We start from the raw sequence: 113543 nt of genomic DNA on the forward strand, positions 1-113543 counted from the left end.
CCCTGGGGGCTCCCCCGCTGACAGTCTGACCGTGAGCAGACCCCGCCGCTGCGGGCATGTGGACAACCCGAGACTGTGGAAAACCTCAGCCCCGCCCCGACCCCACCCGCCGGGTCCGCTCCACCGCCCCCGCGTCCACGCAGACCCGATCCCGCCCCGTCCGCTTGGCCTCATACAACTGCGCATCCGCCCCGGCCAGCAGCTCCGCCTGCGAACTCCCCGGCATGGCCGCATCCGCCCCGATGCTCACCGTCACCGGCAGCTCCCCGGTCACCGGCCCCCACGGATGCCCGGCGATCCCGGCTCGCACCCGGTCCAGATACCCCGCCACCTGCTCCCCGTCCATCCCACCGACCACGAGCAGGAATTCCTCCCCGCCCAGCCGAGCCGCGAACCCCCCGACCGGCGCCGCGTCGATCAGCAACCGGGCCACCTCGATCAGCACCCGGTCACCCACCTCGTGCGTGCACTGGTCGTTGACCCGCTTGAAGTGGTCGAGGTCGAGCAGCGCCGCCCACAGCGGCGCCCCGGTCCGCGCGGCCTGCTCGATCATCCCGGGCAGTTGCTCGTCCACGTAGCGCCGGTTGCGCAGCCCGGTGAGCGGGTCCCGGCGGGCCTGCTCGCGGAACTGTTCGGCCTCTTCCCGCGCCTCGTTGACCTCGAACAGCGCCTGCCGGCTGCGCGCCTGCGCCTCCCGGGCCGCGGAGATCACTTCCTTCTCGGCCGTGTGGAAGCGTTTGTGCTCGGCGAACGCATTGGCGAAGTCGCCGGCCGCGGCGTACAGCTCGGCCTGTTCCTGCATCACCCGGACCAGGATCTCGCCGTGCCCGTGCGCCTCGCACTGGTCCCGGCAGGTGTTCAGGGTGTCCTGGGCGTTCGGCAGGTCGCCCTGCATCCGCCGGGTGGTGGCCAGGGTGAGCAGGAACTCGGGCAGCGAGTCGGCCTCCTGCGGCCCGTCCGGGTATCCGCTGATCGCGACCAGGATGGTCTGTTCGGCGTCGTCGTAGTGACCGAGGGCGATCTGCACGCTGGCGACCGTGTCGAGGTCGTTCGGGTCGAGCCGGTGATTGTTGGCGGCGGCGGTGGCCCGCATCCGCCGCACCACGTCCCAGGCCCGTTCCGGTTCGCCGGCCAGCGATTCGGCATACGCGTGGTTGTTCAGCACCAGCATCCGGTCGCGGATGTCGGTGCTGTGTCTCGCCAGCTCCTCAGCCTGCCGGTAGCGTTCCCGGGCCGCCTCGATCGAGCCGGTCTCGGTGAGCGCGTCGGCGTACTTGACCACGTACGGCAGCCGGCGGCGGGGCGGGACGGTGTCCTCGAGCGCCTCGACCGCGGCGACCGCGTGTTCCAGCAGCGCGGCCACGTCACCCAGGTTGCGGTAGGTCCGGCCGAGCAGCAGGTGACTGCGGGCGATCAGGTAGCGGTTACCCCGGGCGTGCGCCCACTCGTTGATCAGCCACATCGCCTCGGCGGCGGCTTTCAGCTCACCGGAGCGTTCGGCCGCGTCGGCCTGGATCAGCCGGGCCCGCATCTGGGAGACCGCGTCCCCGTCGGCGGCGGCGTCCTGCTCGATCTCGACGGCGCGGGCCGAACGCCCGGCCGGGTCACGGCCGACCCAGTCCTCCAGGTCGTCGAGTTCCGCCGCCCGGGCCACGAACGCGGCCGGGACAGCGGCACTATCTGCTGCCGTCCGCATCAGGGCCGTTCCGGTCATGCCCGACCATCGGCATGGATCCGCGGCGTCGTAGCTTTCCGGCGGGCATCCGATCATCGTGCGCCCATCGGGCACAGCGGGCAAGGAGGTCGTCACGAGTCGTTAAAACCTATAAACCCTATAGGCAATGTATATTGATCGGGATTGTTACGCCGCGGACACGCTACGTAAGGGATCTCGATGATAAATCCGCTCGTTAACCGCCGCACCCTGCTCGGGGGACTTCTCGGAGTGACCGCGCTCGGCCTGACCGGATGTGCCGGCGACGACGCCGCCGCCGCGAGCCTGAGCGCCTCCGACCCGCTGCCGACGACCGTCGACCCGGCCACCGCACTGGTCATCTCGATCCACACCACGCAGGTCGCGCTGCAGGCCTCCGGAGAGATCGGCAAGCTGCCGTTCACGGTCAAGGACTGGCCGAACATCGCGGCCGGCCCCGACGTGATCACGGCGTTCCGGGCGCACTCGGTGGACCTGGCCAACAACGCCGGGATCCCGCCGATCCAGGCCGCCGCGATCGGCGTGGACGCCAAGATCGTCGCGGTGCAGACCGTGCAGAAGCCGCAGTACACGTACGTCACGGCGCCGGGCAACCCGGTCGCGGGGCTGACCGACCTGCGGGGCAAGAAGATCGGCTTCTCGCAGGGCCAGGCGCAGGGTGTGGTGGTGCTGCGCACCCTCAAGGAGCAGGGCCTGACCCCGAAGGACGTGCAGCTGATCGCGCTGCCGAGCACCAAGTTCCTGGTCGCGTTGCAGAGCGGGCAGATCGACGTCGCACCGCTCGCCGAGCCGTCGATCACCAAATACCTTCTCGAGTACGGCAAGGACGGCGCCATCCAGTTCCCGATGACCGCTGTCGACTATCTGGGCGTGCTCTGGGCGCCGGGCGAGGTGCTCGCCGACGCGGGCAAGGTCGCCGCGATCCGGTCGTTCATCCCGTTCTGGGCCAAGGACCAGGTCTGGCGCTGGGAGAACAAGGAGAAATGGCTGGACGCCTACTACGTCAAGGACCAGCAGGTCTCCCCCGCGGACGCCGAGCGGATCGGCACCACGCTGCAGAAACCGTTCTTCCCGCGGAGCTGGGACAAGGCCGTCGCGTGGGAGAAGGAGTCCGCCGACCTGCTCGTCGAGGGCGGCTTCATCAAGCCGATCGACCCGGAGAAGCTCTTCGACCGGCGCTTCCAGTCCCTCGCCGCGGACGCGGTACCCGCCGAGTACCAGGAGTGACCATGGCCACCGAGACGTTCTCCGTCGCCACCCGGCCCCGATCCCCGGTTCCGGCCGTCCGCCGGGCGCGACGCCGCCTGGGTCCGGGCAGACCTGTTCCGTACGGAAGATTGCTCGGTCCCGCCCTCCTCCTCGCGCTGTGGGCGGCGGCCTCCGCGAGCGGTCTGCTCGATCCTCGCAAGCTCTCCGCGCCGTGGGCGGTGGCCCGGACCACCGCGGACATGATCTCCACAGGTGTCCTGCAGGAGCACGTGCTCACGTCGCTGACCAGGGCCACCGCCGGTTTCCTGATCGGCATCACGGCCGGCCTCGCGCTCGCGGTGATCGCCGGGATCAGCCGGATCGGCGAGGCGCTGATCGACGGCCCCATGAAGATCAAGCTGGCCATCCCGACCATCGGCCTGATCCCGCTGCTCATCCTCTGGCTCGGCATCGGTGAACTCTTCAAGATCGTGATCATCGCGGTGGCCGTGGCGGTGTACATGTACATCCAGGTCCACGCGGGGCTGGTCGGCATCGACAAGCGTTACGTCGAGCTGGCCGAGGTGCAGGGCTACCGCCGGAGCGAGTTCCTGCGGCACGTCGTCCTGCCCGGTGTGCTCCCGCAGTTCTTCGTCGGCCTGCGCCTCTCGCTCACCGCGTCCTGGCTGGTCCTGATCACGGTCGAGCAGATCAACGCGCTGAGCGGGGTCGGCTACATGATGGAGCAGGCCCAGCAGTATGCACAGACCGACGTGATCCTGGTCGGCCTGGCCGTCTACGGCATCTTCGGTTTCCTGTCCGACGCGCTGGTGCGCGTGACCGAGCGGAGGGTGCTGTCATGGCGACGGACACTGGCGAGCTGACCGGCGTACGGATCGAGAAGCTGACCCGGCGCTTCGGCGACCACGTGGTCCTCGACCGGGTCGACCTGCAGATCGCGCCCGGCGAGTTCGTCGCACTGCTCGGACGAAGCGGTTCCGGCAAGAGCACGCTGCTGCGCGCCCTCGCCGGTCTCGACTACGACGTGGCCGGCGACGGCGAATTGCGGATCCCGGACCGGGTGTCGGTGGTCTTCCAGGACTCCCGGCTGCTGCCCTGGCGCCGGGTGCTGGACAACGTCATCCTCGGCCTGCGCGCGCCGAACCCCCGCGAGCGCGGCGCCGAAGCCCTGGCCGAGGTGGGTCTCGCCGGGCGGGAACGCGCCTGGCCCACCGAGCTCTCCGGCGGCGAGCAGCAGCGGGTGGCGCTGGCCCGGTCCCTGGTCGGCGAGCCGGAGCTGCTGCTGGCCGACGAGCCGTTCGGTGCGCTGGACGCGCTCACCCGGATCCGGATGCACGGCCTGCTGCGCGCGCTCTGCAAACGGCACCAGCCGGCGGTGCTGCTGGTCACCCACGACGTGGACGAGGCGGTGCAGCTGGCCGACCGGATCGTGGTGCTGGACGGCGGCCGCATCGCCGTCGACATCCGCCCCGGCCTGCCCGACTCCCGCGCACCCCGTGACCCGGGGTTCCAGGAGGTCCGTGAACTGCTACTGCGAGCCCTGGGAGTCACCTCATGACCCGCCAACTGCACCTGAACGCGTTCCTGATGACGGTCGGGCACCACGAGGCGGCCTGGCGGCTGCCGGAGAGCGACCCGTTCGCCCACCTGGACGTCCAGCACTACGTCCGGCTGGCCCGGATCGCCGAGCGCGGCAAGCTCGACTCGCTCTTCCTGGCCGACAGCCCGGTGCTGTGGAACAGCGTCGGCCACCGCCCGTCCGGCGGCCTGGAGCCGACCGTGCTGCTCACCGCGCTGGCCGGGGCCACCGAGCGGATCGGCCTGATCGCCACCGCGTCGACAAGCTACAACGAGCCGTACAACCTGGCACGGCGGTTCGCCTCGCTGGACCACGTCAGCGGCGGCCGGGCCGGCTGGAACGTGGTCACCACGGCCGGGCCGGACGCGGCGCGCAACTTCAACCTGGACGACCAGCCGGCACACCGCGACCGGTACGCGCGGGCCGCCGAGTTCGTCGACGTGTCCCGCAAGCTCTGGGACAGCTGGGAGGACGACGCCGCGCTCGGCGACAAGGCGAACGGCGTCTGGGGCGACGACACGAAGATCCACCCGGCCGGGCACACCGGCGAGTACTTCCAGGTGGCCGGCGCGCTGAACGTGCCGCGGTCCCCACAGGGTCACCCGCTGCTGGTCCAGGCCGGCTCCTCGGAGGACGGCAAGGCGCTCGCCGCGAGGTACGCCGACGCGGTCTTCACCGCCCAGCAGACCCTCGAGGACGCCCAGGCCTTCTACGCCGACCTCAAGCGCCGCGCCCTGGCCGAGGGCCGTGACCCGGACACCGTCAAGATCCTGCCCGGGATCGTGCCGGCGATCGGCTCCACCCAGGCCGAGGCCCTGGCACTGGAGGAGGAGCTGGAGCAGCTGATCAAGCCGGAGTACGCGCTGCGCCAGCTGGCGCAGACGCTCAAGCTGGACCCGTCCGCGCTGCACCTGGACCGGGAGTTGCCCGACGACCTGCCGGACGAGGACGAGATCGAGGCGGCCAAGAGCCGGTACACGCTGATCGTCGAGCTGGCCCGGCGGGAGCGGCTGACCGTACGGCAGCTGATCGGGCGGCTCGGTGGCGGGCGCGGGCACCGCACCTTCGCCGGCACTCCGGAGCAGGTCGCCGACGCGATCCAGCACTGGTTCGACAACGGCGCCGCGGACGGGTTCAACATCATGGCCCCGGTGCTGCCGTCCGGTCTGGAGGTCTTCGTCGACCAGGTGGTCCCGATCCTGCAGCGGCGTGGGCTGTTCCGCACCGAGTACACCACCCGCACCCTGCGCGACCACTACGGCCTGCCCCGCCCGGCCGGCGTCCTGAAAAGCAGCGTGTGACAAGCAGTGTGTGAAGTTTCGGCGCGCTCCGCACCGAAACTTCACACACTTCCCCTTCCCGGGGTCGTTAGCTAAGCTAAGAATCCCGGGAAAGAGGAGCGCGCTTGCCCACCGCCCCACGCCGCGCCCCGAGCGCGGGCATTCACCCCGACCCGTCGAAGAGCTGGCTGCGGCGCGCCTGGCCGCTGCTGCGGGCGCACCGGCTCATGTTGATCACCTCGCTGGCGCTGTCCTTCGTCGGGCTGATCGTGCAGGTGCAGATCCCCAACCTGATCCGGATCGGGATCGACCGGTCGCTCGTCGCGCACACCGAGCCGCTGGCCAAGTACGTCTGGCTGATCGCCACGCTGGCCCTGGTCCAGGGCGTGATCAACTACCTGGCCCGGCTCTACCTGCTGCGCACCGCGTACGAGCTGGAGTACGACCTGCGCAACGTCGTCTTCGGTCACCTGATGCGGATGTCGTACGGCTTCTACGACCGGGTCCAGTCCGGCGAGCTGATGTCCCGGGCCACCTCGGACATCCGGGCCGTCCAGATGTACCTCACGTTCGGCCCGTCGATCCTGGTCCAGTGCATGATCGCGGTGATCGCGTTCGGATTGATGGTCTCGATCAACCCGATCCTGGCGGTGGTCGCGATGGCCACCATGCCGGCCATCGCGGTGCTCGGCGTACGGATGCGCAAGGCGATCTTCCCGGTCTCCTGGCTGATCCAGTCCCGGCTCGCCGGGGTGGCCACCGTCGTCGACGAGAACATCCAGGGTGTACGGATCGTCAAGGCGTTCGCCGGCGAGCAGGGGCAGGTCGACACCCTGGCCGGGGCGGCCGACCGGGTGCGCTGGGCGTACACCGCGGACGCGAGGCTGCGCAGCCGGTGGATCCCGGTGATGGACAACCTGCCCCGGATCGGCCTGGCCCTGGTCCTGCTGGTCGGCGGCCTGATGGTGCTGCGCGGGCAGGCGACGGTGGGCACCGTGGTGGCGTTCAACTCCTACGTGCTGATGCTGCAGCCGCCGTTCCGGATGCTCGGCATGATCATCATGATGGGCCAGCGGGCCGCCGCGTCCTCCCAGCGCATCTACGAAATCCTCGACACAAAAGCCGATATAACCGATAAATCGGAAATAGCGACACCGTCACCCCGCGGCGAGCTCCACCTCCGAAATGTCCATTTCGCTTACCCGGACGGCACCACCGCGCTGGACGGCCTGAACCTGCACATCCACCCCGGCGAAACGATCGCCCTGGTCGGCGCGACCGGCGCGGGAAAATCCACCATCGGCCGCCTCGCCGCCCGCTTCTACGACGTGATCGAAGGGCAGATCCTGCTCGACGGCGTCGACGTCCGCGACTACCCCCTGGCCACCCTGCGCGACCGGGTCGGCATCGTCCCCGACGAGCCGTTCCTGTTCTCGGTCTCGCTGCACGAGAACATCGCGTTCGGCCGCCCGGAGGCCACCCGCGCCCAGGTCGAGGCCGCGGCGCTGGCGGCCGGCGCCGACGCGTTCATCCGCGACCTCCCCGACGGCTACGACACGGTCGTCGGCGAGCGCGGCTACACGCTCTCCGGCGGTCAGCGGCAGCGGGTCGCGATCGCCCGGGCGCTGCTGGTCAACCCGCCGGTGCTGATCCTCGACGACGCGACCAGCGCCGTCGACGTCCGGGTCGAGCACGAGATCCACGAGTCGCTGCGCACGCTGATGACCGGCCGCACCACGATCGTGGTGGCACACCGGCTGGCCACCATCGGCCTGGCCGACCGGGTCGTCCTGATCGACGGCGGCCGGGTGGTCGCGGACGGCACGCACGCCGACCTGTTGATCAAAGAAAAAAGATATGCAGAGGTGCTGGCTGCTACCGAGGAGACCGTCGCGTGAGCATGTTCGGCGGAGGGTTCGGCGGGCACGGCGGCGCGATCCCCGGTGGCCTCAGCGGTACGAGCCGCAAGGGCGGGCAGAGCGGCACCCCGTTCGCCGGCATCCCGCCCGAGCTGGCCGCCGGGGTGGACCGTCTGGAGGCCACCGAGCCCGAGCACCCGAAGCCGCACGAGCCGTTCCGGCAGCAGCCCGACCATCGCCCGCTCACCCTCTGGTCGATGCTGGCCAACCGGCCCGCGTTCCTGGTCTCGGCGGCCGTCGCGGTCCTGGTCGAGGCGCTGCTGCTGCAGGCCGGTCCGCTGCTCGTGCAGGTCGGCATCGACCACGGCATCGTGGCCCGGGACGTGCCGGTGCTCGTCGGCGCGTCGATCGCGTTCCTGGTCGCGGTCGGGCTCACCGCGGTGGCGTCCGGGGTGCGGATCCGGCAGAGCGGGCGGCTCGCCGCGTACGCCACCCGGGACCTGCGAGTCCGGATCTTCAGTCACCTGCAGCGGCTCAGCCTGGACTTCTACACCAAGGAGAAGGCCGGGGTCACGATGACCCGGATGACCTCCGACGTCGAGGCGCTGCAGCAGCTGCTGCAGGAGGGGTTCGCGCAGTTCCTGATCCAGGGGCTGACCATGGTGGTGGTCACCGCGGTGCTGGTGCACTACAACGTGGAGCTGGCCGCGATCACGTTGCTGCTCGTGGTGCCCCCGCTGGCGGCGCTGTCGATCTGGTTCCGGAAGGCCGCCGACCACGGGTACAACCGGCAGCGGGACGCCATCGCGGCACTCTTCTCGCACCTGTCCGAGAGCCTCTACGGCGTCCGCGTGATCACGGCGCACAACCAGCAGCACCGCAGTGTGGTCGGCCATCGTGAGGTGGTCGGCGGGTACCGCGACGCCAACGATCACACCGGCCGGATCAACGCCGTCTACGGCCCCGGCAGCTCGGTGATCGGGTTGCTCGGGCTGGCCGCGCTGCTGCTGATCGGCGGGCGGATGGTGCTGCGCGACGAGCTGACCATCGGCGAGCTGACCGCGTTCGTCCTCTACCTGAACGCGTTCTTCCAGCCGGTCCAGCAACTCGTCCAGTTGTACACCAACTACCAGCAGGCCAGGGCCGCGCTGGGCAAGCTCCGCGGCCTGCTCACGACGGCTCCGGGCGTACCGGAAAAGGTTTCTGCCATCGCACTGCCGCCGGCGAGCGGCGGCATCGAGTTGCGCGAGGTTTCTTTCGGGTACGACAGTGAGCGTCCGGTCCTGCGCGACGTCAGCCTGCGGATCTCGCCCGGCGAGACGATCGCGTGTGTCGGCCCGACCGGCGCCGGCAAGTCGACGCTGGCCAAGCTGGTCGCCCGGCTCTACGACCCGGACCGGGGCACGGTGCTGATCGACGGTCACGACCTGCGCGACGTCACCCTGGACTCGCTGCACCGGCAGGTCGGCGTGGTGCCGCAGGAGCCGTTCCTGTTCGCCGGGACGCTGCGGGACAACATCGCCTTCGCCCGCCCGGACGCGTCGGAGGCCGAGATCGGCGCGGCGGTCGACGCGGTCGGCCTGCGTGAACTGGTGGACCGCTCCCCCGGCGGCCTCGACACGGTCCTGCACGAGCGCGGCCAGTCGGTGTCGTCCGGCGAACGGCAACTGATCGCGCTGGCCCGGGTGTTCGTCGCGGCGCCCCGGGTGGTGGTCCTGGACGAGGCGACGTCGAGTCTGGACCTGCGGTCCGAGCTGCGGGTGGAGGCCGCGGTGCAGCGGCTGCTCGACGGGCGGACCGCGATCCTGGTCGCGCACCGGCTGTCCACCGCGCGGCGCGCCGACCGGGTGATCGTGGTCGACGACGGCGGCATCATCGAGTCGGGCAGCCACGAAGAGTTGGTCGCGGCGGGCGGGCGGTATGCGGCGATGTACGCGACGTGGGAGTCGCACGCCGCCCGGTCATAGCGTTGCCAGCAGCTCGTGGATCGCGGTCAGCAGATCGCCGGAGCGTTCGAAGTGGGCGGTCACGGTGATCGCGGCGCGGCGCTCCGGGTCGATCACCACGAACTGGCCGTAGGCGCCGTCCATCCGGAACGTGCCGTCGCCGCCGAGCCACACGCCCAGGCCGTAACCGTCGCTGAACTGCGGGCCCCAGGCCGCGACCGGTGCCGTGCTGACCTTCTCCGCCGCGATCCGCCGCACGTAGTCGGCCGGGACGACCTGCCGCCCCTGCCACTCCCCGCCCTGCAGGATGAGCTGGGCGAATCGGGCCAGCTCCCCGGTGCGCAGGAACAGCTCACTGTCCGCGAACGGAAACCCCAGCGGGCAGGTGTGCCAGGCCGGATGGTGCACACCGAGGGGGCGGAAAAGGCGGGGCTCGAGGTAGGCGCGCAGGTCCGCGCCGCTGGTGCGCGCGATGACCCGACCTATCGCGTACGGGCCGGAGCCGACATACCGGAAGCGCTCCCCCGGCACGGCCTCCAGGGGTGCCGCCACGAACTCGCGCAACAGGTCGGCGGGGTCGACCCGCTCGTACGACGACCAGTGGTGACTGCTCCCGCTGGTCATCGTGAGCAGGTGCCGCAGCGTGACCCGCTCGAACCCGTCCGCGGCGACCGGGCGCAGCTCCGGGAAGTGGTCGAGGAACAGGTCGTCGAGGCTGAGCAGACCCTCGGCCTCGGCCAGCCCGGCCGCCACCGACGTGAACGTCTTCGCCACCGAGTACAGGTTGACCCGGTCGTCGGACCGGAACCGATGACTCACCGGCTCGTGCCCCTCCCGGTGCACGTGGATGCCGTAGGTGCCGAGCCCCCGCTCCCGATCGGCGCGCACGAAGTCAGCGAGAAGATCATCAGCCACCGCCGGAGCCTAGACCCGACCGCAACCGCCGGCGCACCTGACAGCGACCACCAGCCGCAAGGTGCGCGGTCAGCTCGCGGGCCGCGGCTGGCTCTCAGAGGTGCCTCCGGCACCCTGAGACACCCCTCGGGACCAGCCGGGACCTCGGTGGGGTCAGCGGGCCGGGACCAGGAAGGCGAAGACGCGGACGCCGACCGGGCCGTTCGGCAGCGGGGCGCCGGCCGCGGCGGTGACCTTCATGCCGGCCTCCCACGGCTCGCCGTCCAGGAAGACCTCGTTGGTCAGCAGCCGGCCGTCCTGGTGAACGGTGAAGAACCGCAGCGCGTGCACGGCCTGGCTCAGCGGCACACCCTCCAGCGCGGTCAGCAGCTGATCGAACAGTTCCTCGGCGGACGGCACCGCCTCGGTGGCGAACAGGTCCACCTGCGCGCCGAGCAGCACCTCGAACCCGCCGCTGGGGTGCGCGAACCGCTCCACATGCACGTTCTCCCCGGCCACGTCCCGGTCCAGCAGCGCGGCGATCATCGGGTACGCCACCGCCCGCTCGAACATCGCCAGGCTCTGGAAGATCGCTTCCCGCCAGGTCGGCGCGACACCGGCGCAGCTCTCCACCATCCACGGCCGGGCCAGCGCCGGATGGTTCACCGCGAAGTTCACCTGCGCGACGACCAGGTCGGGCGTCGGCCGCGGGTGCGGCGCCAGGGTCGCCTGGAACTCGGCGTCACCCAGCCGGAGGTCGTCACCGAGCGGCACGCCGTAGGCCGCCATCCAACGCGCGAAGATCGATGCGGGCGAGGGCACCCCGCCGCTGCCGGTGCCGAGCGGCGGCAACGGCTCGTCGAGGGTGATCGCCCCGAGCACGAGATCGGTCAGCGTGGCGCCGTCGCGCAGGGCCTGGCTGACCGCGGCGACCTCGTGGCTGTACCCGGCGACCCTGGCGATCTCCTGCTCCCCGACGAGCTGCGCACAGCGCTCGCAGGCCGTATAGACCGGATCGTCGGCGAAGCGCCGGGTGGTCGCGCCGTCGACGAAGTTCTCGTCCACCCGCACCCCGTCGAGCACGCGGCGCCCGAAAGCGAGGGGCAGGAAGGCCAGCAGCCGCTCCGCCAGCCACGGCTCCACACCACCGCTGAGCAGCCTGTTCCGGACCTCGTCCCCGGACGGCGGCGTCGCGCCCTCACAGAACGCGATGACACCGACCACAACCGCCTCGTCGAACATCGCGTGAGCGTACCGTCCAGCCGATCTCCCGCAAGCCCCCGCAAATCCCAAGATCAAACACCGCCCGGCCGGCGGGCGTGGCCGAGCGCGTGCGCCATGATCGGGCGTCGTGACGGTGGCGTCCACCGGCGCCGATGCGCCAGGCTGCGACCATGACCGCTTCCGCGTTGCGCGCCCTCCTCGCCTCCGACCGGGTCACCCACGTGCCCGGCGTCTACGACCCGGTGACAGCGGCGCTCGCGGTGGCCGCCGGGCACCGGGCCGTGTACCTGTCCGGCGCCGCCCTCTCGGCCACCATGCTGGGCCGCCCCGACCTCGGCTTCGTGCACGCCACCCAGATCGCCGACCGGGCGTCGACGCTGGCCCCGGCGCTGCAGGGGATCCCGCTGCTGGCCGACGCGGACACCGGATACGGCAACCCACTGCACGCGGTGTGGACCGGGCTGGCGTACAGCCGGGCCGGCATCTCCGGGCTGCACCTGGAGGACCAGGTCAGCCCGGAACGTCGTGGGCGCCTGGCCGGCAAGGAGGTCGTCGCCACCGGCTCGGCGGCCGCCACGATCCAGGCGCTGGCCGATCAGGTCCCGCAACTCGCGGTGATCGCCAGGACGGACGCGTACGCCGTGAACGGGCTCGCCGACACCATCGAGCGCTGCCGGGCCTACGCCGGGGCGGGTGCCGACGCGGTCCTCCCGGAGGGTGTCGTGGAGCTTGCCGAGCTCGAGGAGCTCCATCGGGCGCTCCCCGGCGTACCCCTGGTGGTCAATCGCAGCGAAGCCGCACCGCACCAGCCCACCTTGACCGACGCGGACCTCGCCGCCGTCGGCGTCCGGCTGGTCCTGCACCCGGTGGCCGCCCTGCTCGCCGCGATGCGGGCCGCGTCGGTCACCTACCGCGCGATCGCCGAGAGCGGTGACGCCACCTCGGTCGAACGGATGCCGTGGGCGGCGTTCACCGCCCTGGTCGGCCAGGACGAGGCGCTCGACCCGGACGCCCGCTACGTCCCCAGGGGGTTGCAGACGTGAACCGGATCCTGGTCGCCGGCCCGGCGGCATCGGCGGACCTGGCGCACCTGGCGCACCGGGACTAGCTTTCGGGAGTGGACGTGGAGTTGGAGGCGTGGGATGCCTGGCATCCGCGGTTCGTGGCGGACCGGCTGACCGGTCTCGAGTTGCCCTGGTGCGTCGCCGGCGGCTGGGCCATCGACCTCTTCCTCGGCGCCGAGACCAGGGTGCACGACGACCTGGAGATAGCCGTGCCGGCGGACCGCTTCGAGGACATCGCGGCCCGCTTCCCCGACCACGAGTTCTTCGCCGTGGGCGCGGGCACGGTCACCCCGGCGAACCCGGAGAGCCTGCTCGCCACCCATCAGACCTGGGCGCGGGAGCCGGCGACCGGCAAGTGGCGCTTCGACGTCTTCCGGGAGCCGCACGACGGCGTCGTCTGGGTCTGCCGCCGGGATCCGGCGATCCGTCTGCCCTACACCGAGGTCATCGCGCACACGCCGGACGCCGTGCCCTACCTGGTGCCGGAGATCGTCCTGCTCTTCAAGGCCAAGGGACCACGGCCGAAGGACGAGGCGGATCTCCGCGCCGTCCTCCCGCACCTGTCCGCGAGCCGCCGCGACTGGCTGATCAACGCCCTGGACCGGGTCCACCCCGGTCACCCCTGGCAGCCACTCCTCCGCACCTGACCCACACTCCACGCAACGGCCACGACCGGGATCGCGGCAAGGACGGCCCCGGTCACACCGTGATGATCATCCAGGTAGGTCATAGACGGTCGTGGGGATGTCGTGCGCGCCCAGTGTCTCCAGGATCAACGGCTCGACGAGCTCCCAGCTGCCGCCGGCCAGCCCGCAGCCGATCCGCGGCATGTGCACCGACGCGTGGTGCGCCTCGGCGTGCGTGACCAGCGCGCCCAGGCACTCGCGGATCGCCTCGTAACGAACCGGCGGCCCGGCGCCGGGCTCATAGCCGGTGCGGGTGCGCAGGCCCCTCCGGCTCATGATCCCGTGCTGACCGACCATGTTGGCCACCCAGAGCTCCGGCGCGACCGGCACCAGCTGCACCGCGCCCAGCCGGAACGCCGGCTCGGCGGACCAGCGCCGGAACTCCCGCTCCGGCTCCGGCCAGCGGCGCGAGATGCTCTGGACGATGCCCCGGCCCCAGGCGCCGATGTCGTTGCAGACGTGCGCGAGGATCCGCGGCCCGGCACCGGCCGGGTCGGTGGCGTCCCCCTCGACGAAGCTCAGCTCCCGCATGCCGGCGATGGTAGGCCACCCCTCCGACACGAAGCAGAGCTCAGCCGGCGGCGACCCGCGCGTCCTCCTCGGCCATCGCCTCCTGGCGACCCGGCTCCTCGCGGAGGATCGCGGCGTTCAGCCACTCGTCCGGGATCGCGAACGCGTCGACGAGGTTCGCCAGGTGCGGGCGCAGCTCCTTCAGCAGGTCGTTGATCACCCCGGTGACGGCCTTCGACCGGGCCGGCGTCAACCGGCCGTGCTCCAGGAACCAGCCCTTGTCCGCCTCGATGGTGATCAGCGCGTAGAGGTCGCAGAGCCGGTTGAGCAGCGCCTTCGCCGCCGGGTCGGCGGCCCGGTCGACGCCGGCCACGAACGCCTCCAGGGTGATCCGGTCGATGTGCGCGGTGGCGGTCTTCAGCACGTGGTCCTGGACGTCGTTGAAGATGTCGAAGGGGTGATCCTTCTTGGTCGCGGCGCCGTTGCGGAGCCGGCGGATCGCGCCCTCCAGCACGTGTTTCTCGCGGTCCTCGAACATCGTCAGGTGCCAGCCGCGGTCGGTGACCGCGACCTCGTCGTGCCGGCCGGGCACCGCGCCGACCAGGCGCTGGATCAGGCCGCGGGCCGCGGTGCGCTCCAGCACCATCTCGCGGACCTGCTCGGCGACGAAGGTGGCCCGCCCCCAGCCGTCCAGCGAGCCGAAGGCGTCCCGATAGCCGGTCAGCAGGCCCTTCGCCACCAGCTGGAGCAGGACCGTGTTGTCACCCTCGAACGTGGTGAAGACGTCGGTGTCGGCCTTCAGCGAGGGCAGCCGGTTCTCCGCGAGGTATCCGGCGCCGCCGCAGGCCTCCCGGCACATCTGGATGGTGCTGGTGGCGTGCCAGGTCTGCGCGGCCTTCAGCCCGGCGGCGCGGGACTCCAGCTCACGCTGCCGGTGCTCGTCGACCGGGCTCGGGCCGGCCTGCACGTCGGCGAGCGTGCCGACCAGCTCCTCCTGGGCGAACGCGTAGGCGTACGTGGTGGCCAGCGCCGGCAGCAGTTTGCGCTGGTGGGCGAGGTAGTCGTTGAGGACCACCTCGCGGTCGTCGCCGGGCACACCGAACTGGCGGCGGCTGTCGCCGTAGCGGACCGCGATGGTCAGCGCCGCCCGGGTGGCCGCCGACGCCGCGCCACCGACGGTGACCCGGCCGCGGACCAGGGTGCCGAGCATGGTGAAGAACCGGCGGGTGTCGTTCTCGATCGGGCTGGTGTAGGTGCCGTCCTCGGCGACCTGGCCGTACCGGTCGAGCAGCATGTCCCGGGGCACGCTCACGTGCTCGAAGCTGATCCGCCCGTTGTCGACGCCGAGCAGGCCGGCCTTGGGCCCGGCGTCGCCCAGGGTGACACCGGGCAGCGGGTGACCGTCGGCGTCCCGGATCGGCACCAGCCAGGCGTGCACGCCGCGGCTGCGGCCATCGGTGATCAGCTGGGCGAAGACCACCGCCATCCGGCCGTCCTGCGCCGCGTTGCCGATGTAGTCCTTGCGCGCCGACTGGTGCGGGGTGTGCAGGTCGAAGGTCTGCGTCCCGGGGTCGTAGGTGCAGGTGGTACGCAGTTTCTGCACGTCCGAGCCGTGACCGGTCTCGGTCATCGCGAAACAGCCCATCACCTCGGTCGAGATGATCCCGGGCAGGTAGGCGTCGTGGTGCCGCCGGGTGCCGAGGGCCACCACGGCGCCGCCGAAGAGCCCCCACTGCACGCCGGCCTTCACCATCAGCGACAGGTCCGCGTAGGCCAGCATCTCGGCCGCCACCACGGAGCCACCCGGGTCGTCCTTGCCGCCGTAGGCGCTGGGGAACGCCGAGGCCACCCCGATGTCGGTGGGGATCTGCCGGATCAGACGGCTGATCCGGGCCCGAGCCTCGGGGCCGGTCTCGCCGTAGACCGCGGCGAACCCGGCCTTGCCGAGCTCGTCGCGCACCGCTTGCCGGATGTGCGCCCACCGCCCGTCGAGGACGTCCTGCAGGCGGGCCGGGTCGAGGGAGTCGCCGATCATGGAAGAAAGCTAATCACGCGTTCAGCTGCCCTGCCGCACGCCTCGGTGGTCCGATCGTGAGGATCCGGTCACTCCCCCGCCCCGCGGGAGGGCACGGGCCCCGGAGTTTCCGCGCGGCGTCGCGATCCATCACGGCCTATCCTCGGCGGCATGGATCTCGAGTTCACCGGCGAGATGTGGTTCTGGCGAGGACCCGCGCCCTGGCACTTCGTGACCGTCCCGGAGGATCAGTGCGCCGAGTTGGAAGCGGCGTCGTCGCTGGTCAGCTACGGCTGGGGGATGATTCCGGTGACCGCGCTGATCGGGACGACCGGCTGGGCCACCTCGCTGTGGCCCAAGGACGGGAGCTACGTCGTGCCGGTCAAGGCGAAGGTCCGCGAGGCTGAGGGCTTGGAGGTCGGCGACACCGTGAGGGTACGAATATCCGTGTCGGGGGTGAGCTGACCGTGCTCACCGTCGACGGTTACGGGGTGATCCGCTGGCGGATCCCGCCCGGCGGGGTCCTGCTACCGGCCTCCGCCGCCGAGGTGCTCGCGCTGGACGCCGCGGTCCGGGCCGCCACCAGCGGGCACGTGCTGGTCGTGGCGGATCCCGACGAGCCGGTCCGGCTGCCGGTCCAGGTGCTGGCGGACTTCGTCCGCGAGCGGCTGCCGGCCCTGGGGCACGACATCGACCCGGCGGACTGGATCCCGGACCCGGTCGAGGTCGCCGCCCGGGTCGATCCGGACTGCTGGCCGCTGGATCCGCCGGTGGTCAACGCCGACCTGACCGATCTGGTGCTGATCGCGGCGTGGTGCGCAGCCGGCCCGGACGCGCGGCCGGTGCGCCCCGAGGTGCCGCCGGAGCGGTGGGCCGGGCTCGGCGGGTTCGGCGAGGAACCACCCGAGATCGACCCCGGGCCGTTGCCGGAGGGCGCGCTGCTGGTCGGCGCCGCGGTGCACGACGAACGGGTGGAGCGCCTGGAGTTCGCCCTGCTCGGGCCGGACCAGGCGCTCCTCGCGATCACTCTCGCCTGACGGGGAGGACCGTCAGAACGCGGCGTCGTACAGGGCCTGCAGACCCGGCGCGTCGGCCTCGCCGCTGTACCCGCAGATCCGGATGGCTCCCTCGGACGCAGCGACCAGGTACTTCCCGCCCTGCTCGAACTTCCCGCTGCCCAGCATCGTCTCCGACGCCCCGCCCTCCTGGGCGACCTGGACCAGGTCGACCGGCGTGCCCAGGTAGACGTGCGTGACGGCGAGCGTCACCACCCCGCCGTCGATCTCCTGGACGGTGCCCGCGAACGCGAAGTCGGTGCGCGAGCGGAGCAGCTCGGCGGTCGGCTCCATGCACTTGGCCACCATGCCGGTGGCGGTCAGCCGGGTGACCGACGCCGAGGAGATGGCCGGCAGCGGGACGACCGGGACACCGGCCGTGGACTCCGGGCCGGGCGACGGGCGCAGCAGCGCCCAGCCCGCGGCCACGCCGAACAGCACGACGGCCGCGGCGGCGAGCATCGCGACACGCCGCCGGCGAGCGGAGGTCGTGATCGGGGTGACGGTGGCCTCGGCGAACGGGACTGCCATGGTGTGCTCCAGGAGAGGTGCGATGCGGTCGGGAGGCAGCTGCGGCAACGATGCCCCCGGATCGGCGCGGCGCAGGTGTGCGCGCAGGTCGTCGTCGGTCACGGCCGGCTCCCTTCGGTCGACTCCTCATGTCCGGCACGCTCGATCAGCTTTCGCAGTTTCTGTTTCGCACGATGCAGACGGATCGCGGCGGCGTTGCCGGAGACGCCGAGGACCACGCCGATCTGCTCGGGCGTGAGGTCCTCCCACGCCCACAGACGCAGCAGCTCGGCGTCCTCCGGGCGCATCTCGGCCAGCACCGCGGTCAGGTCCGGTCCGGCCGGCGCGGGGCCGGCCACCGCCTCCGGCGGCGGATCCAGCCGGGCGATGCGGGCGGTCAGCCGGGCTTGGCGGCGCCGCCCACGCTCCGCGTTGGCCAGGCAGTACCGGGCGACACCGTACGCCCACGGCAGGTGCTCGGCGGGCATCTCGTCGAGGCGCCGCCAGCACACCATCAGCGTCTCGGAGAGCACGTCGTCGGCGGTCGCCGCGTCGGTACGCCGGGCCAGGTACCGGCGCACGGCGTCGATCACCACGGGGGCGATCGCCTCGAACCGCGCGCGCCGGACGTCCACGTTCACGAACTCCACCCTGCGTCATGTCCGGCCGGGAGCCGGGGCTTTCACCTCGTACCGAAAAAAATCCGGTGCCCGCTGAAACAGCGGACACCGGGTTCTTTCGTAGCGCTGGGTTACTCCTCGCCGGCCCCGAGGTGCCACGGGACGACCAGCGGGTGCCGCTCCTCGTCCCGGACGGCGATGCCCTCCATGGACCGCAGGTACTGCCGGCGGGTGATCTCACCCTCCATCAGCTGACCGCAGAGAACGCCTTCCAAGCTCTGCGGCGCGAAGAAGGAATCCGGCAGGAGCAGGGGATCTGTGGCCGTACGGGCCTCCGCACGGACGCCGCGCACCGCGAGCACGCAGGCGGCGGCCAGGACCAGGATGAGCAGGAACAGGATCAGCATCGCCACCGCCTAATCGGATCACGAGCGGGTCACGTCCGCCCGTCTCGACAAAGCAAACGGATCACAGGGCGTATTGGTTCGAAGGTTTCCCGACCAACTCGCTCCCTCGTCGAGGTGAAGCACGAAGAGTTGATCAACAATCCACCCAGAGTGATGTTGAGCGCGCCGGCCGCACTGATCACCGGCGTGTCGCCGCGGACCGCCGCCCCACGATCGAGTACGGGGGATATCCCCGGGTTTCGCCTTCTGGATAGTGTCCTTCCTGTGCCCGAAAAATACGGACACATATCGACAAATAGCCAGAAACTAGATGGCAAAAACGTCCCGTCTGTCCACAATGCCCAGAGTGACAGTGCAGGGAGCACGATGCCCTACGACTACGACAGCTTCAGCCGCCTCGCCGGTCCCCTGGACCCGGTGCCGCACGGCGACTACCGGGTCCGGCTGCAACCACTGACCCGCCATCGACCGGTGCGCAGCCTCCTCATCACGATCGTCGCGTTCACCCTGGAGGCCACGTTCTTCGGCTGGCTGATCACCGCGACCGACTTCTCCGGCGGGATCGGCCCGGCCACCGCGCTGATGGTCGCCGCGATCGCCCTCGTCGAGTTGATCCGCCTGATCAACGTGATCACGCTGTGCCTGGCGACGATGCGCGCCCGGGACCCGGTCCCGGTCCCGCCGGACACCGGGCTGCGGGTCGCCTTCCTCACCACGATCGTCCCCGGCAAGGAGCCGATCGACATGGTCGAGCGCACCCTGCGAGCGGCCGGCCGCATCGACGGCGGGCTGGACGTCTGGCTGCTCGACGAGGGCGACGACGCCCAGGTCCGGACGATGTGCACGGCGGCCGGCGCCCGGCACTTCAGCCGCAAGGGCGTGGCCCGGTGGAACCAGGAGAAGGGCGCGTTCAAGGCCCGGACCAAGCACGGCAACTACAACGCCTGGGTGGACGCGCACGGCGACGACTACGACGTGTTCGTCTCGGTCGACCCGGACCACGTGCCGCTGCCGTCGTTCGGCGAGCGGCTGCTCGGCTACTTCCGCGACCCGGACGTGGCGTTCGTGGTCGGCCCGCAGATCTACGGCAACTACGACAACCTGGTCACCCGCTGGGCCGAGTCGCAGCAGTACCTGTTCCACTCGCTGCTGCAGCGGGCCGGCAACACGATGGGCGCGCCGATGCTGGTCGGCACGAACAACGCGGTACGGATCGCGGCCCTGCGCAGCATCGGCGGGCTGCAGGACTCGATCACCGAGGACATGGCGACCAGCCTGGCCCTGCACGCCACCCGCAACCCGGTGACCGGGCAGCGCTGGCGCTCGGTCTACACACCGGACGTCCTGGCCGTCGGCGAGGGCCCGTCCTCGTGGACCGACTACTTCAGCCAGCAGCACCGCTGGTCCCGCGGCACCGACGAGGTCTGCGTCGCCGGGTTCCGCCGGCGGATCCCCAAGCTCGGGGTACGCCGGACCCTGCACTACGCGCTGCTGATGGCGTACTACCCGATGACCGCGGTGTCCTGGCTGCTCGGCACCGCGACCGCGGTCGCGCACATCGTGCTGGGTGTCCGCGGCGTGCAGGTGCCGCAGCAGGTCTGGTTCATGCTCTACGTGGACGCGGCGCTCTTCCAGGTCGGGCTGTACCTGTGGAACCGGCGGCACAACGTGAGCCCGCACGAGGAGGCCGGCTCGTCCGGGCTGACCGGGATGCTGCTCTCCACGCTGTGCGCGCCGATCTACGTGGCCTCGCTCCGGCAGACGCTGCTGCGCCGCACGGCCGGGTTCGTGGTCACCCCGAAGGGCGACTCGACGAGTCCGGACCGGCTCGGCACCTTCCGTACCCACCTGAGCTGGGCGGCCTTCTTCGCGGGGCTGCTCGTGTTCGCCGTGCTGACCGGTCGTACCCATGGATTGATGTGGATGTGGCCGGCCCTGAACCTGCTGCTCTGCCTGGCGCCCCCGGTGTTGTGGGCGACGGCCGCCAGACCCGCCCGGAAGGCCGCCACGATCCCCGCGCAACGTGCCGGCGAACCTGTGAGGACGTACGCATGAGCACCCGACCTCAGCCATCGCTCATCCGCCGCCTGCTCCGCGGTCTGGCGATCGTCCCGGCCGTCGCGGCGGTCCTCGCCGCGAACCGGCCGATCGTGGTCTTCGCGGCGGACCGGTACCACCGGTTCAGCATCGACCGGCCGGCCTACAAGCAGGCCTTCGGCCACTGGTCGGTGCTGCCGGTCCCGGACGGTTTCGCGATCAACGCGATCCACGCCGCGCTGCTCAGCACCGGCAAGGTCCTGATCATCGCGGGCTCCGGGAACAACCGGAAGAACTTCGAGGCGGGCTCGTTCAGGACCGTCCTCTGGGACCCGGCCGCCGACACGTTCTCGCTGATCCCGACGCCGACCGACATGTTCTGCTCCGGGCACACGTTCCTGCCCGACGGCAAGCTGCTGGTGGCCGGCGGCACCAAGTCCTACGAGCTGCTACCGGCCGACATCAAGCACGCCGCCGGAGTCATGAAGCTCAAGAACGAGTCGCCGGACCACGGCGCGCGGATCGTCAAGCAGGGCACCCGGCTGGCGGGCCCGGACGGCCGGCAGTACGCGCTGCGCGCCGACGTCACGGTCCCGCCCGCGATGAAGATGCAGCACAACGGGCAGACCATGGTGCACGCCGGCGAGGCCGAGATGTGGGCCGACGCGGTCACGCCCGGCGACGCGGGAGTGGTCACCGAGCCCGCCCAGTACCGGATCTTGGGCCTCAAAAGCGACGAGACGCGGAACCTCTACGGAGTAGCCGACGCGATCACCCGGGAGAAACAGGAGTACGGCGGCGACAACACCTCCTACGAGTTCGACCCCCGCACCGAGCAGTACGTCCGCACCGGCGACCTCACCGACCACCGCTGGTACCCGACCCTGGCCCCGCTGCCCGGCGGCAACGTCCTCGCCGTCTCCGGCCTGGACCGGTTCGGCCGGATGCTGCCCGGCCGCAACGAGGTCTACTACGCGCGTCAGCACCGCTGGTCCGCCGCGCCCAAGCTGACCCGGGTCTTCCCCACCTATCCGGCCCTGTTCCTGACCCGCGACGAGCGGCTCTTCTTCTCCGGCTCGAACGCCGGGTACGGCTCGGCCACCGTGGGCCGCACCCCCGGCCTGTGGGACCTGCGCACCAACGGCTTCCGGCCGGTGCCCGGGCTGCGCGACGCCACGATGACCGAGACCAGCGCGTCGGTACTGCTGCCACCGGCACAGCGCCAGCGCGTGATGATCATGGGTGGTGGCGCGGTCGGCGACTCGCCCGACTCCACCGCGCGGACCGCGATCGCCGACCTGAGCGCCCGCAACCCGGTCTACCGCGCCGGGCCGGACCTCCCGCACCCGACCCGGTACCTGAGCACCGTGGTCCTGCCCGACGACACCGTGCTGACCAGCGGCGGCTCGGCCGGGTACCGCGGCGGGACCTACCGCGGGAAGAAGCGCAGCGACCTGCTCACCGCCCAGATCTACGACCCGAACCGCAACGAGTTCCGCACCGCCGCGGCGCCGTCGGTGGGCCGCGACTACCACTCCGAGGCGCTGCTGCTGCCGGACGGGCGGGTGGTCACCATGGGCAGCGACCCGATCTACGACCGCACCGGGCGCAACCCGGGCGTCTTCGAGCAGCGGATCGAGATCTACAGCCCGCCGTACCTGTTCCGCGGCGGCCGCCCGGCGATCCACGGCGGGCCGGTGGAGCTGACCCGGGGCGCGGTGGTCTCGTACGGCACCGCCGACGCCGCCCGGATCCGGACCGTCCGCCTGCTCCGCCCCAGCGCGGTCACCCACGGCACCGACGTCGACCAGCGCTCGGTCGCCCTCCCGTTCCGCCTCGCCCCCGGCGGCCTCATGGTCCAGATCCCGAAGGCCCGCGGCCTGGTCCCCCCGGGCTGGTACATGCTCTTCGTCGCCGACGACAAGAACATCCCCTCGGCAGCAACGTGGGTCCATGTCGCCTGACCGATAAACCCCATATTGTACGAATACCGCGCCCCATCCGTAGGCTACGAGCCACGTCCCGCCCATGAGGCCGACGCGACACCGCCACCACTCCAGACCGCCCCGCGCCTCCCGGTTCCCGGCTGGTCGTGAGGGGTGCCTCCACCCCGACAACACACCCCTGAGAGCCAGCCGGGTCCCGCAACCCGGCTGGCTCCCGGGGGTGTCTCGGACCCCCGGACACACCCCTGAGGACCAGCCGGGAGCGGGTGGCGGTCAGTTGGTGGCCAGGGCCAGGGCGTAGTCGGGCCACCACTGGCCGGCTTCCGGGGCGCCCTCGCCGCACGCACCGTCGGACTCGCCGGGCCGTTTCACCCAGAGGTACGCGTCGACCCGGTCGTGGCCGGTCTCCCGGGTCGGCGCCGGCCCCAGCGCCCGCCCCGGCGGGTTGCACCAGTGCCCGTCCCCGGAGTCCGCCGTGGTGGCCGGCCCGTTCCCGTTCCGGCTGGTGTCGATCACGAAGTGCGCGCCGCCGAGCCGGTCCGAGATGGCCGTGCCGTACCCGATGTTCGCGTCGGTGGTCTCGAAGTTCGCCACGTTCAGGCTGAAGCCGTCGGCCTCGGCGACACCGGCCCGGCGCAGCGCCTCCACCACCCGGTCCACGTCCTTGACCCAGCCCGGGTTCCCGCCGTCCAGGTACACCCGTACGCCGGGGTCGGCCTTGAACGCCCGGATCGCCTCGCCGAGCAGCGTGTAGCGCTCGTCGGCCGCCGACGCGGAGATGCAGCCCTGCAGCACGTGGGTGACCGCGTCCGGCTCCAGCACGACCAGCGCGGACGAGCCGTGCACCGCACCCGCGAGCTGCCCGATCCAGTCCCGGTAGGCCCCGGCGTCCGGCGCGCCTCCCCCGGAGTGCCCGCCGCAGTCGCGCTGCGGCACGTAGTACGGCACCAGCACCGGGGTCCGCCCGGCCGCCGCGGCCGAGGCGACCAGGGCCCGGGCCCGCTCGGCGAACCCGGGCGCGGCGTCGGCGAACCACACCGCGGTCGGCGCGTCGGCGATCCGGCGCACCGCCGCGGCGTCCGCCGACCGGCCCTCCGCGTCCCAGACCTGCACCTGACCGACGGCCGGCCCGACCGGCTCCACATAGAACTGCTCCACCGGTGACGGGCTGGGGGCCGGCGGTGGATCATCACCACCGGTGGAATCGGAACACGCCGCGAGGCTCACGCAGATGACAACGGCCAGGACCGCGGAACGAACTCTCATATCCTCTATCCAGAAACAGTCAGCGCACCGACCGGGCCACCTCGCTCGCTTCCTCGAGCGTGGCCAGCCCTTCCAGCCGGTAGGTGACCGACCCGGTCGCCCAGATCAGCGTCGGCCCGGCGAGCCGGGCGGTCTCGGTCCGGGACACGCCGTCCCGGCCGATGTAGGTCACCGGGTGCGCCGCGGGCAGCCAGACCGCACTGTCGCCGATCTCCACCCACTGCGCGTCCGGAGCGGTCTTCATGAACACCGGCTCCAGCGTCCCGTCGAACTGGTCGAAACGCACCGTACCGCTCCGATAGACGAGGGAGACCACACGCGGCGCACCATCGGGGTCGGGATCGGCGAGAAGCACACGATCGGGCGACCCCAGCACGTCCGGCGCCACGATCGGGAACTTCGCCCGCCGCTTCGCCTCGGCCAGATCCACGCTCGCCTCGGAGGGCAGCGGGCTCGGCGTGACCGGCAGCGCGCCGGGCGGCCCGTCCCGGCGCAGCTCGACACCGGCCGCGCGGAGCAGCCCGCCGACCGCGTCGATCACCGCGGCGCGGGCCGGCGACAGGGCCGCCACCGCGAGCACCAGGGCCGCGATCACCGCGGAGAGATAAAAACGGCCGCGATGACGGCGCGGTGCGGTGCGGGCGAGGCGCCTCCGGACCGCGGTCCGTTGATCAAGGGCTTCCGGTACGGCGTACGAGCGCCCCAACTCGCGCAACTCCGTGATCAGCTCGTCGAACTCCGGTTCAGGCACCCGGCACCTCCTTCACCGGCAACCGGTCCCGCAGCCGCCCGAGCGCCCGCGCGGTCCGTGACTTCACCGTCCCGCGCGGCAACCCGAGGGTCACCGCGGTCTCCGCCTCGGACAGTTCCAGCAGGTACCGGCAGACCAGCACGTCCCGGTCCCGGGCGTCGAGCGCGCGCAACTGCGCGAACAGCAGCTGCCGCCGTTCACCGGCCACCGCCGACTCGGCCGGGTCGGGTCCGGTCGGCTCCGGCCCGGCCCGGGCGCCGACCCGCTGCAGCAGCCCGTCGCGCCGCCGCCGGGACCGCACCAGGTTGCGCGTCTCGTTCGCCACGATCGCCAGCAGCCACGCCGTGAACCCGGCCTCGCCCCGATACCGCCCGAGCTGCCGGTACGCCTTCACGAACGCCTCCTGCACCACGTCGTCCGCGTCCGCGCCGGCTCCGAGCAGCAGGGCCGCCCGGTGCGCACGCGCGGTGCACGCGCCGACCAGCGTCTCGTACGCGTCCAGATCCCCCGCACGCGCCCGCGCCACCACGGACGCCTCGTCTGCCACCACGTACATAGGACACCACCGATCGGGAACCGGTTCCCGGCGGCCGGTGTCACCGGTACATGACGACTCGCCGCACGTTCCTCGTCCTGGCCGGCGCCGGGCTCGCCCTGTCCGGGTGCCGGGAGCCCGCCGCCAAGGCCGCCACCGTTCCGGACGTCCTGATCGCCGAGACCGCCCGGGGCCTGGTCCGCCTGTCGCCGGGCGGTGCGCAGGAGTACGGCCCCGCCGCGGTGCTCAGCAGCGATGGGACCCGCCTGTCCGTCGTACGGGACAATGTCCTGTCGGAGATCGTGACCGGAAGTGGCGAGGTCACCCGGACCACCGCCCTCGCCGCCGGCTGGCTCCCTCGGGTGGTGTCGCCGGACGGCCGGGCGCACGCGCTGGCACACACCGAGGCGCTGGTGATCCCGCGGCGCCGCAGCCGCACCGCGCTGCTGACCGTGATCGACGGGCGCAGCCGCGAGTACGACCTGCCCGGCGTGGTCGAGCCGGACGCCTTCACCGCCGACCGGACCGGCCTGTTCGTGCTGGACTGGCTGCCCGCCACCGCCCCCGACCACTACCGGGTACGGCTGCTCGACCTCGCCTCCGGCCGGGTGCAGCCGCTGCAGACCCGGGCCAAGGTGCCGGTCCCGGGCGGCGCCGAGGAGCAGATGCGCGGCGAGGGCCGGCAGGCCGTGTTGTCCGAGAACGGTCAGCTGCTGCTCACCCTCTACACCCACCAGCCCGGCCATCAGCACACCCGCGACCTGCTCTCCGGGCGGCCCGGCAACGCGCACGCGTTCGTGCACGTGCTGCACCTGTCCGAGCACTGGGCCTACTGCCTGGACCTGCCGCACCCGTTCGGCGAGGGTCCGCCGGCCGGGCACGCCCTGGCCGCGGACGCCACCGGGCTGGCCGTGGTCGACGCGACGAGCGGGCAGCTGGCCTACGCGAACCTGGAGACGCTGCAGATCGACCGGACCGCGCCGGCCCGGCTCCCGGCCGGTGCGACCGCGGCCCTGCTGCTGACCGGCGACCGGCGCACCCTGGCCGGGGCCGACGGCCAGGTCAGCGTGCTGGATCGGGACAGCGGCGCGGTCCGCGGGAGCTGGCCGGTCCCGGCGCCGCTGTCCGGCCTGGGCCTCAGCGGCGACGGCGCCCGGGTGTACGCCGGCACGCCCGGCGCGGTGACCTGGCTCGACGCGGCGACCGGCGAGGCGACCGGCCGGGTCGAGGTGGCCGGGCTGACCGCGCTGCGCCACGTGGCCTGACTTCTCAGCCGTCCGCGGGCACGGCTTCTCAGGTCTGCGCGGGCGCGGCTTCTCAGGTCTGCGCGGGCGCGGCTTCTCAGGTCTGCACGGGTGCGGCCGATGGGCCGCACATGCTGCTCCGCTGCTACGCCGCGGTCACCACCCTGCTGGTGGTGACGTATCTGGCGTGGCCGTTCGATCTCCGGCAGTGGCCGTTCCTGCTGGTCACGCTGGGTGCGGTGATGCCCGCCGTGGTGGTGGCGCTGCGCCGGGCGCCGCGCGGGGCCCGCTCGCCGTGGTGGCTGATGCTGACCGCGATGACGTTCTTCAACGTCGGCAACCTGATCTGGATCTGGCTGGCCACGGCCGGTCACCGGGCCAGCGGCGACGGCAGCATCGCCGAGCTGTTCTACAGCGGTGGCGGGTTGTTCCTGCTGGTCGCGGCGATCGCGCTGGTCCGCCTGCGGGGGCGCGGTGACGTCGGCGGCATCATCGACTCGGTGATCACCGCGGTCGCGCTCGGCGGGGTGCTCTGGGACGCCGTGCTGCTGCCCGCGCTGAGCGCCCAGCACCAGCCGGTCGGCCGGCAGCTGTCACTGTTCTTCGCGATCATGATGATCAGCGGCACGTTCGGCGCGATGCTGCGGGTCTCGCTCGGCAGTGACCGCTCGGCGTCGGTCTGGCTGTTCACCGGTGGTGTCGCGCTGACGCTGGCCGGCGACGTGGCCTCGGTGCTGGCCGTGGACCCGGCCGGGGTGCGCGCGGACTGGACGAACATGGTCTACCTGGCCGCGTACGCGGCGCTCGGCTGCGCGGCCGTGCACCCGTCGGTGGGCCGGGTGATCGCCGCCGGGCAGGCGCCGGAGGACGATCTGACCCGTGGGCGGCTGACGTTCCTGGGCGTGATGCTGGCGCTCACCCCGATGGTCGGCGGCGGCCGGGCGATGTTCGGCCTGAGCACCGACGGGGTGCTGATCGCGTTCTCGTCGGCGGTCCTGGTGCCGCTGGTGATGGTCCGGGTCGCCCGGCTGGCAGCCCAGCGGCGGGCCGCCGAGCAGGCGCTGCACCACCTGGCCACCCGGGACGGCCTGACCGGCCTGCCGAACCGGGGTGCGTGCCTGGACGCGCTGACCACCGCCCTGGCCCCGGGCACCGCATCCGACGAGCTGACCGTGCTCTTCTGTGACCTGGACGGCTTCAAACTGGTCAACGACCGGCTCGGGCACGCGGCCGGCGACGAGCTGCTGATCGCGGTCGCCGACCGGCTGCGCGGCTGCGTCCGGGAGGGTGACCTGGTCAGCCGGTTCGGCGGCGACGAGTTCGTGCTGGTCTGCCACGGTCCGCAGGCCGTCCGGGCGGTGTCCGCGCGGATCGCCGAGATGACCGCCGGGCCGTTCCGCGCCGGCGGTGCCGAGGTCCGGATCGGGGTCAGCGTCGGCGCCGCCGAGGCCCGCCCCGGCGACACCACCGACGAGCTGATCCGCCGCGCCGACCTGGCCATGTACCAGGCCAAGAAGTCGAAGTCGGTCGGCGCGCTCAGCCTGGTCCTGGCGGCCTGATCAGGCGGTCTTGCGGAACACGTCGAGGACGAACCACTCGTCCTCGTGGTGGATGACCCGCTCCAGGTCGGGGCGGGCGGCCATCGCGGCGTGCACGTTGAAGCCGTCGTAACCACCCGGGTTCTCCCGGTCACGGAAGTGCGCGGAGACCAGGTCGCCACCGGTCTCCAGGCGCGCGATCGTGCCGTCCAGCATCAGCGCCAGATCCCCGGCGGAGAGGTAGTAGAGCAGGTCACCGACCACGACCAGGTCGAACGTGCCGTCCGGGAGGTCGGCGGGCAGCAGGGCGCGCTCCACCCGTACGTGAGGAAGACCCGCAGTCGCGGCACGGGCCTGGACCACCGCCTCGTCGACGCAGTCGACGGCCAGCACCTCGTCGCACCGGGCCGCGAGCATCACGCTGAGCACGCCCACCGCACAGCCCGGCTCGTAGCAGCGGCGGTAGCGCTCCCGCGGCAGGCTGGCCATCGCGACCGCGTACTTACGCTGGTCACTCCACTTGGTGACGTTGTCCCACGGGTCGTCCTTGGCCTCGTAGAGCCCGATGAAGTGGTCGAGGGAGAAGGACGTCTCCGGCGGTACGGCGTCACCCTGGGTACGTGTCACCCGCCGATTCTCCCAAGGTGTCACCGGGCCTGGACGGTCAGGGCACCCACCCCGCCGGACGAGGTGAGCCGGATCCCGTCGTCACCCTTGCCGGACTTCGCCGTCTCGCCCTTGGCCAGTCCCGTGTCGGTGTCGTCGTAGAGCGTGACCGAGCCGGCGCCCTCCTCGAACGTCGCCCGCACCGGCACCTCGCCGTCGGTGACGATCCGCCAGGTGCCGATCCCGCCCTTCTCCACGATGCCGATCGCGTCACGCTGGGTGGGCAGCACCAGGTCGACCGTCGACGCGCCGGCGATCAGCGCGACCCCGCCGACCTTGGCCCCGGACAGGTCGACGCCGGCCTCCTTGACGCCGCCGCGCATCCGGAACGACCAGGTCACCTCGTCGCTGAGCAGCACGTTCAGGCGGGCCGAGCCGTTCTTGCGGCCGTTCGGGGCGACGGTGACCCGGACCGTGCCGTCGTCCACCACGGCCCGTGCGGTGATCGTGCTGTCCTCGCCGACCCCGACCCGGAAGAAGCCGTTCGTCACGTCACCGACCGCGACCCGCAGCTGGGTGACCCCGCTGGCGAGCTCGAAGGTCGCGGCGTCCGGGATCATCGGCTTCTCGGTCGCGCCGCCGGTGGGTGCGCCCGGCGCCGCGGCGGTCGGCGGCACGGTGACCGGGGCGGTCGACGCGGGCGGTGAGGTGCCGATCGACACCGGCGGGTTGGGCGCCTGCGCGGAGGGTGCCACGACCACCGGCGCGGGCTCGGCCGGCGCGGGCAGGCTGGTGGACGCCGCGTCACCGCTGGTCCGCACGTAGGAGACCGCGGCGAAGACCCCGCCGCCGGTCAGCAACAGCACGGCCGCCAGGAAGAGGACCGGTTTCAGGTCCCTTTTCGTACGGTCGTCGACGTCCTCGGCGGTCGCCTCGCGCGGCGGCGGCCCGGTGTGCAGGGCCGGTCCGGTCCGGGTGGCGTCCACACCGGGCAGCTCGTAGTGGTCGGCGGGAGGCCCGAGCCGCTGCGGGGCGTCGGGCCAGTAGTCGGAGATCCGGGGCAGGACCGGGGGCGTTCTGGACGGCTCGTCGGACGGGCTTTCCGTATCGGGCAAAGCTGGACTATCCACGCAGGTCTCCTCGATGCGGCCAACCGGCACCCCATGTCCACGCCGGATGGTCCGCCGAGGTATACGCACCGGCTCCGGGTTCGGTTCGGCCGTCCGGACAAAGATTTGTACGCGGTTCAGGGAAATTGCGGCCCGAACCCCTTGAAATTCGTCACGTAGCCGACAAAGATCCTTATCGCTTCATTAAGTTTTGTTTGCGTCAGGTCCTGCAGGAAGCGAATTACATGCCGGAAGACGACTCCCACCGGGGACCACGGGTCGGCGGTTGGGTGCCGCCGTATTCCCCCGATGCACTGTCCCCCAAACCGCCGATCCGGCCCATCACACCCGCCGCATTCCCGCCGGCTCCGATACCGGGTTTCCCCGGTTGGGCCCAGCGGGGCAAACCGCTGCGGCGACGGGCCGCCGTGGCCGCCGTCGCGCTCGCCACCCTCGGGGTGGCCGCGGCCACCACGGTGATCCTCGGCGACGACGCGGCCCGGACCGCACCGGCCTTCGTGGCCGGGACGCTGCCGGCGGTGCCACCGGTGCCACCGCCGGCCGAGCCGGTGATCATCGCGTCGGCCGTGGCCATCAGGTCCAGTTCAAGCCCCATTACCACCGGGAGCGCTCCCAGTTCCAATCCCGTCGCCAAGCCGTCGAGTCACCGGCAGTCCACCAAGCCGGCGACGAGATGGCCCTCCCCCAGCAAGGCGCCGGCCGTCACGCTGAGTGCCGGCTCCACGGTCGCCCTGACCCTTGCCGACAACTCCGGACAGCGCGTCCGGCACCGCAGCTTCATCGGCCGGGTCGATACGATCGGGGCATCCTCGAAGGCTCTGGATAGGGCCGACTCCAGCTTCACCGTCCGTGTCGGACTGGGGAATTCCGGATGCTCCTCACTCGAATCTGTAAACTACCCTGGCTATTTCCTGCGGCACCAGAACTATCAAATCAAGCTGCAGCGGAATGACGGCTCGGATCTATACCGCCGGGACGCCACTTTCTGTGCGGTCACGATTCGTTCGGGCGACGCACTCGCGTTGCAGTCCATCAATTATCCGAAACGGTTCGTGGTCGAATCCGACTCCCGGCTCGCCCTGCGGGAGACCTCCGCGGACGGCGCTCTGGCCCTCGTGCCGGTTGCCGTGAGCTGACCGGCGCTGCCCTTCGGCCCCCCGGGGCAGCGCCCAGCGCGAAGGAGCGCCGGCCTCGCGGCCGGCGCTCCTTCGTCGTTCACCGGTTTTGCCCTTCACCGGACCTCAGGGGTGCAGGATCACCACACCGCGGGGTTCCAGCGTGCCGTCCGCACCGAGGTCGATCGGCTCGGCAGTCCGGTTGATCAGGAACCGGTGCTCGCCACGGCGGGCCAGCTCGACCCGTCCGCGCAGCTCCGGCGCCAGCTCACTGGTCACTCCGGCGCCGTCCAGCAGCGCGGGCAGCGCCACGGTCAGCCCGTCCCGGCCGAGCCGGGTCGAGACGTACGCCGCGGATCCGGCGCCCACCGCGCGCCGGGTGATCGCCGCACGTTCGGCCTGCTCACCGGTCTTGTACCGAGCCAGCACCCGCACCGCCGGATCGGTCACGTCGATCCGGTCGGTCCAGAGCGTGCCGGTCGTGCCGTCGTCCAGCTCGGCGACCTCGCCGTCGAGCAGCGGGCCGAACTCCTCGATCCGGATGCCGAGCAGGTCACGCAGCGCACCCGGATGCCCGCCGAGCCAGATCTGGTCGTTCTCGTCCACGATCCCGGAGAAGTACGTGGTGACCAGATGCCCGTGCCCGGCATAGGCGGTGAGCCGCTCGGCGAGCGCGCCGGGCACCACGTGCAGGACCGGCGCGATCACCATCCGGTAGGTGTCCCAGGCGCCGCCGACCGGCACCACGTCGGCCCGGATGCCCAGGTTGAGCAGCGCGGTGTACCAGTCCAGCGCCTCCTGGCGGTAGCGCAGCCGGTCGGTCGGGTGCGAGTCGTGCTCGGCGACCCACCACGACTCCCAGTCGAAGAGGATCGCCACGTCGGCCGGCACCCGGGCGCTCCCCGCGAGTGCCCCGAGATCACCGAGCCGGCCGCCGAGCGCGGCCACGTCCCGGAACAGGTCGCTGTCCTCGCCGGCGTGCGGCAGCATCGCCGAGTGGTACTTCTCCGCGCCGGCCTTCGACTGCCGCCACTGGAAGAAGCAGACCGCGTCCGCGCCGTGCGCCACGTGGGTGAGCGCGTCCCGGTGCAGCTCACCGGGCTTCTTCGCCACGTTGATCGGCTGCCAGTTGACCGCGCTGGTGGAGTGCTCCATCAGGAACCACGGCTGACCGCCGGCGATGTTGCCGGTCAGGTTGGCCGAGAACGACAGCTCGTCGCGGGCCTGCGGGCCGGGCAGCACGTAGTGGTCGTTGGAGACGAAGTCCACCTCGGACGCCCAGTCCGCGTAGTTCATCGTCTTCATCTCGCCCATCACCATGAAGTTCGTGGTGACCGGGACGTCCGGGCTGAGCTCGCGCAGCAGGTCACGCTCGGCGATCAGGTGATCCTTGAGCGCGTCCGAGGAGAACCGCTTGAAGTCGAGCTGCTGGGTCGGGTTGGGGTGGGTCGCCGCCTGCCGGGGCGGGATGATCTGGTCCCAGTCGGAGTAGCGCTGTGACCAGAAGTCGGTGCCCCACGCCTCGTTCAGCCCGTCCAGCGTGACGTACCGGTCCCGCAGCCAGGTGCGGAACGCGGTCGCCGCGTCGTCCGAGTAGTCGTAGACGTTGTGGCAGCCCAGCTCGTTGTTGACGTGCCAGGCGACCACGGCCGGGTGCTTGCCGTACCGGGTGGCCAGGGCGCGGACCAGGCGCAGCGCGTGCGCCCGGAACACCGGCGAGGTGGGCCGCCAGTGCTGGCGGCCGCCCGGCCAGATCGTGTTGCCGTGCTTGTCGACCGGCAGGATCTCCGGGTGCCGGGCGGTCAGCCACGGCGGCGGGGAGGCGGTGGCGGTGGCCAGGTCGACCGCGATGCCACCGGCGTGCAGCAGCTCGATCACCTCGTCCAGCCAGCCGAAGTCGTACACCTCGGGCCGTGGCTGGATCCGGGCCCAGGAGAAGATCGCCAGCGAGACGATGGTGACTCCGGCGGCCTGCATCGCCCGGACGTCCTCGGCCCACACCTCGCGGGGCCACTGCTCGGGGTTGTAATCGGCGCCGTACTCGATCCGGGGTGCCCCGGCGCGGCGGAGCCAGCGCCGGGGCGTCGTGTCGTCGATGGTCATTTAATCGTGAAGCCCTGTTCCTGGCCGTACTTGGTGGACGCTTCCTGCCAGGCCTTCAGGCCGTCCTGCAGGGTGCTGCCGCCGGTGTAGGCCTTGCCGACGGAGTCGTTGAAGACGCTGTTCGCGTAGACCTGGAACGGCAGGTAGCTCCAGCCGGTCGCGACCTGGGTGGCCGCCGCGGACAGCACCTCGTTGGCCTTCTGGCCGCCCAGGTACGGGAACTCCTTGTTCTTGAAGGCGTCCGCGGTGAGCTGCGCGGTGGTGGCCGGGAACGCGCCCTCGTCGGTGCGGATCTGCGCGCCGTCGCCGACCGTGGCGTACTTCAGGAAGCCGTAGGCGAGGGTCTTCGCCTGGCTCGCCTCGGTGACCGCCAGCGAGCTGCCGCCGTTCTCCGCGGTCACCTTCTCGCCGGCCGCCCACTGCGGCATCGGCGCGACGCGCCACTTGCCGGCCGCGGCCTTCACACCGGACTCCAGGTTCGGCGGCATCCAGGCGCCGATCACCAGGCTGGCGATGGTGCCGTCACCGAGACCCTTGTACCAGGCGTCGCTCCAGCCCGGGGTCGGCGCGAGCAGCTTCTTGTCGACCAGCCCCTGCCACAGGCCGGTCCACTTCTTGGTGCCCTCGTCGTCGAAGTTGACCGTGACATCGGTGCCCTCGACCTTGTACGGCCGGCCGCCGGCCTGCCAGATCATGCTGGTGGTGAAGCCCGCGTCACCGCTGTCGCTGGTGATGTACGACTTCGGGTTCGCCGTGTGCAGCTTCTCGGCCGCGGTGGCGTACTCCTCCCAGGTGGTCGGGACGGCGATCTTGTACTTGTCGAAGACCTCCTTGTTGTAGAAGAGCGCCATCGGGCCGGAGTCCATCGGCAGGCCGTAGATCTTCTCGCCGGAGTGCACCGAGGTCCACGGGCCCGGGGAGAACGTGCCGTCCAGCGCCTTGGCGCCGTACGCGCTCAGGTCGGTGACCGCCTTGGAGAGCGAGAACTGCGGCAGCGCGAAGTACTCGATCTGCGCCAGGTCCGGCACCCCGGTGCCCGCCTTGACCGCGTTCTGCAGCGCGGTGTACTGGTCGTTGCCGGAACCGGCGTTGACCAGGTTCACCTTGACCTTGGGGTACTTGGTCTGGAACTGGGCGACGACCTTGGTGAGGGTGGGCTCCCAGGCCCACACCGTCAGGTTGCCACCGGCCTGCAGCGCCGCCTCGACATCGGCGTCGGAGACCGTGGTCGCCGCGGGTGCCTCGTCGGTGCTGTCGTCGGAGGATCCGCAACCAGCGGCGAGGAGGGTTATCGACATGGCGGCGCCGAGGAGCGCGCGCCGGCGGGTCATTCTCATGCGCATCTCTTTCTTGCTCGGTGGGGGGTTACTGCTTGACGCTGCCCGCGGCCAGACCCGACTGCCAGTAACGCTGGAGCAGCAGGAAGGCCGCGATGAGCGGGATGACGGCGAGCAGGGATCCGGTGATCACCAGGTTGAAGACGACGTCGCCGCCGACCGTCTGGGACTGCTGGTTCCAGGTGTAGATGCCCAGCGTGATCGGGTACAGGTGGCGGTCCTTCAGCATGATCAGTGGCAGGAACAGGTTGTTCCAGGTCATGACCACGTTGAAGAGCAGAGCCGTGACGGTGCCGGGTGCCAGCAGCGGCAGGGCCAGTTTGAAGAAGATGCGGAACTCGCCGGCCCCGTCGACCCGGGCCGACTCGAGGATCTCGTTCGGCACCGCCTCGTTGGAGAACGTCCACATCAGATAGAGGCTGAACGGGGCCATCAGCGTCGGGATGATCACGGCCCACGGGCTGTCGGTGATGCCCATCTTCGCGAACAGCAGGAAGGTCGGCACGGCCAGCGCGGTCGGCGGCACCGCCACCGCGCCGAGGATCACCGCGAAGACCGCCCGGCGGCCGCGGAAGGCGAACTTCGACAGGCCGTACCCGGCGAGCGTGGACAGCAGCGTCGCTCCGCCGGCGCCGGCCACCACGTAGAAGACCGTGTTGAGCAGCCAGCGCGGGTAGATGCCGTCCTGGTAGGTGAAGACCCGGCCGATGTTGTCGAAGAGCGCGAAGTCGTCGGCGAACCACAGCCCGAACGAGTCGAGCAGCCCCTCCTGGGTCTTGGTCGCGCTGATCAGCAGCCAGGCCAGCGGCAACAGGGTGTAGGCGACCATCAGCGCGGTCACCACGGTGAGCGTCTTGTTCCTCGGCTGCGCCTGACGGCGCTTCTTCGGCAGAGGTTGGCGGCGCGCCGCCGGGCGGATCGTGGGTGCGGCGACCATCAACCGGCCTTTCGTACGGCACGGGCCTGCACGAGGTAGGCGACGAGCATCGTGATCAACCCCATCACCACCGCGACCGTGGCCGAGTAGTTGTACTGCTGGCCACCGAAGGACAGCTGCCAGGCGTAGTAGTTCGGGGCGAAGTAGGTGAGGATCGCGTTCGGCGCGATGGTCTTGAGCACCACCGGCTCGGTGAACATCTGGAAGCTGCCGATGATGGAGAACATCGTGGTGATCAGGAGCGGCCCGCGCAGGGCGGGCAGCTTGATCGCCCGGATGATCCGCCACTGCCCGGCGCCGTCGATGGCCGCCGCCTCGTAGAGCGAGGTGTCCACGACGCGCAGCGCCGAGTACAGGATCAGCATGTTGTAGCCGACGAACTCCCAGGTCACGATGTTGCCGATGGAGGCGAGCACCAGGTCCGGGGCGAGCGGGTCGGGCAGGTGCACGCCGAAGTAGTCGTTGATGTTGCCGACCAGGCCGAACCGGTCGCCGTAGATGAAGCCCCACATCAGGGTGGCCACGACGGCGGGCACCGCGTAGGGCAGGAAGATCGAGATGCGGAAGAACGCCGCACCGTAGAGCCGCCCGCTGTCGATGGCCAGTGCGATCAGCAGGGCCAGCAGCAACATGATCGGCACCTGGACGACCATGAAGAGCGAGACCCGGCCGACCGCCGACCAGAACTGCGGGTCGTGCAGCGCCTTGGTGTAGTTCTCCGCGCCGACGAAGCTGGTGCCGCCGATCAGCCGGGTGCGGTACAGGCTGAGGTAGACCGAGTAGACGATCGGTGCGAGGAAGACCAGCGCGAACACCGCCAGGAACGGGGCTACGAACTGCCAGCCGATCCAGGTACGACGTGTCACTGTGCCTCCTTTACGTTCGAAGTCGTTGGGGGATGTTTACGTAAACATGTTTGGCAACGATCGGAAATGTTTACGCAAACATGTGTGCGGTATCGTGACACGGGTCACCAGGCCGGTCAAGGAGTTCACCATCGAAACGCAGCGCCTCCGCGGGGGATCGGACGTGCCCGGCGGTCGCCGGAAACAACGGGTCTCGATGGCCGACGTCGCCAAGCTGGCCGGGGTCTCCTCACAGACCGTGTCCCGGGTCGCCAACGGGCAGGCCGGCGTCGTCGAGTCCACCCGTGAGCAGGTCCTGGCCGCCATGCGTGAGCTGGGCTATCGGCCGAACAGCGCGGCCCGCTCGCTGCGCTACGGCCGCTTCAACACCCTAGGCGTGATCCTCTTCGGGCTCAGCTCGACCGGAAACAGCCGCACCGTCGAGGCGATCGCGACACAGGCCGCCACCGCGGGGTACGCGACCACCCTGATCCCGGTCGGCGCGCCCACCCAGGACAACGTCCTCGGCGCGTTCACCAGGATGGGCGAACTCGCCGTCGACGGCGTCATCGTGATCATCGAGATCCACCTGCTGGACGCGACCTCGGTCGCGCTGCCGCCCGGCGTGCACGCGGTGGTGGTCGACTCGGACGCCGGCGAGCGGTACCCGGTCGTCGACACCGACCAGGCCGACGGCGCCCGGCAGGCCGTCCGGCACCTGCTCGAGCTCGGCCACCCGACGGTGTGGCACCTGGCCGGTCCCGCCGAGTCCTACGCGTCCGAACGCCGCGCGCTGGCCTGGCGGACCGTGCTGGAGGAGGCCGGCCGCCCGGTCCCGGCGATCACGCGCGGTGACTGGTCGGCGGAGAGCGGCTATCGCGCCGGGCTCACCCTGCCGGCCGACTGCACCGCGGTTTTCGTGGCCAACGACCAGATGGCGCTGGGGGTGTTGCGGGCGCTGCACGAGCGCGGACGGCGGGTGCCGGAGGACGTCAGCGTGGTCGGTTTCGACGACATCGCCGACGCGTCGTCCTATCTACCGCCGCTGACCACCGTGCATCAGGACTTCGCCGAGGTGGGACGGCGCTGCGTGCAGGCGCTGCTGGACCAGATCGCCTCGGGCCCGGCCGCCCCCGGCACCGACCTGGTCCGCACCCACCTGGTCATCCGCAACAGCACCGCCCCCCACCACAGCGCGTGACGTTGCGGCGCACACCGCGAGCCCAGGCAGCGTGTGAAGTTGCGGTGCGCTCCGCACCCAAAAACCCCACGCACGCCGTGCGCACGGGCAGCGTGTGAAGTTACGGTGCGCTCCGCACCCAAACTTCACACGCACACCGCGAGCACGCACACCGCGAGCACGCACACCGCGAGCACGCACACCGCGAGCACGCGCCGCCGAACCGGGCAGCGCGGTGGATGGGGTGTCCGCTACCCGACGGTATCCGGGACGGGGATGCGTCAGGGTGGCCTGAAAGAGAAGAGGGGGAACGATGACCAGCAAACTGGACAGCGGTGCTCTGCTCGACAAGGCCCGGGCCGCGACCGACAACGCCGTGGTGGGCCGGGTGTTCGGTGAGCCGGTGGAGCGGGACGGGATCATCCTGCTGCCGGTGGCCAAGGTGAGCGCGGGGGCCGGGAGTGGCTCCGGCTCCGGCAAGGCCCCGGCCGGCGAGAAGACCGCCGCCGAGGGTGAGGGCGAGGGTTCCGGCGGTGGCTACGGGTTGTCCGCCAAGCCGGCCGGCGTCTTCATCCTGAAGGAGGGTGACGTCCACTGGAAGCCGGCGGTGGACATCAACAAGATCGTGCTGGGTGGGCAGGTGGTCGCGATCGTGGCGCTGCTGGTGGCCCGCTCGGTCCTGCGCGGGCACCGGCGGCGCCGCCGCTGAGCCGCTCCCGGCTGGTGCTCAGGGGTCCTTCCGCGCGGTCGAGACACCCCTGAGGACCAGCCGGGGCGCTGGGCCGCGTCGCGGTCCGGGGTGGCAGCGGTCTCGCGGCGGCCTCACGGGCGGCGCCGTGGCTCGTAGCCTACGGACGGGTGCTCCGAATTCGTACCATATGGGGTTGATGGTGTGCGGCCGTGAGTCACGACGATCCGGCGCAGGATGGAGGCGGTAGAAACTTTTCGGAGAAAGTCGGGAACGCCGGTGCACAGGAGCGACTCGGGACGCGTCGATTCAGGTGTGACCTTCGAGCAGTTCGCGATGGCCCGCCTGCCCAGCCTGCTGCGGTACGCGGTCGTACTTACCGGCGACCGTCATCTCGCACAGGATGTCGTGCAGGAGGTGCTGGCCCGTGCGCACGTCCGGTGGAAGCGGATCAGGGACGCGGATTCACCCGAGGCGTACGTCCGGCGGATGGTGCTCAACGAGTACCTCAGCTGGCGGCGCTCCTGGGCGGTGCGCAACCTGCATCTGGCCGGAGAACGTCTGGCCGAGATCGACGACGCCCGCGGCGGGGTGCACGACCACGCCGACCGGGTCGTCGAGTCCGACGCCATCTGGAACCGCCTGGCCAAGCTCGGCCGCAAGCAGCGGGCCGTGCTCGTGCTGCGCTACTACGAGCAGCTCGACGACGAGTCCATCGGCGATCTGCTCAACTGCTCCCCGGCGACGGTGCGCAGTCAGGCCTCGAAGGCACTACGAACGCTCCGTCTCTCGTCGGAGCGGGAAATGATGATGGTTTCTGCCGAGGAGAAGTCGTGACCAACCACGGTGACCGGCTGCGCGAAGCATTCGAGTCCCACGAGAACCAGACCCCCGACCCGGCCGCGGTGTACGCCAAGGTCGTCGAGCTCTCCACCAAGCACAAGTGGCGTCGCCGGGGCGCCTCCGTGGCCGGTGGCGCCGCACTGGGCGCCGGCCTGATCGCCGCGGTGGTGAACCTGCCCGCGATCCTTCCGGGCAGCCCCGACGCGGGCACCGGCTCGGCCGGCTCGCCGTTCGTGGCGGCCGCACAGGCGTCGCCGAGTGTGACGCCGAGCGTGGACCCGGAGGCCGCGTACGCCGCGTACTTCAAGGCCGGCTACGACTACGACGACGCGTTCAAGCTCGCGAAGCTGTGGAACATGCCGACCAGCGACATCGCCGCGATCAAGGGCGAGGCCGGGCGACGGCTGCTGGCCGGCGAGACCCTGCCGTTCCAGCACGTCCCCGCTCCCGATGTGACCACCCCGCCCTCGGTGATCAAGTTCTTCGAGGCCGGGTACAACTACAACGACGCGGTCAAGCTCGCCAAACTGTGGAAGCTCAAGTCCCCGTACGACGCCAAGGTCGCGGGCGGCAAGCGGCTGCTGGCCGGTCAGACCCTGCCGATCAAGCCGGATCCGAAGGCCGCCGAGCAGGCACAGGAGGGCGCCCGGGTGGACGCGTTCCTCAACGCCGGGTACGACTACGAAGACGCCGTCAAGCTGGCGAAGCTGTGGAAGCTGAAGACCCCGTACGACGCCAAGATCGCGGGCGGCAAGCGGCTCCTCGCGGGTCAGACGCTGCCGATCAAGCCGTGACCTCGAGGTTGCGCCGGCGCACCGGCTTCGAAATCGAGCTGATGGCCCCCGCCAGGGTCAGCCGGCGCACCCTCGCCACGGACCTGGCCGGACGCTGCGGGGGCAGCGTCCGGCCGGTGTGGCACTCCGACAGCGAACCGTCGCTGGTCCCCGGACTGGGCCGGTTCCTGCACCTGACCCAGGGTTTCGAGGTGCGCCGCCCGGACGGCTCGCTGCTCTGCACCCTCGTCGACGACATCACGCTGATGGCCGGGCTCGACCCGAAGGCGCCGCCGCAGCCGGGCTGGTTCCGGGTGCTCACCGACGACGGCCGGCTGCTGCGGCTGCTGGCCCGGCACAGCGACCCGGCCGGCACCATCGGCACCGTGCTGACCGAGCCGGCCCAGCTGTGGGGCAGCCGGGTTCAGCAGCACGGCGACGTGTACCGGCTGAACGACGCCGGTGACGTGACGATCGCCCTGGCCGCGCCGATGGGCGGGGAACGCGAACGACCGTGCGAGATCATCACCCCGCCGCTGACCACCGGCCACGAAGAACGGCTGGAAGAGCTGCTCGGGCCGGCGCGCGAGCTGGGGTTCACCGTCCCGTACGAGGCGGCCGTGCACCTGCACGTGGACGGCGGGCCGTTCCGGGCACCCCACGCGCTGGCCAACCTGGTGCGGCTGTTCTCCTACCAGCGCGAGTCGTTGCGGGCGGTGCTGCGCACCAACCCGGCCTGCCGGCGACTGGCCCCGCTGCCGGAACCGCTGGTCACCGCGGTCAAGGGCACCCCGACCTACGCCGAGCTGCGCACCGCCGCGGCCGAGGGCGAGCTGACCAAGTACTTCGACGTGAACCTGACCCAGCTGCTCACCGACACCCCGATCCGGGACACCGTGGAGATCCGGATCCTGCCCGGTGCGATCGAGGCGGGGCCGATCATCGACCAGGCCGCGCTCGTCGAGCTGCTGCTGGACCGGTGCACGTACCCGGAGCCGATCCCGGACGGCGACGACGTGGAGACGCTGCTGGAGCTGGCCGCCGAGGCCCTGGCCGGCCGGGACTGACCTAGCGGACCAGCTCGGCGAGGGCGGTCGCGGTCGGCTCGTCCTCGGGCAGGAACGCTTCCAGGCGCAGTTCGGCGACGGTGACGTCGGTGGCCGTACCGAAATGGGTCAGTGTGGTGATCAACCGCAACTCGCGGTCGCCGGCCCGCAGGCGCAGCGGCACCGCGAAGCCGAGATGTCCCGGCGGGAGCTGTCGCGGGCGCGGGGGCGCATAACCGTCGAGTTCCGCGGCCAGGCTCCGGAGCCGGTCGTCCGGGTTGCGCAGGCTCTCCGCCCGCACCCGGTCGATCACGTGCCGGGCCCACTCCCCCAGGTTGACGATGCGCGGCGCGAGACCGCGCGGGTGCAGCAGGACCCGGGGCACGCTGACCGGCGGGGTGAGCAACGCCGGATCGACACCGCGGGTGAGCATGGCGAAACCGGCGTTCGCGGAGACCAGGTCGCCGTGCCGGTCGACGACCACGGCCGGATACGGCAGGTGACCCTGCAGGATCCGGTCGAGGGCGATGCGCACCGGTGCGAGCCGCTGGTCGTCCAGGCCGCTCTCCGGGTACGCCGGCGCGAACCCGGCCGCCAGCAGCAGGTCGTTGCGGTCCCGGATCGGCACGTCGAGGGACTCGGCCAGCCTGATGATCATCTCGCGGCCCGGTGCCGAGCGCCCGCTCTCGATGAAGCTGACGTGCCGCTGGGTGGTGCCGGCCCGGGTGGCCAGCTCGAGTTGGCTGACCCGCCGCCGGGTGCGCCAGGTCCGCATCGCGTCGTTCACCGATTGCACCGCTCCTGTGTACCGGCTGCGGCGCGGCCGCGCGATTCCCGGCGGGGAATTGCCGGGCCGCACCCGCGTCAGAAGAGTTGCCGCCATGGCTGACAACGACCTGAAGACCTTGACCGACCGGTACGTGACGGTGTGGAACGAGCCCGACCCGGAGCGCCGGCGCACCGCCGTCCGTGAGCTCTGGTCCTCCGGCGCGACCCACGTGCTCAACGCGCCGCAGGAGATGCGGGCGGCCGCCGCCGCGCTCGGCTTCGACCGGCTGGTCCTGGACGCGACCGGGCACGACGCGCTGGAGGTCCGGGTGGCCCGCGCCTACCAGGAGTTCGTGGCGCCGGGGACGTTCGTGTTCCGGGCGGTGGGCGACGCCGACCGGATCCGGGACGTGGTCAAGTTCCGCTGGCAGATGGTGCCCCGCGACGGCGGCGAGCCGGTGGCCACCGGTCTGGAGGTGCTGCTGCTCGCGCCGGACGGCCGGATCAGCCACGACTACCAGTTCATCGAGGGCTGAGTTATCCGGTGGCGGCCCGGGTGGCCGGCGTGCCAGCATCGGGGCCATGACGACGACCGTGAAGGACGATGGGGCGTAAGCCGCCCGCTCCCCGGGCGCACCGGGGTGAGACCGTGGCGATCGACGGGTTGAGCGCGGCCACCATCCGCGAGATCCGCTCCATAGAGCGTTCCCACGTGGGCGCGGGCGCCGTCGGGCGTGCCGTGGCCGGATGGCGCCGGGCGGTGCACCAACCGCGGGCCCGGCTCCTGACGAGCGCCGCCGCCGGCTGCCCCTGCTGCGACGACCTGGACGACCGGGACGTGCTGGACCAGACGCTCCTCCGGCTCACCGGCCGGACCCGGCGGGAGCTGGCGGCCGTGGTCGATCCGCTGGACGAGGTCTTTCTGAGCCGGACCCATCACGACCCGGCGACGCCACCCGAGTGGCCCTGGTGGCGCCGCCGGATCTGACCTCAGGAGACCGTCGGCCAGCCGGTCGAGCTCCAGGTCAGCCGGTTGATGCCGAGCTTGGCGTCACCCGCGGCGGTGTAGTAGTGGTACACCAGCACGTCACCGTCACCGTCCGCGAAGACCGACGGGTGGCCGGGGCCGTAGATGGTGTCGTGCGAGGCCAGGATCTCGGTGCCGCCGCCCGCCGTGGTCAGCGTGCCGGCCCGGTCCTTGTACGGCCCGGTCACCGACGTCGACCGGGCCACCGTGGTCCGGTACGTGCTCGACGCGCCCTTGCAGCACAGGTCGAACGCCATGAACAGGTAGTAGTACCCGCCGCGGTGGTAGACGTACGGCGCCTCGACCGACTTGCTGTTCACGAAGCGCTCGGCGAGGTTGACCAGCGTGGTGTCGGCCCGCTTGCCGGTCGACGGGTTCAGCTTGACCATCTTGAGGCCGGTCCAGAACGAGCCGAGGCTCAGGTACCACTCGCCGGCCGGGGTGACCGTCAGGTTCGGGTCGATCGCGTTCCAGCCGCTGGTCGCGGTCGACTCGAGGATCTTGCCGTAGTTCGTCCAGGTCCCGGCCGCGCCGGTGGTGGAACCGGCCAGGAAGATCGCCGACTTGCTGGAGCCGAACGTGGAGGCGGCGTAGTACATCAGGTACTTGCCGTTGTGGTACGAGATGTCCGGCGCCCACAGGGTCGCGCTGCCACCGGTGTACGCGTCGGCCCACGCCGTGCCGTTCGGGAACGCCTTGCCCGCGTCGGTGAACTTCGTGCGGTCGCTCGAGGTCTTCAGTGTGATGCCGTCACCGGTCGCGGCCAGCAGGTACCCGCCGGCCGGCGTCTTCACGATCGTCGGGTCGTGCGCTCCGGTCGAGCCGGTGACCGCGCCGGGGTTCGGGTAGGTCGCGGCGTTCGCGGTGGTCAGGCCGTAGACGCTGGCGGACACGGCCACCACGCCGGTGACACCGGCGAGCAGCCACTTACGGAACCGGGAAGTCATAGGGGGATGAGCCTTCCGAGGATGGGGATGTACCCGGAAGGTGTCCCGGCGGGCGGGAAAGGTTGCCCGCCGAGACTGAAACGCTGGACCGAGAAAGATCAGATCAGATCGGTGAGCCAGTCCCGGCTCGCGGTCGCCACCCGCGGCGGCACCCCCAGCTCGGTGAGCAGCTCGGCGGCGGCGGCCATCTCCTCGCGGCGGCGCACCGCGTGCTTCTTCGAGCCGTCCACCAGCCGGTCCAGCGTCGCCGCGTCCGCCTTGATCAGCTCGGCGGCGATGTTGCCGCGCAGCCACTCCTCGAGCCCGGCCGCCTTCGCCGCTTCCAGGGCCTCGACCACGGCCGCGGCCATGCCCTTGTAGAACACGCTGCGCAGCAGCTTGCGGGTGGCCGCGGTGCCGACCGGCCCGTCCAGCACCACCACGTCGGCGCCGAGACCGCCGAGGGTCGCGGCGAGCTGTCCGGCGGCGGGTCCCGCCATGGTCATCGGAGTGCGAAGACCATTTCCCGGTACGGGGGACATCAGCGCCACGTCCACCACCTCGACGGCGCCGGCCGCCTCGGCGCGCAGCAGCTCCTTGAGCCCCGGCGTCGCGGTGTTGAGATCGGCCCAGACGGTGCCGGGCGCACACGCCGGCAGCGAGGCGCGCAACGCGTCGAGCGCGTCGGCCGCGCTGTTCACGCTGAGCACGACGTCCGCGCCGGTGCACGCCTCGGCGTCGCTGCCGGTCACCACGACACCCGCCGGCGGCGCCTGCCGGGGGTCGTACCCGCGCACGGTGGCACCCGCGGCGACCAGGTCGGCCGCGATCAGGCCACCGGCCTCACCCAGCCCCAGGACAGCAATGATCATGAAAGCGCTCCGTTGCTTCAGGCCTGCACCGACTCTAAGGTGGATCGCGTCGATTGTTAACAATCATATTGGCGGACGTTGGGGAGCGTAATGACCGATTCCACCCTGGTACTCACCGCACACGTCGGTGACTTCGTCTGGCGCGCCGCGGGCGCGATCGCCCTGGCCAACTCCCGGGGCCAGCGCGTGGTGATCGGCTGCATGAGCTTCGGCGAGCGCGGCGAGTCGGCCTCGCTGTGGCGCAAGGGGTACACCCTCGACCAGGTCAAGGCGCACCGGCGCGAGGAGGCCGAGCAGGCCGCCAAGGTGCTCGGCGCCGAGGTCCGGTTCTTCGACGCGAACGACTACCCGCTGGTCGAGACGCCCGCGCTGCTGCAGGGCCTGATCGACCTGTACCGCGAGGTGCAGCCGTCGGTGGTGCTGACCCACGCGCCGGCCGACCCGTACAACGGCGACCACGCGTTCGCGCACCAGATCGCGCTCAAGGCCCGGGTGCTGGCCCAGGCGCCGGGCGTCGAGGGGCCCGGCGAGGTGATCGGCGCGCCGCCGGTGTTCTGTTTCGAGCCGCACCAGCCGGAGCAGTGCGGCTTCGTGCCGGACGTGCTGCTGGACGTCAGCGAGGTGTGGGAGCGCAAGCGCGAGGCCATGGAGATCCTGGCCGCGCAGAAGCACCTGCACGCGTACTACACCGAGCTCGGCGCCCGCCGCGGCCTGCAGGCGGCCCGCAACTCCGGTCCGAACCTGGGGCTGCCGAACGAGACCCGGGCCGAGGCGTACATGCGGATCTACCCGCAGGTCACCCGGGAGCTGTCGTGAGCCGCCACGTCGTGGTCCAGAGCATCGAGCGGGTCGCCGCCGACGTCCTGAAGGGGCTCGCCGACGAGGGCGCGTCCACGGTGCACGAGGCGGACGGGCGGCGCGGGGCGTTCACCCCGGAGCTGCGCCCGATCCAGTCCGGCGCGCGGATCGCCGGCTCGGCGGTGACCGTCTCCTGCCACCCCGGCGACAACCTGATGATCCACGCGGCGGTGGAGACGGTCCGCCCCGGTGACGTCGTGGTCGTCACGACCACGTCGCCGTCCACCGACGGCATGCTGGGTGACCTGCTGGCCACGTCGCTGCGGGCGCACGGCGCGGTCGGCGTGATCCTGGACGCCGGGGTGCGCGACGCCGCCGAGCTGCGCGAGATGGGCTTCCCGGTGTGGGCGCGGGCGATCAGTCCGCAGGGCACGGTCAAGGCCAGTCCCGGCTCGGTGAACGTCCCGGTGGTCCTCTGCGGACAGGTGGTCGAGCCGGGCGACGCGATCGTGGCCGACGACGACGGCATCGTGGTGATCCCGTTTTCCAGAGCTGAGGCCGTTGTGAAGAAAGCCCAGGCCAGGACCGCGAACGAGGCGGCGAAGCGCGAGCGGCTGGCCGCCGGCGAGCTGGGCGTGGACATGTACCAGCTGCGGCCGCTGCTCGAGCAGCTGGGCGTGGAGTACCGATGACCACCCCGGTTCCGGTCCTGATCATGCGCGGCGGGACGTCCAAGGGCGCGTACTTCCGTCAGGAGGACCTGCCCGCCGACGAGGCCGAGCGGGATCGGCTGCTGCTGGCGATCATGGGCTCGCCCGACCCCCGGCAGATCGACGGGATCGGCGGCGGGCACCCACTGACCAGCAAGGTCGCCGTGATCAGCCGCTCCGCGACGGACGACGCCGACGTCGACTACCTGTTCCTGCAGGTCCAGGTGGACTCACCGATCGTCAGCGCGGAACAGCCGTGCGGCAACATCTTGGCCGGGGTGGGTCCGTTCGCGATCGAACGCGGCCTGGTCACCGTTCACGACCACACCACGAGGGTACGAGTCCGCATGGTCAACACCGGCGCCCTCGCCGTCGTCACCGTGCCCACCCCGGACGGCCGGGTCGAGTACTCCGGCGACACCGCGCTCAGCGGCGTCCCGGGCACGGCCGCCCGGATCGAGGTCGAGTTCCGGGACACCGCCGGCTCGGTCGCACCCGGCCTGCTGCCCACCGGCCGGGTCCGCGACGACCTGGACGGCGTACCGGCCACGCTGATCGACAACGGCATGCCGGTGGTGCTGATCAACGCCGGTGACCTGGGCGTCTCCGGCTACGAGACCCCGGCCCAGCTGGAGGCGGACAACCGCCTGCGCCGGCGGGTCGAGGAGCTGCGGCTGATCGCCGGGAAGCTGATGGGCCTCGGTGACGTCAGCGCCGCCACAGTCCCGAAGATGTGCCTGCTCGCCGACCCGGCCCACGGCGGCACGCTGAGCACCCGGATGTTCATCCCGCACCGGGTGCACGCGTCGATCGGGGTGCTCGCGGCGGTCAGCGTCGGCACCGCCGCGGCCATCCCGGACACCGTCGCGTACATCGAGGACGCACCGGCGACCATCCGCCTGGAACACCCCACCGGCTTCTACGACGTGATCATCGACGTCGACACGGCCGAGGACGAGATCACGGTCGGCCGCTCGGCGATCGTGAGCACCGCGCGCCTGCTCCTCGACGGACAGGTCTACCCCCGGGAGGACATCCACCATGGCTGAACGCCTTCGCGACATCGCGCACGTCTCCGCGGTCGAGCTCTTCTCCCCGGTGCTGGAGGAGACCGTCCGGTTCTTCACCGACCAGATGGCCATGGAGGTGGTCGACCGGCGCGGCGACAGCGTCTACCTGCACACCTGGGACGACTACGAGCGGTTCTCGGTCAAGGTGACCGGCGCGGCGACCTCCGGGATCGGGCGGACCTGGCTGCGGGCGCGCAGCCCGGAGGCCCTGGAGCGGCGGGTCGCCGCGATCGAACGGGCCGGGCTCGGCGAGGGGTGGAGCAAGGACGAGCCGGCGTACGGGCCGGTCTTCCACTTCACCGACCCGGACGGCCACCAGCTCGGCGTCTACTGGGAGACCCAGCGGTACGTCGCCTCGGACGAGACCCGGCCGTCGCTGAAGAACCAGGCCGCCAGGTTCCCCGGCCGCGGCTCCAACGTGCGCCGCCTCGACCACATCAACTTCCTGGCCCGGGACGTGCCGCAGGCCGAGACGTTCGTCAGCGACGCGCTCAGCGGGCGGCCGAGCGAGCAGATCGTGCTGGACGACGGCACCAAGGCCGCGATCTGGTACACGTTCAGCGACAAGTCCTACGACGTGGTCTACACCCGGGACTGGACCGGCTCCGAGGGGCGGCTGCACCACATCGCGTTCGCCACCGACACCCGCGAGGACATCCTGCGGGCCGCGGACGTGTTCCTGGAGGCCGGGATCCACATCGAGACCGGGCCGCACAAGCACGCCATCCAGCAGACCTTCTTCCTGTACGTCTACGAGCCGGGCGGGAACCGGATCGAGCTGTGCAACGCCGGCGCGCGGCTGCTGCTCGCCCCGGACCACGAGGTGGTCACCTGGACCGAGGCGGAGCGGGCCAAGGGACAGGCGTGGGGTCTCAAGACCATCCAGACGTTCCACACACATGGGACGCCGCCGGTGGCCGAGGCGGAGTGGGCCTGATCGTACGTACGGAAAAGACGGCCCGGCGCACCGCGCGCCGGGCCGTCGTCGTCGATTGTCAATAATCTTGATAGCCATCTTGTTAATAACATGTATCGAGACTTATCTTTTGACTCACGTCGATGACGGGAGATCGGATATGTCCTTCGTCAAAACGATCACCGCGGTGCTGCTGCTGGTCGCGGCCACGCTCCTGATGCCCGGTGACGCCCGGGCCACCGCCGCGCCCGGCGGGCTCGCCAACCTCGAAGCCGTCCTGCCGGTGATGTCCTGCGCGGACCTCACCACGGTCGAGCTGAGCGGCGTCACCATCACCTCCGCCGTGGTGACCAGTGCGAACGCTCCCGCCCCCTACTGCGCGGTGACCGGGACCATCGCGCCGGCGAACACCGTCGTGATGCGGCTGCCGACCCAGGGCTGGACCCAGCGGTACCTGCAGACCGGGTGCGGCGGGCTGTGCGGCAGCGCGACGATCAACTACACCCAGGCTGCGGGCTGCCGGCCGGTCGCCGACGCGACGATCGCCAGCGCCACCACCGACATGGGCCACCAGGGCAAGAACGACGGCTCCTGGGCGGCCGGCAACATCGTCGTGCAGAACACGTTCCACCACGCGTGGAACGTGCTGGCCAACAAGGACGCGAACGGGCAGTACATCCTGCTGGCCGACAAGCTGCCGCTGATCCACGCGGCGGTGATCCGGGCGTGTGACCGGCTCGACGGGGTGGCCGACGGGATCCTCGACGACCCGCGCGACTGCCGGTTCGACCCGGGCACGCTGGTCTGCCCGGACACCGCGACCTGCCTGACCCGGGCGCAGGCGGCCGTGGTGCGCAAGCTGCACGACGGGGCGACCGACGCGGACGGGCGGCGCCTCGAACAGGAGATCTCCCACGAGTGGGGCTCCGAGCTGGACTGGACGTTGTTCGTACCGGCAAAGCAGGGTGACGTGACGTTCAGCGAGAACATCGCGCTGTCGTTCCTGCGCTATCTCGCCTACCGCAACGTCGCCGACCCGGACTACCAGCTCACCGACCTGAAGTTCACCCTGGCGTCGTTCCGCGAGACGGTACGCACCTCGGACTACCTCTCGGCCACCGACCCGGATCTGAGCCGGTTCCGCCGCGGCGGCGGCAAGCTGGTCCTCTGGCACGGCTGGTCCGACCAGCACATCTCCCCGCAGGCGACGCTCAACTACTACGACACGATGCGCCGGACGATGGGCGGCCGGACCGTGGACGCCTTCGCCCGGCTCTACCTGTTCCCGGGCATGGCGCACTGCGGCGGCGGGCTCGGCCCGAACACGTTCGACGTGCTCACCCCGGTGATGGCCTGGGTGGAGACCGGCACCCGGCCGGGGTCGATCGTGGCCACCCCGGCGACCACGTCCCGGGCGGTCGCGCCGTTCGTGGAGCGGGGCGCACCGGCTGCCGGCTACGACTGGGCCGGCGCGGCCCTCTACACCCACGGTTACCAGAAGACCTGCCGCGTGGTGAACGGCAAGCTGGTCTGTAGCTAGACAGTCAAGAACTCCACCAGCGCCGGGACGAACCCCGGGTCGCGCAGCGCCGACATGTGGTCCCCGGGCACGGTACGCAGCACCGCGCCCGGGATCGCCCCGGCCAGCACCTCCGGCCGGACCGCCAGGGGATCCGCGGCGCCGGCCAGCACCAGGGTCGGTGCCTTGATCGTCTCCAGCGGGATCCCGGCCACGTGCACCGCGGCCGCCTGCGCCGCCAGGGCCAGCCGGTCCCCGCCGACCGCCTCGACGAACGCCCGGAAGCCGGCCGCCGCCGGGTCGGTGATCGACGACGGGTCGTCGGTACGCAGCGCGTGCAGCAGCCGGTCCCCGCCGACCACCCGGGTGTCCAGGCCACCGACCTCGACCACGCCGGCGCCCACCCCGCCGACCACCAGGCGCCGGACCCGGGTGTCACGGGTCGCGGTCAGCAGCGCGACGATGGCGCCCATCGAATAGCCGGCCAGGTCCACCTCGGTGATGCCGAGCAGGTCGAGCAGCGCGATCACGTCGCTGGACATCCTGGCCTCGCCGTACCGTGAAGGGTCGTGGGGTTTGCCGGAGCGGCCGTGGCCGCGCGCGTCGATCGCGACCACCCGCCGCCCGGCGCCGGTCAACGCGGCCACCACGCCGGGCAGTACCCAGTTGGTCCGCCCGTCGGCGATGAAACCGTGGTGCAGCAGCACGGGCGGCAGCGCGGACTCGTTCTCCCACACCTGGTAGAAGATCTCCACACCGTCGTCGGCTCGGAACGTCGTCATGCAAAGATCATGCACTAGGGGTGCTGATTGTTGCCGGGGCACCCGCCGACCGCTCCATCAGCTTGCCCACCACGGTGGCCTGCAGGCGGCGGCTGACCAGGCGGTTGGCGAACGTCATGGTCCGGTTCGCCGCGCCGGTCACCACGCTGGGCGGCGGGTTGCGCCGGTCGAGGGCCCGCAGCGCCCGGTCGACGACCTGGTCGGCGCGCATCCGCCGGTTGCCGCCGTCGGCCGCCTGCCCGGCCACCTCGAAGAACTCGGTCTCGGTCGGGCCCGGGGAGACGGCCAGCACGCGCAGGCCGGTGCCGCGCGACTCGTACCAGAGCGCCTCGGTGAAGCTGAGCACAAACGCCTTGGTCGCGCCGTAGACCGCCATCCGCGGGTTCGACTGGTACGCCACGATGCTGGCCAGGTTGATCAGGAAGCCGTCACCGGCCCGCAGCCGGTCGATGAAGGCCCGGGTGATGCCGACCAGGCTCGTCACGTTCAGCGCGATCTCGGCGTCGACCCGGGCCGGGTCCTCCTCGTGGAACAGCGCGTTGGTGCCGAAGCCGGCGTTGTTGATCAGGCTGGTCACGGTCACCCCGCGCTCGGCGACGGCCGCGCTGAGCCGCTCGCCGGCGCCCGGTGCCGCGAGGTCCATCGCGATCGTGGTGACCGTGACACCCGGCAGCTCCGCGGCGAGCCGCTCCAGGCGGTCGGCGCGGCGGGCGACCAGCACCAGGTCGGCGCCACGCGCGGCGAGCCGGCGGGCGAACTCGGCGCCCAGCCCGGCGCTGGCCCCGGTGATCAGGACGGTCTGTGCTCGGTAATCGATAGCGCTCATGGTGTGCATGCTATGCCTACTTGGCACTGAGTGCCAACCAGGCATTGACGGTACGCTGACGGCATGACCGAACAGACCCTCTGGAACCGGACCCGCCAGGCGGTCTACGACGAGATCGCCCGCACCGCGATGGGCCTGTTCCTGGCGCACGGCTTCGAGGCCACCACGATCGACGAGATCGCCAAGGCGGCCGGCATCTCCCGGCGCTCCTTCTTCCGCTACTTCGGGACGAAGGAGGACATCGTGCTCGGCGACCTCGCCGCCAAGGGCGAGCTGGCCCGGGTGGCCCTCGAGGCACGGCCGGACGACGAGGACCCGTGGACCGCGCTGCGCCAGGCGTTCCACGCGATCAAGGACGTGGCGTACGACGGGGAGACCATGCTCAAGGTCACCCGGATGATGTACGAGACGCCGTCGCTGCGCGCCCGGCACATCGAGAAGCACCTGCAGTGGCAGGCGTCGCTGCTGCCCGAGGTCCGCCGCCGGCTCCGGGCCGACGCCACGGACCCCTTGGACGTACGCGCGGAAGCCCTGGTCGCCTGCGCCATCACCTGTTTGGACGTGGCCGGAGAGGCCTGGGCACGCAGCAACGGAGCGGTCACCCTGCCCGAGTTGTTCGACTCCGCGGCGGCGGCGCTGCGGCCCTGACACGTCGCCTCCTTGGTACCCCCCAGGGGTATGTGTATGGTGGGGGCATGAAGACTTCGGTGCGGCTCACCGCGTACGCGATGGGGTTGATCGTGGTTTTCGGTGTGGCGCTGAGCGCGGGCCGGTTCCTCGGGCCGGACGAGAAGCCCGCGGCCGCGCCGGCGCACACCGACGAGCACGGGGGCCATCAGGTGTCGAGCGCTCAGCTGCCGGCCGGGCTGCAGATCACCCAGGACGGGTACACGCTGAGCCCGGTCACCACCCGGTTCACCCCCGGAGCGGCGCAGACGTTCGCCTTCCGGATCCTCGGGCCGGACGGCAAGGCGGTCACGCAGTATTCCGCCGACCACGGGACCGAGCTGCACCTGATCGTGGTGCGCCGTGACCTGACCGGCTATCAGCACCTGCACCCGACCCGGGCGGCCGACGGGACCTGGTCGGCGGCGGTGACCGTCCGCGATTCTGGGCAGTACCGGGTGTTCGCCGACTTCACCCCCCTGGCCCGCGCCGAGGGCTTCGTGCTCGGTGTGGACGTGCCCGCCGCCGGCGACTACCAGCCCCGCGAGCTGCCGGCGCCCGGCTGGCAGACCGAGGTGGACGGGTACACGGTGACCCGGGCCGGCGAGCCGCAGGCCGGCACCACGTCGTGGATGACCGTTTCGGTCAGCAAGGGCGGGCAGCCGGTGACGCTCGAGCCGTACCTGGGGTCGTTCGGCCACCTGGTCGCGCTGCGCCAGGGTGACCTCGCCTACCTGCACATGCACCCGCAGGACGGCACGGTCGCCGGGCCGGACATCACCGTCGACGCCGCCGTGCCGGGCGGCGGGACCTACCGGCTCTTCCTGGAGTTCCAGCACGGCGGGAAGGTCCACCTCGCCGAGTTCACCGCCGTCACCGGCGCCGGCCACACCCACAATTGAAGGTTTCCGCCATGATGATTGAGCTCGAGATCGGCGGGATGACCTGCGCGTCCTGTGCCTCGCGGATCGAGAAGAAGCTGAACCGGATGGACGGGGTGACCGCTTCGGTCAACTACGCCACGGAGAAGGCCAGTGTCTCCTTTGATGCGCCGCTGACCGCGAATGATCTGATCGCGACGGTGGAGAAGACCGGGTACACGGCCGCGGTGCCCGCTCCCGAGAAACCGGAAATTTCCGAGAAATCGGATCCGCTGAAAAGCCGCCTGCTGATCTCCGCGCTGCTCAGCATCCCGGTGATCCTGCTGGCCATGGTCCCGGCCTGGCAGTTCGACTACTGGCAGTGGCTGTCGCTGACCCTCGCCGCCCCGGTCGTCGTCTACGGCGGCTGGCCGTTCCACCGGGCCGCCTGGACCAACCTCCGGCACGGCGCGGCCACCATGGACACCCTGGTCTCGCTCGGCACGCTCGCCGCGTTCGGCTGGTCGCTGTGGGCGCTGTTCCTCGGCACCGCCGGCGAGCCCGGCATGACCCACCCGTTCCGCCTGGACATCGGCCGCACCGACGGGGCCGGCAACATCTACCTCGAGGCAGCCGCCGGGGTCACCACGTTCCTGCTGGCCGGGCGATATTTCGAGGCGCGCGCCAAGCGGACCGCCGGTTCCGCGCTGCGGGCGCTGCTGGAGATGGGCGCCAAGGACGTCGCGGTGCTGCGCGACGGCGGCGAGGTGCGCATCCCGATCGACCAGCTCTCCCCCGGCGACCGGTTCGTGGTCCGGCCGGGCGAGAAGGTCGCGACCGACGGGGTGGTCGAGGAGGGCGCGTCCGCGGTGGACGAGTCGATGCTCACCGGGGAGAGCGTGCCGGTCGAGGTCGGTCCGGGCGGCGGCGTGGTCGGCGGCACGGTCAACGCCGGTGGCCGGCTGATCGTCCGGGCCACCCGGGTCGGCGCGGACACCCAGCTGGCGCAGATGGCCCGGCTGGTCGAGCAGGCCCAGGCCGGCAAGGCAGGCGTGCAGCGACTCGCCGACCGGATCTCCGGCGTGTTCGTACCGGTGGTGATCGGGCTGGCGGTGGCGACACTGGGCTGGTGGGTGGGCACCGGCGCGGGGTGGACCGCCGCGTTCACGGCCGCGGTCGCGGTGCTGATCATCGCGTGCCCGTGCGCGCTCGGGCTGGCCACCCCGACGGCGCTGCTGGTCGGGACGGGTCGCGGGGCGCAGCTCGGCATCCTGATCAAGGGACCGGAGGCGCTGGAGCAGACCCGGCGGGTGGACACCGTCGTCCTGGACAAGACCGGGACGGTGACCACCGGGCACATGGCGCTGGCCGCGGTCCGGACCGCCGACGGCCAGGACCCGGCGGAGCTGTTGCGGTTCGCGGCGGCCGTCGAGTCCGCTTCCGAACACCCGATCGCTGCGGCGATCGTCGCGGCTGCGTCCGCGCCCCTCCCGGAATCCGCCGCTTCCGGCCTTTCCGGCTCCTCAGCGATACCGGCTTCCGGAAAATCCGGGGCCGGGGCCGACGGTGCGCTCACGGTTGGCGATTTCAGCAGCTTCGCCGGTTTTGGGGTACGCGGTGACGTCGCCGGCCGCACCGTCCTCGCCGGACGCCCGGCCCTGTTCGAGCGGGAGGGCTGGACCGTCCCCGCCGAGGTCACCGCGGCCGTGGACGAGCAGGAGGCGGCCGGTCGCACCGCGATCGTGGCCGGCTGGGACGGCGAAGCCCGCGGGGTGCTGGCGGTCGCCGACACGGTCAAGCCGACCAGCCGGGACGCGGTCGCCGGCCTGCGCCGCCTCGGCCTCACCCCGATCCTGCTCACCGGCGACAACGAGCGGGTCGCCCGCGCGGTGGCCGCCGAGGTCGGCATCGACGAGGTGATCGCCGGGGTGCTGCCGGCCGGCAAGGTGGCCGTGATCGAGCGCTTGCAGCAGTCCGGCAAGGTGGTCGCGATGGCCGGCGACGGGGTGAACGACGCCGCCGCCCTGGCACAGGCCGACCTGGGCCTGGCCATGGGCACCGGCGCCGACGTGGCGATCGAGGCGTCCGACCTGACCCTGGTGCGCGGCGACCTGACCGTGGCGGTGGACGCCATCCGGCTGGCCCGCCGCACCCTGCGGATCATCAAGAGCAACCTGTTCTGGGCGTTCGCCTACAACCTCGCCGCCCTGCCGCTGGCCGCCGCGGGCCTGCTCAACCCGATGATCGCCGGCGCCGCAATGGCCTTCTCCTCGGTCTTCGTCGTCGCCAACAGCCTGCGTCTGCGAGGTTTCCGCCCCAGCGTGTGAAGTTACGGTGCGCTCCGCACCACAACTCCCCACGCAAGCACCGCAACCCCGCAGCGTGGGGACTTTCGGCGCGCTCCGCACCACAACTTCACACACAAGCACCGCAACCCCGCAGCGTGGGGACTTTCGGGCCGCTGGCGTCGCCTCGCCGGCGCACCGGCCGCCCGGTGGCCGGTCAGGAGGTGCTGTTGATGGTCATCTTCGGGTGGTCCAGCAGGAAGGCGTCGAGCTTGTCGGCGGCGGCGGCCGCGAACAGCGCCTTGGTCTCGTCGCTGGTGCCCTCCGCGCCGCCGGGCGCCTTGACGTAGGTGCCGCCATTGCTGCGGATCGGCATCATCTCCGCGTTGGCCAGGCCCTTCAGCCCGAAGAAGAAGTCGGCGATCGGGACGCCGTTGGGGTCGATCTTCAACGAGGAGCCGGCCGCCTCGAGGAGCTTGGAGAGCTTCGACATGTTGGTCAGGACACCGTTGCTGGTGGCCTTCTTCGCCATCGCCTTCAGCAGCTGCTGCTGGTGGCGCTGACGGTCGTAGTCACCGTTGGCCGAATGTCGCAGGCGTGAATACTCCAAAGCCTCCCACGCCTTCATGTCGCGGCAGCCCTTCTCGAACCACAGCGCGTTGCTGGGCGGCGACGTCGGGTCGGCGCCCTTGGCATAGCTGATCTTGCCCTTGCCGTCGACAACGTAGTGGCTGGACCACATCCGCTGGTCCACGCACATCCGCACGCCGCCGAGGGCCTCCAGGATGTCCTTGAACCCGGCGAAGTCGATGATGACGACGCCGTTGAAGCTGATCCCGGTCAGGTCGTGCACGGCCTTGGTGGCGAGCTTCATGCCGCCCTTCCAGCCGCCCGTGCCCTGGGACCCGTACATGAACGCGCCGTTGATCCGCCCGCTGCTGCCGCCGAAGTGCAGCTCCTCGTCCGCCGGGATCTGCGCGTACGTGTCCCGGGGGATCGAGAGCATCTGCATCTTGTCGCGGGACGCCGGGATGTGCAGCACGATGATCGTGTCCGAGCGGGAGCCCAGGCCGGACTTCTCCCAGCCGGCCCGGGTGTCCAGGCCGAGCATGAGGAGGTTGACCGCGCCGTCGGGCAGTTTGCCACCGGTCTGCGCGCCCACGCCGCCTCCGGCGCCGAGCACCGAGTCGGTCGTCTGCAGGTTGTCGGTCACCTTGCCGAGCAGGTAGGTGGCGGCGACGGCGGTGCCCGTGCTGGCCAGCAGCAGCACCGCGCCGAAGACGGTGATCAGCTTGGCCCAGAGCGGCGCTCGGGGGCGCTTCTCACCGTCGCGGCCGGCCGCCGGCGACGTGCCGGCCGAACGTAGCCGGCCATCGGGCCGATCGGTAGCCACTGGCATGCAAACTCCTGACCCTGAACGCGAGGGGCGATCATATCCACGGGCCGCAATACATCGCGGGAGCTCCGGGTGTGCCGGAACTCCCGCGGTGAGGTGCTCAGTCGAGCAGTGCGGTGACGGTGCCGGCGGCGACCGTGCGGTTGCCCTCGCGGACCGCGAAGCCCAGCCCGACCTCCAGCGCGACCGGCTTGCCCAGGTGCACGGTCACCTCGTCCAACGTGTCGCCGGGCATCACCAGGTCACGGCCGCCCAGGTCCAGGCCGCCGGACACGTCGGTGGTGTGGAAGTAGAACTGCGGGCGGTAGTTCGCCTCGAACGGCGTGTGCCGCCCGCCCTCCTCCTTCGTCAACGCGTACATCCGGGCCTTGAACGCCTGGTGCGGCCGCACCGAACCGACCGCCGCGACCACCTGCCCGCGCTGCACCTGCTCGCGCTTGATCCCGCGCAGCAGCACCGCCGCGTTGTCGCCGGCCTGCGCCGACTCCAGGACCTTGCCGAACATCTCCAGCCCGGTCGCCACGCTGGCCACGGTCGGGCCGAGGCCGACCACCTCGACCGGCTCGCCGGCGCGCAGCTCGCCGCGCTCCACCTTGCCGGTGACCACGGTGCCGCGGCCGCTGATCGACAGCACGTTCTCGATCGGCATCAGGAACGGCTCCACCAGCGAACGCGGCGGGACCGGCACGTAGTCGTCGACCGCCTGGAGCAGCTCGACGATCGAGCCGACCCAGTGCGGGTCGCCCTGCAGCGCCTTGAGCGCGCTGACCCGGATCACCGGCACGTCGGCGCCCGGGAAGCCGTAGGAGGTCAGCAGTTCGCGGACCTCCAGCTCGACCAGGTCGAGCAGCTCCGGGTCGTCGACCATGTCGCTCTTGTTCAGCGCGACCACCAGATACGGCACACCGACCCGCTGGGCGAGCAGCACGTGCTCCCGGGTCTGCGGCATCGACCCGTCCTGCGCCGAGACGACCAGGATCGCGCCGTCCACCTGCGCCGCCCCCGTGATCATGTTCTTCACGTAGTCGGCGTGGCCGGGCATGTCGACGTGGGCGTAGTGGCGGCTCGGGGTCTCGTACTCGACGTGCGCGATGGTGATCGTGATGCCGCGGGCGGCCTCTTCCGGCGCCCGGTCGATCCCCTCGAACGCGACATACCGGTTGGAGGCCGGGTCGCGGTCGGCGAGGACCTTGGTGATCGCGGCGGTCAGGGTCGTCTTGCCGTGGTCGACGTGACCCATCGTGCCGATGTTGACGTGCGGCTTGGTACGGATGAACTGGCTCTTGGCCATCGGAAGATCCTCACTGGATGCGAGGCATATGAGTGGTACGCACACCGACGCCAACCGGGGTGCGCCAGAACCGCGCACGACGCAGCCACCCTTCCCCGGGTTCTGCCGCTGCGTGGGGAAGGGTCAGCTTCGCGTATCCAGAAGAGCCCGCACGGGAGCGCCCACCGAGGTGGGTAGCTGACGACCGTACGAGAACATGGGTGAAACCTAGACCGGACCAGCCATCGTCACCACTGAATAAAAAAGGCGGCGCCGAAGCGCCGCCTTTTCAGGGAAAGCTCAGCCGCCCATCATGGCGATGGCCGACTTCGGCATCTCCACGGTCTGGCTCGTCGGCGGGGCCGACACGCTGACCTTGGTGCCCATGCCCGAGTAGTTGGCGACGGTCTCGCCCGCGCCGGCCTGGATCGAGTCCATGTCCAGCGCCATCTTGGTCAGGTAACCGTCGGAGTTGACCTCCGCGGTGAACGGGATCTGCTTGCTCTTGCCCTCGAGCGCCTTGAGCAGCTGCTCGGACGAGGACGGCGACTTGGTGATGTCGATCGTGCCGCTGAACGTGCCGTCGCCGGTCTTCTTGACGTCGGAGGCGGCCGCCTCGATCATCTTCGCCGAGTTGCGGGGGTCGTTCTTCTCCAGGCTCAGCGGGCTGGAGGACGGCATCTTCGAGGCGTCGATGTGCATCCACTTGCCGTTGGCGAAGTTCTTCGCCGCGGGGCCGCCGTACTTGATGTAGAGGTCGTTGCTGACCTGACGCATGTCGACGGTGCCGAGCGAGGACATGTCCATCTTCAGGCTCATCAGCTTGTTCGACGCGTCGAACGCGCCGTCCGCGACGATCCCGCCGACCGACGTCAGGTGGATCTTGCCGCTGGAGCTGGTGAGCTTCTGCGCGGCCGCGACCAGCTCGGCCGACGCGTCGCCCGGAGCGGCAGCGGCGGTGGTCTCGGCGGTGGCGGCGGCGCTGTTGACGGCGGCACCGTTGGTGAGGGCCGGCTCCTTCTTCTCGCCGCAGGCGCTGAGCCCGGCGAGGGTCACCAGGGCTACACCCGTGACGGCCAGACGTCCCATCTTCATCGCTTGCTGTCTCCCCGTCGTAGGCATCGGCCGCCCACCATAGTCCTTCTCGTCAATCCAGTCGCCCCGGGTAGGCGCGGTTCCTATGCTTCCGGCATGGCACGCGCAGAGATGTATGTCAGTACGGATGTGGAAACGGACGGCCCGATCCCCGGCCCGCACTCGATGTTGAGCCTGGGATCGGCGGTATATGCCGAGGACGGCACACTGATCGACACGTTCAGTGCCAATCTGGTCACGCTCGACGGAGCGGACGGGCACCCGGCGACGATGAAGTGGTGGGCCACCCAGCCGGCCGCGTGGGAGGCGTGCCGAAAAGACCCGGAAGACCCGTCCGTGGTGATGGAGCGGTACCGCGGATGGCTGGAGACTCTGCCCGGAAGGCCGGTTTTCGTGGGATACCCGGCAGGCTTCGACTTCACGTTCGTGTACTGGTACCTGATCCGCTTCACCGGGACCAGTCCGTTTTCACACTCCGCGCTGGACATCAAGTCGTATGCCATGGCGGTGCTCGGCACCGACTTCCGCTCCACGGTGAAGCGGAGCATGCCGCGCCGCTGGTTCGGCGACTTCCCGCACAGCCACGTGGCCCTCGACGACGCGATCGAGCAGGGCGCGCTGTTCTGCGCCATGCTCGCCGAACGCCGCGCCGCCCTCAAACCCTGAGCCCCATCTGGTACGAGTACCGAGCGCTCGTCCGTAGGCTACGAGCCGAGTCCCGCCCGTGAGGCCACCGCGACACCGCGCCCTCTCCCGGCCGCAGCGCGCCACCAGGCCGGCGACACGGACGCGGCACCGCGGCCCCTCCCGGCCGCAGCGCGCCACCAGGTCGTCGGCTGGTTCTCAGGGGTGTCTCGGGCCTGTGGAGACACCCCTGAGAACCAGCCGGACAACGGTGACCGGACCGCTGTCCGCGGACCCGGACTATCGGGTCGGGTGCCAGCCCGCGGGCGGGTCCTCGCCGGTGCGGCCGTCCACGGACTCGCGGATCAGGTCGGCGTGGCCGGTGTGCCGGGCGTACTCCTCGAGCAGGTCGAAGAGCAGCCGGCGCAGCGAGACCGGCTGGTCGTCGGGGCCGGTGATGTGGGCCGGGTGGTCGAGCCCGCCGTCGGTGAGTGCCAGGTTGTACCGCTCACGGGCCCGGGACACCGCGGAATCCCAGAGGGCGTAGAGCTCCTCCGGCGCGTCGTCGGCGGCCGAGGTGTAATCCCAGTCCTCGGTCTCCTGCGCGGGTTTCCAGCGCTCCCCCGGCGACTCGCCGTGCAGCTTCCACGCCGCGTGGTAGTCCTCGACCAGGGCGAGGTGTTTGAGCAGCCCGCCCAGGGTCAGTGACGACGCGCCGACGGTCGCGGTCAGCCCGGCCGTGTCGAGGCCGTCGGCCTTCCATCGGAACGTGGCACGCTGACGGTCCAGCGCGCCCAGCAGATGCTCGATCTCGGTGCCCGCGAACGGCGGTTCCCACCAGTAATCGCTCATCCCGACACGGTAGTACGCAGCGCCCGCAGCCGCCGGGCCTCGACCGGGTCGGTCACCGGGACGGCGGCGAGCAACTCCTTGGTGTAGGCGTGCTGCGGCTGCTCGTACACCTGCGCGGTCGGTCCGATCTCGACCACCCGGCCCTCGCGCAGCACCGCGACCCGGTCGGCGATCTGCCGGAGCACGGCCAGGTCGTGCGAGACGAAGACCAGCGACAGGCCGAGCTCCGCCCGCAGATCCTCGAGCAGCGCGAGGACCTGCGCCTGGGTGGTGACGTCCAGCGAGGACACCGGCTCGTCGCAGACGATCAGGCGCGGGGACGGCGCCAGGGCCCGGGCGATGCCGACCCGCTGGCGCATGCCGCCGGAGAGCTGGTGCGGGTAGCGATCGTATTCGGACGCGGCCAGTCCGACCCGTTCCAGCAGCGCCGAGACCCGGCCGCGCGGGTCGCGCTCGCCCTGCAGGCGCAGCGGGTCGGCGATGCTCTCGCCGATCGAGCGCCGCGGGTTCAGCGACGACAGCGGGTCCTGGAAGACCATCTGCACCGAGCGTCCGCGCCGCCGGGAGATGTCCGCGCCGTCGAAGGTGATCGTCCCGGCGGTGGGCCGGTCCAGGCCGACCATCATCCGGGCCAGGGTGGTCTTGCCGGTGCCGGACTCACCGACGATGCCGAGCGTCTCACCGGCGTGCACGTCGAGGCTGACGCCGTCGACCGCGCGGATCGGCGGCGGCTTGCGGAACGATCCGCGTCGCGGCTGCGGAAAATGCCGGTGTACGTCCTGCACCCGCAACAGCGGCGCCCCGGTGATCTCCCGCGGCTCGCCGGGCTTGGGCACCGCGTCGAGCAGCGCCTTCGTGTACGGCTCCCGCGGCGACACCAGCACCGTCTCGGTCGCGCCGCGCTCGACCACCCGCCCGTCCCGCATCACCACCACGGTGTCGGCCGAGCCGGCCACCACGCCGAGGTCGTGGCTGATCAGCAGCAGCGCGGCCCCGGTGGTGGCGCGCACCTCGTCGAGCAGGTCGAGGATCTGCGCCTGCACGGTCACGTCCAGCGCGGTGGTCGGCTCGTCCGCGACGATCAGTTGCGGACGGCAGGCGATCGCCATCGCGATCAGCGCCCGCTGCCGCATGCCCCCGGAGAACTGGTGCGGGTACGCACCGGCCCGGCGCGCCGGGTCTGGGATGTGCACCTGACCGAGCACCTCGACGGCCCGGTCCCGGGCGGCCTTGCGGGACGCGCCGGTGTGCAGCCGGTACACCTCGGCGATCTGGTCGCCGATGGTGTGGAACGGGCTGAGCGCGGTGAGCGGCTCCTGGAACACCATCGAGATCCGGGCTCCGCGGATGTCCTTCCACGGCACGTCCGTGATCAGGTCCACGCCGTCGAAGTCGATCGTGCCGGTGACCGTCGCCGCCTCGTGCAGCCCGAGCAGGGCCAGCGCCGCCGAGCTCTTGCCGGAGCCGGACTCGCCGACGATCCCGAGCGTCCCGCCGGCCGGCAGCTCGAAGGAGAGCCCGTCGACCGCCAGCTTGTCGCGAAAGGAGATCCGCAGATCCTCCACTGTCAACAGTGTCATCTGAGCTGCACCCGGGGGTCGACGGCGGCGTAGAGCAGGTCGGCGGCCGCGTTGGCCACCACGATGAGCAGGCCGGTGAGCAGGGTGACCCCGACGACCACCGGCAGGTCGATCTGGTTGACCGCGCCGACCAGCAACTGGCCGACACCGGGCAGGCCGAACATCGTCTCGGTCAGCACGGCGGCGGTCATGATCTGGGCGAGGTCCACCGCGGTCAGCGTGACCAGCGGCAGCATCGCGCCACGCAACGCCCGCCGCCAGAGGATCCGGCGTTCCGGGATGCCGTACGCCCGGGCCGTCCGGATGTGGTCCTCGGCGAGGGCGTCCTGCAGCCCGGCCCGGGTCAGCCGGGCGTACGCCGCGGTCTGGATCACCGCGAGGGAGATCCACGGCAGCAGCAGGTTCTGCGCCCAGAGCAGCGGATCCACGGTGAACTTGACGTAGGACGGGAACGGCAGCCACTGCAGGTGCACGCAGAAGAGCAGGAGCAGCAGCAGGCCGACCAGGAAGACCGGCACCGCGTACCCGGCCAGGATCAGGCCGTTGACGATCCGGTCGAGCACCCGGAAGCGGCGCACCCCGGAGAGCACCCCGGCGCCGATGCCGGCCGCGAGCGACAGGATCTCGGCGCCGATCGCCAGGGAGAACGAGACCGGGATCCGGTCCAGCAGCAGCGCGGTGACCGGCTGGTCGGTCTCGAACGAGTAGCCCAGGCACGGCGCCGGGCAGTGCCGCACGTCCGGGCCGGCCGGGTAGTCCCGGCCGGTGAACAGGCCCTGGAGGAAGTGCAGGTACTGGGTCAGCACCGGGTCGTCCAGGCCCATCGCGGCGCGCACGTCGGCGAGCCGTTCCGGGGTGCAGCCCTTGCCGCAGGTCAGGATCGCCGGGTCGGACGGTGCCAGGTAGAACAGCGCGTAGACGATCGCGGACAGCGCGAGCAGGACGAACGCGGCGCCGAGGATCCGGCGGGCCAGGTAACCGATCATCGGGTCAGCTCCCGCTGGCGTGGGTCGAGGGCCCGGCGCAGACCGTTGGCGACCAGTACGAACGCGAGCAGGGTGAGGAACAGCATCAGCGCCGGGAGGAAGACGTAGAACGGGTCGGCGCGGAACCAGGTGGTCGCGGTGGAGAGCATCTGGCCCCAGGACGGTGTCGGCGGGCGTACCCCGACGCCCAGGAACGAGAGGCCGGCCTCGACCACCATGTTGGTGGGCAGCAGCAGGGCCGCGTAGGTCAGGATCGGCGCGGTCAGGCCGGGCAGGATCTCCCGCCGGGCGACCCGCCACCAGGGCGCGCCGGCCACCTGGGCGGCCGCCACGTAGTCGCGGGTGCGCAGGCTGAGCGTCTCACCGCGGGACAGCCGGGCGGTGCCGCCCCAGCCGAGCACCGCGATCACGGCGGCCAGCAGCACCGGGCGGGGCCAGTCCTGCGGCACGATGGCGAGCAGCGAGATCGCCATGACCAGCACCGGGACCGACAGGACCAGGTCGATGACCCGGCTCAGCCCGGAGTCCAGCCACCGCCCGCCGAGCCCGGCGGCCACCCCGACGGTCACGCCGAGCAGCACCTCCAGGAAGGTGGCGGCGACGGCGACGCCGACCGACACCTGCGCGCCGTAGACCAGCCGGGCGAACAGGTCACGGCCGGTGCCGGGTTCGACGCCGAGCCAGTGCTCGCCGCTGATCCCGCCGAAACCGCCGATCGGCACACCGCCACGGGCCGAGTCGAGCAGCGTGTCGTGGTACGTCGTGTAGTCCTGGCCGGCGAGCGCGGCCAGCAGGGGCGCGGTGAGCGCGACCAGCACCATGAGGCCGGCAATCACCGCGCCGGTGACGAAACCGCGGTCCCGCCGCAGGGCGGCGAGCGCCCTGGACGGGACCGGCGGTGCTGGTGGAGCGGTCGTCACTTGACCGAGATCCGGGAGAGGTCGAGCTGCCCGCGCCAGCCGTCGGCGTACGCGTTCTTGACGTTCTTGCCGACCAGGTAGACGTCCTTCTCGTGGGTCAGTGGCAGGACCAGGGCCAGCGCGCCGAGCTTCGCGTCCAGGGCACCCCAGCGGGCGGCCGCGGCGGCCGGGTCGGTGAGCGCGTTGATCGCGTCGATCTCGGTGTTCACGGCCGGGTCGTTGTACTGGGCCAGGTTGAAGTTGCCGCCGGCCGTGATGATCTGGCGACCGTCGAAGATCGGGATCAGGAACGGCCCGCCGGACGGCCAGTCGGCGCCCCAGGTGGCGAGCGCCAGGCCGGGCTGGGTGGCCGGCTTGCCGGTGACGTCGCGGTAGGTGGCGGCGTCGATCGCGTTCAGCTTCACCGTGACGCCGGCCTGCTTGAACGCCTCCTGGATGGCCGAGGCCACCTTCGGGCCGATGCCCTCGCTGTCGTCGTTCTCGTACGCCAGGTCGATGCTCAGGTTGCTCAGCCCCGCCTCGGCCAGGACCTGCTTGGCCTTGTCCGGGTTACCGGTGTCGCCGGCCGGGAAGTGGTCGTACGCCTGGTAGCCGAGCGCCTTCTGCGGGGGCAGGAACGTGGTCGACGGGCCGACCACCGCGGAGCCGCCGAGCGCGTTCACCACCGAGGTGCGGTTGATCGCGTACGACAGCGCCTCGCGCACCTTCGGGTTGTCGAACGGCGCCTTCTTCGTGTTGAACGCCAGGTACGTGGTCGACGGGAACTCGCCCCGGGTGACCCGCTTGTCCAGCTCGGAGCCGGTGCCCAGCTGGGCGAGCTGCTCCGGGCCGACGACCGCGTCGGTGGTGACCGCGTTGGCGTCGCCGCCCGCGCCGGTGACCAGCCGCTGGTTGATCACGGCGGAGTCCAGGCCGGAGGTGACCTCGATCCGGTCCGGGCAGGCGTACCGCAGCTCGTCGACGCTCTGCGACCAGTGCGTGTTGCGGACCAGGACCAGCGACTTCTTCGGCTCGTACGACTCGACCTGGTACGGGCCCGACGAGATCGGGTGCTTCTCGTACTCGGTGCCTTTGTCCTTGGCCTTCGGCACCGGCGCGAACTGGGTCGCGGTGGCCAGGTAAGGGAAGTCACCCTCGGGCTTGCTCAGCTTGAAGATGATCGTCTTGTCGTCCGGCGTCTCGATCGCCTTGATGCCCTCGGGCTGCTTGTACGGGCCCTGGTAGGAGGCCGCGCCGTCCAGCCAGTCGCGCAGGTAGGGCGCGCCGCCGGGCAGCTCGGGGGCGAACGAGCGCTCGATGCCGTACTTCACGTCGGCCGCGGTGATCGGCGTGCCGTCCTCGAACTGGATGCCGTCGCGCAGGTGGTACGTCCAGGTCTTCGCGCCGTCCGACGGGGTGCCGAGGTCGGTGGCCAGATCCGGCGCGGCCTTGGCTCCGGCCTCGCCGGGCTGCCGGTTGCGGGTGGTCAGCGTCCGGAACAGCAGCGACGGGATGTTGCCGCCGCCGGAGGTGTAGAGCCGGGCCGGGTCGAGGTGGGTGATCCCGCCCTGGTTGAGCACGGTGAGCGTGCCACCCTGGCAGGTCTTCGGGTCGAACGCCGCGCCGGAGGTGGTGGTGTCGCCACCACCGCCGCCCTGGCAGCCGGCGAGCAGCACGGTCGCCGTGAGAACGATAGGCACGAATCTGCGCATGAGGTTTCCTTAGGACGGAGCCACAACGCAAGCGAACCTATCGGATCGATAGGCAATGTGCACTATCCCCGCAACAATCGAAGCATATCGTTTAAATTCCGGCTCGTCCGGACCTCCTCACACCTGATCGGGTGCGGTCACCGGCTGGGAGACGTCCCAGTGCTCGACGATCAGGTCGCCCTCGAAGCGCCAGATGTCGACGACCGCCTCGCCGAGACCGCCCTCCTGCGGGATGAGCTGGTAGTGGGCGACCACGAACTCCTCGTCCGCGATCACCCGCTTCAGGTCCAGGGTCGAGGTCGCGATCGGGCCGGTGGAGACGAACTCGATCCAGGCGTCCCGGTCCCGCGGGCTCTCCGGGTCGTGGTTGACGAAGTCCTCGCGGATGATCTCGCGCAACACCTCGACGTCACCGGCGGCGAACCGCCCGAACGCGTCCAGGAAAATGTCCTTGATGGTCATCCCCGCACCATGACATCGCGGCGGCGGCGCCGTCGATTACCGGCCCGGTAACCATGCGGCGCTATAGCACCGTTTGACCCGGCCCGCTGTCAAAATCGGACAATTCTGCCCGGATGGCCGGGCCGGTGATGCGCCAATCGGACAAATGGCGTGCACTCGCCAGCGGGTCGGCGCCCGATATCGCGGAATCCCGACCTGCCGAAACGTACGTTCCCTAGGCGACGTCCGGCCATTTCCGGGCGCTTCCCATTTCACCTTTCGCTAGGAGATGTCCATGCTGAGCGCGATCGCCACCGGCGCCCTGCTCCTCTCGTCACTGACCGGCGCACCCGCCATGGCGTGGCACGGCGCGCCGCCCCCATCGGACAGGATGGTCATCGACGTGGTGGCCGCGAACGGTTCCGGCTGCCCCGACAAGACCGCCAATGTCCAGGTCTCGCCGGACAACACCGCGTTCACGGTCACCTACAGCGACTTCATCGCGCAGGTCGGCCCGGACGCCAAGCCCACCGACTTCCGCAAGAACTGCCAGCTCGCGCTGAACGTGCACGTGCCGGACGGCTACACCTACGCGGTGGCCGGCGCGGACTACCGCGGGTTCGGGCACCTCGAGGAGGGTGCGACCGGCTCGGAGACGGCGTTCTACTACTTCCAGGGTGAGGCGCACACCACCCGGATCAAGCACGACTTCAAGGGCTGGATGGACAGCGACTGGCAGCAGACCGACAAGGTCGCGATCAGCTCGATGTCCTTCCTGCCGTGCGGGGAGCAGCGATACCTGAACGTCAACACCGAGCTGCGGGTGAACGCCGGCTGGTCGAAGCGGACCACCACCAGCTTCCTGACCATGGACTCGTCCGACGGCAACCTGGACACCCAGTACCACGTCTCCTGGATGAAGTGCTGAGCACTGCCTGACAGGTCCGGCCGCTCCCCTGAGGGGGCGGCCGGTTCTCTGCTCAGCTACTTGACATTCACTAGTACTGGTCTAAGTATAGGAGCATGACCCACGACCCACAGCTGCTCAAAGGGGTCCTGTCACTGCTGCTCCTGCACCTGCTCGCCGAGCGGGAGTCGTATGGCTACGAGGTGGTCCAGCGGCTGCAGGCGGCCGGCTTCGAGGACGTGCTGGAGGGCAGCGTCTATCCGGCGCTGAACCGCCTGCACCGGGAGGGCCTGGTGGCCACCCGGCTGGTGCCGTCGCCGAACGGGCCGGCCCGCAAGTACTACCGGCTGTCCGACGACGGGCAGCGGGCGCTCACCGACTCCACCTCCGCCTGGGACCGGCACGTGGCCGGGGTCCAAGCAGTGCTGTCCCGCCCCCTGGGGCCCATCCCTTCTTCTGACGGAGGACGTTGACATGGCTATCGGATGGTTCGGCCGGCTGCGCATCGAGGGCCTGGTCTGGATGCTCGACCAGCAGCTCTACGACCTGCCGCGGGCTCAGCGGATCAGCACCCGGCGCGAGGTGCGGGCCAACCTGATCGAGGCGGCCACCGACCTCGGCGCCGGCGAGGCGCTGCGCCGGATCGGCGGGAGCCGGAGGCTGGCCGAGCAGTATCTGCGTGCCGAGTTCGGTGACCGGCCACGGCCCTCGTGGATCGGGGCGATCGTCGCGGCGGGGCTGGTCCCGATGCTGCTCAACTACGTCTTCGCGGAGGCGGCCGCCTCGTTCCGGGACGGGGTGACGGCTGCCGACCCGCACGTGAGCGGGACGTTCGTGTCGACCGGGCTCGAGTACCTGCAGGCGGCACAGACGTTCACCTTCACCGACGGCTCGTGGGGCAACTCGGGCGGGGGATGGGCTCCGCTGGCGTACGCCATCTGGGTCTTGTCGGTCGTCGGTGCCGGACGCCTCTGGCGGATCCGGTTTTCCTCTCATGTCGGTGCGGCCCGGGCCGACAACTAACCCCGAGCGGATCTCCGGGCGGCCTGGAGATTCGCAACCGGCGGGCACCTTTTCGGGCACCGTCGTGTCACCCGTGATCCCGGAATCTTCTCTCCATGCCCGGCGGGCAACACCGCCGGACAACTCGGGGGAGATTCCACTTGATGCGCTCGACGCTGCGCAAGACCGTACTGACGCTGACCGCTCTCGCTGCCGGCTTCGGCATCGCGACGGCCGCGCCGGCCTCGGCCCAGGCCGCGCCGACCAAGTCCTGCGTCACCGGGGACAAGCTGGTGCCCAGCTGCGGTGTGCTGTGGGGCGCCGCGGCCGGCGGGTTCACCGGCAAGCCGCGCGACGCCGAGCACCGTGCCTGGGAGAAGACCAGCGGGCGGGACGCGACGATCTTCCACACGTACCACAAGGGTGACGAGAAGTTCCCGACCGACGCCGAGATCGCGATGGCCCGGGACAAGGCGCACCCGCGGGTGCTGCTGCTGAACTGGCGCGTCGAGTACGGCAGCACCTGGGCCGCCGTGGCCGCGGGCAAGCAGGACAAGCGGATCGACGCGTTCGCCGCCCGGCTCAAGAGCAGGTTCACCGAGAAGTTCTTCCTGGTGCTCAACCACGAGCCGGAGGACGACGTGCGTACCGACGCGAAGTCGGGCATGACGGCCAAGGACTTCGCCAAGTCGTTCCGCCACGTGATCCAGCGGCTGCGCGCGCAGGGTGCCGGCAACGCGGTGAGCGTCGTGGCGTACATGGGCAACGAGAAGTGGATGGCCCAGTCCTGGTGGAAGGACCTCTACCCGGGCAACGACGTCGTCGACTGGATCGGCCTGGACTCGTACGTCAGCTCGGAGAAGAACTACTACCACGCGGGCGTCTTCAAGGATCTGCTGGACCGTAAGGCCAAGGGCGGCACCGGCTTCTACGACTGGGCAACCACCAACCACGCCGCCAAGCCGATCATGGTCGCCGAGTGGGGCGCGTACCACCGCGTCGGCAAGGTCGTCTCGAAGGTCGCGCAGTTCGACAGCGTCCTGCCGGAGCTGGCCAAGCGCCCGGCGATCAAGGCGATCGTCTACTTCGACACGAAGAAGGACCTGTTCGGCGACCGCGACATCAGCATCGACAGCACCCCGGCGTCGCTGGCCTCGTTCCGCAAGCTGGCCGCGAACCCGCTCTTCAACGTGACGGTCCGCTGACCCTGTTCCACCACGAGCCGCCCGGCATCCCTGCCGGGCGGCTCGTCCCCGCCCTTCGCACGGTCCGGCATTCCGCCGGACCGTGCGTTCCGCTGCGGTCAGCTCGACGCGGAAGGCGCGGGGGTCGCGGTTGACGGTGCCGTTCCGCCATTTTGGGTACGTCCGTCGCCCTGCTGTCCGCCCCGCCCGTCTCCGCGCCCGTCTCCGCGCTGCTCGCCGCCGAAGCGGCCGTCCGCTCGGCCTCCCGGGCCGAACCGGCCGTCGCCAGGACCGGATCGACCGTGGTCACCGCCGTGGTGACCGACGACGGCCGCGCCGACTGCGGTGATGCCCGCGCCGAGGACACAACCGAGGATCAGCGCGACCCCGGCCAGCAGCGGGGCCCGCCGACCACCCCAGCGGCCACCCCGGCGGCCGGGGCCCTGCGGCGGACCGGCCGGGACATAGGCCAGCCCCGGAGGCGGAGGCGGCGGCTGGTTCCCGCCGGTGCCGATCGGGACGTAGGCCCAGCCCGGCGGAGGTGGCGGCAGGGTGGGATCCCCGGCGACCGCCGAGGTGTAGGCGGTCTCCGGTGTCGTGACCGGTGCCGTCGCGGCCGGCGTCGCGGCCAGCGTCGCGGCCGGCGTCGTTGTGGGTGGTGCCGTTTCGGCGGGTGGGGTGGTGTGGGCCGGGTCGGCGAGGTCGCGGGTCTCGTCGGCGGCCGGGGTGGGGGTATCGGGCCGGTGGCCCGGATTCTGATCGGTCATGAGGGGCTCCGTGTTCATCGCATACTTCGGCGGCCACCATCAGCGTCGCCCGGGCGTTTAAGACCAGCGGACGGTGCTCGTAAGAAACGGCTAAGAGCGCACGCGAAGCCGCGGGAACCAATCGCCGGTGGGTGCCGACTAACCAGCTACCCGACGAGAAAGATCTACTGACGCCATGACGAAACGCCTCCTGCTCGCCCTCGCCGCCGTCCTCACGATGCTGGTTCCGGCCGCACCGGCCTGGGCACACAACGCGCTCGCCGAGGCGACGCCGGCCAAGAACGCGACAGTGAAGAAGGCGCCGGCCGCGGTCAAACTGCGGTTCCTGGAGACGCTGCCGGACTCCACCAAGCTCTCCGTGACCAGCGCCGACGGCACCACCCCGGCCCAGTCCGAGCCGAAGATCAGCGGTGCGACCATCGCGGTGACCTTCACCGAGCCGCTCGCCAACGGTGAGTACACCGTCAACTACCAGGTCGCCGGGGAGGACGGGCACCTGACCAAGGCCTCGTACAAGTTCACCGTCGCCGGACCGGTCGCCTCGTCCGCACCGACCTCGGCCGCGCCGTCCCCCTCGTCGGCGGCACCGACCAGCGCCGCCACGGTCGCCCCGGCCGTGGCGGAGGACCTCAGCCCGGCCGCCGACGACGACAACGGCCCGTGGCTGGGCCTGGCCGCCGGCATCGGCATCCTGGCCCTGGCCGGCGCGGCCGCCTTCGTCTTCGTCCGCCGCCGCCGCCGCGCGCCCGGCGAATAGCCGCAGCCACAAGACAGCACCTCCCCTCCCGGCCGGCCCTGATCCCGGCCAGCCCTGATCGGCTGGCCGCTCCGAGGTGTGGAGGCCGATCGCCCGGGGCCGGCCGGCCGAGGCTGCCGGTCGCGCCCTGGGCCGACCTACCGGCCAGGACTCGGCCGGTCGCCCTCCAGGCCGACCTACCGGCCAGGACTCGGCCGGTTGCGCTCATCGGCCGGGCTCCGGGACGGGTGGGCGGCGAGGGCGGACGAGGCCCGCGTTGAAGGCGGCGACGACGAGCTGGGCACGGTCGCGGGCGGCGAGTTTCGCCATCAGGTGGGTGATGTGGGTCTTCACCGTCTTCACCGCGATGACCAGGGCGACGGCGATCTCCTCGTTGGAACGGCCACCGCCGATCAGCGCCAGCACGTCGACCTCCCGGGTGGTCAGCCCGCGCAACGGTGGCGCCGGCCGGACCGCCCGGGGCGCGCCGACGTAGTGCTCCACCAGCCGGCCCAGTATCGAGGGCGAGAAGAGCTTTTCACCCCGATGGGTACGCCGGATCGCGTCCGCCAGCGCCTCCGGCGGAGCGTCCTTCAGCAGGAAGCCGGACGCACCCGCCTGCAGTGCCGCATACACGTAGTCGTCCAGCTCGAACATGCTCAGCACCAGCACCCGGGACGCGGCGAGAACCGGATCCGCGCAGATCCGCCGAGTCGCCTCGAGCCCGTCGAGATACGGCATCCGAACGTCCATCAGCACCACGTCAGGCCGGGTCGCCCGCGCCTGGACGATCGCCTCGACCCCGTCCCCCGCCTCACCGACCACGGTCAGGTCCGGCTGGGCGCCGAGGACAGCGGCGAGGCTCGCCCGGAGCAGCGCCTGATCATCGACGAGCAGCACACGCACGCTCCCCCGAGAGCCGACGCCCGCCCCTTCCCGCACACCGCCCCTCACGCCATCTGTCACGACCGGCACACCACGCTCCACGCCATCTGTCACGACCGGCACACCACGCCCCACGCCGTCTCTTACTGCCTGCACACCACGCGCCGGGTCGCACACCGCGCCCGGGTGCCGGGCGGACTGGTCGGGGCGGTGAGTCATCGGGGGACCTCGTCGGGGATGCGGGCGGTGACGCGGAAGCCGCCCTCGACCGGCTCGGCGACCAGGGTGCCGCCGAGGCTGCTGACGCGTTCGCGGAGGCCGAGGAGGCCGTGACCGGCGCCGGGGGTGGCTCGCCAGCCCGTGGAAGCCGGGCCGTCGTCGGCGACGACCACCACCACGACGTCGCCGTCACGATGCAGCGCGATGTCCACATCGGTGGGACCGGCGTGCCGGACCACGTTGGTGAGTGCCTCGCGCACCGTCCGGCAGACGGCGACCTGCACGCCGGGCGACACGTCGCCGACCGGCTCGGCCGCCAGCCGGGGGCGCAGGCCGGCGGCGGAGGCCCAGTCGATGATCGTCGGCAGCGTGCCCAGATCGTCCATCGGGGCGCGGGGCGCGGCCTCCGTGGACGGGCCACGCAGCACGGTCAGCATCCGGCGCAGCTCGGCGGTGGCGTCCCGGCTGGTCTGCTCGATGTCGGTCAGTGCCGCTGCGACCGCCGGCGGTTTCGGCAGGTGCCGAGTGGCGGCCGCGCGCACGGTGATCAGACCGAGTCCGTGCGAGACGAGATCGTGCAGGTCGCGGGCGATTCGTAGTCGCTCGTCGAGCACCGCCTCACTGGCCGCCCACGCGGTCAGCCGGCGCTCATAGCTCGCCCGGTCGGCCCGCCAGCGGCGCAGCGCCCACACCGCGGCGGCCACGGCGCCGCCGCCGATCAGCGGCGGGATGAACCGCGCGGCCGGGCCGGAAGCGCCGACCGTGCACATGGCCATCACCAGGATCACGGCGACGGCGGCGACGACCGGGACGGCTCGGGACCGCCAAGCGGGACGCGGGTGGATGCTCACCCGCCCGACTGTAAACCTCGGACCAGGGTCGTAGACGGCGCCGGAAAACTCGGATCTGGGTCCGATGTGGGCGGTTGCCGAACCCGGTTGACTCAAGCCTGTGATCGCCATCGACCGACTGCGCAAATCCAAGAACCGGACCCGGATCCTGCGGGATGTCAGCTTCGAGGCCCGCCCCGGCCGGGTCACCGGCTTCCTCGGGCCGAACGGTGCCGGCAAGACCTCGACGCTGCGCGTCCTGCTCGGGCTGGACCGGCCGGAGAGCGGCACCGCTCTGGTGAACGGGCGGCCCTACGCTTCCTGGCCGCGTCCGCTCACCATGGTCGGCGCCGTGCTGGACGGCAGCGGTGCGCACCGCGCCCGCAGCGCCCGTGCCCACCTGCGCTGGGTCGCCGCCAGCAACGGACTGCCCCGCGGGCGGGTCGGCGAGGTGCTCGACCTGGTCGGCCTCGCCGGCGACGCGCGAAAACGAGCCGGCCGGTTCTCGCTCGGGATGAGCCGGCGACTGGGCCTGGCCACCGCGATGCTCGGCGACCCACCGATCCTCGTCCTCGACGAGCCGGTGAACGGTCTGGATCCGGCCGGCATCCGCTGGATCCGGGACTTCCTGCGGACCAGTGCCGCGGAGGGCCGCACCGTGCTGCTGTCCAGCCACCTGATGGGCGAGCTGGCCGAGATCGCCGACGACGTGGTGGTCATCGACCACGGCCAGGTGGTGGCCCACGGCACCCTGGCCGAGGTCACCGGTGAGCACCGCACGCTGGAGGACGCGTTCTTCGCGCTGACCGCGGAGGCGGGGCGCACATGGCCGGCATGATCCGGGCCGAGCTCGGCAAACTCCTCGGCCTGCCGACCGCGCGGGTGGGACTGGTGCTGGGGGTGCTGATCGCGCCGTTGCTGGTGCTGGTGAACGCGCCGGCCACCCGCGCCTCCCTCGCCGACGGCACGTTCGGCGACCCGACCGACCTGGGTTTCCGCAATCTCGGGATCGGCCTGCTCGGCGCGCTGATCCTCGGCGTCGTCTCGGTGAGCAGTGAGTACACGTCGACCGGCGAGGACTCCCCCGGAGTCCGGCAGCTGACCGTGACCCTGGCGGCGATGCCCGACCGGACCCGTCTGCTGATCGCGAAAGCGACGGCCCTGGTCGCGGTGGTCACCGCGCAGGGCGTGGTCACCGCGACGGCAACACTGGGCCTGACCGAGCTGGTGCACGGCGAGGCGGTCCCGGCGCCGAGCCCGGCCCGGGTCGCGGCGGCGGTCCTCTACTGGGTGCTGACCACTCTGCTGGCCTTCGCCCTCACGCTGATCGCCCGCAACGGCGTGGTCACCCTGACCGTCCTGATCCTGAACAGCTCGGTGGTCTCGCTGTCCTACCTGCTGTACAAGGTGACGCCGCTGGCCGCCTACCTGCCGGACATCGTCGGCGCCCACATGTTCATTCGCGGCATGGACCTGGCCGAGCGGATCCCACCGGTCACCGCGGGCCTGGTGATGAGCGCCTGGGTCACGGCGTTCCTGGCCCTCGCCGCCGTCATGTTCCACCGGCGCGACGCATGACCGATCACTCGCGATGCGCTGTGACAGCACGCCCCGGCCGCCGGGCCACCGCCGCGGGCCTCACCGCGATCATCCGTGCCGAGGTGGGCAAGGTGGTGACCCTTCCCGCGTTGCGCATCACCGCGCTGCTCACCTGGGCGAGCGCGCTGCTCCTGATCCCGGCGCATGCGGACGGGCGGCAGGTGCTGCAGTTCGCGCAGGCGGGGTTCCTGGTGCTGGGGGTGTTCGCCACGACGCAGGAATATCAGGCGGGTGGGCAGATCAGGACGACTCTGCTGGCCGTGCCCCGGCGCCTGCTCCTCGTCGCGGCGAAGGTGGCAGCGCTGACCGCTGTCATCGTCCCGGTCGCCGGCGTCGTGGCGTTCACCGCCATGGCACCGGGCGGCGACGTGGCCCGGGTGCCGGCCACGAGCGCCTACCTGACGCTGACGACCCTGCTGGCCGCGGCGGTGGGCCTCACGCTCCGGCACACCGTCCCCGCTGCGACCGTCCTGCTCTCCACCTACCTGATCGCGAGCCCGGCGCTGCGCGCCCGCCTGCCGGACGACACCGCGGTCTGGCTCCCCGACACCGCCCTGGTCGACCCGCCTCACGGCACGGTCGCCCTGCTGCTGTGGGCCGCAGCCACCTTTGCCCTGGCCACGACAACCCTGCACCTCCGCGATGCCTAACCCCGGCCCGCAGCTGCGCTCCACGTCCTGCAACTCGCAGCTCACGGCCCGCCGCACGCCGCTGCGACTCGCGGCTGCGGGCAGCGATTCGGGCCCGCCGCTCACATGCCGCCGCACGCATGCCGCCGCGCGCGGCACGCGGCCGCGGCGTTGGCGGGGCGAGTGCCTTCTGTGCGAGATCGCATGCGGGGAGTGACGGACGGTTTGAGGTGAGCGGGCCTCGGGATCAGGCAAGACTGAAAGTTGCTCGCATAGTGTTCGATGTCGTCCACAGGTTCGGGGGGACCGCATGTAAACGTGTCGTTCGAGTGACGATCAGGCCTGCGACCCCCGTCGTTCACTTTCGTGCGGGTGGAGAAACGGTAAATGGCACAGCGTCACTCACTTGCGGAGATCCGCGAGCGCACCTACAAGAGCCGGGATGCGTGGTGGACCGTCTGGCTGGTGGATCCGCTGGCCGCCCGGCTGGTCTGGCTGGTCTCGCCGTGGCGGGCGGTGACGCCGAACCGGCTCACCTTCGCGGCGTTCCTGATCGGGCTGGGCTCGGCGGCCTGCTTCTGGCACCAGGGGTATTCCTGGCTGCTGGCCGGCGCGGTGCTGTTCCACCTGAGCTTCGTGCTCGACTGCATGGACGGGAAGATCGCCCGGCTGAACGGGACCGGGTCGGTCTTCGGCGCCTGGCTCGACTACGTGTTCGACCGGCTGCGCGTGCTGGCCTGCGCGATCGGCCTGTTCGGCGGGGAGTACCACCGCACGCACGACCTCGACTGGCTGTGGCTCGGCCTGCTCGTCATCTTCCTGGACATGTTCCGCTACCTGAACGCCCTGCAGATGGGCAAGGTCAAGGGCGACATGCGCAAGCGCCTGGCCGCGGCCGGCGCGGAGCTCGAGGAGCCGGCGGAGAGCGCCGACGGCGACGACCTGCAGGGTGACTTCCGGCAGAAGTTCGGCCGGTTCGCCGCGGTCCGCCGGTTCCTGGTCGAGAACCGGATCCGGGTGCACCTGATCAGCGGCATCGAGTTCATGATGTTCGTTTTCATCGTCGGCCCGGTGCTCGACCAGATCAAGGTCACCACGATCGTGATCTCGCTGGGCATGCTCGCCTTCGAGCTGCTGCTGATCTACAAGCTGTGGACCAACACCAAGAGCTTCTCCCGCCGCCTGGCGAAACTGGAAGCCGCCGGCGCCGCGGCCGCCGTGGACAGCCTGGAGCACACGAGCGCCTGACCACACCCCGTCGAGAAGGCACCCCGCGAGCCGGGGTGCCTTCTTTTGTTGATCCGCCACCGGCAGACCACTGGGGACCAGGCAGAACGTCCACCGTCCACACCCGCCGAAGTCTATGAGATTGGTAAACAGCGCTCGATGCTCTTTACGTCACCGACACTGCTTGGTAACTTCCTGAAACAAGTTGCAAGGACTTGCATGGAACTCCCCCGGAACCGGCCCGCTCACCAAGCTCGTCGATTCCGAGGGTTGCGCCGCCCCGGGGCGAAACCCCCCTCACCACCCGGGTCGGGTCCCGATAACGGCAGTTCACCGTCGTTGTCAGGGCCGGGAGCGCGCCGCACGCCGACATCACGCCGGGTGAGCGCGCCGCTCCTGAAAGAACTTTCAAACGCCCCACCTGTCCTCAGCAGAAAGCGTCCCCACCATGCGAAAGAGAACCCGCACGCTGGTTCTGGGCTCGGTCACCAGCCTCGCGCTGGCCGCCGCAGGCCTGGCCGGTGTGAGCCTGGCGTCCACCGCCAACGCCGCCGTCAGCCTCAACAACAGTGACGTGACCGCGAACCTCTGGGAGTGGAACTTCGACTCCATCGCGACCGCCTGCACCACCCAGCTGGGCCCGGCCGGGTACGGCGCGGTCCAGGTCGCCCCGCCCCAGGAGTCGGTCACCCTCGCCTCCACCAGCGACGGCGCCCACCCGTGGTGGGAGGTGTACCAGCCGGTGTCGTACAACATCTCCGGACGGCTGGGCACCCAGGCCGAGTTCACCAGCATGGTCACCGCCTGCCACAACGCCGGCGTCCGGGTCTACGTGGACGCGGTCATCAACCACATGGCCGGCGCGAACAACACCGTGACCACCGGGTACGGCGGCTCGACGTTCAGCCCGACCGGCTACTCGTACCCGGCGGTGCCGTACTCGTACAGCGACTTCCACCACCCGAACGACGGCTACTGCTCCGACAGCGACGGTGTGATCGACGACTACAACAACGCGTCCGAGGTGCAGAACTGCGAGCTGGTCGCACTCTCCGACCTGAAGTCGCAGGACAGCAGCGTCCGTACGAAGATCGCCGGTTACCTGAACAAGCTCGTCGACTGGGGTGTCGACGGTTTCCGGGTGGACGCCGCCAAGCACATGGCCGCCGGCGACCTCTCCGCGATCAAGGGCCAGCTGCACACCACCGTCGAGGGCAAGGCGCCGTACTTCGCCCAGGAGGTGATGCCGGGCGGCAGCGGTGACATCGCCGCGTCGGCCTACACCGGCATCGGCGACGTGCTCGGCTTCTCCTACGCGTACGGCCTGAAGACCCAGTTCGCCAACGGCACGCTGTCGAACCTGTCGAGCATCCCGTCGTGGAGCCTTGACGCGTCGAGTGACCTGACCGCCGCCATGGTCACCAACCACGACCTGGAGCGCAACGGCAGCACCCTGCGCTACCAGGACGGCAGCACGTACACCCTGGCGAACTACTTCCTGCTGGCCTACCCGTACGGTCAGCCGTTCCTCTACGACGGTTACTCCTTCTCCACCTCGGCCACCGGCGCCTCGCCCCCGGCCGACTCCAGTGGCTTCGTCACCGACACCAACTGCGGCAACGGCGCGTGGCAGTGCCTGACCCAGAGCACCGGGGTCAAGGGCATGGTCGCCTGGCGCAACACCACCCGGTCCGCGACCACCGCGGCGAACTGGACGAACACCGCCAGCAACGTGATCGGCTTCAGCCGGGGCTCGCTCGGCTGGTTCGGCGTGAACCGGTCCGGCAGCGCGTCCACCGCGACGTACACCACCGGCCTGGCCGACGGCACCTACTGCGACCGGATCACCGGCGGGGCCTCGACCAGCGGCTGCGCCGGCACGGCGATCACCGTCGCGTCCGGCCGGGCCTCGGTGACCATCCCGGCGAACGGCGCGGTCGCGATCGACGTGAACGCGAAGTCCGGCGCGGGCACCACGTCGCCGACGGCCAGCCCGACCACGAGCCCGACGGTCAGCCCGACCACGTCGACCAGCCCGACCAGCAGCCCGACGGCGAGCCCGACCAGCAGCACCGGCACGGTCCAGGCGACCTTCAACGTCTACGCCCCGACCACCACCGGCACCAACGTCTACGTGGTCGGCTCGACCACCGCGCTCGGCGCCTGGGACCCGGCGAAGGCGGTCGCCCTGTCGGCGAGCGGCTACCCGGTCTGGACCGGCTCGGTCGCGGTCCCGGCGAGCGGCAGCTTCGAGTACAAGTACCTGAAGAAGGACGCCGCGGGGACCGTCACCTGGGAGAGCAACGCGAACCGCGCGGTCTCCACCGGCACGTCGGCGATGAGCTTCACCAACAGCTTCAACCTGGCGAACGCCTCGGCCACCACGGTGACCTTCAACGAGTCGGCGACCACCAGCACCGGCACCAACGTCTACCTGGTCGGTTCGATCGCGGCGCTGGGCAGCTGGAACACCGCGGACGCCATCCCGCTGTCGTCCGCGTCCTACCCGACCTGGAGCCGGGCGGTGGCCGTGCCGCAGAGCACCGCCTTCACCTACAAGTACATCAAGAAGGACGCCGCGGGCACGGTGACCTGGGAGTCCGGCAGCAACCGCGCGTACACGACCGGCACCGCCTCGTCGTACACGATCAGCGACACCTGGAAGTAGCGGCGACGTAATACCCGGAGGTCCGTGCCGCGCGGCACGGACCTCCTTCACAATAAGGTCGTTTATCAGGAAAAATCGCCCAGTACTAGAGGGAGAACCTGTGATGCGACACTGGATCACCGCAGCAGCCGCGACCGCCCTGGCCGCCGCGCTGAGCCCCACCCCCGCAACAGCCGCAGCCAAGACCGGCGACTACGTCGCGCTCGGCGACTCCTACGCGGCCGGCATCGGCGCCGGCTCCTACCGCGGCACCAGCTGCGTGCAGAGCACTGCCGGCTCCTATCCCCAGCTCTGGGCGAAGGCCAACCCCAAGACCAAGCTCCGGTTCCGGGCGTGCAGCGGCGCCACCACCGCCTCGGTCCGCAAGAGCCAGCTCGGCGTCCTGACCAAGAGCACCCGCTGGGTCACCGTCACGGCGGGCGGCAACGACGCGGGGTTCGCCGCCACCCTGCAGACCTGCTACCTCGGGACCGACGCCGACTGTGCCGCCGCGACCCAGCGCAGCACCACCACGATCACGTCCGCCCTGCCGAAGGCCCTGGACACGCTCTACTCCGCGATCCGCAAGAAGGCGCCGAAAGCCAAGGTCTACGTGGTCGGCTATCCCTACCTGGTCACCACCGGCGCCGCCGCGGACTGCTCGTTCAGCGCCGGCCGCCGCACCATGCTGAACGCCGCCTCGGACGCGCTCGCCCAGGTCGTCAAGCAGCGCGCCGCGAAACAGAAGGGATTCGTCTTCATCGATGGGCGCCCGATCTTTTCCGGACACGAGGTGTGCACCGGCAGCCCGTGGATCCACGGGGTCGCGAGCAACCTGGCCGAGTCGTTCCACCCGACGGCCGCCGGGCACCAGGCATACGCGAAGGCTCTCCGGAAGCGGACCACCTGACGCCGCCCCGCAAGATCCCACCGGAGCCGCCTGCGTCAGACTTGCGGTCGTGACCACCAGCCCGACCCCTCCGCGGCGCCGGGACGCGGCACGCACCCGGCAGCTCCTGCTCGACGTCGCCCGGCGGCGCTTCGCGACAGCCGGATACGCGGAGACCACTGTCCGTCACATCGCCGACGAGGCGGGCGTCAACGTCGCACTGATCAGCCGCTACTTCGTCAACAAGGAAGGCCTGTTCGAGGCGGCGCTCAAGGCGGGCTTCGCGGAGCTGCGGGCGACCGCCGGCGACGTCACTCCGGGTGAGGTTCCGGAGACGATCGCTCACCAGGTGATCGGCCAGAGCACCGGCGCCGGGCCGAGCAACAGCCTGCTGCTGATCCTGCGGTCGTCCGGCGACGAGCGCGCCGACCAGATCCGGCTGCGTTTCCTGCACCTGTTCGCCGAGAAACTCGCCAAGGCCGCGCTGTTGCAGGGCGGCGATCCGGACATCCTGCGGGCGCAGATCCTGCTCTCCACCGCCATCGGCCTGACCCTGATGCGCGCCGCCCACCTCGAGCCGCTCGCCTCCGCCTCCGCGGAAGACCTCATCGCACCGATCCGCGAGATCGTCGAGGTCCTGATCAAAAAAAACCATTCATAGTACGAAGGTGGAGCGCCCGTCCGCAGGCTACGAGCCGAGTCCCGCCCGTGAGGCCGCGCGGCGTGGCTGCCCGCTCCCGGCCGCGGCGCGGCGCGGGGTCCCGGCTGGGCCTCAGGGGTGTCTCCGCGCCGCGGAGACACCCCTGAGAGCCAGCCAACCACCCGGGAGCGCGGCCGGGCCGGCAGTAGCGCGGTCGGGCGCGAGACCATCAGTGAGCGTGGCTCGTAGCCTACGGACGAGCGCTCCCTATTCGTACAATATGGGGTTTATGAAACCCGCAGCGGAACCACCTCCGGTGCGCCCAAGCGGGCCGCGTCAGCGGTCTCGTCGTCCTGCTGTTCCTGGGACGCGCGTTCGGCCTCGACCCGCAGCCGGTAGTTCTCCACCTCGCGGTCGATCTGGTCCTTGGTCCAGCCGAGGACCCGGCCCATCAGCTCGGCGGCCTCCGCGGCCGACGACGTGCCCCGGTCGAACGTCTCGATCGAGATCCGGGTCCGGCGGGTGAGCACGTCGACCAGGTGCCGGGCGCCCTCGGCCGCGGCCGCGTAGACGACCTCGGCCCGCAGATAGTCCTCGGCGCCGGCCAGCGGCCGGGACAGCGTCGGATCCTCTTTGATCAGATCGAGGAGTTCCCTGGTCAGCGAGCCGTAGCGGCCGAGGAGGTGCTCGACCCGGGCGACGTGCAGCCCGGACTCCGCGGCGATCAGGCCGCGCCGGTTCCACAGGGCCGGGAAGCCCTCCGCGCCGATCAGCGGCACCTTGTCGGTGCAGCAGCGCGGCACCGAGCGGTTCAGATTGAACACGCACGCGTCGACCGCGTCCCGGGCCATCACCCGATATGTCGTGTATTTTCCGCCGGCCACCACCACCAGGCCTGGCACCGGGCTGCCGACCATGTGCTCGCGGGACAGCTTCGACGTCGACTCCGACTCGCCGGAGAGCAGCGGGCGCAGTCCGGCGTAGACACCCTGCACGTCGGCGCGTTCCAGCGGCGTCGACAGCACCTTGTTGACCTCGGTGAGCAGGTAGTCGATGTCCTTGGCGGACGCGGCCGGGTGCGCCTTGTCCAGGTTCCAGTCGGTGTCGGTGGTGCCGACGATCCAGTGCCGGCCCCACGGGATCACGAACAGCACGCTCGTCGCGGTCCGCAGGATCAGCCCGGTCGACGACTGGATCCGATCACGTGGCACCACCAGGTGGATGCCCTTGGACGCGCGGACGTGGAACTGCCCGCGCTCGCCGACCAGCGACTGGGTCTCGTCGGTCCACACCCCGGACGCGTTGATCACCTGCTGGGCGCGGATCTCGAAGGTCCGGTCGTGTTCCAGGTCGCGGACCCGGACCCCGGTGACCCGTTCGCCCTCCCGCAGGAAGCCGACCACCTCGACCCGGTTCGCGACGTGCGCGCCGTACGCGGCCGCGGTCCGGGCCAGGAACATCGTGTGCCGGGCGTCGTCGAGCTGCGCGTCGTAGTACTGCAGCGCGCCGACCAGCGACTCCTTGCGCAGCGCCGGGCAGGCCCGGAGCGCACCCCGGCGGGTCAGGTGCCGGTGGTGCGGCAGGGCACCGGACATCGCCATGGTGTCGTAGAGCGTGACGCCCGCACCGGCGTAGAGCCGTTCCCACCCGCGGTGCTTGAGCGGGTAGAGGAACCGCACCGGCCGGGCCAGGTGCGGTGCCAGCCGGGAGAGGATCAGCCCCCGTTCCCGCAGCGCCTCCCGGACCAGTCCGAAATCGAGCATCTCCAGGTAGCGCAGACCGCCGTGGATCAGCTTGCTGGACCGGCTGGAGGTGCCCGAGGCGAAGTCGCGCGCCTCGACGAGCCCCACGGAGAGTCCCCGTGTGACCGCGTCGAGCGCGCAACCCGCACCGACCACTCCCCCACCGATCACCAGCACGTCGACCTCGGTCGCCTCGAGCGCGGCCAGGGCGGCGTCCCGCTGGGACGGAGAGAGTGCTGTCATGTCAGTCCACATCCACCCAGTCGAGGGTCCGCTGCACCGCCTTCTTCCAGCGGCCGTAACCCTGTTCGCGCTGGTCGGACGACCAGCTCGGCTGCCAGCGCTGCGACTCGTTCCAGTTCTCCCGCAGCTCGTCGGTGTTCTTCCAGTAGCCGACCGCGAGCCCGGCCGCGTACGCCGCGCCGAGCGCCGTGGTCTCCGCCACCACCGGCCGGCTCACCGGCACACCCAGCACGTCGGCCTGGATCTGCATGCAGAGGTTGTTGACGGTGATCCCGCCGTCGACCTTCAGCACGTCCAGGGTGACCCCGGAGTCCTGTGCCATCGCGTCCACCACGTCCCGGGTCTGGTAGCAGATCGACTCGAGGGTGGCCCGGGCGATGTGCGCGTCGGTGTTGAACCGGGACAGCCCGACGATCGCGCCCCGCGCGTCGGAACGCCAGTACGGCGCGAACAGCCCGGAGAACGCCGGCACGAAGTACACGCCACCGCTGTCCGGCACCTGCGCGGCCAGCGACTCGCTCTGATCGGCCGAGCTGATGATGTGCAGCTGGTCGCGCAGCCACTGCACGGCCGAGCCGGTGACCGCGATCGAGCCCTCCAGGGCGTAGACCGGTGCGGCGTCGCCGAACTTGTAGCAGACCGTGGTGAGCAGCCCGTTCTCCGAGCGGACCAGGTTGGTGCCGGTGTTCAGCAGCATGAAGTTGCCGGTGCCGTAGGTGTTCTTGGCCTCGCCGGGGCTGAAGCAGACCTGGCCGACCGTGGCGGCCTGCTGGTCGCCGAGGTCACCGGTGAGCGGGACGTCGCCGCCGAGCGGGCCGTCGACGTGCGCGACGCCGTAGGTGTTCGGGTCCGACGACGGCCGGATCTCCGGCAGCATCCGCCGCGGGATGTTGAAGAACGACAACAGCTCGTCGTCCCAGTCGAGGGTCTCCAGGTTCATCAGCATGGTCCGGCTGGCGTTCGTCACGTCGGTGACGTGGTTGCCGCCGTTGATGCCGCCGGTGATGTTCCACAGCAGCCAGCTGTCCGTGTTGCCGAACAGCGCGTCGCCGCGCTCGGCCGCCTCCCGGACCCCGTCGACATTCTCCAGGATCCACTGGATCTTGCCGCCGGAGAAGTACGTCGCCGGGGGCAGGCCGGCCTTGCGCCGGATCACGTCGCCGCGGCCGTCCCGGTCCAGCGCCGAGGCGATCCGGTCGGTGCGGGTGTCCTGCCAGACGATCGCGTTGTAATAGGGCCGGCCCGTGCGCCGGTCCCACACGACAGTGGTCTCCCGCTGATTCGTGATGCCGACCGCGGCCAGGTCGCTCGCGCTGAGATTCGCCTTCTGCATCGCGCTGCGCACCACCGCCCCGGTGCGCTCCCAGATCTCGATCGGGTTGTGCTCGACCCAGCCGGCCCGTGGCAGGATCTGCTCGTGTTCGAGCTGGTGGCGGGCCACCTCGTTGCCACCATGGTCGAAGATCATGAAACGGGTGCTGGTCGTGCCCTGGTCCACGGCTCCGACGAAGTCAGCCACGGTTAGCCTCCACATTCTCCGCGCTCTCGCGCGCCGTCGGGATCTCGCCGACCTCCTGGGGCTCGGCCGACGGCAGGTGTCGTCCGATCAGAGTCTGGTACAGACCGGCGCCGAGAACACCACCGATGATCGGCGCCACGATCGGTATCCAGAAATAGAGATTGCCGTACTGGTCGCGGAACGCGCCCCCGTACCCGGTGAGGAAGCTCGCCAGCCGGGGCCCGAAGTCACGGGCCGGGTTGATCGCGTATCCCGCGTTGGTGCCCCACGCCATGCCGATCGCGACGACCAGCAGGCCGATCACGACCGGGCCCAGGTTGGCGGCCGGCGCGGTGTTGGCCATGTCGGTCAGGGCCAGGATCACGAAGAGCAGGATCGCCGTACCGATGATCTGGTCGCGGAACGCGCCCCACTCACCGACCGGCAGGGTGCCGTTGCCCGGCAGCGTCGAGAAGACGCCCTGGGTCTTGATGGTCAGGCCGGGGTCCGCGGCGTGCAGGACCTCGGTGTAGTTCCAGCGCACCAGCAGCGCGGCGACGAACGCGCCGAGGAACTGGGCGAGCGAGTAGGGCAGGACCTTCCGCCAGGAGAAGCCCTTGAAGACGGCGAGCGCGATGGTCACCGCCGGGTTGAGGTGGGCGCCGCTGATCCGCGCCGCCACGTAGACGCCGAGGGTGACACCCAGGCCCCAGGCCCAGGCGATGCTGTCGTGATCGCCGATGCCACCGGCGACGACCTGCGCCACCACGCCCACACCGAACAGGATCAGAATCAGCGTGCCGGCGAACTCTGCCGCGAGTTCACCGACCAGTCCAGGAACTTTGAATCGTGCGGCCATGCTCCCTCCCTGCTTCCTGCATTGATGCCCTGGACGCTAGGAAGACCGGCAGCCGGTAGCAACGAACAGCGGTCGGCATTGTCGAACATCAATCACGGCGCGTCGTAGCGCGACCGCATAGAGTGCGAAACATGCCGGGAACAGTGCAGTCCATCGAGCGAGCGGCCGCGATCCTGCGGATGCTGGCCGGCGGGCCGGGCCGGCTCGGGCTCAGCGAGATCGCTCGATCTCTCGACCTGGCGAAAGGCACCACCCACGGGATCCTGCGCACGCTGCAGGGCGTCGGCTTCGTCGAGCAGGACCGCACCTCCGGGCAGTACCAGCTCGGCGCGGCCCTGCTGCACCTGGGCACCAGCTATCTGGACATCAACGAGCTGCGGTCCCGCTCGATCAACTGGGCGGATCCGCTGGCCGTGCGCAGCGGGGAGGCGGTCCGGATCGGCACCGTGCTGGAGGGGCAGGTGCTGATCGTGCACCACGTGTTCCGGCCGGACGACACGTTCCAGACGCTCGACGTGGGCAGCCTGTTGCCCTTACACGCGACGGCGCTGGGGAAGGTGCTGCTCGCCTACCAAGCCGGCAGCGCAAAAATGGATTTAACGGCATATACCCGAAAGACGCTCTCAAAAATGTCGGATTTGTCCAAGGCGCTGGAGCACGCCCGCGAGACCGGCTGGGCCGCTGACGTCGAGGAGCTCACCCTCGGCCAGGCCGCCGTCGCCGCGCCGATCCGCGGGTACGGCGGACTCGTGATCGGCGCGATCGGCGTCTCCGGTCCGGTGGAACGGATCTGCGACAGCCGCTACGCACCACGCCCGCACCTGGTCACCAGCGTGCGGGACGCGGCCCGGGCGATCTCCCGCGAAATGGGAGCGGCCCGGCGATAACAAGGGGGATCCATCATGTCCGAGCGCTACGTGGTCGCGATCGACCAGGGCACCACCTCGACGCGATGCATCGTGTTCGACCGGCGCGGGCAGTTGGTCTCCCTGGCCCAGCAGGAGCACAAACAGCACTTCCCGAAGCCCGGCTGGGTGGAGCACGACGCCATGGAGATCTGGCGCAACGTGGAACGTCTCGCGCCGCTGGCGCTGCGCCGGGCCGGCGCGGGCATCGAGCAGGTGGCCGCGCTCGGCATCGCCAACCAGCGGGAGACCACGGTGATCTGGGACCGGAGGACCGGCGTCCCGATCGGCCGGGCGATCATCTGGCAGGACACCCGGACCGACGCGCTGGTCCACGAGCTCGCCGAGCGGCCGGGCGCCAAGGAGCTCGAGGACCGGTCCGGGTTGCCGCTCGCGACGTACTTCTCCGGCCCGCGGCTGCGCTGGATGCTCGACCACACGCCGGGGCTGCAGGCGCGCGCGGAACGCGGCGAGGTGCTCTGCGGCACCATGGAGACCTGGCTGATCTGGAACCTGACCCGCGGCGCGCACGTCACCGACGTGACGAACGCGAGCCGGACCATGCTGCTCGACGTGCGCACCCTGGACTGGTCGGCCGACGCGCTCGACTTCTTCGGGATACCCCGCGCGATGTTGCCGGAGGTCCGGGCGTCGATCGGCGCGTTCGGCACCGCGTGTGAGGCATTCCCAGGGGTACGGATCGGAGCCGCCCTGGGTGATCAACAGGCGGCACTGTTCGGTCAGACCTGCTTCACCCCGGGTGAGGCCAAATGCACGTACGGCACCGGCAGTTTCCTGCTGCTCAACACCGGCACCGAGCTGGTCCAGCCGGCACACGGCCTGCTCAGCACGGTCGCCTACCAGGTGGCCGGCTCACCCGCCTGCTACGCCCTGGAGGGGTCGATCGCGATCACCGGCTCGCTGGTCCAGTGGTTCCGTGACCAGCTCGGGCTGATCTCCAGCGCCCCGGAGATCGAGACCCTGGCCCGGACCGTGACCGACAACGGCGGCTGTTACATCGTGCCGGCGTTCTCCGGGCTGTACGCGCCGCACTGGCGTTCCGAGGCCCGGGGCGTGATCGTGGGGTTGACGTCGTACATCACCAAGGGGCACCTGGCCCGCGCGGTCCTGGAGGCGTCCGCCTGGCAGACCCGCGAGGTGGTCGACGCGATGAACGCCACCTCCGGCCTGACGCTCAAGAACCTCAAGGTGGACGGCGGGATGACCTCGGACAACCTGCTCATGCAGATGATCGCCGACGTGCTGGACGTGCCGGTGGTCCGCCCCCTGGCGGTGGAGACGGTGTCGCTGGGCGCGGCCTACGCGGCCGGGCTCGCCGTCGGATACTGGCCGGACCTGGACGGCCTGCGCCAGAACTGGCACATCGCCGGGCAGTGGCTGCCGGCGATGGACCCGTCCCTGCGCGACACGGAATATGCCAACTGGCGGCGGGCCGTGGAGCGCACCTTCGACTGGATCCAGCCAGGTTAGAAAGCCGGCGCGGCGGCCCGGAGTCCCAGGCAGTGGCCGCAACGCAGCAGCTGCTTGCGGGGCTTGACCGGAAAGAGCGGCACGAAGAACAGGGTGAACTTCGTGGTCCGCAGCAGCCGCGCCTGCGGTGCGTTCCACCCGCACATCTCACAGGTCATGACCCGGTTGTCGACCAGCTCATCACGGGTGCGCAGACCGAACAGCAGGAAGAACATGCCCCCAGCGTGACACCCCCGCGCCAGGAGAGCCGCACTACCCTGACCGCATGCGCCTGCCGGAGGTCGAGGAGTTCGGGAAGCGGCTGTCCGCCGCCGGCTGGGTCACCGATCTGCTGGTCGCCGGGTCCCTCGCGACCGACGACTGGATCCCCGGGGTCAGCGACCTCGACCTGGTCGCGATCGTCGACGCCCCGCCCGACCCGGAGCGGATCCTCGAGGCACACGCCGGCTTCGACCCGAAGCTGAACCTCGGCTGCGTCTACGTCCGCGCCGACCGGCTGCCCGACCTCGGCGCCGAGCACCCGACCTGGACGCACGGCCGGCTGGTACAGCGCATCCTCTCCGGCGTCACCCGCGCCGAGCTGGTCCGGCACGGCTATCCGGTGTTCGGCCGCGCGCCCGCCGATCTGCTGCCCCCGATGACCGAGAACGACATCCGAGCGGCCGCCCGCGACGAGCTCACCGGCTACTGGGCCTGGGCCGCCCGCCGCCCCAGGATCTTCCTCGACCCGGTGCTCGCCGACCTGGCACTGACGTCGATGGCCCGCGGCCGGCACACGCTCGCGCACGGCACCCTGCTCACCAAGTCCCGCGCCATCGACCAGGCCGCCGCTCCGCCCTGGCTGATCTCACAGCTCCGGGCCCGGCGCCAGGGCGTACCGGTCCCTTCGCCACGTCTGCGCACCGCCTGGCTCGCCTGGCGCGACACGGTCCGCACCGTGTCGACGGCCCGCCGTGCTCCCGGTCCGCGGCCCGGCGCGGGCTGATCCCGGTGTTCCGGTCACCGCTGATCCGGTACGCGGGCACGCGCGCCCGCACCGGTCACACCTGGCCGGGAACCGCCGGCTGCGGGGCCGCGGCCCAGCGCGCCCAGGCGGCCTTGCCCAGCCAGGACGCCACGGCCAGCAGGCCGAAAAGGGTCATCGGGCGGATCACCACGGCCGCGAAGCCCGCCCAGGGCAGCACCGGCAGCACCGGCACGACCAGCGCGCCGGCGTCGTGGCCCAGCGCCCACAGCACGAGCACGCTGTTCAGCGACAGCAGCCCGAACCCCGCCGCACCCCGGATCCCGAGCCCGATCCGCACCCGGAACGACAGCCACCAGCCCAGCACCGCCCCGCCCGCGCCGAACAGCACCGCCAGGATCATCGCGAGCACCGGCTGACCGCGCTGCACCCACACCCCGGCCTGCTCACCGTGACCGGCCGCGGTCACCAGCATCACCCAGTCCCCGCGCGTCGCCGTCACCTGCCCGCCACCGGACGCTCCGACCTCCCAGCCGGCCGCCGCGAGCCGGTCCACGACCGGGTCGATGGTGGTCAGCGGGAGCTCGGCCGAGACGTATCCCGCGCTCCACTCCTCCGAGCCGCCGATCAGGGAGTAATCCTCCTCGAACCCGTACAGCGGGCCGGAGAGATGCTCGGTCCGCTCCACCACCCCGAGCGGCCTGCTGGGCAGCACCACCTCGGCGATCGCCCGCACCTCGCTGTCGGTCGGCAGGTCACCGGCGGTCTGCCAGCCCAGCCACGAGCCCAGCATGATCGCCACAGCCGCCGTGTTGACGGCGATCCACGCGGCGCGAGCGGTCGGCTGCCATCTTGCACGAGTCACAGCGCGGCACCCTCCCAGCCAAGGTCCACATTGTCAAAACCCCTGTGCCCCCGCGTCCTCGGCATGGGTGAATGCCGGGGATGACCGACGTCGGGCGGGCTCGGCACCCTGTGCCGCCGGTCACCGGGTGGAATCGGGGCGGGGCGGGGTGGGTTCGCGCTGATATGACGACGATCGGACTCATCGGCAGTGGCAACATCGGCAGCACCGTGGCGCGGCTGGCCGTGGCCGCCGGGTATGACGTGGTGCTGAGCAACTCGCGCGGGCCGGAGACCCTCGCCGGTCTGGTCGCCGAGCTCGGGCCGAAGGCCAGCGCCGGCACCTCCGCCGAGGCGGCCGCGGCCGCCGACCTCGTGGTGGTCACCGTGCCGCTGAAGGCCGCGCAGGACATCCCGGCCGAGCCCCTCGCGGGCAAGGTGCTGATCGACACGAACAACTACTACCCGGAGCGCGACGGCCGGATCGACGCGCTGGAGGACGGCTCGACCACGACCGGCGAGCTGGTCCAGCGGCACTTCGCCGGGTCCCGGGTGGTCAAGGCGTTCAACAACATCTGGTTCGAGCACCTGGCCGGGCTGTCCCGCCCGGCGGGCAGCGCGGACCGCTCCGCACTGCCGGTCGCCGGTGACGACGCCGCGGCGAAGCTGCTGGTCACCGAGTTCCTCGACAAGATCGGGTACGACACGGTCGACGTCGGCCCGCTCGCCGAGAACTGGCGCACCCAGCGGGACACCCCGGTCTACGTCACCCCGTACGGCCCGTACGGCCAGGCCGGCACCGGGGCGGGCGCGGAGGTCGTCCGCGAGCGGGTGGCCGAGGCGAAACGCTGACCCACCGCGGGCGCCGATAGTCACCGGAGATCGGGGAAGTCGACCCTATTCGGGGAATTCCTGGAGCCGGAAGAGCGTGCGAAACTGTCCGCCGGATCGCCGCTCTTCCGCCGAAGGACAGAAATGCGAAAGCGTTTCATCGTCACCGCCGTCGCCGTTCTTCCGCTCGCCGGAATCGGCACGGCCTATGCGATGACCGACAGCCACGGATCACCCACGCCACCGGCGGCCGGGGTGGTGGCGACGTCGGGGCTGCCGTCCACGGCCGTTCCGGTCCGCCCGGCCCCCGAGCCGAGCCGGTCCGCGCCGGCGACCGCCACGACGGTCGCGCCCCGCCGGTCGGCCACCACGCGACCGGCGCCGAAGCCGTCGGTCAGCGCGCCGGTGACCGGGCACCCGCTGTACCGGCCGCCGACCACCGGGCAGCCGTTGCGGCCGACCGGGCCGGTCTCGCCGCCGCCACCGCTGGTCACCGTCCCGCCCGATGACGAGGACGAGCAGGATCAGGAACAGGGCGAACCCGGACAGCAAGCGGCCCGCGACCGGCACTCCGATCGCGGGCCTGATGATCAAAAACGGGCGCGCGTCAGAAGTTGACCGCGACGCCGGCCGCCTTGCACGCGGCGGTGAAGTCGGTGCCGGCCTTCTCGAAGCTCGGCTCGGCGGCGGCGGTGATCGGGTCGGCGGCCGCCGCTGCCTTGGCGGCCTCGTCCGCGACGGCCTTCGCGGACACGGCGACCTTGCTGGTGACCACGCTGCCGAGCGCGGTCGTCACCTGCTTGTTGAAATCGGCCAGGATCGCCTTGGCGTCGGCCGGCGCGATGGTGCCGGAGTTCGCCGACATCAGGGTGACGATGGCCTTCTTCATCGCCTCACCGGCCGTGTTGGTAGCGGTGCACAGCTCCTTGTCGGCGACGCCGGCGGCCTGGTTGCCGCCCGCGTCGGGGTTGCTCTCCGGGTCGAGCACCGGCGCGGAGGACGGCACCGCCGACGGGGCGATCGCGGCGGCACTGGTGGGGGTGGCGGCACCGGCCTCGGTCTTGTCGTCGTCGGAACAGGCCGCGAGGCTGAGCATGGCGGCGGTGAACAGGACAGCGGAAGTAATCCGGGTACGCATCACCGCGCGTACGCTAATCGATGCCAAATGTAAGATCAAATCCGCTTCCAGCCCACCGCAGCCCGCTGACCTGGGAAGATGCGCCACTCTTGCTGTGAAGTTCCTGTGACAAGACACCGCACGGTCAGCGGAACTCGTCGTTCGTGACGTATCGACCGGTCGGTGGGGTCACGGTGCTCCGGTTCGCGCCGGACTCCCAGGTCACCGACCCGTCCGGGTTCTTGATCAGGTACTTGAACTCGACAGCGGTGTTCGGCGGCAGGCTGACGTTCCCGGACCAGATCGGATAACCGCCCGCCGAGAGCGGCACCGCTTTCGCCGGATCCCACCCGCCCAGAATCGCGAGATTGCCGGCCACAAAGACATTCTGTCCCCACACCGTTTCCCGCCGGACATTGAATGTTCCCGCGATCCGATCGGCCGCACCCGGATGGAAGGTGACCCCAAAACCTTCGATCAAAGACGTTTTTCCGTACGAATAAGCCAGTCCGATCGTCCCGTCCCCGTTCTCGACCCCGATCGTGGCGCTGTTCCCACCGGCGCGCGCCCCGGCGAGATCCTGGTACCGGTACGTCACCCGCCCGTCCGCGTGCAGGATCGCGCTGATCGACAACCGCTGGCCCTCGTCGCCGAAGAACCGCACGTTGCGCCACTCCACCACGAAGGTGTCCGCGTCCGCGGCGGTGTAGACACCCGCCGCGGCGTCCACGTAGAGGTCGTCCCAGAACGGGTAGAGCGCATCGTTCGGGACGGCCGCGTCCGGCAGGTCGGTGTTGCCGTACGCGTAGGTGGCCTGACCGAACCCGATCACTCCGTTGGTGCTCACCCACGCGTGGTCGTGACCGGTCCCGTACAGCGGCATCGCGAACGGCAGCGCCACCTCGGCCGCTCCGTCGTCACCACTCAGGTCGAGCCGCGTGACGCCGGCCCGGTACGGCTCCTCGGCGGGCGTGCAGTCGTACCCGAAGGCGTCCTTGACCTGGCTCAACGCGACGTCGGCCGTGACGTTCCCGCGGACCGTGACGGATCGGCTCGTGGCGGCGGCGCAGCCGCCCAGCGGGACCACCGTGAGCTGGTAGTCGCCGTGCGGCGCGGCCAGCCGGTAGACGCCGTCGGCACCGGTGGTGACCGAAACCGGCGTGCCCGCGAGCGTGACCGTGGCACCCGCCGCCGGATCACCGCCGACGCTGACCACGCCGCTGACGATGCCGGACGCGCTCGCGCTCAGCGACACGTCGACCCGCGCCGAACCGTTGTCGGAAACGGACACGTCGGCGTCGTAGGTGTCGTACCCGAAAGCCGTGACCCGCACGTGGTAGCCACCCGCCGGCAGCCGGCCGAACCGGTAGGTGCCGTCCGCCGCACTTGTCGCGCTCCGCGACGCCGGACCGGTGACGGTGACCGTCGCGCCCCCGATCGCGCTGCCCGCGCCGGTGATCGTCCCGCTGAGCGAGCCGGCCGGGCTCGTCGCCAGACTGACCGCGGCGTAGGCGTCAAGCCGGCCCTGCCCGAACACGTTGTTGTCGGCCTCGGTGCCGCCGCACGACGTGTCCCCGGCGTCAATGGCGGTCACGTCCAGGATCTCCCGGGTGGCCGCCACATCCCGGCGCAGCGCCGGCGCGGCCGCCCAGATCAGCGCGACGGTCGCCGCGGTGTGCGGCGAGGCCATCGACGTCCCGCTGTACGAGGCGTAGCCGCCACCGGGCACGCTGGAGCGGACGTCGACGCCGGGCGCGGCGAGGTCCGGCTTGATCGCGCCGTCCTGACCGGTGCCGCGGCTGGAGAACCCGGCGATCGCGCCGTTCACGTCGAACGCCCCGGACGCATAGACGTCGGTGTAGGACCCGGGCGTGTTGGCGGTGGCACAGCCCGGCCCGGAGTTGCCGTTGGAGAACGCCGGAAAGATGCCGGCCGCCACCCAGGCGCGGACCACGTCGGCGTACCACGGGTCGAAGCCGGACGCGCCGCCCCACGAGTTGTTCACGATGTCCGGCGCCAGGTCGGGCCGCGGGTTCGCGCCGTTCCGGTCGGTCGGCGCGACGATCCACTGCCCGGCGGCGAGCAACGCGGACGCGGAGCAGGACATGGTCTCGCAGCCCTTCGCGGCGATCCAGGTCGCGCCCGGGGCGACACCGATGCCGTCCGCGCCGACCATGGTGCCCATGGTGTGCGTGCCGTGGCCGGCGTTGTCACACGGGTTGCCGTCCGGGCAGGTGTGCGCGGGGTCGTACCAGTTGTAGTCGTGCTGGTAGGTGCCGTCGGCCTGGCGTCCGCGGTAGGCGGCGGCGAGGGCCGGGTGGTCGTACTGGACGCCGGTGTCCACGTTGGCGACCACGATGCCCCGCCCGGTGTCGTTCTTCTCCGACCAGACCCGGGGCGCGTTGATCCGGTCGATGTTCCACTCGGCGCCCTGCACGGCGGCCTGCGCGCCACCGGCGACCGGGGCGGGCATGGTGACCGGGGTGTCCGGCACGATCTCCTTGACCTCGGGCCGGGCGGCGATCTCGCGCAGCAGGCCGGCATCCCCGGTGACCTTCACGGTGTCGGCGATCCAGAACGTCTCGAAGGTCGCTTTACGCTGCGTGAGCAGGGTGCGCAGACCGGCCTGGTGCGCGGCAGCCTCGGCGCGGGCGGTCCGCAGAACGGCGGTGGCACGGGCCGCCTTGGTGGTCGCCGTGCGGGCGGCACTCAGATCGATCGTGTCCCGGAGCAGCACCCAGAACGTGCTGTCCCCGCCGTCCGCGACCGCGGCCCGGACGGCCGGATCCACAGTGGCGGGCGCGGTCGGCGCGGTCGGCGCGGCTGCGGCGGGCGGTGCGGTGAGTGTCAGGCCGGCCAGGGTGATGGCCGCGCCGAGGGCGGCAGCGTGCCGCCATCGGTGGTAGCTGTGTCGTGTCATCGCGTCTCCCCCAGAAAGAGCTCGGACAGGCATTGCGGGGGAACGCTATTGAGACAGTCCTATGCATGCAAGTTCTTGCAGCTCTTGCAGATTGTTTCACCCACGTGACGAATAGCCGTCGATCCGCTGACGACCCGGTAAATCCGCAGCCCAGATGCCGTGCCCTATCACCCGCGACACAGATGGAGCAAATTGTCGGCGCCCATTAGTGTGATTGAAAGAACGTCACTTGTTGCCAATGTTCCACACTCTTTCATCATTTCGTCACGCCCCCGGAAGAACCTCACGATCGTCAACGGACGAGCACAAGGCCGGTCAATGACCGCGCGGCGGGGCGGGCGGCCGGGGACCGGGGGCCGGGTTGCGGGACGAGCGGCCAGGCGGCCGGGTTGCGGGGGCCGGGGGCCGGGTTGCGGGACGAGCGGCGGGGTGGCCGGGTCGCGGGTTGCGAGTGGTCGGGGTTGGTCGCCAGGCGGCGCAGGCGGCGGTCGCGGCTCATCACGCCGGCCCCGGCCCGCACTGGGAACGGTCACCCCAAGCGCCAGGCGGCCCGCCGGTTGCGGCGCGCAACGCGGCCCAGGCTCACCGGCTGGCGCTGAGGGGTGCCTCAACGCCGCCGAGGCACCCCTGAACACCAGCCGCGTTTCGCGAGCTGGCGCTGAGGGGTGCCTCAAGGCCGTTGAGACACCCCTGAGCACCAGCCAGGCACGTAACCGGGCACCGGCTGGGGCTGACGGCCGCCTCAAGGCCACCGAAACGACCGTGAACACCAGCCGGGCACCACAACCCGACACCGGCTGGGGCTGAGGGGTGCCTCGAGGCCGCTGAGACACCCCTGAGCACCAGCCGGGCTCCGCTACCTCGCACCGGCTGGTGCTGGAGGTTGCCTCGAGGCCGCTGAGACAACCCTCAGGACCAGCCGGGGTTCGCGGGTGAGACGGGTGGGGGCTAGGGGCGGGTGAGGGTTAGGCGGGCGGTGGCTCGCTGTTTGAGGGCGAAGCCTCGCTGGGCGGCGTTGCGGAGGTGGGCCACCAGGGGCCAGCGGGACTGGCGGGCCCAGGGGACGGCGACCTCGGTGGTGCCGTATTTCGCCTTGTAGGAATTGCCGCCGACGAAGTCGAACTCGGTGACGCCGCGGGCTTTCGCGGCGCGCAGCGCGTGCCAGATCAGGGCCTCGTTGGGGCGCAGGTGCTGGTGCTCGCGGTAGCTGGCGCCGCCCCAGAAGTACATGGTGCGGTGGTACCAGGGCAGCACCGCGGTGGCGATGCAGCGGCCGTCGGCGTCGCGGGCGCGCAGCAGGGTTATCCGGCCGGCCGGACCGAGGTGTCGGATCAATGACCGGACGCGCTCCACGGAATAGGTCGGAACGAGATTCTGTTTGGCGAAAACGTCGCGCAATTGATCGTAGAATTCGTCGGCGAAAACCGGATCCGGGTCGGCCTCTTCGATGATCACTCCGGACTTGGCGGCCTTGCGGACATTACGGCGGCAGGCACTGGCCATCGCGCCGAAGAGCGCATCCTCGTCGGGGCTCAGGTCGATCACCGCGGTGGGCGCGGCGTCCCAGCGCAGACCCAGGCCGGCCACGTCGGTCTCGGTGGCGCCGCGGTCGCGCACCTCGAGGTGGGCACAGCCGAGTTCGCCGAACGCGAACCCGGGCAGCGCGCGCAGCGCCTCCCGCCGGGACACCCCCGGGAGCAGGTTGAAGCCCAGGTAGGACGTGGTCCAGCCGGCCATCGGGCTGCCCAGCACGCGCAGGCCGTAGTGCCGGGTGAGCAGGCCGGTGAAGTGCCCGACGGTGGCCTGACCGTCGCTGACGGTGGCCAGCACCGGCTCGGCATGCCGGCTCTCGGCCACGAACGCGAGCCACTCGGGCGTGTGGAAGATGAGGCGGTCCGGGTAGGTGGCGCGGTCGGCGTGGAGGGCGGCAGCCGGCTCCACCCGTTGCAGTCGAAGCATCCGTACGCCCCGATCGAATTAGGTGTCGAAGTCGGATGGTGCCCCGCCGTACGGTCATTCCGCAAGGCCCGTTCGTACCATTCGGGAATTGACGTGAATCATCCTCGCGTTCGGGGTGACAATTGCTACTGCCGCGCACCGCTATCCATTTGCCATCGTGAGGACATGGAGCCGCCGACGGCGATCAAGCGACGTCTGAACGAACTGGGCATCCGGAGCCGGCTGCGCGCCCATCCACGGACGCAGGGCCGGGTGCTCGCCCCGGCCGGACTGTTGCGCCGCCTGCCCAGCACACCGGGCCTCTACTTTCCCTTCTACCACGACGTACCTGCTGAATACGCCGGTGACCTGCGCCGGCACCTGAGCGCCCTGCGCCGGCTGGGCCCGATGGTCAGCTGGGGCGAGGCCCTCCAGGTGCTGGCCGGCACCCGCGCGCTGACCGGGCCGATGTTCTGCCTCTCCTTCGACGACGGGCACCCGACCTGGCGCGACGTGGTGGCGCCGCTGCTGCGCGAGCTGGCCGTCCCGGCCACCTTCTTCCTCACCACCGGGCTGGTCGGCCGGCCCGGCAACCTGACCTGGCCGGACTGCCGCGAGATCCAGGAGGCCGGGTTCTCGTTCGGCTCGCACACGATCAGCCACACCCGGCTGGCCGATCAGGACGACGTCGAGGCCCGCCGCGAGATCGCCGATTCGAAGAAGGAGATCGAGGACGAGCTCGGGACCGAGGTGCGTGACTTCGCCGCGCCGTACGGGCATCCGGCGGTCGACTTCGGTGAGCGGGACGTGCGGCTCGCCGAGGAGGCCGGCTACCGCAGTTTCGCCTCCACGCTGCGTCCGGCCATGCATCCCGGCGACTCCCCGATGTGGATCTGCCGGCAGGGGCTGCACCCGGCCTGGCCGATCATGGCGGTCAGGACCCGGGTCCATGACTGAGCCGCGGATCTACCTGTCCCCGCCGCACGTCACCGACGTCGAGCGCAAGCTGCTGCTGGAGGCGTTCGACTCGAACTGGGTGGCGCCGGTCGGCCCGGACCTGAACGCGTTCGAGGCAGCCTGCGCCGAGCTGGTCGGCGTCCGGCACGCGGTGGCGCTCAGCAGCGGCACCGCGGCGCTGCACCTGGCCCTGATCGCGGCCGGGGTGCGCCGTGGCGACACCGTGCTGGTCCCCTCGTTCACGTTCGCGGCCAGCGCCAACGCGGTGATGTACCTCGGCGCCCGCCCGGTCTTCCTGGACAGCACGCCGGAGAGCTGGAACGTCGACCCGCAGCTGGTCGCCGACGAGCTGCGCGACCGGGCCGGCCGGGGCCAGCTGCCGCGCGCGGTGGTCACCGTCGACATGTACGGCCAGTGCGCCGACTACCAGCCGATCCTGGAGGCCTGCGACCGGTACGGGGTGCCCCTGATCGAGGACGCCGCCGAGGCCCTGGGCGCCACCTACCGCGGCCGGGCGGCCGGGTCGTTCGGGCTGGCCGGGGTGCTCTCGTTCAACGGCAACAAGATCGCCACCACCGGAGGCGGCGGGATGCTGGTCACCGACGACGGCTCGGTCGCCCAGCAGGTCCGGCACCTGGCCACCCAGGCCCGCGAACCGGTGGCGCACTACGAGCACCGCACGGTCGGCTACAACTACCGGCTCAGCAACCTGCTCGCCGCGGTCGGCCGGGGCCAGATGCAGCGGCTGCCCGCCATGATCGAGGCGCGCCGGATCACCGCGGAGCACTACCGGGCCGCCCTCGGTGACCTGCCGGGGATCGCGTTCATCCCGGTGGCTTCGTACGGCGTACCGAACAGGTGGTTGACCTGTCTTCTGGTCGACGCCGGGAAGCTCGGGGCGAGCCGGGACCAGATCCTGGCCGCCCTGGAGAAAGAGAACATCGAGGCGCGGCCGACCTGGAAGCCGATGCACCTGCAACCGGCGTACCGGGACTGTGTGGTGCGCGGCGGCGCGGTCGCCGCCGACCTGTTCCACCGCGGGTTGTGCCTCCCCAGCGGATCCGCCCTTACCGGACACGACCGGGATCGTGTCGTGACCGCCGTTCGCTCGGTTGCCGCCGGGCAGAGAGGGTGACGGCGGATGCGCATCGTCTACATCCACCAGTACTACTGCAACCCGGGGATGGCCGGGGGCATCCGCTCCTACGAGCAGGCCCGGCGGCTGGTCGCCCGCGGGCACACCGTCGACGTGATCACCACCGACATCACCCCCGGCGACCGTGAGCTGGGCTGGAAGGTCACCCACGACGACGGGGTGACCGTGCACTGGTTCCGGGTCCCCTACAACAACCACATGTCGTACGCGCGGCGGCTCCGTGCCTTCGCCGAGTTCATGGCGCTCGCCACGGTGCGGGCGTCCCGGCTGAGCGCGGACCTGGTCTTCGCCACCAGCACGCCGCTCACCGTCGCGGTACCCGGTGTACTCGCCGCTCGGCTGCGCCGGGTGCCGTTCGTCTTCGAGGTCCGCGACCTGTGGCCCGAGGTGCCGATCGAGATGGGCGCGCTGCGCAACCCGCTGGCCCGGGGCCTGGCCGGCGCGCTGGCGAACTTCGCGTACCGCAACGCGGCCGAGGTGATCGCGCTGTCCCCGGGGATGGCCCAGGGTGTCACCGCCCGGCGCCCGGCCACCCCGGTCACCGTGGTGCCGAACGCCGCCGACCTGGACCTCTTCGCCGTCGACCCGGCACGCGTGGCGCGGTTCCGGGCCGAGCACCGCTGGCTCGGCGACCGGCCGCTGATCGTCTACACCGGCGCGCTGGGCGCGGTGAACGGTGTGGAGTACCTGATCCGCGCGGCCCGCCGGATGCGCGAGCTGGACCCCGAGGTGCAGGTGCTGATCGTCGGGCACGGGCGGGAGTGGGAGAGCACCGGGCGGCTGGCCGCCGAGCACGACCTGCTCGACCGGACCGTGCACATGTGGGAGAAGGTGCCGAAGTCCGAGCTGCCGGTGATCCTCGGCGCGGCCACCGTGTCGACGAGCATGGTCCGGCCGATCCCCGGGCTCTGGAACAACTCGGCGAACAAGTTCTTCGACGCCCTCGCGGCGTCCCGGCCGATCGCCATCAACTACGGCGGGTGGCAGGCCGACCTGCTGACCGAGACCGGTGCCGGGCTGGTGCTCGACCCGTACGACGCGGACGGCGCCGGCGACGCGCTGGCCACCGCGGTGCGGGACGAGGACTGGCTGGTCAAGGCGCGCGCGGCGGCGCACCGGATGGCCGTCGAACGGTTCTCCCGGGATCAGCTCTTCGAGCGTTTCGAGGCCGTACTCACCCGCTCCGCGAGCGCCGGTCGACGGGGCCGCCGCGCCGCCGCCCGGACCGCGCTGCCCGAGCAGTCCTGACGAAGACGGGGGACCTCGAAGTGGAACTGCGTGCGTACGTCCGGGCCTGCCGCCGCCGATGGCTCTGGCTGCTGATCCCGGTGCTGCTGGCGGCCGGGATCGGCGCCGGCCTGACCCTGACCGCGGCACCCGCCTACAAGTCGTCGATGACCCTGTTCGTCTCGGCCGGCACCGGCGACCCGGACGCCGAGGCGCGCCGGCTCAACTCCTACATCGCGCTGCTCACCGGCCCGCGGGTGGCACAGGGCGTGGTCACCAAACTCGGCGCCGGGATCACCGCCGACCAGGTGCGCGGCAGCCTGTCCGCGCAGGTCAGCGAGGGCACCGACCTGCTGGTGATCAGCGCGACCGACCCGAGCGCGGCGCGCAGCCGGGCGATCGTCACCACCGCCGCGTCGGTGCTGGTCACCCTGGCCAAGCAGATCACGCCGCGGAGCCAGGACGGCGGCCCGGCACCGGCCATCTCGATCCTGCAGGAGGCGGAGACCGTCAAGGAGCCGGGCAACCTGGCCCGCAACGGCGGGTTCGCCGCGGTGCTCGGCCTGCTGATCGGCGCGATCGCGGTGGCCGTCCGGGAGGCGGCCGGCTCGACCGTCGCCGAGGAGGAGGATCTGCGCCGGCTCGGCCTGGGCACGGTCGGGGTGATCTCGCTGGACGGGCGCAACGGCCTCGGCGACCACCCGGACCAGGCGCTCGCCGAGGCGTTCCGCCGGCTGCGCAGCCTGCTGCCGGAGATCGCCGACGGGCGGGCCGGCACCCCGCGCGGCCGGTCGCTGCTGCTGGCCGGGCCGGGCCGCAAGGAGGGCACCACCGCGGTCACCTGCGGCCTGGCCATCGCGCTGGCCGAGACCGGCGCCCGGGTGGTGCTCGTCGACGCGAACCTGCGAACGCCCGGGGTGGGCCGCTACCTCTCGCTGGACCCGGCGCCGGGGCTCGCCGAGGTGCTGGCCGGCGCGGCCAAGGTCCCGGACGTGCTGCGCGAGTCGCTGAACGGGCGGCTCACCGTGCTGCCGGCCGGGGAACACGTGCCGGACCCGGGCGGGCTGCTCGCCTCGCCCCGGCTGCCCGCGACCGTGCGGACCCTCACCGAGCGGTTCGACGTGGTGCTGGTGGACGCGCCGCCGCTGAACGGGCCGGCCGACGCCGCGGTGCTCGGCAAGGTCACCGACAGCGCGCTGCTGGTGGTGCGGGCGAACCGGACCCGGGCCGCGGACATCGAACGGTCCCTGGAACTGCTCGAGAAGATCGGCGCCAAGGTGGCCGGCGCGGTCCTCAACGCCCTGCCGCGCAAGCTGCCCACCGGCCAGGCCTGGGCGGCGGCCGCCCAGGTGTCCCCGGCCGAGCGGCTGATCCCGCTGGACGACGACCCGGACGCGCCGGCGCCCGGCGGCGGCGGGCCGGTCCCGGTGCCCCGGACGCCGAACGGGGTGGTCCGCGGCCGGGCCCGGGTCATGAAGGAGGCCCTGTCCGGCGCCACCGCGAAGATCGCCACCGCGACGGTCAGCGCCGCGAAGGTCAGGGCCGCGAAGGACGACGGGAAAGCGGCCGAGGACGACGAGGTCGCCCGGGGCAAGGCCAAGGTCATCGAGCCGACCAGCCCGCCGGCACCGGCCGGTGACGACGAGGTGGCCCGCGGCAAGGCCAAGGTCATCGAGCCGACGAGCCCGGCGGCACCGCCCGCGCGGGACGGCGGCGCGAAGCCAGAGGAGTTACCGCACAGTGAGTGAGTTGCGGGTGGACCAGACGGTCGCCGCGGGGCTCGCGCCACGCCGCACCGCACCGCTGGCGTGGGTCCGCGGGCAACTCAGCGAGCCGTACGTCCAGCTGCTCGCCTCGCAGGTGCTGACCGGCGCGGTGGCGCTGGCCGCGAACATCCTGATGGTCCGGTCGCTGAGCCCGGCCCACCGCGGTGAGGTCGCGCTGCTGCTCCAGGTGGTCTACCTGGCCACCCAGGTGCTGCTGCTGGGCACCGAGCGCAGCTTTGTGGCCGGCTATCACCAGGTGGCCCCGGGGCCGGCGGTCCGGGCGTACGCGAGATTGCTCCTCGTCCCGTCGGCGGTCGGCCTGACCGGCGCGGTGATCTTCGCGGTGGCCGTGCCGCACCGGCACAACCCCGGCCCGGTGATCATCGCGATGCTGGCCTGGTACACCGTGATCGAGGCGGCCGCGCTGGCCAGCCGGTCGGTCGCGATCGCGGTCGGCCGGGTCCGCGACTTCATGGTCTGCCGGGTGATCGAGTCGGTGCTGCTGCTGGTCATGCTGACCGGGCTGTACGTCGCGCACACCACCCACCCCGAGGTGTGGTTCCTGGCCTACCTGTTCGCCGGCGCCGTGCCGACCATCGCCTACCTGGTCATCTGGCTGCGGCTGCCACCGGACCCGCACGCGGTCCCGCTGCGCGCCGGGCAGAACCGGCTGGTCCGCCGGGAGGGCCTGGCGCTGTTCCCGGCCGCGATCTCCAACATGGCGATGCTGCGGGTGGACCGGCTGGTCATCCCGGCGCTCGCGTCCACCGCCGCGCTCGGCCTCTACACCTCGGTCGCCACCATGACCGAGCTGCTGGCCTGGCCGATCCGCGCCTACGCCGACTCCCGGCTGGGCCGCTGGCGGGCCTCGCACCACGCCGGCGGGCTGCAGGCCGGCCCGATCGTGCTGGCCGCCGCGGTCTACTGCCTGGTGGTGGTCCCGCTCGCGGCCGGCGGGCTGTACCTGCTGATCGTCCCGGTCTTCGGCCACCAGTACGCCCCGGCCCGGGTGGTGGTGCTGCCCCTGGTGGTGGCGGCCGGGCTCTACGCGGTCTCCCGGGTCAGCCTCGGCCTGCTGATCGCGAAGGGACACGGCGCACTGGTGTCGGCCGCCGAGATCACCGGGTTCGTCGTGAGTTTCGCGGTCTACCTGCTGCTCATCCCCCGGATCGGGATCCTCGGCGCGGCCTACGGCTCGCTCGCCGGCTACGGCGCCTGCCTGGTCTTCGCCCTGATCGGCAGCCGGATGGCGAAGGACCGGGGTCATGCCCAGGAAACCTGACCCGCGCGTCTTCCTCGCGCCCGGCCTGCTGCTCGTGCTGATCGCGATCGGTGGCCGGTTCACCCTGGACCGGGCCGGTTTCCCCGACCTGGCCTGGGTCGACCTGCGGGTGATCGGCCTGATCGTCGCGCTGATCGTGCTGGCCGTCGACATGGCCCGGCGCCGCCGGCCGCTTGCCGAACGCAACGAGGACTGGCTGGTCGTCACGCTGCTGTTCTTCCTGTTCCAGATCGCCTCGGCGCTGTGGGCCCCGCCGGCCTCCCGGATCGGCCCGCAGACTCTCGACCTGGTCCTGCTCGCCGCGCTGACGCTGGCCTTCTACTACTGGACGCTGGGCGACCCGGAGCGGGCCGTCCGGTACACGCTGCTGCTGTTCTTCCTGGCCGCGATCGTCTTCGCGCTGGCCGCGATCTTCATCAACGGCCCGGGCGAGCAGGGCCGCTACTCCGCGTTCGGCGGCGGCCCGAACGTCTTCGTCCGGATCGAGCTGCTCGGCGTGATCAGCGCGGTCGGGCTCTTCCTGCTCTCCCGCCGGGTGCTGCCGCTGCTCGTCACCCCGCTGTTCCTGCTGGCCGCGGTGCTCTCCGGGTCGCGGGCCGGCCTGATCGCCGGCGGGGTGGTCGGTCTGGCCGCGCTCTGGAAGATCCGCGGGCGGCTCAAGCCGGGGCCGGTGCTGGCGACCGGTGGCTTCCTGGTGGCCGCCGCCGTGGTGATCTGGTTCGCGGCGCCGCCCGCGTTCACCAGCCTGTTCCAGGAGCGGTTCGTCGAGCAGACCGTGCAGGAGCAGTACCTGTCCGACCGTACCGACATCTGGGCGGCGGCGATCCGGATGGCGGTCGAGCATCCGGTGGCCGGCGCCGGGCTGGACGGCTTCTACGGCCTGATCGGCGTGAACCAGATGGTCGAGTACCCGCACAACTACGTGCTCGCCGTCGCGGCCGAGGGCGGCCTGATCGGCCTCGGCCTGCTCACCGGCGCGGTCATACTGTGGACGAGGACCGTACGCGGTGGCGGCGCCCGCCCGCAGGTGACCGGGCTCGCCGTGGCGGCGGCCGTATTCGTGGCGCTGAGCAGCCTTTTCTCCGGGGATTACTACGACGCCCGGCTTGCCTGGACCTTCGCCGCGATGGCCGCCGCGGCCGCGGTGTCCCGGGCCCGGACGGCACCGGCCGCCGAGCCCGCCCGTGAGCGAGAGGCGGCTACACCATGAAGAAGTTCCCGAGGCGTTCGATCCTGCTGCTCGGCGCCGGCGCGATAGTGGCGGCGACGGTGGCGGAGAGCACGGCGCGGCCGTGCAACGCCATGCCACTGCCCGGCGACGAGCCGGCCGCGGTCCCGTCGGCGTCCGTCCGGTTGAAACCGGTCAGCCACTGGACCGGTGTGTTCGAGCAGAGCTGGGACTACCAGTCCCGGACCGCGCAGCCGATGAGCCGGTCCCGGGACAGCCAGGACCACTACGACCTGGCGTACACGCTGGACGCGAACGTGGCGATGTTCCGGGCCACCGGCACCCGGCGCTACCTGGACCGGGCGCTGGCCTACACGGAGAACGTGGTGGCCGCCGCGGCGCCGTCGAGCAGCCTGTCCGGCAGCACGTTCCACGACCGGTACCGCGGCTGGGCATCGAGCAAGTCCGGGCAGCGCGGCGACGAGGTGCCGCTCTACGAGAGCTACTTCTGGCGGTACGCCACCCAGCTGCTGGTCGCGATCCGGCAGAGCCCCCAGGTGTACGCGAACGCCGGCTACCGGGCCCGCTACGACCAGCTGCTCTCCTTCGCCGAGGTGGACGTCTTCGAGAAGTGGTATGCGCGGGGCGCCGACGAGTCCATCTACCGCGAGCGCACCCACATGGCCGCGCACTGGGCACTGATCGCGCTCAACCTGGGCCGGCTCACCGCCGACAGCGGGCGCCGCACCCGGTACAAGCAGGTGCTGACCACGATCGGCGCGCGGATCCACAACCAGATGACCCGCAACCCGGTGGAGCCGACCGCGTACTTCTGGAACGACGTCTGGGGTTCGACCCGGCGGCCCGGCCAGGACGTCGGGCACGGCAACGGGGTGATGGCGTACGTGGTGGAGGCCCGTGACCAGGGGACGACCTGGACCGCGAAGGACATCACCGCGTTCGGCGCGCTGCTCACCAAGGTGGTCTGGCCGGGCGGCACGACATACCGGGAGTTCGTCGACGGCACCGGCTCGGACAACGGCTGGATCGCCGACGGCTTCGTCAAGCTCGGCCGGTACGACCCGGCCGTCCAGCACCGCCTGGAGTCCTATCAGGTGGTCAACGACCAGTTCGCCGCGAACATGGCGCTCAACGCAAAGATCCTGCGCGCGTGAGGAGACACCGATGACGGCATCGCTGCTGGAGCCGGCGGCCCGGGAGTGGAAGGAGACGCTGCACCACGTCGTCCACGACATGTACCACGTGCCCGACTACGTCGTGCTGGACGCCCGGCTGTACGGCGGTGAACCGGCCGCGTTCCACTTCGAGCGGGGCGGCCGGCGGCTGCTGATCCCGCTGATCCTGCGGGAGATCCCCGGCTCGGCGCTGCGGGACGCGCTGTCGCCGTACGGATATCCCGGCCCGGTCAGCGATGCCGCGCCGGACGACGACGAGTTCTGGCGGGCGGCCTGCGCCGGCCTGGCGCGGACCCTGCGCGAGGCCGGCGTGATCTCGATGTTCGTCCGGATGCACCCGCTGCTGAGCCCGCCGTCGCCGGTGCTCGACGAGGCCGGCGCGCTGGTCCGGCACGGCGAGACGGTCTCGATGGACCTCACGATCAGCGTCGAGCAGATGTGGCAGCTGACCCGCAGCGACCACCGCAACCACATCAACCGGGCGAAACGCGCCGGCACCCAGGTCGTCTTCGACGACTGGGGCCGGTTGGCCGAGTGGGTCGAGGTCTATCACGACAACATGCGGCGGGTGGGCGCGGCCGATTACTACTTCTTCACGTACGACCATCTGGCCGCCCTGCACGACGCCGTGGGTGACCACATGCACCTGGCGGTCGCGTTGGAGGGTGACGAGGTGGTCGGCGGCAACACGTTCTTCGAGTACGACGGGATCGCCACCGGATACGTCTCGTCGACCCGCCGGGCGCGCGGCCGGTACGCCGACGAGCTGCTCTACGACTCGGTGCGGCGGTGGTGCAAACAGCGGGGTGCGCGGCTGTTCCACCTGGGCGGCGGCAAGGGCGGCAGCAACGACTCGCTCTTCTCGTACAAGGCCGGGTTCTCGCCGAGCCGGCACCCGTTCCACACCTGGCGCGTGGTCACCGACTCCCCGGCGTACGAGAAATTGGTCGTGGACAAGCGGCCCGGCGCCGATCCCACGGACCTGACCGGCACCTTCCCCTCATATCGTTGACCCCTCGTACCGATAAGGAATGCCTGCCATGCGGATCACCTGTGTCGGCGGCGGCCCCGCCGGTCTGTACTTCGCGGTGCTGGCGAAGCTGGCCGACCCGAGCCGGGAGATCACCGTGCTGGAGCGCGACCCGGCCGGCGTCACCTACGGCTGGGGCGTGGTCTTCTGGGACGACCTGCTCGACGACCTGTTCCGCTACGACCCGGTCAGCGCCGCCCGGATCTGGGACGCCGCCCACAAGTGGGACGAGTACGAGGTGCGCGCGGCCGGCAAACCGGTCACCCACCTCGGCGGGTACGGCTTCAGCCTGGGCCGGCACCGGCTGCTGGAGATCCTCGGCGAGCGCGCCCGGGAGCTGGGCGTGGAGATCCGCTACTCCGACGAGCTGACCGATCCGGCCCAGTTGCCGCCCGCCGACCTGACCGTGGCCTGCGACGGCGCCGGCAGCCGGCTGCGCGACCAGCACGCGGAGCACTTCGGGGCACAGGTGGAGACCGGCCGGAACAAGTACATCTGGCTCGGCACCCCGCACGTGTTCCGCACGTTCACGTTCGGCTTCGAGCGCACCGAGGCCGGCTGGATCTGGTTCCACGCCTACCCGTTCACCGACCGGGCCAGCACGTTCATCGTCGAGTGCACCCCGGAGACCTGGTCCGGGCTGGGCCTGGACCGGATGGACTCGGCGGCCGGCAACGCCCGGCTGCAGCAGATCTTCGCCCGGCACCTGGACGGGGCGCCGCTCGACGACGCCGGGCGCGGCTGGCTGAACTTCCGGCGGGTCACCGCGGAACGCTGGGACCACGGCACCGTGGTGCTGATGGGCGACGCCGCGCACACCACGCACTTCGCGATCGGCTCCGGCACCAAGCTGGCCATGCAGGACGCCATGGCGCTGGCCGACGCGATCGCGCTGTCCCCGCTGGCCCTGCCCGCGGCCCTGGAGCAGTACGAGCACCGCCGCAAGGTGGCCCTCGCCCCGTTGCAGCGCGCCGCGTACGCCAGCAGCGCCTGGTTCGAACGGATGCCGGAGTACGCCGAGCTGCCGGCCCGGCGGTTCTCGTACGCGCTGTCGAACCGGCGCGGCGAATACCCGGCGTGGCGGTACCTGCTGCACATGACGACGCAGAGCACCGTCCCGCGCACGATGCTGCGCTGGACCCTGAGCGCACGACGGTGGCACCGGGCCCGGAGGCGGCCGGCCCGGCATCTCACCGCAGCAGTCCCCTGATCCCCTCACGGAAGGAAGTCAGATGGCCGAAGGTGCTCTCCTGGAACCCGACGACACCGCGTGGGCCGAGGCACTGGACCGCACCCGGCACGACATCTACCACCTGCCCGGCTACGCACGGTTGGACGCCCCGCTCTCCGGCGGCACCCCGATGGCGTTCCGCTACGACGAGGCCGACCACGTCCTGATCATCCCGCTGATCCTGCGTCCGGTGCCGGAGACCGGGCTGCAGGACGCCGTCTCCCCGTACGGCTATCCCGGACCGGTCAGCGACGTCGCGCCGGTCAACACCGGTTTCTGGGCCCGCGCCGCCCGGGCCATGGTCGAGTTGCTGCGCGCACACGGGGTGGTCACCGCGTTCACCCGGCTGCATCCGCTGCTGCCCGCGCCCCGGCTGTCGCTGGAGACAGTGGGCACGCTGGTCAACCACGGCGAGACCGTCTCGCTCGACCTGACCCGGAGCACCGAGCAGCTCTGGCAGGAGACCCACCGCAGTCATCGCAACCAGATCGGCAAGGCGAAACGGGCGGGCGTCGCGGTCACCTTCGACGACTGGGCGCGGTTCGACGTGTGGATCGACACGTACCACGCGACGATGCGGCGGGTCGGCGCCCGTGCCTTCTACTTCTTCGACCGGGAGCACTTCCACCGGCTGCGCGACGCCCTGGGCGGGCATCTGCACCTGGCCACCGCGGTCCGGGACGGCGAGGTGCTCGGCGGCAACCTGTTCTTCGAGTACGCCGGGATGATGCACACCCACCTGCAGTCGACCCGGGACGGGCAGATCTTCCACGCCGACAAGCTGCTCTACCACGAGGTGCGGCTCTGGGGCCGGGAGCGCGGCAACCGGGTGTACCACCTGGGCGGCGGGCTGGGCGGGTCGGACGACTCGCTGTTCCGGTACAAGGCGGCGTTCGGGGCCGGGCGGCAGCCGTTCCACACCTGGCGGCTGATCACCGATCCGGCGGCGTACCAGCGGCTCGCCGGGGCGCCGACCGCGGCGGCACTGTCCGGGAGGTTCCCACCGTACCGATAAAGGTCTCAGGTCGGCTCCGGCCGACCCGATGGGTGCCGCATGGCGCAGAGGCGACGACAGGCAGGCACGGCCGTCGTCCTCGTCGCCCTGTACCTGCTGGTGGTGCGGGTCCTTCCGATCCCGGAGCTCGTCGCCGGGAGGATCAGTCAGCTCGCGCTGGTCACTGTCGGCCTGGTGGTGACGGTGGCCTGGTCACGCTCCGCGGTCCGGGCGACCGGCCGGATGCGGGTCGGACTGGCCGTGTGGGGTGTGGCCGGCGCGGGCTGGACCACCGGCCAGGTCCTCTGGCTGGCCGGCGGCTGGGAGATCGGTGGCGGGCCGATCAGCCCGGCCGGTCAGGCCGGCTTCGCGGTCACCATGGTCGGCGCGCCGCTGGCCGCCGTGCTGCTGGTCGGCCGGCCGTCGGCGAGCCTGCGCACGCTCTTCGACGCGCTGCTGATCGGGACGTCGCTGTTCTTCGTGATCTGGGCGCTGATCCTCGGTCCGCAGTACCGGGCCGGCGCGACCGAGATCGGCACTGTCGTCTACGCGGTCGCCGACGTGGTCATCCTGAGCCTGCTGCTCCTGCTGCTGGCGGATGCCGGTCCGGCGCTGCGCACCCCGTTGGAGATCACCGCGATCGGCATCGTGGTGCAGTTCGCGGCGGACACCGTCTTCGCCTACGAGGTGGTCAACGGCACCTACCGGTTCGGCGCGCTGCCCGACCTGCTGTGGCTGACCGCGTTCACGATCCTCGCGGTCGGCGCGCCGCACCACACCGAGCTGCGCGGCGTGACCCGGCTCAGCGACGGCGGGCGGCCGCGGGCGTACCTGCCGTACGTGCCGTTCCTGCTCGCGTTCCTCACCGGTTCCACGATGATCGTCACCGGTCAGGCGCTGGACCGGATGCTGGCCGGGCTGAGCATGACGCTCACCGGGCTGGTGGTGTTCCGCCAGATGCTGATCCTCGGCGACAACCGCTCGCTGACCCGGCAGCTCTCCACGCTCGTCGACGACCTGCGGTTCCGGGCCGACCACGACGCGCTCACCGGGCTGGCCAACCGCGCCCGGTTCGAGGAGATCACCGAACGGGCGCTGGAGCCGGGCGCCGACCGGGCGGTCGCGGTGCTGCTGCTGGACCTGGACGGGTTCAAGCCGGTCAACGACACGTACGGGCACGACGCCGGGGACCGGGTGCTGGTCGAGGTGGCCCGGCGGCTGCGCGGCGCGGCCGGGCCGGACGACATGGTGGCCCGGCTCGGCGGCGACGAGTTCGCGGTGCTGACCGGGGACGACCCCGGGCCGGTCGCCGAGCGGGTACTCGCCACGTTCCGGACACCGTTCGACGTGGGACCCGGGCAGGCACGGATCGGTGCCAGTGTCGGGGTGGCCGCCGGGCAGCCCGGCGGGCGCGGCGTCGGTCAGCTGGTGCGGGACGCCGACCTGGCCATGTACGAGGCAAAACGCAGCGGTCGCAATAAAGTGGTGTCGGCCGGCCGGGCGGCGTGACCACAATGATCACCATGCTCCCCGCGACCCGGACCCTGCTGGACTCGCTCGACCCGCTGCCGTACCGGGACCGGATGCGCCACCTCGCCGACTGGGCGCGGACCGCGCCGGACCGCGCCGAGGTCTGCGCCGAGCTGCGCGCCGGCGACGGATACGCCCGCCACCTCGCCCTGGTCGCGGCGCTCGTCGTCGACGACCGGGCGGCGATCGACGCGGCGACCCGGGACCCGCTGCCGGGGCTGCGGTCGGTCGCGCTCACCGCGGCACTGCGGGCCGGGCGGCTCACCGGGCGGGTCGCCGAACTGGCCGCGATGGACCGGCGGCGGATCTACCGGACGCTGCGGGTCAGCCCCGCTCCGGCGATCGCCGACGCCCTGATCGGCGAGATCCGCGCGGAGTACGGCGACGACGAGGCGGCCGCGCTGCTCCCGGCCTGCGGCGAGGCGACCGTACGTGACCTGCTGCCCGACCTCGCGCACACGGCCCGCCTGGACCGGCTGGCCCGCCGCCACCCCGAGCTGATGGCCGCGTACGCGGCGGACACCCTCGCCGCCGCTCACCCGGAGTCGCGGGCCCGGGAGTGGGAGCGGCTGGCCGCGGCGGTCCTGGCCCTGACACCGTCCCTCGCCCTCGACCTGCTGGAACGTTTCCCCCCGGAGGACCGTCTGCCGGGCGACCCGGCCGGGTACGGCGCGCTCGCCACGCACGCGCCCGCGCGGGTGGCCCGCCTGTTCGCGGCGCCCGCCCGGACCGGCTGGCTGCGGCGGATCACGCTGCCGCCGTCGCTGCTGCGCCGGCTCGTGGTGCTGCCCGACACGGACCTGGTTCCGCTGGCCCGGCGGCTCGCCTCGATCGCGCCGCTGCTGCGGGTGCTGGCACCGGCCCGCCGTCCGGCGCTCTACGACGCCGTGCTCGCCGAGCAGGATCCCGACCGGAGCCGTACCCGGCACGACCTGCTGGACCTGTTGCCGGCCAACACCCGGGTGCTGGAGGCCCGGCGGATGCTCACCGTGGACACGGTCCGCGCCGACGAGGACCTGACGCTGCAGGTGAGCGCGTACCTGGACTGGCCCTCGGCGTCCGCCGCGCTGGAGGTCGCGACTCGGGCCGGCGACCCCGGCGTGCGGGCGCGGGCGTACTTCCGGCTGGTCGAGGCCGCCGGGCGGTCCCGCGACCCGGACGTGGTGGCCGCCGTGGTCACCCGGCTCACCGGCCTGCGCAACGAGCAGGACCCGGTACGCGCCGCCGCGCTCATGGCGCTGGCCGAGGTGGCCCGCCTGCTCACCGCCGGTGTCGCGGCCGCGCTGACCCGGCTCACCGCCGACGCCGTCGACGCCCGGGACACGTCGGTGCAGAGCACCGCCGCGCTCAGCCGGCTGGCCGTGGAAACCCTGCGACACCACGTCGAGGTGCCCGAGCTGCGGGACTGGGCGCTGCTCACCATCGGCCGGATCGGCGGCGACAGCCGCATGCCGGTGCTGGCCCGCTTCGACCTGACGCTACGCCGCGGCCAGGAGACCCTGGTCTTCGCCGCGCTGCGCGACTGGGTGGCCTCCCACCTGGACCGCGGCTCCCATGCCCCGCTGTTCGTGCTGACCGCCGCGCTCGGGCGGCGCGCGTGGCAGCTGCCCGGCCTGCAGGAGCTGCTGCACCGGGCGACCGGGCCCCAGGTCGCGGACGCGGTGGCGAGACAGGCGATCGAGTTCTGGCTCGCCGATCCGCGGACCCGCCCGGCCCGGGTGGCCGAGGTGCTCGCGGCCGACCCGTCCGCGGCGACGATCCCGGTGGTCTGGCAGACGCTCTGCGCCCGGCGCACCGACCTGCTCGACCGGGTGCTGTCCGGCCGGGTGCGCGGGCGGTTCGGCCAGGCCGGGGTCCGCTGGGCACCGCCCTGGCCGACGCACGTCACCCGGTGGCTGCCACGGCAGCAGGCGAAGCTCGTCGAGGTGCTGGCGTTCGTGCTGGCCGACACCGGGGTGGACGTCTGGCATCGGGCGACCGCGGTCCGGGCCGCCGCCGCGGCCGGGGTGCCCGGACGCGAGCTGCTGCTCCGATACGCCGACGCGGACGAGGTGCCGATCGCCGAGGCGGCGCTGGGCGCGCTGGTCTGGACCGACCGGCCGGACCTGGCGCTGCCGGTGCTGCTCGCGCACGCCGGCGACGACCGGGCCCGGGTGGCGATGTACGCCGCGGCCCGAGCCGCCAAACACCTCCCACCGGCCGATCTGACCGAGCCGTTCGCCGCCCTGCTGAGCGGCCCCGCCAAGGTCACCAGCCGGAAGGAGGCGGTGCGGATCCTGGCCCGGTACGGCCCGCCCTCCTCGATCGACCGGCTGCTCGCCGTGTACACCGCGCCGGACCAGCACCGCGACGTGCGCGCCGCGATCGCCGGCGCGGCCCGGCAGCGCCTCGACCGGGAGGCGAGCTGGGCGATTCTGGACCGCGCCGTCGGCGGCAGCCGGGAGGAGCGCGCCGCGGTCCTGGCCGCCATGCCCTACGCGATCCCGGCCCGGCACCGCCCCCGCTACGCCGCGCTGGTCGTCGCCGCGTGCAGGGCCGACGACCGGGAGGTCCGGCGGGCCGCGTTCGGCGTGCTGCACCACTGGTCCCGCTGGGCCGGCGACACCACCGACCTGCTGGTGGACCGGCTCACCGACCTGGACGAGCCGCTGGCCCACGTCCAGGCCGCGATCCTGCTGTCCGGTACCGACTACACCGCGCTGGGCCGGGCGCTGGCCCGGGTGGCCGAGGTGACCGACGCCGACGCCCGCCCCGGCGCCGACCTGCCGGCCCGGCGGCGGATCGAGGTGCTGGCGAAGGGCGCGTCCGCGCTGGGTCACGCGCTCGGCTCGGACGCCGACCGGTCGGTGCCGCTCGCGGCGATCCGGGAACTGGCCGCCCGCCCCGGATACCGGCCCATCGCCCTGACCGCGATGCTCGACCTGGGCAGCCTGGAGATCCTGGTGGAGCTCGCCGACCGGTGCGCGGGGCGCCCGGTGATCGCGGCCCGGGTCGCCGAACGTATCGGCCGGCGCCTGCGGAACGAACGGGCGTTCCCCTCCCCGGCGGTCCTGCAGGAGCTGATCGAGCGGCTGATCTGGCGCGAGGACCTGGCCGGCGGGCTGTTCGCCGTGCAGCTGGTCGGGATCGGCGCCGCACACGGGTGGGCCGGGCGCTGGCGGGACCTGGTGCAGGCGCTGCGCTCGCACCCCAACCCGGACGTCCGCGACGACGCCCTCGCCATCACGATGTCCTGACGCCCGACCGCCGCCGGTCCGGGCCACGGCGCGGCTCGGAGGTTCTCGGCTGGTGCTGAGGGGTGCCTCAAGGCGGTCGAGACACCCCCGAGAACCAGCCACCACCGGGAGGCGCGTGGCGGCCCGGACCGGACGCGGCGTCGCGCTCGCCTCACGGGCGGGACTCGGCTCGTAGCCTACGGACGTGCGCGCGGTATTCGTACCACATGGGTTTGGTATGACCCAGTGGATATGGGCCGTGGGCGGACCGCGGAGATCAACCACAGGTCATTCATAGACTTCGATGTTTTGCTCTGCTCGTCATCCCCCATCCCCGAGGAGGAGAGCCATGCAAGACAACGACGCCTACGTGCGCGAGGTGCACGACAAGGGGTTGCAGTTCGACCTGCCGACGATGTCCCGGCGGAAGATGCTGACCGTCGCCGGTGGTGTCGGCGCCGCGGTGATCGGCGGCACCCTGGCGACCGCCAACGGCGCCGACGCCGCGACCGCCGCGGCCGCCTGCGTCGCCGAGGTCGAGTCGGAGACCGCGGGCCCCTACCCGGCCGACGGCTCGAACGGCCCCGACGTCCGGGTGCAGTCCGGCATCGTGCGCAGCGACATCCGCTCCAGCTTCGGCACCTCGACCACCACCGCGCCGGGTGTGCCGCTGCAGTTCTCGCTGACCGTGCAGAACCTGGCGTGCACCCTGGTGTCCGGCGCGGCGATCTACGCCTGGCACTGCGACCGGGCCGGGAGGTACTCGCTGTACTCGTCCGGGGTGACCAACCAGAACTACCTGCGCGGCATCCAGGTCACCAACTCGTCCGGGGTGGCGACGTTCACCAGCATCTTCCCGGGCTGCTACTCGGGCCGCTGGCCGCACATCCACTTCGAGGTCTACTCGTCGCTGGCCGCCGCCACCAGCGGTGCCGGGCCGATCCGGAAGACCTCGCAGATCGCCCTGCCCAAGGACGTGTCGTCGACGGTGTACTCCAGCGCCACCGGGTACTCCGCGAGCGTCACCAACCTGAGCCGGATCACCCTGGCCGGCGACATGGTCTTCGGTGACGACCTGGCGGCCCGGGAGATGGCGACGGTGACCGGCTCGGTCGCGGCCGGCTACGTCGCGAACCTCACCATCACCGTCAACCTGTGAGGAAGGGGGCCCCGCAACGGGCAGCAGCGGGGCCCCTCTTTCACTTCCGCACCATCCCGTGCGGGTCGAGGACGTACTTGCGGGCCGCACCCTGGTCGAACTCCGTGTAGCCGCGCGGGGCGTCGTCCAGCGGGATCGGCGTGGCGTTGACGTTCTTCGCGATCTGCACCCGGTCGTGCAGGATCGCCATCATCAGCCCGTGGTGGTATCTCATCACCGGGCACTGGCCGGTCACGAACGAGTGCGACTTCGCCCAGCCCAGCCCGAGCCGCAGGGAGAGCGAGCCGACCTTCGCGTCGTCGTCGACACCGCCCGGGTCACCGGTCACGTACAGGCCCGGGATGCCGATCCCGCCGCCGGCCCGGGTCAGGTCCATCAGCGAGTTGAGCACCGTGGCCGGCTTCTCGGTCTGCGAGTCCCGGCCGTGGCCGCGCGCCTCGAACCCGACCGCGTCGACCGCGCAGTCGACGAGCGGCTGCCCGATCGCCGGGGCGGACGGCCCGAGGATCTGCTGCACCTGGTCGGCCGGCTCGCCCTGCGCCACGTTCACCGTCTCGCAACCGAAACTGCGCGCCTGGGCCAGCCGTTCCTCGTTCAGGTCACCGACGATCACGACGGCCGCGCCGAGCAGGAACGCCGAGCTGGCCGCGGCCAGGCCGACCGGGCCGGCGCCGGCGATGTAGACGGTCGAGCCGGTGGTCACGCCCGCGCTCACACAGCCGTGATAGCCGGTCGGGAAGATGTCGGAG

At 71.3% G+C, this 113543-nt stretch carries 104 protein-coding genes (1 of these 104 running past the window's edge); 60 read left to right on the forward strand and 44 right to left on the reverse strand.

Annotated features, from left to right (window positions below; translation table 11 throughout):
- Positions 1-85: 85 nt before the first annotated feature.
- Positions 86-1714: a sensor domain-containing diguanylate cyclase gene (locus ADL15_RS14475; protein ID WP_067689870.1), complete on the reverse strand. Its 1629-nt coding sequence runs from the start codon at positions 1712-1714 to the stop codon at positions 86-88.
- Between the two features lie 180 nt (positions 1715-1894).
- Between ADL15_RS14475 and ADL15_RS14480 the strand changes: the two genes are divergently transcribed.
- The 6 genes from ADL15_RS14480 (at position 1895) to ADL15_RS14505 (ending at position 9608) form a co-directional block, all read left to right on the forward strand.
- Positions 1895-2941, forward strand: coding sequence for an ABC transporter substrate-binding protein (locus tag ADL15_RS14480; RefSeq protein ID WP_067689872.1), 1047 nt, complete (start codon positions 1895-1897; stop codon positions 2939-2941).
- Positions 2942-2943: 2 nt separating this feature from the next.
- Positions 2944-3786, forward strand: coding sequence for an ABC transporter permease (locus ADL15_RS14485; RefSeq protein ID WP_067689874.1), 843 nt, complete (start codon positions 2944-2946; stop codon positions 3784-3786).
- The gene (locus ADL15_RS14490) at positions 3762-4481 is read left to right on the forward strand and encodes an ABC transporter ATP-binding protein (RefSeq protein ID WP_067689876.1); all 720 of its coding nucleotides are present in this window, start codon (positions 3762-3764) and stop codon (positions 4479-4481) included. The genes ADL15_RS14485 and ADL15_RS14490 overlap by 25 nt, the downstream gene beginning before the upstream one ends.
- Positions 4478-5803: an LLM class flavin-dependent oxidoreductase gene (locus tag ADL15_RS14495; protein WP_067689879.1), complete on the forward strand. Its 1326-nt coding sequence runs from the start codon at positions 4478-4480 to the stop codon at positions 5801-5803. Before ADL15_RS14490 ends, ADL15_RS14495 begins: the two co-directional genes overlap by 4 nt.
- A 104-nt stretch (positions 5804-5907) precedes the next feature.
- On the forward strand, positions 5908-7680 hold the full coding sequence (locus ADL15_RS14500) for an ABC transporter ATP-binding protein (protein WP_067689883.1): 1773 nt from the start codon (positions 5908-5910) through the stop codon (positions 7678-7680).
- A gap of 2 nt (positions 7681-7682) precedes the next feature.
- Entirely contained in the window at positions 7683-9608 is a 1926-nt protein-coding gene (locus tag ADL15_RS14505; RefSeq protein ID WP_232344104.1) for an ABC transporter ATP-binding protein, read from the forward strand.
- Here ADL15_RS14505 and ADL15_RS14510 read toward each other — a convergent pair.
- A complete protein-coding gene (locus ADL15_RS14510) occupies positions 9603-10502 on the reverse strand; it encodes a serine hydrolase domain-containing protein (RefSeq protein WP_067689888.1) in 900 nt (299 codons plus the stop codon). The genes ADL15_RS14505 and ADL15_RS14510 overlap by 6 nt on opposite strands.
- 153 nt (positions 10503-10655) lie before the next feature.
- Entirely contained in the window at positions 10656-11723 is a 1068-nt protein-coding gene (locus ADL15_RS14515; protein ID WP_067689891.1) for a DUF6348 family protein, read from the reverse strand.
- Positions 11724-11875: 152 nt separating this feature from the next.
- On the opposite strand from ADL15_RS14515, the gene ADL15_RS14520 reads away from it, so the two are divergent.
- Both ADL15_RS14520 and ADL15_RS14525 read left to right on the forward strand, forming a co-directional pair.
- On the forward strand, positions 11876-12748 hold the full coding sequence (locus ADL15_RS14520) for an isocitrate lyase/PEP mutase family protein (RefSeq protein ID WP_067690213.1): 873 nt from the start codon (positions 11876-11878) through the stop codon (positions 12746-12748).
- A 74-nt stretch (positions 12749-12822) separates the two neighbouring features.
- Positions 12823-13416, forward strand: a complete 594-nt coding sequence (locus ADL15_RS14525; protein ID WP_067689895.1) for a nucleotidyltransferase domain-containing protein — start codon at positions 12823-12825, stop codon at positions 13414-13416.
- 66 nt (positions 13417-13482) lie between these two features.
- Here the strand turns inward: ADL15_RS14525 and ADL15_RS14530 are convergent, their stop codons facing one another.
- Positions 13483-13986, reverse strand: coding sequence for a macro domain-containing protein (locus ADL15_RS14530; protein ID WP_067689898.1), 504 nt, complete (start codon positions 13984-13986; stop codon positions 13483-13485).
- 40 nt (positions 13987-14026) lie between these two features.
- Positions 14027-16000 carry an acyl-CoA dehydrogenase family protein gene (locus tag ADL15_RS14535; RefSeq protein ID WP_067689901.1) on the reverse strand — a complete coding sequence of 658 codons (1974 nt, stop codon included), beginning with the start codon at positions 15998-16000 and terminating at the stop codon, positions 14027-14029.
- A gap of 150 nt (positions 16001-16150) precedes the next feature.
- On the opposite strand from ADL15_RS14535, the gene ADL15_RS14540 reads away from it, so the two are divergent.
- Both ADL15_RS14540 and ADL15_RS14545 read left to right on the forward strand, forming a co-directional pair.
- A complete protein-coding gene (locus ADL15_RS14540) occupies positions 16151-16444 on the forward strand; it encodes a DUF1905 domain-containing protein (RefSeq protein ID WP_067689905.1) in 294 nt (97 codons plus the stop codon).
- A gap of 2 nt (positions 16445-16446) precedes the next feature.
- Complete coding sequence (locus ADL15_RS14545; RefSeq protein WP_067689908.1) at positions 16447-17016, forward strand: hypothetical protein; 570 nt, start codon at positions 16447-16449, stop codon at positions 17014-17016.
- Positions 17017-17028: 12 nt separating this feature from the next.
- On the opposite strand, the gene ADL15_RS14550 is transcribed toward ADL15_RS14545, so the two are convergent.
- From ADL15_RS14550 to ADL15_RS14560, 3 genes are all read right to left on the reverse strand, one after another.
- Positions 17029-17667, reverse strand: a complete 639-nt coding sequence (locus ADL15_RS14550) for a hypothetical protein (RefSeq protein WP_067689911.1) — start codon at positions 17665-17667, stop codon at positions 17029-17031.
- Entirely contained in the window at positions 17664-18185 is a 522-nt protein-coding gene (locus ADL15_RS14555) for an RNA polymerase sigma factor (protein WP_067690216.1), read from the reverse strand. Before ADL15_RS14555 ends, ADL15_RS14550 begins: the two co-directional genes overlap by 4 nt.
- A gap of 110 nt (positions 18186-18295) precedes the next feature.
- The gene (locus tag ADL15_RS14560; RefSeq protein WP_067690220.1) at positions 18296-18571 is read right to left on the reverse strand and encodes a hypothetical protein; all 276 of its coding nucleotides are present in this window, start codon (positions 18569-18571) and stop codon (positions 18296-18298) included.
- 366 nt (positions 18572-18937) lie between these two features.
- On the opposite strand from ADL15_RS14560, the gene ADL15_RS14565 reads away from it, so the two are divergent.
- Positions 18938-20626 carry a glycosyltransferase family 2 protein gene (locus ADL15_RS14565; protein ID WP_067689916.1) on the forward strand — a complete coding sequence of 563 codons (1689 nt, stop codon included), beginning with the start codon at positions 18938-18940 and terminating at the stop codon, positions 20624-20626.
- The gene (locus tag ADL15_RS14570) at positions 20623-22572 is read left to right on the forward strand and encodes a radical copper oxidase GlxA (RefSeq protein ID WP_083971251.1); all 1950 of its coding nucleotides are present in this window, start codon (positions 20623-20625) and stop codon (positions 22570-22572) included. Before ADL15_RS14565 ends, ADL15_RS14570 begins: the two co-directional genes overlap by 4 nt.
- Before the next feature lie 255 nt (positions 22573-22827).
- Here ADL15_RS14570 and ADL15_RS14575 read toward each other — a convergent pair whose 3' ends face one another.
- The 3 genes from ADL15_RS14575 to ADL15_RS14585 form a co-directional block, all read right to left on the reverse strand.
- Positions 22828-23712, reverse strand: a complete 885-nt coding sequence (locus ADL15_RS14575) for a glycoside hydrolase family 6 protein (protein ID WP_232344095.1) — start codon at positions 23710-23712, stop codon at positions 22828-22830.
- 127 nt (positions 23713-23839) lie between these two features.
- Entirely contained in the window at positions 23840-24571 is a 732-nt protein-coding gene (locus ADL15_RS14580) for a hypothetical protein (protein WP_067689922.1), read from the reverse strand.
- The gene (locus tag ADL15_RS14585; RefSeq protein WP_067689925.1) at positions 24564-25127 is read right to left on the reverse strand and encodes an RNA polymerase sigma factor; all 564 of its coding nucleotides are present in this window, start codon (positions 25125-25127) and stop codon (positions 24564-24566) included. Before ADL15_RS14585 ends, ADL15_RS14580 begins: the two co-directional genes overlap by 8 nt.
- 50 nt (positions 25128-25177) lie before the next feature.
- Between ADL15_RS14585 and ADL15_RS14590 the strand changes: the two genes are divergently transcribed.
- Both ADL15_RS14590 and ADL15_RS14595 read left to right on the forward strand, forming a co-directional pair.
- Complete coding sequence (locus ADL15_RS14590) at positions 25178-26371, forward strand: YncE family protein (protein ID WP_067689928.1); 1194 nt, start codon at positions 25178-25180, stop codon at positions 26369-26371.
- A gap of 110 nt (positions 26372-26481) precedes the next feature.
- The gene (locus ADL15_RS14595; RefSeq protein ID WP_067689931.1) at positions 26482-27909 is read left to right on the forward strand and encodes a GGDEF domain-containing protein; all 1428 of its coding nucleotides are present in this window, start codon (positions 26482-26484) and stop codon (positions 27907-27909) included.
- On the opposite strand, the gene ADL15_RS14600 is transcribed toward ADL15_RS14595, so the two are convergent.
- Positions 27910-28515: a class I SAM-dependent methyltransferase gene (locus ADL15_RS14600; protein ID WP_067689934.1), complete on the reverse strand. Its 606-nt coding sequence runs from the start codon at positions 28513-28515 to the stop codon at positions 27910-27912.
- A gap of 20 nt (positions 28516-28535) precedes the next feature.
- A complete protein-coding gene (locus ADL15_RS14605; protein ID WP_067689939.1) occupies positions 28536-29609 on the reverse strand; it encodes a hypothetical protein in 1074 nt (357 codons plus the stop codon).
- A gap of 422 nt (positions 29610-30031) precedes the next feature.
- Here ADL15_RS14605 and ADL15_RS51400 point away from each other — a divergent pair, with 422 nt between their 5' ends.
- Positions 30032-30760: an AbfB domain-containing protein gene (locus tag ADL15_RS51400; protein WP_198170780.1), complete on the forward strand. Its 729-nt coding sequence runs from the start codon at positions 30032-30034 to the stop codon at positions 30758-30760.
- A gap of 105 nt (positions 30761-30865) precedes the next feature.
- Here the strand turns inward: ADL15_RS51400 and ADL15_RS14620 are convergent, their stop codons facing one another.
- The 4 genes from ADL15_RS14620 to ADL15_RS14635 are packed head-to-tail and all read right to left on the reverse strand — an operon-like array spanning position 30866 to position 35982.
- Positions 30866-32842, reverse strand: coding sequence for a beta-galactosidase (locus tag ADL15_RS14620; RefSeq protein ID WP_067689952.1), 1977 nt, complete (start codon positions 32840-32842; stop codon positions 30866-30868).
- Complete coding sequence (locus ADL15_RS14625) at positions 32839-34179, reverse strand: ABC transporter substrate-binding protein (RefSeq protein WP_067689955.1); 1341 nt, start codon at positions 34177-34179, stop codon at positions 32839-32841. The genes ADL15_RS14620 and ADL15_RS14625 overlap by 4 nt, the downstream gene beginning before the upstream one ends.
- Positions 34180-34207: 28 nt before the next feature.
- Positions 34208-35116 carry a carbohydrate ABC transporter permease gene (locus ADL15_RS14630; RefSeq protein ID WP_067689961.1) on the reverse strand — a complete coding sequence of 303 codons (909 nt, stop codon included), beginning with the start codon at positions 35114-35116 and terminating at the stop codon, positions 34208-34210.
- Positions 35116-35982 (reverse strand): carbohydrate ABC transporter permease, encoded by an 867-nt coding sequence (locus ADL15_RS14635; protein ID WP_067689964.1) that lies wholly within the window; start codon positions 35980-35982, stop codon positions 35116-35118. Before ADL15_RS14635 ends, ADL15_RS14630 begins: the two co-directional genes overlap by 1 nt.
- Positions 35983-36076: 94 nt before the next feature.
- Here ADL15_RS14635 and ADL15_RS14640 point away from each other — a divergent pair, with 94 nt between their 5' ends.
- The 5 genes from ADL15_RS14640 to ADL15_RS14660 all read left to right on the forward strand — a co-directional run bounded on the left by ADL15_RS14640 (position 36077) and on the right by ADL15_RS14660 (position 40512).
- Positions 36077-37162: a LacI family DNA-binding transcriptional regulator gene (locus ADL15_RS14640; RefSeq protein ID WP_232344096.1), complete on the forward strand. Its 1086-nt coding sequence runs from the start codon at positions 36077-36079 to the stop codon at positions 37160-37162.
- A 292-nt stretch (positions 37163-37454) separates the two neighbouring features.
- Positions 37455-37850, forward strand: a complete 396-nt coding sequence (locus ADL15_RS14645; RefSeq protein WP_083971254.1) for a spore germination protein GerW family protein — start codon at positions 37455-37457, stop codon at positions 37848-37850.
- A 294-nt stretch (positions 37851-38144) separates the two neighbouring features.
- A complete protein-coding gene (locus ADL15_RS14650; RefSeq protein ID WP_067689968.1) occupies positions 38145-38666 on the forward strand; it encodes a SigE family RNA polymerase sigma factor in 522 nt (173 codons plus the stop codon).
- A complete protein-coding gene (locus ADL15_RS14655) occupies positions 38663-39466 on the forward strand; it encodes a hypothetical protein (RefSeq protein ID WP_067689970.1) in 804 nt (267 codons plus the stop codon). Before ADL15_RS14650 ends, ADL15_RS14655 begins: the two co-directional genes overlap by 4 nt.
- A complete protein-coding gene (locus tag ADL15_RS14660; protein WP_067689973.1) occupies positions 39463-40512 on the forward strand; it encodes an amidoligase family protein in 1050 nt (349 codons plus the stop codon). The genes ADL15_RS14655 and ADL15_RS14660 overlap by 4 nt, the downstream gene beginning before the upstream one ends.
- Position 40513: 1 nt before the next feature.
- On the opposite strand, the gene ADL15_RS14665 is transcribed toward ADL15_RS14660, so the two are convergent.
- Entirely contained in the window at positions 40514-41266 is a 753-nt protein-coding gene (locus ADL15_RS14665) for a helix-turn-helix domain-containing protein (RefSeq protein WP_067690229.1), read from the reverse strand.
- Positions 41267-41372: 106 nt separating this feature from the next.
- On the opposite strand from ADL15_RS14665, the gene ADL15_RS14670 reads away from it, so the two are divergent.
- Positions 41373-41795, forward strand: coding sequence for a hypothetical protein (locus ADL15_RS14670; protein ID WP_067689976.1), 423 nt, complete (start codon positions 41373-41375; stop codon positions 41793-41795).
- A gap of 68 nt (positions 41796-41863) precedes the next feature.
- Positions 41864-42247 carry a hypothetical protein gene (locus tag ADL15_RS14675; RefSeq protein ID WP_157441367.1) on the forward strand — a complete coding sequence of 128 codons (384 nt, stop codon included), beginning with the start codon at positions 41864-41866 and terminating at the stop codon, positions 42245-42247.
- A 2-nt stretch (positions 42248-42249) separates the two neighbouring features.
- Here the strand turns inward: ADL15_RS14675 and ADL15_RS14680 are convergent, their stop codons facing one another.
- Positions 42250-43233, reverse strand: a complete 984-nt coding sequence (locus ADL15_RS14680) for an arabinan endo-1,5-alpha-L-arabinosidase (protein ID WP_067689984.1) — start codon at positions 43231-43233, stop codon at positions 42250-42252.
- 98 nt (positions 43234-43331) lie between these two features.
- On the reverse strand, positions 43332-44084 hold the full coding sequence (locus tag ADL15_RS14685; protein WP_067689987.1) for an NAD(P)-dependent oxidoreductase: 753 nt from the start codon (positions 44082-44084) through the stop codon (positions 43332-43334).
- Between the two features lie 90 nt (positions 44085-44174).
- On the opposite strand from ADL15_RS14685, the gene ADL15_RS14690 reads away from it, so the two are divergent.
- The 5 genes from ADL15_RS14690 (at position 44175) to ADL15_RS14710 (ending at position 49118) form a co-directional block, all read left to right on the forward strand.
- Entirely contained in the window at positions 44175-44900 is a 726-nt protein-coding gene (locus tag ADL15_RS14690; RefSeq protein ID WP_067689990.1) for a PIG-L deacetylase family protein, read from the forward strand.
- Positions 44897-45574 carry a 4-carboxy-4-hydroxy-2-oxoadipate aldolase/oxaloacetate decarboxylase gene (locus ADL15_RS14695; RefSeq protein WP_067689993.1) on the forward strand — a complete coding sequence of 226 codons (678 nt, stop codon included), beginning with the start codon at positions 44897-44899 and terminating at the stop codon, positions 45572-45574. The genes ADL15_RS14690 and ADL15_RS14695 overlap by 4 nt, the downstream gene beginning before the upstream one ends.
- Positions 45571-46641, forward strand: coding sequence for a 4-oxalomesaconate tautomerase (locus ADL15_RS14700; protein WP_067689996.1), 1071 nt, complete (start codon positions 45571-45573; stop codon positions 46639-46641). The genes ADL15_RS14695 and ADL15_RS14700 overlap by 4 nt, the downstream gene beginning before the upstream one ends.
- Positions 46634-47599 (forward strand): VOC family protein, encoded by a 966-nt coding sequence (locus tag ADL15_RS14705; protein WP_067689999.1) that lies wholly within the window; start codon positions 46634-46636, stop codon positions 47597-47599. The genes ADL15_RS14700 and ADL15_RS14705 overlap by 8 nt, the downstream gene beginning before the upstream one ends.
- Before the next feature lie 139 nt (positions 47600-47738).
- A complete protein-coding gene (locus tag ADL15_RS14710) occupies positions 47739-49118 on the forward strand; it encodes a tannase/feruloyl esterase family alpha/beta hydrolase (protein ID WP_067690003.1) in 1380 nt (459 codons plus the stop codon).
- Here the strand turns inward: ADL15_RS14710 and ADL15_RS14715 are convergent.
- Positions 49115-49879 carry an alpha/beta fold hydrolase gene (locus ADL15_RS14715; RefSeq protein ID WP_067690007.1) on the reverse strand — a complete coding sequence of 255 codons (765 nt, stop codon included), beginning with the start codon at positions 49877-49879 and terminating at the stop codon, positions 49115-49117. The two genes, ADL15_RS14710 and ADL15_RS14715, sit on opposite strands and share 4 nt — an antisense overlap.
- 7 nt (positions 49880-49886) lie before the next feature.
- Complete coding sequence (locus ADL15_RS14720) at positions 49887-50705, reverse strand: SDR family NAD(P)-dependent oxidoreductase (protein WP_067690232.1); 819 nt, start codon at positions 50703-50705, stop codon at positions 49887-49889.
- A 63-nt stretch (positions 50706-50768) separates the two neighbouring features.
- Here ADL15_RS14720 and ADL15_RS14725 point away from each other — a divergent pair, with 63 nt between their 5' ends.
- Genes ADL15_RS14725 through ADL15_RS14735 form a run of 3 tightly spaced genes read left to right on the forward strand, consistent with a single transcriptional unit; the run spans position 50769 to position 54558 of the window.
- Positions 50769-51353: a TetR/AcrR family transcriptional regulator gene (locus tag ADL15_RS14725; RefSeq protein WP_067690013.1), complete on the forward strand. Its 585-nt coding sequence runs from the start codon at positions 50769-50771 to the stop codon at positions 51351-51353.
- A gap of 47 nt (positions 51354-51400) precedes the next feature.
- Positions 51401-52273, forward strand: coding sequence for a hypothetical protein (locus tag ADL15_RS14730; protein ID WP_067690019.1), 873 nt, complete (start codon positions 51401-51403; stop codon positions 52271-52273).
- Between the two features lie 11 nt (positions 52274-52284).
- Positions 52285-54558: a heavy metal translocating P-type ATPase gene (locus ADL15_RS14735; protein WP_067690022.1), complete on the forward strand. Its 2274-nt coding sequence runs from the start codon at positions 52285-52287 to the stop codon at positions 54556-54558.
- A gap of 175 nt (positions 54559-54733) precedes the next feature.
- Here ADL15_RS14735 and ADL15_RS14740 read toward each other — a convergent pair whose 3' ends face one another.
- From ADL15_RS14740 to ADL15_RS14750, 3 genes are all read right to left on the reverse strand, one after another.
- Positions 54734-55915, reverse strand: coding sequence for an LCP family protein (locus ADL15_RS14740; RefSeq protein WP_083971258.1), 1182 nt, complete (start codon positions 55913-55915; stop codon positions 54734-54736).
- A gap of 97 nt (positions 55916-56012) precedes the next feature.
- Complete coding sequence (tuf, locus tag ADL15_RS14745) at positions 56013-57203, reverse strand: elongation factor Tu (protein ID WP_067690027.1); 1191 nt, start codon at positions 57201-57203, stop codon at positions 56013-56015.
- Between the two features lie 279 nt (positions 57204-57482).
- On the reverse strand, positions 57483-58277 hold the full coding sequence (locus ADL15_RS14750) for a hypothetical protein (protein WP_067690029.1): 795 nt from the start codon (positions 58275-58277) through the stop codon (positions 57483-57485).
- Positions 58278-58373: 96 nt separating this feature from the next.
- Between ADL15_RS14750 and ADL15_RS14755 the strand changes: the two genes are divergently transcribed.
- Positions 58374-58943 carry a 3'-5' exonuclease family protein gene (locus ADL15_RS14755; RefSeq protein WP_067690032.1) on the forward strand — a complete coding sequence of 190 codons (570 nt, stop codon included), beginning with the start codon at positions 58374-58376 and terminating at the stop codon, positions 58941-58943.
- Positions 58944-59201: 258 nt separating this feature from the next.
- Here the strand turns inward: ADL15_RS14755 and ADL15_RS14760 are convergent, their stop codons facing one another.
- The 6 genes from ADL15_RS14760 to ADL15_RS14785 form a co-directional block, all read right to left on the reverse strand.
- Positions 59202-59753, reverse strand: coding sequence for a mycothiol transferase (locus ADL15_RS14760; protein ID WP_067690035.1), 552 nt, complete (start codon positions 59751-59753; stop codon positions 59202-59204).
- On the reverse strand, positions 59750-61333 hold the full coding sequence (locus tag ADL15_RS14765) for an ABC transporter ATP-binding protein (protein WP_067690038.1): 1584 nt from the start codon (positions 61331-61333) through the stop codon (positions 59750-59752). The genes ADL15_RS14760 and ADL15_RS14765 overlap by 4 nt, the downstream gene beginning before the upstream one ends.
- Positions 61330-62319: an ABC transporter permease gene (locus tag ADL15_RS14770; RefSeq protein WP_067690042.1), complete on the reverse strand. Its 990-nt coding sequence runs from the start codon at positions 62317-62319 to the stop codon at positions 61330-61332. Before ADL15_RS14770 ends, ADL15_RS14765 begins: the two co-directional genes overlap by 4 nt.
- Positions 62316-63239, reverse strand: coding sequence for an ABC transporter permease (locus ADL15_RS14775; protein WP_067690047.1), 924 nt, complete (start codon positions 63237-63239; stop codon positions 62316-62318). The genes ADL15_RS14770 and ADL15_RS14775 overlap by 4 nt, the downstream gene beginning before the upstream one ends.
- Positions 63236-64930 (reverse strand): ABC transporter substrate-binding protein, encoded by a 1695-nt coding sequence (locus ADL15_RS14780; protein WP_067690050.1) that lies wholly within the window; start codon positions 64928-64930, stop codon positions 63236-63238. Before ADL15_RS14780 ends, ADL15_RS14775 begins: the two co-directional genes overlap by 4 nt.
- Before the next feature lie 117 nt (positions 64931-65047).
- A complete protein-coding gene (locus tag ADL15_RS14785) occupies positions 65048-65392 on the reverse strand; it encodes a nuclear transport factor 2 family protein (RefSeq protein ID WP_067690055.1) in 345 nt (114 codons plus the stop codon).
- Between the two features lie 274 nt (positions 65393-65666).
- On the opposite strand from ADL15_RS14785, the gene ADL15_RS14790 reads away from it, so the two are divergent.
- The 4 genes from ADL15_RS14790 (at position 65667) to ADL15_RS14805 (ending at position 68485) form a co-directional block, all read left to right on the forward strand.
- Positions 65667-66299, forward strand: coding sequence for a DUF4360 domain-containing protein (locus tag ADL15_RS14790; protein WP_067690240.1), 633 nt, complete (start codon positions 65667-65669; stop codon positions 66297-66299).
- 95 nt (positions 66300-66394) lie between these two features.
- A complete protein-coding gene (locus ADL15_RS14795) occupies positions 66395-66751 on the forward strand; it encodes a PadR family transcriptional regulator (protein WP_067690058.1) in 357 nt (118 codons plus the stop codon).
- Position 66752: 1 nt separating this feature from the next.
- The gene (locus ADL15_RS14800; RefSeq protein ID WP_067690061.1) at positions 66753-67301 is read left to right on the forward strand and encodes a hypothetical protein; all 549 of its coding nucleotides are present in this window, start codon (positions 66753-66755) and stop codon (positions 67299-67301) included.
- A 143-nt stretch (positions 67302-67444) separates the two neighbouring features.
- Complete coding sequence (locus ADL15_RS14805) at positions 67445-68485, forward strand: glycosyl hydrolase (protein WP_067690064.1); 1041 nt, start codon at positions 67445-67447, stop codon at positions 68483-68485.
- Between the two features lie 98 nt (positions 68486-68583).
- Here the strand turns inward: ADL15_RS14805 and ADL15_RS14810 are convergent, their stop codons facing one another.
- Positions 68584-69231 carry a hypothetical protein gene (locus ADL15_RS14810; protein WP_157441368.1) on the reverse strand — a complete coding sequence of 216 codons (648 nt, stop codon included), beginning with the start codon at positions 69229-69231 and terminating at the stop codon, positions 68584-68586.
- A 175-nt stretch (positions 69232-69406) separates the two neighbouring features.
- Between ADL15_RS14810 and ADL15_RS14815 the strand changes: the two genes are divergently transcribed.
- The gene (locus ADL15_RS14815) at positions 69407-69988 is read left to right on the forward strand and encodes a copper resistance CopC family protein (RefSeq protein ID WP_067690072.1); all 582 of its coding nucleotides are present in this window, start codon (positions 69407-69409) and stop codon (positions 69986-69988) included.
- 204 nt (positions 69989-70192) lie between these two features.
- Here the strand turns inward: ADL15_RS14815 and ADL15_RS14820 are convergent, their stop codons facing one another.
- Both ADL15_RS14820 and ADL15_RS14825 read right to left on the reverse strand, forming a co-directional pair.
- Positions 70193-70867 (reverse strand): response regulator transcription factor, encoded by a 675-nt coding sequence (locus ADL15_RS14820; RefSeq protein WP_232344097.1) that lies wholly within the window; start codon positions 70865-70867, stop codon positions 70193-70195.
- Between the two features lie 200 nt (positions 70868-71067).
- Positions 71068-71922 carry a sensor histidine kinase gene (locus ADL15_RS14825; protein WP_067690078.1) on the reverse strand — a complete coding sequence of 285 codons (855 nt, stop codon included), beginning with the start codon at positions 71920-71922 and terminating at the stop codon, positions 71068-71070.
- 100 nt (positions 71923-72022) lie between these two features.
- Between ADL15_RS14825 and ADL15_RS14830 the strand changes: the two genes are divergently transcribed.
- The 7 genes from ADL15_RS14830 to ADL15_RS14860 all read left to right on the forward strand — a co-directional run bounded on the left by ADL15_RS14830 (position 72023) and on the right by ADL15_RS14860 (position 79553).
- The gene (locus tag ADL15_RS14830) at positions 72023-72739 is read left to right on the forward strand and encodes an ABC transporter ATP-binding protein (RefSeq protein WP_067690080.1); all 717 of its coding nucleotides are present in this window, start codon (positions 72023-72025) and stop codon (positions 72737-72739) included.
- Positions 72727-73479, forward strand: a complete 753-nt coding sequence (locus tag ADL15_RS14835; protein ID WP_067690082.1) for a hypothetical protein — start codon at positions 72727-72729, stop codon at positions 73477-73479. Before ADL15_RS14830 ends, ADL15_RS14835 begins: the two co-directional genes overlap by 13 nt.
- Before the next feature lie 20 nt (positions 73480-73499).
- Complete coding sequence (locus ADL15_RS14840; RefSeq protein ID WP_067690086.1) at positions 73500-74150, forward strand: hypothetical protein; 651 nt, start codon at positions 73500-73502, stop codon at positions 74148-74150.
- A 366-nt stretch (positions 74151-74516) separates the two neighbouring features.
- Entirely contained in the window at positions 74517-75377 is an 861-nt protein-coding gene (locus ADL15_RS14845; protein ID WP_067690092.1) for a CDP-alcohol phosphatidyltransferase family protein, read from the forward strand.
- Positions 75378-75804: 427 nt separating this feature from the next.
- A complete protein-coding gene (locus tag ADL15_RS14850) occupies positions 75805-78024 on the forward strand; it encodes a carbohydrate-binding module family 20 domain-containing protein (protein ID WP_067690100.1) in 2220 nt (739 codons plus the stop codon).
- Between the two features lie 103 nt (positions 78025-78127).
- Positions 78128-78913, forward strand: a complete 786-nt coding sequence (locus ADL15_RS14855; RefSeq protein ID WP_067690108.1) for an SGNH/GDSL hydrolase family protein — start codon at positions 78128-78130, stop codon at positions 78911-78913.
- A 49-nt stretch (positions 78914-78962) separates the two neighbouring features.
- Positions 78963-79553 carry a TetR/AcrR family transcriptional regulator gene (locus ADL15_RS14860; protein ID WP_067690111.1) on the forward strand — a complete coding sequence of 197 codons (591 nt, stop codon included), beginning with the start codon at positions 78963-78965 and terminating at the stop codon, positions 79551-79553.
- Positions 79554-79819: 266 nt separating this feature from the next.
- Here ADL15_RS14860 and ADL15_RS14865 read toward each other — a convergent pair whose 3' ends face one another.
- Genes ADL15_RS14865 through ADL15_RS14875 form a run of 3 tightly spaced genes read right to left on the reverse strand, consistent with a single transcriptional unit; the run spans position 79820 to position 83874 of the window.
- On the reverse strand, positions 79820-81517 hold the full coding sequence (locus ADL15_RS14865) for a glycerol-3-phosphate dehydrogenase/oxidase (protein WP_067690114.1): 1698 nt from the start codon (positions 81515-81517) through the stop codon (positions 79820-79822).
- Position 81518: 1 nt separating this feature from the next.
- Positions 81519-83036 carry a glycerol kinase GlpK gene (gene glpK / locus ADL15_RS14870; RefSeq protein ID WP_067690117.1) on the reverse strand — a complete coding sequence of 506 codons (1518 nt, stop codon included), beginning with the start codon at positions 83034-83036 and terminating at the stop codon, positions 81519-81521.
- Positions 83029-83874, reverse strand: coding sequence for an MIP/aquaporin family protein (locus tag ADL15_RS14875; RefSeq protein ID WP_067690120.1), 846 nt, complete (start codon positions 83872-83874; stop codon positions 83029-83031). The genes glpK (ADL15_RS14870) and ADL15_RS14875 overlap by 8 nt, the downstream gene beginning before the upstream one ends.
- 131 nt (positions 83875-84005) lie before the next feature.
- Here ADL15_RS14875 and ADL15_RS14880 point away from each other — a divergent pair, with 131 nt between their 5' ends.
- Both ADL15_RS14880 and glpK (ADL15_RS14885) read left to right on the forward strand, forming a co-directional pair.
- Positions 84006-84761, forward strand: a complete 756-nt coding sequence (locus ADL15_RS14880) for an IclR family transcriptional regulator (RefSeq protein ID WP_067690123.1) — start codon at positions 84006-84008, stop codon at positions 84759-84761.
- 15 nt (positions 84762-84776) lie between these two features.
- The gene (gene glpK / locus ADL15_RS14885; protein ID WP_067690126.1) at positions 84777-86270 is read left to right on the forward strand and encodes a glycerol kinase GlpK; all 1494 of its coding nucleotides are present in this window, start codon (positions 84777-84779) and stop codon (positions 86268-86270) included.
- Here glpK (ADL15_RS14885) and ADL15_RS14890 read toward each other — a convergent pair.
- On the reverse strand, positions 86267-86485 hold the full coding sequence (locus tag ADL15_RS14890) for a zinc ribbon domain-containing protein (protein WP_067690129.1): 219 nt from the start codon (positions 86483-86485) through the stop codon (positions 86267-86269). The two genes, glpK (ADL15_RS14885) and ADL15_RS14890, sit on opposite strands and share 4 nt — an antisense overlap.
- 50 nt (positions 86486-86535) lie before the next feature.
- On the opposite strand from ADL15_RS14890, the gene ADL15_RS14895 reads away from it, so the two are divergent.
- On the forward strand, positions 86536-87255 hold the full coding sequence (locus ADL15_RS14895; protein ID WP_067690132.1) for a nucleotidyltransferase domain-containing protein: 720 nt from the start codon (positions 86536-86538) through the stop codon (positions 87253-87255).
- A gap of 55 nt (positions 87256-87310) precedes the next feature.
- On the opposite strand, the gene ADL15_RS14900 is transcribed toward ADL15_RS14895, so the two are convergent.
- On the reverse strand, positions 87311-88099 hold the full coding sequence (locus ADL15_RS14900) for a hypothetical protein (protein ID WP_157441369.1): 789 nt from the start codon (positions 88097-88099) through the stop codon (positions 87311-87313).
- Positions 88100-88263: 164 nt separating this feature from the next.
- Between ADL15_RS14900 and ADL15_RS14905 the strand changes: the two genes are divergently transcribed.
- Positions 88264-88929, forward strand: a complete 666-nt coding sequence (locus ADL15_RS14905) for an NADPH-dependent F420 reductase (RefSeq protein ID WP_067690136.1) — start codon at positions 88264-88266, stop codon at positions 88927-88929.
- A 185-nt stretch (positions 88930-89114) separates the two neighbouring features.
- Here ADL15_RS14905 and ADL15_RS14910 read toward each other — a convergent pair whose 3' ends face one another.
- The 4 genes from ADL15_RS14910 to ADL15_RS14925 all read right to left on the reverse strand — a co-directional run bounded on the left by ADL15_RS14910 (position 89115) and on the right by ADL15_RS14925 (position 94904).
- Positions 89115-89402: a hypothetical protein gene (locus ADL15_RS14910; RefSeq protein ID WP_067690139.1), complete on the reverse strand. Its 288-nt coding sequence runs from the start codon at positions 89400-89402 to the stop codon at positions 89115-89117.
- Between the two features lie 113 nt (positions 89403-89515).
- Positions 89516-90049 carry a hypothetical protein gene (locus ADL15_RS14915; protein ID WP_157441370.1) on the reverse strand — a complete coding sequence of 178 codons (534 nt, stop codon included), beginning with the start codon at positions 90047-90049 and terminating at the stop codon, positions 89516-89518.
- Between the two features lie 121 nt (positions 90050-90170).
- Positions 90171-92945 carry a S8 family serine peptidase gene (locus ADL15_RS14920; RefSeq protein WP_067690152.1) on the reverse strand — a complete coding sequence of 925 codons (2775 nt, stop codon included), beginning with the start codon at positions 92943-92945 and terminating at the stop codon, positions 90171-90173.
- Between the two features lie 948 nt (positions 92946-93893).
- A complete protein-coding gene (locus ADL15_RS14925; protein ID WP_067690155.1) occupies positions 93894-94904 on the reverse strand; it encodes a lipid II:glycine glycyltransferase FemX in 1011 nt (336 codons plus the stop codon).
- Positions 94905-95069: 165 nt separating this feature from the next.
- Here ADL15_RS14925 and ADL15_RS14930 point away from each other — a divergent pair, with 165 nt between their 5' ends.
- From ADL15_RS14930 to ADL15_RS14990, 13 genes are all read left to right on the forward strand, one after another.
- A complete protein-coding gene (locus ADL15_RS14930; protein ID WP_067690158.1) occupies positions 95070-95840 on the forward strand; it encodes a polysaccharide deacetylase family protein in 771 nt (256 codons plus the stop codon).
- Positions 95833-96975, forward strand: a complete 1143-nt coding sequence (locus ADL15_RS14935; protein ID WP_067690161.1) for a DegT/DnrJ/EryC1/StrS family aminotransferase — start codon at positions 95833-95835, stop codon at positions 96973-96975. The genes ADL15_RS14930 and ADL15_RS14935 overlap by 8 nt, the downstream gene beginning before the upstream one ends.
- Before the next feature lie 6 nt (positions 96976-96981).
- The gene (locus ADL15_RS14940; protein WP_067690164.1) at positions 96982-98244 is read left to right on the forward strand and encodes a glycosyltransferase family 4 protein; all 1263 of its coding nucleotides are present in this window, start codon (positions 96982-96984) and stop codon (positions 98242-98244) included.
- 20 nt (positions 98245-98264) lie between these two features.
- Positions 98265-99971, forward strand: a complete 1707-nt coding sequence (locus ADL15_RS14945; RefSeq protein WP_232344098.1) for a polysaccharide biosynthesis tyrosine autokinase — start codon at positions 98265-98267, stop codon at positions 99969-99971.
- A complete protein-coding gene (locus ADL15_RS14950; RefSeq protein WP_232344100.1) occupies positions 99964-101271 on the forward strand; it encodes a lipopolysaccharide biosynthesis protein in 1308 nt (435 codons plus the stop codon). Before ADL15_RS14945 ends, ADL15_RS14950 begins: the two co-directional genes overlap by 8 nt.
- The gene (locus ADL15_RS14955; protein ID WP_067690167.1) at positions 101255-102481 is read left to right on the forward strand and encodes an O-antigen ligase family protein; all 1227 of its coding nucleotides are present in this window, start codon (positions 101255-101257) and stop codon (positions 102479-102481) included. The genes ADL15_RS14950 and ADL15_RS14955 overlap by 17 nt, the downstream gene beginning before the upstream one ends.
- Positions 102478-103614, forward strand: a complete 1137-nt coding sequence (locus ADL15_RS14960; protein ID WP_067690169.1) for a hypothetical protein — start codon at positions 102478-102480, stop codon at positions 103612-103614. The genes ADL15_RS14955 and ADL15_RS14960 overlap by 4 nt, the downstream gene beginning before the upstream one ends.
- Positions 103615-103624: 10 nt before the next feature.
- Entirely contained in the window at positions 103625-104647 is a 1023-nt protein-coding gene (locus ADL15_RS14965; RefSeq protein WP_067690171.1) for a GNAT family N-acetyltransferase, read from the forward strand.
- Positions 104648-104675: 28 nt separating this feature from the next.
- Positions 104676-105875 carry an FAD-dependent monooxygenase gene (locus ADL15_RS14970; protein WP_067690173.1) on the forward strand — a complete coding sequence of 400 codons (1200 nt, stop codon included), beginning with the start codon at positions 104676-104678 and terminating at the stop codon, positions 105873-105875.
- A 22-nt stretch (positions 105876-105897) separates the two neighbouring features.
- Positions 105898-106911 carry a GNAT family N-acetyltransferase gene (locus ADL15_RS14975; protein WP_067690175.1) on the forward strand — a complete coding sequence of 338 codons (1014 nt, stop codon included), beginning with the start codon at positions 105898-105900 and terminating at the stop codon, positions 106909-106911.
- 39 nt (positions 106912-106950) lie between these two features.
- A complete protein-coding gene (locus tag ADL15_RS14980) occupies positions 106951-108399 on the forward strand; it encodes a GGDEF domain-containing protein (RefSeq protein WP_067690179.1) in 1449 nt (482 codons plus the stop codon).
- A 14-nt stretch (positions 108400-108413) separates the two neighbouring features.
- The gene (locus ADL15_RS14985) at positions 108414-111656 is read left to right on the forward strand and encodes a hypothetical protein (RefSeq protein WP_232344101.1); all 3243 of its coding nucleotides are present in this window, start codon (positions 108414-108416) and stop codon (positions 111654-111656) included.
- 328 nt (positions 111657-111984) lie between these two features.
- Positions 111985-112794 carry an intradiol ring-cleavage dioxygenase gene (locus ADL15_RS14990; RefSeq protein ID WP_067690183.1) on the forward strand — a complete coding sequence of 270 codons (810 nt, stop codon included), beginning with the start codon at positions 111985-111987 and terminating at the stop codon, positions 112792-112794.
- A gap of 40 nt (positions 112795-112834) precedes the next feature.
- Here the strand turns inward: ADL15_RS14990 and fdhA are convergent, their stop codons facing one another.
- Positions 112835-113543, reverse strand: partial view of a formaldehyde dehydrogenase, glutathione-independent gene (gene fdhA / locus ADL15_RS14995; RefSeq protein WP_067690186.1) — the 3' portion only. The gene runs 527 nt beyond the window's last position; the window shows 709 of its 1236 coding nt (coding positions 528-1236); its start codon lies beyond the right edge, outside the window — the gene reads right to left on this strand; its stop codon occupies positions 112835-112837.

Source organism: Actinoplanes awajinensis subsp. mycoplanecinus, from assembly GCF_001509495.1.
Taxonomy (GTDB): Bacteria; Actinomycetota; Actinomycetes; order Mycobacteriales; family Micromonosporaceae; genus Actinoplanes; species Actinoplanes palleronii.

Bases quoted from the DNA above. Each gene is read 5' to 3' on its own strand.
- ADL15_RS14965 (WP_067690171.1), top strand. From the start codon at position 103,625: ATGACGGCATCGCTGCTGGAGCCGGCGGCCCGGGAGTGGAAGGAGACG.
- ADL15_RS14980 (WP_067690179.1), top strand. From the start codon at position 106,951: ATGGCGCAGAGGCGACGACAGGCAGGCACGGCCGTCGTCCTCGTCGCC.
- ADL15_RS14730 (WP_067690019.1), top strand. From the start codon at position 51,401: ATGAAGACTTCGGTGCGGCTCACCGCGTACGCGATGGGGTTGATCGTG.
- ADL15_RS14675 (WP_157441367.1), top strand. From the start codon at position 41,864: ATGGGGCGTAAGCCGCCCGCTCCCCGGGCGCACCGGGGTGAGACCGTG.
- ADL15_RS14920 (WP_067690152.1), bottom strand. From the start codon at position 92,945: ATGACACGACACAGCTACCACCGATGGCGGCACGCTGCCGCCCTCGGC.
- ADL15_RS14480 (WP_067689872.1), top strand. From the start codon at position 1,895: ATGATAAATCCGCTCGTTAACCGCCGCACCCTGCTCGGGGGACTTCTC.
- ADL15_RS14940 (WP_067690164.1), top strand. From the start codon at position 96,982: ATGCGCATCGTCTACATCCACCAGTACTACTGCAACCCGGGGATGGCC.
- ADL15_RS14740 (WP_083971258.1), bottom strand. From the start codon at position 55,915: ATGCCAGTGGCTACCGATCGGCCCGATGGCCGGCTACGTTCGGCCGGC.
- ADL15_RS14855 (WP_067690108.1), top strand. From the start codon at position 78,128: ATGCGACACTGGATCACCGCAGCAGCCGCGACCGCCCTGGCCGCCGCG.
- ADL15_RS14960 (WP_067690169.1), top strand. From the start codon at position 102,478: ATGAAGAAGTTCCCGAGGCGTTCGATCCTGCTGCTCGGCGCCGGCGCG.
- ADL15_RS14645 (WP_083971254.1), top strand. From the start codon at position 37,455: ATGACCAGCAAACTGGACAGCGGTGCTCTGCTCGACAAGGCCCGGGCC.
- ADL15_RS14925 (WP_067690155.1), bottom strand. From the start codon at position 94,904: ATGCTTCGACTGCAACGGGTGGAGCCGGCTGCCGCCCTCCACGCCGAC.
- ADL15_RS14985 (WP_232344101.1), top strand. From the start codon at position 108,414: ATGCTCCCCGCGACCCGGACCCTGCTGGACTCGCTCGACCCGCTGCCG.
- ADL15_RS14810 (WP_157441368.1), bottom strand. From the start codon at position 69,231: ATGACCGATCAGAATCCGGGCCACCGGCCCGATACCCCCACCCCGGCC.
- ADL15_RS14535 (WP_067689901.1), bottom strand. From the start codon at position 16,000: ATGATCGGCGACTCCCTCGACCCGGCCCGCCTGCAGGACGTCCTCGAC.
- ADL15_RS14990 (WP_067690183.1), top strand. From the start codon at position 111,985: ATGCAAGACAACGACGCCTACGTGCGCGAGGTGCACGACAAGGGGTTG.
- ADL15_RS14935 (WP_067690161.1), top strand. From the start codon at position 95,833: ATGACTGAGCCGCGGATCTACCTGTCCCCGCCGCACGTCACCGACGTC.
- ADL15_RS14735 (WP_067690022.1), top strand. From the start codon at position 52,285: ATGATGATTGAGCTCGAGATCGGCGGGATGACCTGCGCGTCCTGTGCC.
- ADL15_RS14930 (WP_067690158.1), top strand. From the start codon at position 95,070: ATGGAGCCGCCGACGGCGATCAAGCGACGTCTGAACGAACTGGGCATC.
- ADL15_RS14750 (WP_067690029.1), bottom strand. From the start codon at position 58,277: ATGAAGATGGGACGTCTGGCCGTCACGGGTGTAGCCCTGGTGACCCTC.
- ADL15_RS14720 (WP_067690232.1), bottom strand. From the start codon at position 50,705: ATGAGCGCTATCGATTACCGAGCACAGACCGTCCTGATCACCGGGGCC.
- ADL15_RS14710 (WP_067690003.1), top strand. From the start codon at position 47,739: ATGTCCTTCGTCAAAACGATCACCGCGGTGCTGCTGCTGGTCGCGGCC.
- ADL15_RS14850 (WP_067690100.1), top strand. From the start codon at position 75,805: ATGCGAAAGAGAACCCGCACGCTGGTTCTGGGCTCGGTCACCAGCCTC.
- ADL15_RS14505 (WP_232344104.1), top strand. From the start codon at position 7,683: ATGTTCGGCGGAGGGTTCGGCGGGCACGGCGGCGCGATCCCCGGTGGC.
- ADL15_RS14905 (WP_067690136.1), top strand. From the start codon at position 88,264: ATGACGACGATCGGACTCATCGGCAGTGGCAACATCGGCAGCACCGTG.
- ADL15_RS14485 (WP_067689874.1), top strand. From the start codon at position 2,944: ATGGCCACCGAGACGTTCTCCGTCGCCACCCGGCCCCGATCCCCGGTT.
- ADL15_RS14620 (WP_067689952.1), bottom strand. From the start codon at position 32,842: ATGACCATCGACGACACGACGCCCCGGCGCTGGCTCCGCCGCGCCGGG.
- ADL15_RS14475 (WP_067689870.1), bottom strand. From the start codon at position 1,714: ATGACCGGAACGGCCCTGATGCGGACGGCAGCAGATAGTGCCGCTGTC.
- ADL15_RS14790 (WP_067690240.1), top strand. From the start codon at position 65,667: ATGCTGAGCGCGATCGCCACCGGCGCCCTGCTCCTCTCGTCACTGACC.
- ADL15_RS14715 (WP_067690007.1), bottom strand. From the start codon at position 49,879: ATGACGACGTTCCGAGCCGACGACGGTGTGGAGATCTTCTACCAGGTG.
- ADL15_RS14845 (WP_067690092.1), top strand. From the start codon at position 74,517: ATGGCACAGCGTCACTCACTTGCGGAGATCCGCGAGCGCACCTACAAG.
- ADL15_RS14630 (WP_067689961.1), bottom strand. From the start codon at position 35,116: ATGGTCGCCGCACCCACGATCCGCCCGGCGGCGCGCCGCCAACCTCTG.
- ADL15_RS14880 (WP_067690123.1), top strand. From the start codon at position 84,006: ATGCCGGGAACAGTGCAGTCCATCGAGCGAGCGGCCGCGATCCTGCGG.
- ADL15_RS14785 (WP_067690055.1), bottom strand. From the start codon at position 65,392: ATGACCATCAAGGACATTTTCCTGGACGCGTTCGGGCGGTTCGCCGCC.
- ADL15_RS14685 (WP_067689987.1), bottom strand. From the start codon at position 44,084: ATGATCATTGCTGTCCTGGGGCTGGGTGAGGCCGGTGGCCTGATCGCG.
- ADL15_RS14690 (WP_067689990.1), top strand. From the start codon at position 44,175: ATGACCGATTCCACCCTGGTACTCACCGCACACGTCGGTGACTTCGTC.
- ADL15_RS14595 (WP_067689931.1), top strand. From the start codon at position 26,482: ATGCTGCTCCGCTGCTACGCCGCGGTCACCACCCTGCTGGTGGTGACG.
- ADL15_RS14560 (WP_067690220.1), bottom strand. From the start codon at position 18,571: ATGCTGATCCTGTTCCTGCTCATCCTGGTCCTGGCCGCCGCCTGCGTG.
- ADL15_RS14700 (WP_067689996.1), top strand. From the start codon at position 45,571: ATGACCACCCCGGTTCCGGTCCTGATCATGCGCGGCGGGACGTCCAAG.
- ADL15_RS14835 (WP_067690082.1), top strand. From the start codon at position 72,727: ATGGCCGGCATGATCCGGGCCGAGCTCGGCAAACTCCTCGGCCTGCCG.
- ADL15_RS14780 (WP_067690050.1), bottom strand. From the start codon at position 64,930: ATGCGCAGATTCGTGCCTATCGTTCTCACGGCGACCGTGCTGCTCGCC.
- ADL15_RS14800 (WP_067690061.1), top strand. From the start codon at position 66,753: ATGGCTATCGGATGGTTCGGCCGGCTGCGCATCGAGGGCCTGGTCTGG.
- ADL15_RS14760 (WP_067690035.1), bottom strand. From the start codon at position 59,753: ATGAGCGATTACTGGTGGGAACCGCCGTTCGCGGGCACCGAGATCGAG.
- ADL15_RS14665 (WP_067690229.1), bottom strand. From the start codon at position 41,266: ATGCGGACCTGGCGCACCCGGCGGCGGGTCAGCCAACTCGAGCTGGCC.
- ADL15_RS14515 (WP_067689891.1), bottom strand. From the start codon at position 11,723: ATGTTCGACGAGGCGGTTGTGGTCGGTGTCATCGCGTTCTGTGAGGGC.
- ADL15_RS14670 (WP_067689976.1), top strand. From the start codon at position 41,373: ATGGCTGACAACGACCTGAAGACCTTGACCGACCGGTACGTGACGGTG.
- ADL15_RS14970 (WP_067690173.1), top strand. From the start codon at position 104,676: ATGCGGATCACCTGTGTCGGCGGCGGCCCCGCCGGTCTGTACTTCGCG.
- ADL15_RS14585 (WP_067689925.1), bottom strand. From the start codon at position 25,127: ATGTACGTGGTGGCAGACGAGGCGTCCGTGGTGGCGCGGGCGCGTGCG.
- ADL15_RS14815 (WP_067690072.1), top strand. From the start codon at position 69,407: ATGACGAAACGCCTCCTGCTCGCCCTCGCCGCCGTCCTCACGATGCTG.
- ADL15_RS14975 (WP_067690175.1), top strand. From the start codon at position 105,898: ATGGCCGAAGGTGCTCTCCTGGAACCCGACGACACCGCGTGGGCCGAG.
- ADL15_RS14890 (WP_067690129.1), bottom strand. From the start codon at position 86,485: ATGTTCTTCCTGCTGTTCGGTCTGCGCACCCGTGATGAGCTGGTCGAC.
- ADL15_RS14495 (WP_067689879.1), top strand. From the start codon at position 4,478: ATGACCCGCCAACTGCACCTGAACGCGTTCCTGATGACGGTCGGGCAC.
- ADL15_RS14895 (WP_067690132.1), top strand. From the start codon at position 86,536: ATGCGCCTGCCGGAGGTCGAGGAGTTCGGGAAGCGGCTGTCCGCCGCC.
- ADL15_RS14490 (WP_067689876.1), top strand. From the start codon at position 3,762: ATGGCGACGGACACTGGCGAGCTGACCGGCGTACGGATCGAGAAGCTG.
- glpK (WP_067690126.1), top strand. From the start codon at position 84,777: ATGTCCGAGCGCTACGTGGTCGCGATCGACCAGGGCACCACCTCGACG.
- ADL15_RS14865 (WP_067690114.1), bottom strand. From the start codon at position 81,517: ATGACAGCACTCTCTCCGTCCCAGCGGGACGCCGCCCTGGCCGCGCTC.
- ADL15_RS14755 (WP_067690032.1), top strand. From the start codon at position 58,374: ATGGCACGCGCAGAGATGTATGTCAGTACGGATGTGGAAACGGACGGC.
- ADL15_RS14570 (WP_083971251.1), top strand. From the start codon at position 20,623: ATGAGCACCCGACCTCAGCCATCGCTCATCCGCCGCCTGCTCCGCGGT.
- ADL15_RS14875 (WP_067690120.1), bottom strand. From the start codon at position 83,874: ATGGCCGCACGATTCAAAGTTCCTGGACTGGTCGGTGAACTCGCGGCA.
- ADL15_RS14725 (WP_067690013.1), top strand. From the start codon at position 50,769: ATGACCGAACAGACCCTCTGGAACCGGACCCGCCAGGCGGTCTACGAC.
- ADL15_RS14590 (WP_067689928.1), top strand. From the start codon at position 25,178: ATGACGACTCGCCGCACGTTCCTCGTCCTGGCCGGCGCCGGGCTCGCC.
- ADL15_RS14680 (WP_067689984.1), bottom strand. From the start codon at position 43,233: ATGACTTCCCGGTTCCGTAAGTGGCTGCTCGCCGGTGTCACCGGCGTG.
- ADL15_RS14765 (WP_067690038.1), bottom strand. From the start codon at position 61,333: ATGACACTGTTGACAGTGGAGGATCTGCGGATCTCCTTTCGCGACAAG.
- ADL15_RS14530 (WP_067689898.1), bottom strand. From the start codon at position 13,986: ATGCGGGAGCTGAGCTTCGTCGAGGGGGACGCCACCGACCCGGCCGGT.
- ADL15_RS14705 (WP_067689999.1), top strand. From the start codon at position 46,634: ATGGCTGAACGCCTTCGCGACATCGCGCACGTCTCCGCGGTCGAGCTC.
- ADL15_RS14770 (WP_067690042.1), bottom strand. From the start codon at position 62,319: ATGATCGGTTACCTGGCCCGCCGGATCCTCGGCGCCGCGTTCGTCCTG.
- ADL15_RS14795 (WP_067690058.1), top strand. From the start codon at position 66,395: ATGACCCACGACCCACAGCTGCTCAAAGGGGTCCTGTCACTGCTGCTC.
- ADL15_RS14520 (WP_067690213.1), top strand. From the start codon at position 11,876: ATGACCGCTTCCGCGTTGCGCGCCCTCCTCGCCTCCGACCGGGTCACC.
- ADL15_RS14805 (WP_067690064.1), top strand. From the start codon at position 67,445: ATGCGCTCGACGCTGCGCAAGACCGTACTGACGCTGACCGCTCTCGCT.
- ADL15_RS14565 (WP_067689916.1), top strand. From the start codon at position 18,938: ATGCCCTACGACTACGACAGCTTCAGCCGCCTCGCCGGTCCCCTGGAC.
- ADL15_RS14955 (WP_067690167.1), top strand. From the start codon at position 101,255: ATGCCCAGGAAACCTGACCCGCGCGTCTTCCTCGCGCCCGGCCTGCTG.
- ADL15_RS14625 (WP_067689955.1), bottom strand. From the start codon at position 34,179: ATGAGAATGACCCGCCGGCGCGCGCTCCTCGGCGCCGCCATGTCGATA.
- tuf (WP_067690027.1), bottom strand. From the start codon at position 57,203: ATGGCCAAGAGCCAGTTCATCCGTACCAAGCCGCACGTCAACATCGGC.
- ADL15_RS14540 (WP_067689905.1), top strand. From the start codon at position 16,151: ATGGATCTCGAGTTCACCGGCGAGATGTGGTTCTGGCGAGGACCCGCG.